Raw genomic sequence first — 115041 nt, forward strand, 5'->3', positions numbered from 1 at the left:
GGCCGCCGAACCGGGTCTCCTGGGTGTCATTCACCTGGCCGGCAAAGCGCAGGCCGCCGCCCGCGTCCAGCTCCATCACGCTGATCGAGCTGCTGCCCGACGCGCCCGCCAGCACCCAGGTCCGCCCGCCGGCCTCAACGGTTTCCAGCGCGGTGATGCCAGAGACCGCCAGCCCCTGCTCCAGCCCCAGTTCCCCGGCCGGCGACAGGCTGCCGTCCGCCGCATCCGCACGGTAGCTCCGCAGCCCCTGCGCATCCGCCGCCAGCAGCACCGGCCCGCCCGGCCCCTGCACCGCGGCCAGCAGCGCCGCGCCCTCCAGCGCATAAGCCGCATCGCCGCCCGCGCGGCCCGCCGCCGCTTCCGCCGCGCCCGCCGCATCCAGCCGCCAGCCCTGCAGCCGGCCGCCGGCCTGGGAGACGCCGTAGAACGCGCTCTTGCCATCCGCCAGCTGCAGCACCGCCGCCGCGCCGAACCCGCCCGGCTCCGCCGCGTCCAGCGCCGCGCTGTTCTGGCGGCCCAGGCTGCCGTCCGCCTGCAGCCCCCAGGAGGTGAAGGCGCTGCCGGCGGTGCCCTCCTGCACCAGCCGCAGGCTGCCGCCCGCCTCTGCCAGCTGGAAACTGCCGGTGCGCAGGGAGGCCTGCCCGTGCAGCGCCTGGTCCTGCAGCTGCGGCAGCCGGCCGCTGCCGTCCAGCCGCCAGCAGCTGATGCCGCCGTTCATCCCGGTGATGGCGTAAAGCGTGGCCTGCCCGTCCTGCACCGCGATCTCCAGATCGCGCAGGTCGCTGCCGAAAATCAGATCTTCCGTGCCGAACCGTCCGCTGAATGCCAGTGCCATGGCCCGCTCCCTTGCGTCTCAAAACCCAGGCGCGAAGCTGGCGGGCGGGCGCGGCGCAAAGCAGGAAGCAAAACAGGCAAAATCAGGGACATTGTTTACAGATTGACGACAATTGCGCGAACAAGCCGGGAACGGGGGCGGAACATGCCCAGCCCGCGGGCAGGCCCCAAGGAGGTGTTGCGCACCCGGCGTACGCCCCGTTAGCGCCGCCTTGACGCGGCTCTGGCAGTCTGGCGCGCAAGATCCCCCTCTGCCCCGCAACAGGAGCCCCGCCATGACCCAGGCCTCGCCGATCCTCGCCCTGCCCTATCTGATGCCGTCCCAAGCGCAGAAACATGTGACCCACAATGAGGCGCTGCAGATGCTGGATGCGCTGGTGCAGCTCAGCGCCGAAGGCTTCGATGCCGCCACGCCCCCCGCCAGCCCGGGCCTGGGCGAGACCCATGTGCTGGCAGCCAGCCCCGCCGGCGCCTGGGCCGGCCACGGCGCGGAAATCGCGGTCTGGCAGGGCGAGGGCTGGCTGTTCCTGGCGCCGCGGCCGGGCTGGCGCGCCTGGGGCGCGGCCGAGAGCGAGCTGAGGATCTGGGACGGCAGCGCCTGGATCCTGCCGCCCGCCGCAACCCAGAACCTCGCCCGCGTCGGGGTCGGAACCACGGCGGATGCCGCCAATCCGCTGTCGGTTGCGGGGCCCGCGACGCTGCTGACCCACTCAGGCAGCGGCCATCAGCTGAAGCTGAACAAGGCCGCCGCCGCCGACACCGCCGCGCTGCTGCTGCAGACCAGCTGGAGCGGCCGCGCCGAGATCGGCCTAGCCGGCAATGACGATCTCTCGGTCAAGGTCTCCGGCGACGGCAGCAGCTGGCACACGGCGCTGACGCTGGCCGCCGCCAGCGGCTATGCGGGCCTCGGCACCGCCAGCCCGGCGGCGCATCTGGAGATTGCCGGCGGCAGCGCCGACTACCTGCTGGCCGGCAGCGGCAGCCCGGATTTCCGGCTCGGCGCCGATGGCAACGGCAGCTGCGCCGGCGCCTGGACCGGCGGCGGCGCCGATTACGCCGAATGGTTCGAATGGGCCGACGGCAACCCCGGGGCTGAGGACCGCCGCGGGATCTCGGTGGTGCTGGAGGGCGCAAGGATCCGCCCCGCGGACCCCGGCGAGCCCCCCGCCGGCGTGATCAGCGCCAGCCCGGCGGTGATCGGCGACGGCGACATGGGCGGGTGGAAAGGGCGCTGGCAGCGCGACGATTACGGCGCGCTGCTGCGCGATGCGGAGGGGCGCCCGCTGGAAAACCCCGCCTATGATCCCGCCCGGGCCTACCTGCCGCGGGAGGCGCGCCCGGAATGGGCGCTGGTGGGGCTGCTCGGCAAGCTGCGCCTGCGCCGCGGCCAGCCCGTGGCCCCGGGCTGGATCCGGATGCGGCAGGCCGCGCCGGAGGTGGAGGAATGGCTGGTCCGCTGATGCCGGGCCCCGCCTGCGCCTGCCGCAGGTCAGTCGGGCCAGAGCTCCCACATCTGCAGCAGGGTGCGGCGGGCAAAACCGGTGAACTTCCCCCCGGCATTGGGATAGCTGGTCAGCTCGCCGAACACCGGCCCCCGCGGGGTCAGGTAGAAATCCAGCCGCAGCAGCCAGGGCAGCCGCCGCGACAGATGCTCGGCCATGGCAATCAGCGCGCCGTAGCCGGGCGGCACCGTGAACTCCTCCGCCTCGGGCCAGCCTTTCTCCGCATGCGGCAGGCGGCGCCCCTCGCGGTCCACCGTGGCCAGGCTGCGCTTGCCGTCCGGGGCGTTGCGGTCATGCACGCAGACAAAGCCGGCATGGCCGCCCGCGGCAAACACCTTGAAATCGCGCGGGACCGCCAGCGCCGGATCCTCTGCCGCCTGCACATCCGCCAGCAGCTCTTCGGCCATGACCGGCACCGGGGTCTCGAAGGTGCGGCCGTAGAGCGCTTGGGCATAGCCCGGCAGACCGCCGCCGCAGGCGGCCCGCCCGATATGGTCCCAGCCCGCCGCCGCCACGATCACCCCCCTGCAGGAGGACGCATTCTGCGGCTTGACGACCACCCGCTCCGGCAGCGCCGCCCAGTCCAGCGCCTCCAGCCGGGGGGCAGCCTGGTACAGCCGCGGCAGCGGCAGGCCCAGGTCTTCGACATAGGCCCGCATCGCCATCTTGCGGCTGAGCGCCGAAACATGCGCATGCACCTGGCTGCGGGGCGCCTGGTACCAGGACTGCAGCCGCGCCCGCATCCGCGGCCGGAGGCTGCCCCGGCCTTCGGCCTGCAGATGCGGCAGCAGCCCCCAGGGACGGCAGAACAGAGACGCATCCAGCGCGCAGGCGGCCGCGGTCAGCGCCAGCCCTTCGGCCCTGGCCCCGCCCTGCAGCGCCCGCCGCCCCGCGCGCAGCAGCACCCGCGCCCGGCCGGGGGCCGCCGGCCGCGGCACCCAGGCTTCCGCGCCCGGCCCGTCCGTCTGCAGCAAAGCCCTAGCCCTTGGCGCCCTGGCCGCGGGCATAGACATCCTCGTAGCGGATGATGTCATCCTCGCCCAAGTAGCTGCCGGTCTGCACCTCGACCAGCACCATCGGCACCTTGCCCGGGTTCTCCATCCGGTGCACCGCGCCCAGCGGGATGTAGACCGACTGGTTCTCGGTCACCAGCTTGACCTCATCGTCCACGGTGACCTTGGCCGTGCCCTCGACCACGATCCAATGCTCGGAGCGGTGATGGTGGCTCTGCAAGCTGAGCGCCGCGCCGGGATGCACATGGATCCGCTTCACCTGGAAGCGGTCGCCTACCGCCAGGCTTTCGAACCAGCCCCAGGGGCGGTGGTCCTTGGGAAACTCGGTGGCCTGTTTCGCCGCCTTCGCCTTCAGCTCCGCCACCGCCTGCTTAACGTCCTGGGCGCGGGAGGCATCCGCCACCAGCACCGCATCGGGCATCGCCACCGCAATCACGTTCCTGAGGCCGATGCCGACCAGCTCCAGCTGGCCGTCCTCCGAGCGCAGCAGGCTGTCTTCGCAATCGATCGCAGTGGCATGGCCCGTCGCCGCAACGCCGTTTTCATCCCGCGCCCCCTCGCGCCAGACCGCGTCCCAGCCGCCGAGATCCGACCAGCCGCCGGCAAAGGGCACAACGGCCAGGTTGTCCGCCTTCTCCATCACCGCATAGTCGATCGAAATATCCGCGGCCCCGGCCCAGGCCTCCGGATCGAGCCGCAGAAAGCCGAGATCGGGCTGCCCCTGCGCCACCGCCCCCTGCACCGGCGCCAAGAGCTCCGGCGCGTGCTGGCGGAAGGCGGCCAGGATGGCCTTGACCGAAAACAGGAAGATGCCCGCGTTCCACAGGAACCGGCCGGAGGCCAGCATCTTCTCCGCTGCCTTCTGGTCCGGCTTTTCGACAAACCGCTTGAGGCCGATGGGCTTGGGCTCGAAACCGCCGGGATCGCCGTCGAGCTCCAGATAGCCGTAGCCGGTCTCCGCCCGGTCCGGCTTGATGCCGAAGGTGACGAGCTGCCCTGCGCGCGCCGCCGCCTCGCCCGCCGCCGCCGCTGCGCGGAAGGCCGCGGCATCGGGCACCACATGGTCCGACGGCGCCACCAGCATCAGCCCCTCGGGGTCCGTTTTCTCCAGCCACAGCGCCGCCGCCAGCACCGCGGGCGCAGTATTGCGGCCCGCGGGCTCGATCAGGATGGCGCCGGGATCGACGCCGGCGCCGGCCAGCTGCTCGGTCACGATGAAGCGGAAATCGGAATTGGTCAGCACCAGCGGCGCTGCAAAGCCCTCCCCCGACAGCCGCTGCGCAGAGGCCTGGAACAGCGTCTCTTCGCCAGTGAGCGGCACGAACTGCTTGGGGTAGCTCTTGCGCGACAAGGGCCACAGCCGGGTGCCGGAGCCGCCGCAAAGAAGAATGGGGGTAATCATGTTATTGCTCCAAATGTCAGCATTCCTCACCGGGAAAGCGCTCTGCTCAGATGTTATGGTCTGCCGCTCTGTTTCACGACAGGTGTTTCCAGCCCTGGCCGGCTGGCTTAGAAAGCGCCCCGAGGACATCTGTCCGCAGCATCCAAACGACCAGAAGGCCAGACCGTGACCCCCCCAACGTTTGCCACCATCACAGCCCAGCTTCAAGCTCTGCGCCATGCGCCTGTGCAAGCCGCTGCACCGGGGCATTGCCCCCTTGGCGCCGGCGCGGATCTCTGGCTGTCCACGGATCCTGAAGGGCAGGCAAAACTGTCTTGCGCCCCGGCGGCAGACGGGTTTGCGCTCACACTGGAAAACGGCGACAGCGGCCTCTGGGCCAGCCTGGGGATCCATCTAGGACTGCCGCAATTGCTCAATGCCCGCTACCTCGGCCTGCTTGCGGCGGCCAGAAGCGAAGACTTGCTGATCTATACCCCCACCTTGCGGTATTATCTGGAAAGCGGCGGTTTCGCCGAAACCGCAGCTGCCCCGGTTGTCTGCGCCGGCGAAGACCTGGAGCAGGTATCGCATATTCCCTTGGATCCGGATCTGCTCGCGTGCAGCAGCGGCTGCGAGGTCAACCTGTTCTTTCAAACAGCCCGGTTCCGCGCCACGTTCCGCAAACTTGAACTGCTGGTTATGAACTGATCCGCCCGGCCGCGGCCGGGCTCAGCCCGGCTCCCCCAGCACAGCTGCCAGTTCGGCTTTCACCGCTGCCGCCAGCCGCTTGCGCTCTGCCAGCCAAAGCGCGGGATCGCAGAACCGCTCCGCCAGCTGCCGCTGCGCGCCAGCATAAGCCGCAAACCGCTCCCGGCCCCAGTTCCGGACCCAATCCCGGCCGCAGCCCAGCCCCTCCAGCTGGGCCGCAGCCTCCGGCACGCTCATTCCGTGCAGGTTGATCCAGGCCTCCTCCGGCAAGCCGAAGTCATGAATGCGGTGCTGCGGAGAAGCAAAGTACAGCGGCACAGACCCGCAGGCGAAGGCATCGAAAATCTTCTCGGTCACATAATCCGGCTGATGGGTGTTCTCAAACGCCCCCAGCATCCGGGCCCGGCAGTCCAGGCGGGTGATCTTGTCCAGATACCAGTTGCGCTGCTGAAACCTGCTTTCTCCGCCCTGCCAGCTGCGCCCCAGCCGCTCCACAGCACCGGCCCGCGCCGCCTCCGCCAACTCTGTGCGCCAAGAGCACAGGCCAATGATGCCGGCCTCCGGCCATTGCACCGCGTGATGCGGCTCAGGCCGGCGCTCGAACATGAAGGTGAGATCGGTGCTGCGCGCCTCGAAACACGCTTGCCAGCCCGCCGCATCCAAGGCCGAATTGCGGGTGAACCGGGCCGCATAGGCATTGGCGAAACGATGGTTGGTCAGCAGGTAATAAGGGATCCGCGCAAACCGGAAGATGCTGCTGGTGGCATGGTTCAGCTGGATCACCGGCACCGCCCCGAAGCGAGTGTCCACGATCAGTTCTCTCTCCAGCGGCCGGCGGCCCCAGATGGTGTCCCAGAATGGCTCCTCGGACAGCAGGACAACCGGCTTCTGCCGCCGCCGCCAAGCATCAATAACCGCCCGCGGCGCCTCTTCAATGTCCATGATGTGGGCAAAAAGATACAGATCAGCTGTTTCCGGCTCTGCAGCACGCTCTGCCCAGCCCACAAACAGCGGTGCCAAGGCACTGTAGCTGAGCGGCGACCGCCTGATATGCCTGCCAGTCATGTGGATTCTGATCATGCGTTCCTGCCTGTCCCTTATCCGCCCCTCTTACCGCGGCAGCAGGGCAAGCGCAGCCCTGAAGTCTCCGCCCAGGTTTGCTCTGCGGTTGACTCCGCCTGCCGACAGTTGGATTGCTTGCCTGAAGGCGAACTGCAGGCAAATGCATAAAACAGTGCAAATAGATGCGACACCCAAGACAGCCGGGACACCGGCACGGTACATCTGGTATCCGGCGGGCACCGGTTCCGGCGCGGCGCTGGAGGCCGTGTCTGCCCGCTTCGGCCTGGAACGGCTGAACAGCCCGCTGGAGGCCGGCCGCGGCCCGGCGCTGCTGCTTTACCCTCTCCCGGAACACTGCATCTGCCAGGCCTTCCTGCAGGATCAGGCCCCGGACGAAGCCCTGGCCGCCTGGGCCGCGCAGGCCAGCGGCATTCTGCAGGCGCTCCGTGACGGGGGGCCGCAGATTGCCGCGGCGGAGCTGAGCCAGTTCCTCCTCGCTCCGGAAAGCTTTCTTCCGCATTCAGACCCGGCCGCCGGCGCTGCCCGGGAAGCGCTGCCGGCTCCGGTTACGCCGATGGCAAGCGACCCCGTGCTGCTGGCGCTGGCCACGGCCTGCCTGCAGCAGGACAGCGGTGCTCTGAGCCTGTCCCGGGCACTGCAGCAGACCGCCCTGCCCGCCGCCCCGGCAAGCCGCCCGGGCCCGGCGGCCGCCGCGCAGGCTTACTTGGCTGAACGCGCACAGATCACGCTCCTTCAGGAGCAGAAGAATCTGATGCATCACGAGCTGGAAACGCTGCAGTCCCTGAACCGCAGCATGGCGGAGGCGCTGCGGCAGAAGATTGCCGGAAAAGAGCAGGCCCTGCAGGCAGCGGGGCGCAAAGCCCGCCGCCTTGCAGCGCGAGCAGAGATGTTGCAGCGGCAGCTGGCAGAAAAACAGGCCGAGGCGCAGAAAAGCCCGCAAAATCCGAAATCCCAGGTCCTCCGTTTCATTGCCCCGCTGCGGAGACAGCGCCGGGGCCGGACAGGAGGAAGCAAGGCATAACATGCAAGACAGCACCTTCTTTCAAGCCCAGCTTGCCCGGATCAAACAGTCCGGCGGCCTTGGCACGCTGGTTTACCTTGGCATTGGCAACGTCGGCCCAGAGGCCGCCAAAGCCTGTTTGGACAGCGGTGCCAAACATATCCTGCTGACCGAAGCAGACCCCGGAAGGGCAGCGGCACTCAGACCTATGTGTGCGGCCGCCGGCGCGCAGCTGCGCGAGACGGCCGTAGCGGACGCGGCCGGGCAATGCCCGTTTTACATCTTTAATTTCCGCTCTCTGTCCAGCTGCCGCCGCCCGAGCGGCCTGAACAAAATCTTTCCCGGATTGCGCCTGAGCGACACGGTGCAGGTGAAGACAGAGCCCCTGAGCAGCCTGCTGGACATCCCGGAGCGCTCTGCTGCGGGGCCCGGCCTGCTGGCAGTCAACTGCCCCGGCCAGGAAGCTGCGATCCTGCGCCAGTTGCTGGACTTGGAGCAGCTGGGCGGCTTCCGCTATCTATGCCTCAGTCTCCCGGCTGACGCGCTTTATGAAGACAGCTTGCCCATGGATGAAACTCTGCAGCTGCTGCTGGAGGCCGGATGGCGGCTGCTGCATACTGGAAACCAGGATCCGGATTTTCCAACCTGTTTTTTGGAACTGGATCCCCTCGCTCTTCAGATAGCGGAGCTGGAGAAAGAACTGACCGCTGCACATGCAGCGGTGGAGGCGGAAACCCAGCGCCGGGCCAAGGATCTAGACGAGGCCGCCTCTGCCCGCCGCCGCGCTGCGGCCGAAACGGAGAAACTGGCCGCGCGGGTAGCGGAGCTGGAGGCGGAAAACCGGCGCCAGGCGCAGGATCTGGAAGACGCCGCCTCTGCCCGCAGCAGGGCCGAAGCCGAAGCGAAGAAACTGGCCGCGCGGATGGCGGAGCTGGAGGCGGAAAACCGGCGCCAGGCGCAGGATCTGGAAGACGCCGCCTCTGCCCGCAGCAGGGCCGAAGCCGAAGCGGAGAAACTGGCCGCGCGGATGGCGGAGCTGGAGGCGGAAAACCGGCGCCAGGCGCAGGATCTGGAAGACGCCGCCTCCGCCCGCAGCAGGGCCGAAGCCGAAGCGGAGAAACTGGCCGCGCGGATGGCGGAGCTGGAGGCGGAAAACCGGCGCCAGGCGCAGGATCTGGAAGACACCGCCTCCGCCCGCAGCAGGGCCGAAGCCGAAGCGGAAGAGCAGGCCGCGCGGATGGCGGAGCTGGAAGCGGAAAACCGGCGCCTGGCAGAGGACTTGGACGAGACCGCATCTGCCCGCAGCAGCACCAAGACCGAAGCGGAAAAGCTGGCCGCGCGGGTGGCGCAGCTGGAAGCACAAACGTCGGCCGGTTCTGAGGCCCGGCAGGCCGCAAAGGACAAGGCGGCAGCAGCCGGGGCCGAAGCCCGGCAGGCGCAGCAGTCCCTGGCGGTGGCGCTGCGGCTGCAAAGCCGCCGCGAAGCGGATCTGAAGGAATTGCAGAAGCGCTACAGCGCTCTCCTGCAGCGCCAGGAGGCGCAGGAGGATCTGCTGCGCCGCACCGGGGCCTGCCTCAGCCACCTGATGGATGACAGCGCCCCGGAAGAGGCCCGGCCGGTGCTGGCCGCCGCCGCCGTTCTCAGAAGCGGCAGCGGCGCATGAGCGGCCTGGTCCCGCATCAGCCGCTGAAACAGGCCCCGGAAACGGATCTGGAGCGGCAGCTGGCCCTGACGGCCGCCGCCGCCCAGCGGGATGCCGCCCTGGCCGGGCGGCTGCAGTCCTCGGCAGAGCTGCCGGAACTGCTGGCAGAAGGGGAAGAGCTGGCGGGCCGGCCGCAGCCGCCGCTGCTGCGCACGGTGCATCATTTCGCCTGCACCGGCGGCACCCTGATCAGCCGCTGCATTGCCGCGATGCCCTGCACCCGGCTGCTGAGCGAGGTCGATCCGCTGAGCACGATGACCCACCGGAACAGCTTCCTGCCCGCCGACCTGATCGGCCTGGCCAAGCTGGGCTCCAGCCCGCCGGAGCAAGAGACGCTGCTGCGCATCTTCCGGGCCGGGCTGGCGGCGCTGGAGATGGACACCCGCGCCGAAGGCCGCGACCTGATCCTGCGCGATCATGCCCACAGCCATTTCTGCTGCGGCAGCGCCATCCCGGAGCGGCCGTCGCTGCGCCAGATCCTGGAGCAGGGCGGCTACCGTTTGCAGAGCCTGGTCACCGTGCGCCATCCGCTGGATTCCTACCTCAGCCTGCTGCGCCAGAACTGGGTGCATTGGCAGCCGGCCGCGCTGGAGGAATACGCCCGCCGCTACCTGGCCTTCCTGGATCATTACGCCGGGGCGGAGCTGTTGCGCTACGAGGATTTCGTGGCGGAGCCGCAGGCGCGCATGACGCAGATCTGCAAGATCCTCGGGCTGGCCTTCAATCCGGACTTCCAGGATGATTTTGCCGCCATAGCGCTGTCCGGCGACAGCGGCCGCCGCGGCGAAGCGATCGAACCCCGGCCGCGGCGGCCGGTGCCGGAGGAGCTGGCGCAGGAGGCCGGGGCCTCCTCCGCCTATGCCAGCTTGTGCGGCCGCCTGGGCTATGACCCGGAACCGGGCCGGGAATCCGCCTGAACGGGAAACCTGCCCTTCTCTTCCCGGCGTATCTGCCCTAATCACGGGGCAAGCGTATGAGGCAGACAGTACAGGGTTTTGCAATGAAGAAAGCACTGATCACCGGCATTACCGGCCAGGACGGCTCCTACCTGGCGGAATTCCTTCTGAAGAAGGGCTATGAGGTGCATGGCATCAAGCGCCGCGCCTCGCTGTTCAACACCGAGCGGGTGGACCACATCTACCAGGACCCGCATGTGGACAATGCCCGCTTCAAGCTGCATTACGGCGATCTCACCGACAGCTCGAACCTGACCCGCATCCTGCAAGAGGTGCAGCCCGACGAGGTCTATAACCTGGGCGCGCAGAGCCATGTGGCGGTCTCCTTCGAGAGCCCGGAATATACTGCCGACGTGGATGCCATGGGCACCCTGCGCCTGCTGGAGGCGATCCGGTTCCTCGGCCTGGAGAAGAAGACCCGCTTCTACCAGGCATCGACCTCGGAGCTTTACGGCCTGGTGCAGGAAACCCCGCAGCGCGAGACCACGCCGTTCTACCCGCGCTCGCCTTATGCGGTGGCCAAGCTCTACAGCTACTGGATCACGGTGAACTACCGCGAGGCCTATGGCATGTATGCCTGCAACGGCATCCTGTTCAACCACGAGAGCCCGCGCCGCGGCGAGACCTTCGTGACCCGCAAGATCACCCGCGGCCTGGCCAATATCGCGCAAGGCCTGGAGCCCTGTCTCTACATGGGCAACATCGACGCGCTGCGCGACTGGGGCCATGCCAAGGACTATGTGCGGATGCAGTGGATGATGCTGCAGCAGGAGGCGCCTGAGGATTTCGTGATCGCCACCGGCAAGCAGTATTCGGTGCGCCAGTTCATCGCCTGGGCCGCCGCGGAGCTGGGCATCCACCTGGAGTTCACCGGCACGGGTGTTGACGAGATTGCCACCGTGGCCATGATTGAGGGCGATAAGGCGCCGGCGCTCAAGCCCGGCGACGTGATCATGCGCATCGACCCGCGTTATTTCCGCCCGGCGGAGGTGGAGACGCTCTTGGGCGATCCCGCGAAAGCCAAGCAGAAACTGGGCTGGGAGCCGGAGATCACCACCCAGGAAATGTGCGCCGAGATGGTCGCCGAAGACCTGAAAACCGCCCGCCGCCATGCGCTCTTGAAGGAGCACGGCTACGAGCTGCCGGTCAGCGTGGAGGGCTGAGGCGATGGCAGCAAAGATCTATGTGGCCGGCCACCGCGGCATGGTCGGCGGCGCCATCCTGCGCCGCCTGGAGGCGCGCCAGGCGGCGGGGGAAGACCTGGCGCTGATCACCCGCACCAGCGCCGAACTGGACCTGACCGATCAGGCCGCAGTGCGGACGTTTTTCCAGGCGGAGAAACCCGATCAGGTGATCCTGGCGGCGGCCAAGGTGGGCGGCATTGTTGCCAACAATTCCTACCCGGCTGAGTTCATCTATGAAAACCTGATGATCGAGTGCAATGTGATCCACGCCGCCTTCGAGGCGGGCGTGCAGAAGCTCTTGCAGCTCGGCTCCTCCTGCATCTACCCGAAGATGGCGCCGCAGCCGATGGCGGAGGATGCGCTGCTGACCGGCGTGCTGGAGCCCACCAACGAGCCCTATGCGATTGCCAAGATTGCGGGCATCAAGCTGTGCGAAAGCTACAACCGGCAGTACGGCGTGGACTACCGCTCGGTGATGCCGACCAACCTCTACGGGCCGGGCGACAATTTCCACCCCGAGAACTCCCATGTGCTGCCGGCGCTGATCCGCCGCTTCCACGAGGCGGCAGAGGCGGGCGCTGCGTCGGTCACCATCTGGGGCTCGGGCACGCCGCGTCGCGAGTTCCTGCATGTGGACGACATGGCCGAAGCCTCGCTGTTCGTGATGGATCTGGATACGGAGACCTACCAGCGCGAGACCGAGGTGATGCTCAGCCACATCAACGTCGGCTGCGGCACGGATGTCTCGATCCTGGAGCTGGCGCAGCTGGTGGCAGAGGTGACCGGGTTCAAGGGGGAAATCCTGACCGACCCGTCCAAGCCCGACGGCACCCCGCGCAAGCTGATGGATGTCTCCCGCCTGAAACGGCTGGGCTGGCAGGCCGGGATCAGCCTCGAAGACGGGGTGCGCGGCACCTACGGCTGGTTCCTGTCCCAAGGGCTGGACAATCTGCGCGCCAAATAGAGCCCAGAAAGAACCACAAGGCAAAGGCGCGGCCCCCGGGGACCGCGCCTTTTTCTGTCATTCCGCGGGGGGTGGTCAGGCTGCGGCCTGGCCGGAAAGCTCTGGCAGCACCTCCCGGAAGAACCCTGCATAACGCCGCAGCGACGCCTCGCCCGTGGCGCAGAAATACTGCTGCGCCAGCCCTTCGGGCTGCGGCAGCGCCAGGCGGGCCTCCAGCTGCTCCTGCGTGGAAAAGGTGCAGCTGCCGGGCAGCGGGATACTTGGAATTTCGCTGTCATAGCGCAGCACCCGGCAGCCCAGGGACAAGGCCTCATAGATCAGCGACGAAGTATGGCCGATGACGAAATCCGCGTCCTGGAAATGCAGCTGCTCGCGGATGTCCGGGAACTTCGCGAAGAACTCCTCCTTGCGGACCGACGGGTGGAAACGCACCTTGACCGCACGCCCGGTGCGGCGGGCACAGGCGGTTGCAATCTGCAGCATCTCTTCGTTCTGCCGGTTAAAGATCTGCTGATCGAGGAACACCGCAATATAGGGCCGGGGCGCCTGGCCTGCCTCTTCGGCGGCCGCGTTGAAGATCAGCGGCTTGCCGCAGTCCACCGTGGTGTTCGCGGGATGGTGGCGCTGGATCAGCTGCGAGGTTTCCGGCCCCCAGGACAGGAAATACTCAGACGGCTGGTGCTCGTAATTGATCACATTCACCGTATCCATATCGCCATAGTCCACGTAAAGCCCGTGCTGCAGCGTGACAGTGGCGACCCCCTGCGCGCGGAAATAGCGTGCCAGCAGATGCTCCACCGGCTGCATGTCGGCAAAGCAGATCAGCGCCTTGAAGGTCATCTTGCGGAAATGCTCAAGAATGAAGCCGTATTTGCAGGCGCGGATGAAACAGCAGGCCCGGTCAAGCGGATCGGCGATGTCCAGCACATCGAACAGGGCCGCATTCTCCAGCATGTAGCGGCTGGCGGCGGCATTCAGCCGGGCAGGCCGGGTCCGGTGCTGATAATCCTCCGCAACCACCCGGTCGCGGATCCCCGAGGCTTCGATCACCGCATGGAACAGCCCCTTGTAATCGTCGCGCACCAGGCTGCGGAAAAACACCGCGCCGGTCTCGCGCTGCTGCGGCAGGCGGTAGTCCGAATAGAGGAAATCGCGCAGCCAGGCCTCCCGCACTGCCGCCTTTTCCTCAGCGTTCTTCTGCTTCAGGCTGTAAAGATCGGCAAACAGGATCTCGCGCCACAGCTTCCGGTCCGAAAGAAAATCCGTAATGTCAGTCACAAATCAAACGATGCGCGGCGCGCACTCCCTGTTGCTCACTCCCTGCCCTCCCGGAGCCGCGGCCCGGCTCAGTCCGGCGCGCTGGCATCGATCAGCCTCTGGATCGTGTTCAGGGGATCGTCGAACCCCCTGGGGTGGTAGTCCCAGTAGCCCACGATTTTCTCGTATTTTTCCCGCTCGCCTTCCGGATAGGCGGTGCCTGCCCATTTGGAGATCAGCCGCATGCGGTCCTGCTCCTTGCGGTCGTCATTGTTGGAGGCGCGGATCTCCGGCGTGGCCTCGAAGTAATGCTCAACAAAAGAGGTCTTGGAGCGGATCACCCTGTAGCCCGCCGCCTTCATCTTCAGGCACAGGTCGGTGTCGGAGAAATAGAAGTGGTAATCCTCGTCGCAGTAGCCCACCTCTTTCATCGCCGCATTCAGATAAAGACCGTGGTTGACGTAGAGATTGCCGACATTGATGGCGACGGCATATTTCTTGCGCACCGGGTAGTCGCGGAAATAAAAGGCCACGCCGCCCAGTTTCACCCCCTGCTCCAGCATCTCGTCGAACAGGTCGACCCCGTTCACGATCGCCCCCGGCACAATCAGGCTGTCATCAGACAGCATGCAGATATATTTGCCGCTGGCGCATTTGAACGCCAGGTTCATGAAATAAGCCCAGGGCTTGCGGTCGATCTTCTTGCCGTTCCATTCCCCCCGGTTGTGCTGAATCAGGGAAATGATGTCCTTCTGCTGGGTCAGCCACTCGACGGTTCCGTCCGTCGAGCCGCCGTCCACCACGATGATTTCGTAGGATTCCCCCTCCAGCTCCTTGCGCACCGCATCAATGCACAGCTGCAGCAGCTTGCGCCGGTTGAAGCTGCCGATCACCATCGAAATCTTCGGGTAGTCCATTCAGGTATCCTTTGAGTTAGTGCCGGAAACAGCCTGCGGCAGGCGCCGGGGCTTATGGCCCGCGGCGGCGGGTCAAGGCAAGCTTGATCCGCCGCATCGGCGCGGTGATCCGCCAGGAGCTGGAATCCCGCAGCGCCTGCATCTGAGCGTCCTTTTCTGCCAGCCGGGCATCACGCTCGCCAAGCTGCGCCTCCAGTTCAGCAATCTGTCCGCGCAGCTTCTGGATCGTCTCGCCGCGCAGCAGTTTCACCCGGCGCTCTTCGCTCAGCGCCGCATCGGCCTCCGCCAGCCTGGCCGTCTGGCGCCGCTCCGCTTCCAGGGCCTCCTGCAGGCTGCGCAGCTGCAGCTGCAGCAATTCCGCCTGGCTCTGCTTCGCCGCCGCCTGCGCCTCCAGCGCCGCCAGCCGGCCGTCGGTTTCCCGCCGCTGCGCCTGCTGCTGGCCCTGTGCGCTGCGCAGCGCTGCCAGATCCTGCAGCTGCTGCCGGCAGGCCTGCGCCGCCTGATCCGCGGCAGCCAGGGCATCCGGCTGCCCGCCAGCGGGAACCGCACGGGCCTCCAGCTCGGCATTCAGGGCCGCCGCCTCAGAAGCACCCGCCACCGCCTGATCCGCAATCACCTGCCAGACCGGCCCGGCCGCAGGCGCTGCCGGGTCCCAGGACAGCCTTGGCAAAGCCTTGATGCCGAGCTGCCAGCAAACCCGCTCCAGCACCGGGTCCGGATCGCGGCGCAAGCTGCCGGCCTCCACCAGCGCCAGGCGGCGGCGGTTCTTGCGGCAGAACACCAGCAGCGCCTGCGCCCGCGCCTGCCAGTGCTCCAGCGCCTGCGCCGGGCTCTGCCCGCCGGCCAGCCCCTTGCAGACGGCAGTTTCCGCCCGTTCATAGATCACCAGGACCGGATGCGCCTGCGCCGTCCGCCAGTCTCCCGGCGCCCCGTCAAGGCGCTCGAAGCGGCCGCCCGCGGCCTGCAGCGCTTCGGCAAAGCCCGCGGCCTCCGTGCAATCCGCCAGATAGAACTCCGCAGCAGACGCATCCTGTCCGGAAGCCGCAAATACGGCAGATGTGATTTGCGTGTTCACCGGCTGCTCCTCTTTCCCTCGTCACGCGGCGCCAGCCCGCCGCCTTTTCTATGCGCTGGCCAGATCCCCGACGGCGGCCAGGCTGCGCAGCTGGTGCTGCTGCACATAGCCGGGCCAGTCCGCCACCTCGCTCCAGCCGCTGATGAACACGAAGTCCAGGCCGGCGGCAGCGGCAGCGCGGTGGTCATAGGTGCTGTCGCCCAGGAACAGCGCCTGCGGGCGGATATTGCCGCAGTCCAGCTCCCGCGCCAGGATCGCCTCCTTGGTGTCGGGGCTGCCGAAAATGCCGCCGTCGAACAGCCGGTCCAGGCCGCGGGCGGCAAAGATGTCCCGCAGCTCGGCCTGATCGCCGCCGGAAACGATCAGCCAGCGCTGCTCCGGCCAGGCCGTGCGCAGCGCCTCCAGCCCCGGCGCCACGGCACAGCGCATCAGCCCGTCCCGCACCGCGCCGGCATAGGCCGCCAGCAGTTCTTCCAGGCCGGGTCCGCTTTGGCCCGGCACGATTTCTTCCAGAAAATGCTGAAATTTCCGGTAACGGGAAACACCGCCATGCGCGACATGATGCGCGACCAGCGCCTCTGCCGCCGCAGCCCCGTAGGGCAGCGCGGCCTGGCGGAAGGCCCCGGTCTTCACCCGGTTGGAATCCAGGATCACCCCGTCGCAGTCAAAGACCAGGGTCTGATAGCCGGCCGCCATTACAGCTTCCAAAGCCGCCGCAGGGCCGCTTCCACCGGGGCCACATCCTCCGGCACATCCACAGCCATGGTGCCGGGCGAGGTCTCATACATCACAATCTTGCGGCCCAGCTCCTGGAACCGCAGGATCTCGATATCTTCGCTCTTCTCCAGCGTGCCCTTGCGGCCGAAGCCCTGGAACGCCTGCAGCTCCTCACGGGTGAAGCCGTAGATGCACACCTGCTTCTTGTAGCGCTCGGGCGCATATTTCGGGTCCTTGAACCCCGGCAGCGCCAGCCGCGACATATACACCATGACGTCATCCTCGGTGGTGATCACCTTGGGGATGTTGACGCTGTGCGGATCCTCGCCTTCGCCGATCCAGGCGAAACCGTTGACGATCCGGCTCGGGTCCGCTGCCTTCAGCTCCACGCAGCGGCTGATGTCCTCCGGATTCACCAGCGGCTCGTCGCCCTGCACGTTGACGTAGATGTCATAGTCGATCATCTGCGCCGCCTCGGCCAGGCGGTCGGTGCCGGTCAGCGCTGCGCTGCTGGTCATCAGCGCCTTGAAGCCTGCATTCTCCACCACCTCGCTGATGCGGCTGTCTTCGGTGGCCACATAGACATGCTCGCGGCCCACCGCGCGGGCGCTGAGCTCGGCCACCCAAAGGATCATCGGCTTGCCCAGCAGCGGCACCAGCGGCTTGCCGGGGTAGCGGGTCGAGGCATAGCGGGCGGGGATAATGACACAGGCCGTCATGGGATCACATTCCGTAAACTGAGATTTGCTTCAGATGCTTGTAGCGGCTCGGGGTTACCGAAATCACCTGCGGGCTGCCCGGGGTCTGCTCCAGAAGCCGCAGCACGTCCTCCACCTCCCGGTTGCGGGCATCGCCGGGCGCATAGCCGTCAAAGCCCGCCAGCAGCACCCGGCTGGCGCCGCCGGCCGCCGCCGCGGCCATTGCATAGGCCAGCACAAGCAGGCTGGGGGAAATGCAGTGGCTGTCGCCGAACTCAAACCGGTCCTCGTCCAGGCTGATGCCGAAGTCCAGCAGCTCCTTGCTGCGGAGCCGGCCGCTCAGGTCCGCGGGCAGCATCGTGGCCGGGGTGATCAGCGGCTGGCGCAGCGCCAGATGCGCCTCGCTGTCGGCCATCAGCCGGACCGGATGGCAGGCCGCGCGCAGGTCGATCAGCCCTTCGGAAATACCGCTGTGCGTGTTCAGCGCAATCACCACAGGCTGCGCCCGGCGCACATAGGCCTCCAGCGCCGCCCGGTGCTGCTGCGCGCCGGCGCCGGCGCCGATGATCAGCACTTCGCGGCCCTCCAGCATGGAGCGCGGCTGCCAGCTGCCCCGCGCCTCGCCCTGATAGAAATTGCGCGCGCCATCCAGCGCGGCGCTGCTGAAGCTCTTGCCGCCTTCCTGGCGCAGATGCTCAATGACGGCCAGGATATCCTCTTCGCTGTAGCGGGAATCCAGCAGCATGTTCTGAATGTAGGTCGGGTGGATGCCGTATTTTCCGGACAGGTAGTAATAGGGGTTGGTGCCCCAGCCATAGCGTTCCTTCATCGGCTGGAAATGCTGCCGCAGGAGGCTCATCAGCGGCACCAGGTTGGCCGGGCGGCCGCGCAGCGCCTGCGCTTCGATCACCAGCTCCTCGGTGCGGGCGTTGCCCGGGCCGCGGCCCATGCCGGTCACGGTGGCGTCCAGCCAGGTCGCGCCCTCGGCATGCGCCCGCAGCGTGTTCTGCAGCGCCAGCCCCATGTTGTCATGGGTGTGGATGCCGATCGGGCCGTCCCATTCCTGGCGCAGCCAGCCAATGATGCGGGCCGTATCCTGCGGTGCCATGCTGCCCATGCTGTCGGCAAAATAGAGCACTTCCACCGGCCAGGCGCGGGCCTCGCGGGCCAGTTCCACCACCTCTTCCCGGCTGCGGTCGGCAATCTGCATAAGGTTGAATCCGACCCGGTAGCCCCGCTCCTTCAGCCAGGCCGCCGCCGGCAGCACCTGCTTGACCTCGCGGAAGTGGCAGGCCAGGCGCACCAGATCGACCGGCACTGCGGCGGCAGGCTCCGGAAACAGCTGCTCCAGAGCGGCCTCGAGCCCAAGATCCGCCAGCAGGTCGGCGCCATTCACCATGACCGCGACCTGCAGCTCTTCCGGGATGTTCAAACTGCGCAGATACTCATCGCTGGTATAGGCGCAAGCTCCCTTAAAGCCATTATTTTTCAAGAACCTGAAGCCCAGCTCGACAACATCGACCCGGGCGGCTCTCATGGCTTCCAGATAGGCTTCGACCAGCTCTTGCGGAAAATCCCAGGCATTATAATACCCTCCATCCCGCAGCGTGCAGTCCAGCAGCAATGTTTCTGACATCTTAACCCGCCCTCATTATTCTGCCCGGTGCACATTTTTTTCTGAAATCCCGCCAAACGAAAGCAAGAAACACGCAATGCACGCTCAGAATGATCGCATCCTGTGGTTGCGGGAATACAGAGCTTCGCTTAGATCTGCAACCTTGAACCCCGCGGCCGGCAACATGCAGCCGCCGCATACCCGCACCGGAAAGGAACGGCCGGCTTGACCCCTGCCACCTCCCCCCTGGGCCCCTGCGCGCCCTTCAACCAGGCCCTGGCCGGGCTGCAAGCCGGCACCGGCAGCGGCCGCATCGGCGGCGGGATCCTGGACGGCACGCTGAAGCTGCACGCAGACCCTGCGCTGCAGGCGGGAGGCGCTTGGCGGTCCCCGGCCGGGCGGCTGCTGGAGCTTGACCTCGAAACCGCGGGCCCGGGAGAGTGGATCGGTTTGCATCTGGAGCTGGGACAGCTGGACCTGCTGCCCTTCCGCTATGCCGGGGTGGCCTGCCGGAGCGCGGCCGCCGGCGCCGAGGTGCTGCGCCCTTGCCTGCGGGCCGGTCTGGCCGGCGGCGGGTATTCCGACTGCTTCTTTCCGCGCCACCTGCTGGCCCGGGCAGAACCCTCCGACCACATGGACACGCTGCATCTGCCCAGCTGCCCGCATCTGCCGCTGGATGCGGAATGGTTTGAACTGGTGTTGTTCCTGCCCGCCCGCAGCTGCCGCCTGGAGCTGCATGACTTGCGGCTGTTCTTCCTGTGAGCCTGACCGTCGCCATCCCCGCGCATAACGATTGCGCCAGCCTGCTGCGCCTGCTGCGCATGCTGCGGGCACTCGGCTGCGCGGAACAGATTGTGGTGGTGGATGACGGATCGCAGGAGCCGCTTCAGGGCACCGTCCTGCAGGCCGCGGCCGGCCTGGGAGCCGGGCAGCTGCAGCTGCTGCGCCACGAGACGGCAAAAGGCGCCGGCGCTGCCCGCAACCTGGCGCTTGCGCATGTCCGGACTTCCCGCGTCCTGTTCCTGGATGCAGATGACCGTCCCACACGCGCCCTGCCCTGGCTGCTGCAGGATCTTGCCGGCCAGGATTTCGACTTCTGCCTGTTCCAGCATCACGACACCCGCCGGGAGGCGCAGGCGGCGTTCGGCCAGATGCCCTACGATCAGGTTTTCTGGGATGCGGCAGGCCTGTCCCTGGGCGCCCTGTCGCCGGTCACGCCCTTTGCCGCGGCACAGCTGGTGCAAACCTCGAACTACCCCTGGAACAAGATCTACCGGACTGCTTTTTTGCGCGAGCACGGCATCGGCTGCTCCGAAACCCCGGTCCACAACGACATCGAGCTGCACTGGATGAGCTTCCTCAAGGCCCGGCGGATTCTGGCCAGCACCCAGCCCGCCGTCCTCCACCAGGTCAGCGGGACCGGCGGCCGGCTGACCAACCGGACCGGCGCCGAACGGCTGCAGGTGTTCATCCCCCTCGCCAGGGTCGCTGCCGAAATACAGGACCGGAGCCTGGATCTCTACCTGCAGCCCTTCTGGTCGTTCTTTGCCGGGCTGATGCAGTGGGTGAAGAACAATCTGGACCCTCGGCTGCATCCGCAGCTGGCCCAGCGGACCAGCGCCTTCCTCGCCGCCCATGCGCAGGCTGCCCCGGCCAACCTGCCCGGCCTGCTGGAGGCGCCCGCTGCAGAGCGCCGCCGGGCCTGACCCCGCCATGGTTCTGCGCGCCCTGCTTCCCCGCCGCCGCCCGCGCCAGGTCTGGCTGCACATCGGCCTGCCCAAATGCGGCTCCACCACGATCCAGCGCCACATGGCGGAGGCCTATGAGCAGCACCTGCAGCTTGGCCTCTGCTACCCGCAGAGCCACCGCTCTGCCACCGGCTACCGCAACCACATCCCGCTGGCCCGGCTGGCGGCGGAAGACCTGCCCGCCGCCCTGGCAGAGATCGAGGCCGAGGCGGACCGCCACGGCTGCCGCCGCATCCTGCTGTCCTGCGAGCATTGGACCAATGCGTTTTACACCGGCAGGCTGGCCGCGCTGGCCGAGGCGCTGCAGCAGCAGATGCCGGACTGGCAGATCCGTCTGGTTGCCTATTTCCGCAACCCCTATGACCTCGCGGAATCCAGCTATGCGCAGTTCCTGCGCGCCGGGCTGTTCGGGATCGACAAGCCGGCCTTCTTTGCCGCAGGCCCGCCCGGCATCGGCCGCTACCTCAGCTGTTTCGAGAAGAACTACGGCTTTCCCCTGCCCTCGCTGCTCGGCTTTGCGCAGATGCTGCAGGCCGGGCTCCCCGCCGGCAGCCTGATCCTGCGCTCGAACGAGCCTGCGGACCTCGACGCGCCGGACATGCTGAGCGATTTCTGCAGCCTGCTCGGCCTGCCGCCCCCGGCCGCAGCAGAGCGGCGCAACAGCCGCATCCTGCCGCGCAAGCTGGCCGAAATCGAATATGTGCAGACCCGGGTCAGCCAGCCGGTCTATGCGCAGCTGCGCCCGAAGCTGCTGAAACGGGATTTCACCCGCGGCGCCCCGCCCGGCCCCGCCCGCGGCAGCAGCCTGCACCTGAGCGCCGCCATGGCAGAGGAGATCACCCGGCGGCTGGAGGCCGAGCGCGGCCAGCTGGCGGCGCTGTTTGCCACCCGCACCGATGCGCTCTGCGCAGCCCGCCGCCAGGACTGGAGCCAGGCGGAGCTGCTGGACGAGGAGGCCCGGGCGCGGCTGCGCAAATTCATCCGCCGCCAGAGCCCCTGACCCCCGCGCCTGAGCCGGCGCGGGCCGCCCTTACAAGGGCGCCGCGAAAAACGCCGGCGCCGCCTTGCCCGCCTGCTGGCAGTCCAGGAAGCCGCGCGCCGCATCCAGCGCCTCTCGGATGGTCACATCCATGTCCAGGTAGCGGTAAGTGGCGAGCCGCCCGGTGAAGGTGACGCCGCGGGTCTCCTCCGCCAGCTTCACATAGGCCGCCAGGAGCTCCTTCTCCTTCACCTGGCGGATCGGGTAGTAGGGAATGTCGCCGGGCTCCGCCAGGCGCGAGAACTCGCGGTAGCAGACCGAGCCCTCGTGGCTTTCCCAGGGCGCGAAATGCTTGTGCTCGGTGATCCTTGTGTAAGGAACGGCTTCCTCGCCGTAGTTCATCACCGCGCAGCCCTGGTAGTCGCCCTGATGGGTGAAGCGCTCGAAATCCAGCGTCCGGTAGCCCAGCCGCCCCAGCTCGTAGCCGAAGTAGCCATCCAGCGGCCCGGAATAGAACACGTGATCATACTCCGCCGCCTGGGAGCGTTCGAAAACAGTCCCTAACCGGACCGAAATGCCCGGATGGTCAAGGATCTTTTCGATCATCGCGGTATAGCCGTTCTCCGGCATCCCCTGGAACTGGTGGAAGAAGTAGTTGTCGTCGTAGTTGAACCGCACCGGCAGCCGCTTGAGGATGGAGGCGGGCAGCTCGGAAGGATGCATGCCCCACTGCTTGACGGTGTAGCCCTTGAAGAAGGCCTCGTAGAGATCACGGCCCACGAAGCGCATCGCCTGCTCCTCGAAGGTCTGCGGGTCCTCGATGGTGGTGTCGGCCTGTTCATTGACGATGAAATCATGCGCCTCTTCCGGGCGCATCGTCTTGCGGAAGAACTGGTTGATGGTGTGCAGATTGACCGGCAGCGAGAACACTTCCTGCTCACCCGACAGCCCGCGGGTGGTGGATTTCACCCGGTTCTTGTAGGGCTTGAAGGCCTCGAAGCGGTTCACATACTCCCAGACCTCGGCGTCGTCGGTGTGGAAGATATGCGGCCCGTAGACATGCACCATCACCCCGGTTTCCGCGTCGCGCTCGGTATGGCAGTTGCCGCCGGCATGGTCGCGGCTGTCCACCACGGTGACCGCATGGCCCGCCTCTGCCAGATGCCGCCCGATGACCGCGCCCGAAAGCCCCGCGCCCACGCATAGAATGTTCATGTCATCACCTTCTCGTCTTGTGCGCCTGAGGCTCAGGCAGGCGTTTCATCGAATGTCCGGATGTTTCCGATCGCCTTTTTGATCTGGACAGGCTTTTCGGCCAGCAGCCCCGCAAGGACCTGTGAAAAAGTCCGCAAACTGCTGATCGTGGCCGGATCGAAGTGATCTTCGGCTTTCAGGGATTGCGGCGCATCTGCCGTGTTTCCGGCGCTGTTCTCCAGCGCCTCTGACATCGGGAACCCGTCAAAGAACACTGTATCCAGCGCTTCCGCATCAGCCGCATAGCGTTCCTTGAAGCGGTCGGAAAGTTCTGCGGGCATGCGCAGCTTGCTGCCATCCGTTCCCAGCCCGTTGGCCGCCATGTGCTCGCTAACCATACGCCCCAAGGAGTTCTGCGCATCCTTAAGAACCGGTTTTGACCCCGTGCCCATCCCGGCCTTCAGCTGCTCATGCATTTCTTTCAGGAAAGCCAGCTGGCTGACCGTCAGCGATGAGTTGGCTTCAATCCGGGAAGAGATACTGAAATCCCCCGAGCCTAGAACATACCGGAAGAAGTCCTGCACAACGTCTCCCTGGTGCAGCCGCTCTCGCACAAAGGGGCGCAGTTCGAAACGGCTGCCGAAGACGTTGCGCCAAGCCTCGAACCGCGGAGTATAATCCAGCGTGCCGCTGTGCGACTGGTTCTCAAAGAACTCGCCCAAGCTGCTGAACCCTGCTCCCAATTTTACCCGCTCCGAAAAAGAGGACAGGAACTTCTCTGCATGCGGACGCACATATGAGACCAAGCGCAGCTGGTCGCGGAACTCCGGCCAATAGCTATCGATGGCTTCGTTCAGCGCACGCGGATCAACTGACTGGAAAAGCTCTGCAGAAATGATCCCGTAATCCGCACTGCTGTCCAGCAAAACCCTTCCGGTATTCTGGAAGCGCGCCTCGCGGTCCTTGAGAAACCTTTTCTGAAACAGTGTCTTGCTCAGCGGGTTATGGTGGGTTCTGCTGGGATAGCAGATGGATTTCCCCGGCACCTCATAGGCCTTCTGCACAAGCGTCTTCTGGATCGAGGTAGACCCGGTCTTGGTGTCCCCCAGATGAATGACGAGTTCGTTGATCATGCGGTCCGTTCTCCTGCGGCAGCCGGGCTGCCGGTTTTCCCTTGTTCTGCCTGCAGCGCCTTGACGAAATCCGCCGCCTCCTGGCCCAGCCCCTCTGGCAGACGGCCGCAGACCTGCGCCAGCGCGGTGCCAAAGGCCTCCTCCTCGGCCAGCGGCTGCACTTCCAGCGCCTGCTCCAGATCCGCAAAGAAACCGCTGCGCCCGCAGATTCCGCCGAGCCAGTCGTCGATCGGGCGGAACCGCTCCAGCATCCGCTGCCGGTTGTCCGCGCCGAACAGCTCGATATCGCGACTGGGCGGCAGCTCCAGCTCCGGCGTCAGCGCGCGCAGGGCGCGGCGCAGCTCCGCCGCCTTGCGGTCCTCCAGCCGGTGGTTGCCCAACCGGGCAATCTCATAGACCGCGCGGTGGAAGGAATCATTCTCGCGCCGCTCCGGCGCCAGCCCTTCGGGCAGCTGCAGCCCGGTCTGGGCGATGAAATCCGCCACCGAACCGCCGCCGGCGCGCACTTCCGCGTAATCGCGCAGGATCACCCGCGCCTCCGGCAGCGTTTTGAGCCAGCCCTCCAGCATCAGCCGGTAGTCGAAATGGATGCCGCCGAAGTAGCCGTCCAGCCCGTCCGCGCGCAGCGGCGCCAGCTGATGGCCGAATTTCAGCCGCTGGCCGTGCCAGGAGGCGACGTACTCGTCGATCCGCCTGAGCGTCGCCACCAGGGTGAATTCCGCCTCCGGGAACCAGCCTGCCAGCTTCTGGATCAGCTCCGGCCCGGCAGCGTTGAAATTGGCAAAGACCTCGGCGGCCAGGATCACCGTATGCGGCTCTGCAAAGCGGATCTGCTGCTGGATGGCATGCACCATCTGCGGCAGCACCGGCAGGCGCTTGTGATAGGACGGCACCTTGCCGTTGCTGTGGCCGGCCAGCATCCGGAAGGCCAGCGCATTATGCGGCTCGCGCACGTTAATCGGCAGGCTGCCCTCCGGCTGGCCGCGACCGGCCGCCGTGGCGGCCAGATGCGCCATGCCTTCGAAATCGACGTATGGGTAGAGGATGCCCGCCCGCGACAGCGCCGCGGCATTGCGCGACAGGTAATCCTGCAGCGAGGTGGAGCCCACCTTGTGGTGGCCGATGAACAGGATCACCTGCAGCGGCCGGGATGGCGCCGGTGCAGCCTCCCGGGGTGTCTCCGGAGCCGCCTGTTTTGCCGCGCGGGCGGCAAAGGGGCGGAGCAGTCTGCGGATCTTCTTCACTCGGCAGCTTCCTGTTGCATCATCCGGGCGGCCTCCGGCAGTCCCAGCCTGGCCTGCCAGTAGTCATCGCTGGTCAGCTGCCCGTAGCGGCTGCGGTATTCCGCGGCCAGGGCATCATAGCCCTTCAGGAAGGCGCGGGCGTTGCGCAGGAAGCGCCCGGTCTCGCGCCAGGCGGCAGATTTCGAATGGCGGACGGTGTAGAATTTCGTGCGCTCCGCATTGAGGCAGGCGATCTCTGCCGCGCCCCAGGCAAAGCCGATGTGGCTGCGGTTCTGCGCCTCCAGCGTGATCCGGCTGCCGAAGCGGGCAAAGCCGGGGATCAGCAGGCCGTTGAGGGTCAGCTTCATCAGATGCCGCTTCCAGGCCGCGGGCGGGTGGTGGCGCACCGGCGGCAGCTCCAGGCGCGGGTCCAGATCCTGCCATGCTTCGCTGGCGGTCAGCGCCTTCAGGTCCGCCCGGCGCCCGGCCATGTCGGCGTTTTCGTCAAAGAAGCCGGGGCCTTGCATCACGTCCTCCACCGCCAGGTTGATGGCGGCCAGGGTATCGTAATGCATCCGCGGCAGGTTGCGCAGGAAGAACCAGGCGGCGATTTTCAGCACCCCCCGCGCGCCCACGTCCATCTGCGGCAGGCTCAGGTGGTGCGCCATATGGCTGCGCAGGTCCAGGTACCAGGTCTGCGGGCTTTCCTTCTCAGTGAAGCTTTCCTGGAACGAGACCACACCGTTGAGGGTGGTGATGTTGAAATCATTGGCCAGCGAGAAGCTGACATCGTCGCCGCGCACGAAAAACGGGAAGGCCAGGTGCTCTGCCTGCGCTACCGGGAAGGCGAAATACCACCAGCCGCCGTAGAAATCCTCCGGCACCGGCTGCGCCGTCTCATGCTCCATCGCCAGCATCCGCGCCATGTCGCGCAAGTCGGTGCCCATGTGCAGCGGCTGGCAGCGGGCGAAGAACCGGGCGCCGTTTTCCCAGATCGCCCAGCGGTGCTGCTCGCTGATCATAGCGCCGGCCACCGCGGTTTTGGGATCCTCGGCATAGGCCAGGAACATCCAGGTGCGCTCCAGGCTCTGCATATGGATCGAGGCGTCGTCATCCATGAACAGGCAGTGCGAGGCGCCCTGCGCCCGTGCCTCCAAGAGGCCGCGGGTGAAGCCGCCTGCGCCGCCCAGGTTCTCGTTCGGCACCAGGGTGACGCCCTCGCGCGGCGGCAGATCCACCGACTGGCCGTTGTCGGTGACGATCATCTGCACATGCGGCTTCATCCAGGAGGAGTCGCGGAAGGCCGCGAACCGCTCCACCGTGCGCGCCACCGCCGCCTCGCGCTTGAAGGTGGTGACCGCCAGCGCCAGCTGCGGCGCCCGCCGCGGCGCGTCCCGGGTCTGCCAGCTGGCCCCGGACAGCCGTCCCGGCCCCATCGCGCGCAGCTCGAAGAACAGCACCCCGGGCCTGAAACCGGGCGCCAGCACATGGTCCAGATCCACCCGCAGCCGCCCGTCCTGCGGAAACTCCGCATAGGTGCTCACCACCCGGTCCCAGGACTGGCCGCGCGGCACCAGGAACACCACCAGCTCAAAGGCGCCCTCGCCTTGCAGCTCCAAACTCAGGCTCTGCAGCCCGCATTCGCGCTGCCATTTCTCCAGGTTGAACAGATTGAACCAGCTGCCGAAGGACACATGGCCGCCTGCCTCGAAGCGCAGCTCGCGCTGATCCGGCAGCACCGCAACCGGCCCCTGCGGCCGCAGGTACAGCTCCTGCTCGGTGCAGATGCCAAGCTCCGGCCATATCAGCCCCTGCAGCGCCGCCGCGCCTGTTGCAGCCAGCATGTCCTTCGCCATCGGTAAACTCCTTTGCCCGGCACCCTCAATCACACGGGAGCTGCATACTGGAGCTGCGCGCAGAAATAAATTGCTCATTGCCACGCAGCCGCAGAAACCCGCCGGCGGGCAGCTGGGCTGTTATTCCAGCATTTCCTCATGCACCGCGATGGCCTCCTCCAGGTCATCGAAATAGCGCACCCGCCCGGCTTCCAGCACCAGGCCGGCATCGCAGAACTGGCGGATCTGGCTCATCGAGTGGCTGACCATGATGGCGCCCGACAGCTTCATCCGGTCGGCAAAGACCGCGCGGCTCTTGCGGCGGAAGGCCTGGTCGCCCACCGCGGTCACCTCATCGACCAGATAGGTGTCGAAGCGGATCCCCATCGAGGCGCCGAAGGTCAGCCGCGAGCGCATGCCGGAGGAATAGCTGCGCATCGGCATGTGGTAGAATTTTCCCAGCTCGGCGAAATCGCCGACGAAGTTCACCAGGTCATCGGTGTCGACGCCATAGATCCGGGCGATGAAGCGGACATTCTCCGCCCCGGTCAGGTCCTTGTGGAACGACCCGCCCAGCCCCACCGGCCAGGAGATGGTGCCGTCCGAGACCACCTGGCCGCAGTCGGGCCTGAGGGTGCCCGCGATAAGCTCCAGCAGCGTCGACTTGCCGGCGCCGTTGCGTCCCAGGAGCGCCAGCGAGCGCCCCGAGGGCAGCGTCAGGCTCAGATTATCGATCACCACCTTGCGCTCGCCCTTGAGCCGGAAGCTCTTGGTCAGGTTCTCCAGCCGGATCATCGCCTGCCCTCAGCTGCGGTCGCGGACCGAGTAATAGACCAGCGCCCCGATCGACCAGCCCAGCAGCAGGAACAGGGCAGCGAGCGCGCTCAGCATGAACCGGCGCGGGTATTCCGCCTCCTCGGCCAGGGTCGGGGTGATATAGGTGGCCAGGTAGCGGCTCTGGCGGGCGGCCTCGTCGCGCGCCACCTCCAGCGCCGCCAGCGCCGCGCGGTAGGTTTCCTCGGCAAACTCGCGGTCCACCGTCAGCCGCTCGAACTCGGAAATCAGGGTCGGGTAATCCTCGCCGACGCCGCCGGTGTCGGTATTGCTGGAGGCGAAGGTCTGGCGCTCGATATTGATGCGGCCGCGGATCACCTCGATCTGCTGCTGCGCCTTCTTCAGCCGCACGTCGTTCTCTGCCACCGAGCCCGCCAGCAGGTCGTATTCAATGAGCGCCTCGGCCAGCTGCTGCTGCAGGTTGTTCATCACCCCCATGCGGCCCTGGATATCGGCCTCCGGGTCGACGATGCGGGTGCGGGTGCGGAACCGGGTCAGCGCCTCGCGGGCAGCCTTCAGCCGTTCCACCGCCTCCTCCAGGTCGGTTTCGGCATAGCGCATGGCATCGGCGCGGGCCTGGTCGTTGAGCGCATTGATGCGGATCTGGCTTTCCTCGACCACGGCGCGGGTGATCGCCCGGGCGGTTTCGGCATCAAAAGCGGTGACCTGCAGCTCGGTCAGCCCGGAGCCGCTGTCATAGGAGATGCGGGCAACGCGCTGCCAGAACCAGACCAGCTCCTCCAGGGTGGCATCGGGCCAGATCGAGAACACCCAGTCGCCGGGCCAGTGCTGGCTGTAATGGGCGCGCAGGTCCACCCGGGCATTGACCGCCTCGGCCATTTCCTGGCTCTGGATGAACTCATAGAGGATGTCGCTGTCCGAGGCGGTGGAGGCGCCTGCAAATGTGGCCAGCCCGCCCAGCAGGTCATTGGCGCCGGAGCTTTCCTGGCTGCGCACGGTGAAGCCCGCGGTGGAAGCATACTGGTCCTCGGCCACCGCAAACAGGTAGAACACCGCCGCCGCCAGCGGCAGCAGCACCAGCGCCGCAAAGCTGGCAATCAGCCCGCGGTGGCGCGGCTTCAAGTGCGCAGGCCGGGCCACCGGATAGGCCGGGGTCTGGGCGATCTGCTGTTCCAGCCGCCCCGCCTTCTCGGCCAGCGCAGCCTGCCTGGCCTCGGCCTCGCGCATCTTGCGGCGCAGCTTCCGGAGCTTCTTGCCGCCCCCCGCGCCGCCGCCGCCGACCTGGCGGCTCCGGCTCTCCGCACCGCCGCGCCGCTGCCCGGCCCCGGCGGCCGCGGCGGCGGCCCCTTTTTCCGCGGCTCTGGCCTCGCCCCCGGGCGTTTCCGGGGCGGGCGGCGGAGCCTGATCTGCGCGTTTGCGGCCGGTGCGGAACTGGGCGGCAGCCTTCTGCCGCGCCGCCGGGCGATCCTGTTTCATAATCTGCTATCCCGGCCTGCAGCCGTTTGTAATTGCCTCGACTTTCTTTCATAGTATCGCCTGCACCGCGCGCATTCACAATGGGTATTCATGACCACCACACCATCTGCGGCCCGGCCCTCTGCCCCGCCCCCGGGCCGGTCTCCGGGCCCTGCTCCGGCCCTGCGGCCCGCCGCCGGGCGGGCGCGCCGCTTTGCCTCGCTGCGCACCGTGGCGGCGCTGGTGCTGCGCGAGATGTCGACCCGCTACGGCCGCACCCCCGGCGGCTATCTCTGGGCGGTGCTGGAGCCGCTGGCGGCCATCCTGTTCCTCTCCATCGGCTTCTCGCTGGTGATCCGGAGCCCGTCGCTGGGCACCAGCTTCCTGCTGTTCTACGCCACCGGCTACCTGCCGTTCGATCTCTATAATTCGGTGTCCAGCACCACCGCCCGGGCGGTGAATTTCTCCCGGCCGCTCCTGAAGTTCCCGGCGGTGACCTGGCTGGATGCGGTGCTGGCGCGCTTCCTGCTGAACAGCCTGACCGGCGCCCTGGTGGCCATTCTGCTGCTGGGCGGCGTGCTGGCGGTCATCGACAGCCGCACGGTTCTGGACCTGCCTGCGGCGGTGCTGGCGATGGCGCTGGCGATGGCCCTGGGGCTGGGCCTGGGCACGCTCAACTGCGCGCTGACGGGGCTGTTCCCCTTGTGGGAAGTGGCCTGGTCGATCATCACCCGGCCGCTGTTCATCGCCTCCGGGATCTTCTTCCTTTATGAGGATCTGCCGCCGCTGGCGCAGGACATCCTGTGGTACAACCCGGTGATGCATATCACCGGTCTGATGCGCACCGGCTTCTACCCGGCCTATGCCGCCTCTTACGCCAGCGTGACCTATGTGCTGGCCGTCAGCCTGATCCTGCTGGCGCTGGGGCTGGTGATGATGGGCCGCTACCACCGCGATATCCTGAACCGCTGAGGCGCGGGGCCCGGAGACGGGGCCGGTCCCGGGAACGGACCGCAGAATGCCGGCTGGTTTCAGCCGTTGTCCCCGCGGGGCGCCCGGCGGCAAGGCCTCCGGGGATCCCCCCTGCTTCAGGCGCGGCGGCGGCGGTTCACTTCCCAGGCCAGCGCCAGGGCCGCCGCAACCGCCGCAACTGCCAGCAGGCCCGCGCTTGCATCGATTTCCGGCGTGTTATGCGGATTGCCGACGCCGTTGTTCCAGCCGTTGCCGCCGGCATTGCCGTTGCCGGTGCCCCAGCCGCCATTGCCATTGCCGTTCCCGTTGCCCCGGCCAGCGGCAAACGCCGCGGACAGGGTCATGCAGCTGGTGAAAACCGCGGTGCCGGCAGCGGTCAGAAGAGATTTCATTGCTTTGGCCTCAAAAGGTTGAGTTACAATTGCCTTCCGGCAACCGTTAGCATTTTCCCGGCCCGGGCACAATTTCCGGAGCCGCCCGGACGTGTTTCTGCCGCCCGGCTGTCTCCGGGATGCACCGCACAGGGCGCTGCAGGCCTGGCCAGTCAGAAGATCTGCCAGGCCAGTGGCGGGAAATCGGCGGGGCCTGCCCCTAGAGGCGCACCTGCAGGAACCGCGGCGCGCCGCCGTCCAGGCAGACCGCCGACAGCACCCCGCTGGCATAGGCGCCGGTGTCGATGGCAATCCGGCCCTGCTCTGCTGCGGGCCTGCTGACGATGGTGTGCCCGTGCACCACCCAGATGCCGTCGCGGCGCGGAGTGCGGAAAAACTCCGGGTGCCCCCACATCAGCACCTCCTCCGGCTGCGCATCGGGCGCCGCCCGCGGGTCCGCCCCGGCATGCACCATCAGCACATTGCCCGACAGCACCGAGGTCTTCAGCCCGGCCACCCAGGCAATCAGCCCCTCCCCCATCGCCGCCTGCAGCTGGCCGCGGCAATCGCGCAGCTCCGCTGCCGTCATCTGCGGCCGCACCCCGCAGATGCCGAAGGAGGCCAGCGTCTGCAGCCCGCCATTGCGGAGCCAGACTCCGCCCGCACGGACCGGATCACGCAAAAAGTCCAGCAGCATGGCCTCGTGATTGCCCATCAGGCAGGTCAGATCCGGGCGCGCGCTGAGACAGCGCAGCACCTCCGCGCTGTGCTCGCCGCGGTCGGTATAGTCGCCCGCCAGCACGATCCGGTGGCCCCGCGGCACCTGCGCCAGCATATGCTCCAGCAGTTCCAGGCAGCCATGCACGTCGCCGATCACGCACAGCGGCACCGCCGGCGCCGGATCCGCAAACCGGGCTCCCGGCCAGAACCTGTTGAACAAGGATGACAGCACGGATGCCAGGCCTCCCGGCGGCCCCCCCCGATGCAGCGAACTCCCGGCGCGGGGCCGCGCGCCGGGGCAAATGCCGTCAGACGGTGATAGCCGCCCGCCCGCCGCGGGGCAAGCGCGGCGGCTCAGGCGCTGCGGCAGGCCGGCACCCCCATGCGGATGATCTCGCTGCCCTTGATCTTGTGCACCCCGGAAACCCGGTTGCGCCCCTCCGCCATGAACCAGGCCTTCAAGGGCGCCGGGTAGTACTGCGCCATCACCCGGCTGAAATAGTCGAACTTTTCCTGTGTCAGGCGGCGGCCGCCGCGCGAGGGGCCATGGAAGCCGAAGGTGGTGCCGGGATCGACGCAGGCGCCGGGCAGGCCGAGGAACATGGTGCAGGTGGAATAGCAGACCTTGCCGCGGATCTCGACCCGCACCCCGCGCTTCTGCAGGTTGCTGAGCTCGATCAGCCGGTCATGCAGATAGCCGCCACGGTCGCTGCCCACCACATAGGTCTGCTGGGCGGCGGCGGCCGCAGGCTGCAGCGCGGCAAGTGCCAGGGCCGCGGCAGCGGCCTTTGCGGCGGTGCGGAAGGCGGAACCGGCGTGTCCTGCGAAGGCAGCCGCCGAAAATACGTTGTTCAGTGCCGGCATGGTCGGATCTCCAATGCAAAAACTGGCGTTGGAGATTAAGTAGGCAAACCCTGGGCGCGGACCGCGGTCAGGATGTGGCAAAAATTAGCACATTATCAACACTTTAGAGCGCATGTTAGGAAAATTTTAAGAGATTGCGCCAGCCTGAGCCGGACGCAGCCGACCGGCCCGGAGGGTCCGGAACCGCTCAGATCAGACCGAAATCCCCAGCGGCGAGGGCCGCGGCGGCAATGACGGCGTTGGCCAGCATATGCGCCTGCACCGCGCCGCCGGGGCGGCGGCTGCGCAGATACAGCAGCCCGAAGGCCGCCCCCGCCAAGGCGCCGGCCAGCCAGCGGTCGTGCAGCGCCGCAAACAGCAGGCTGCTGACTGCCAGCCCGGCCAGCGCCCGCCAGGGTGCCGCCGCGGGGCCTCCGGCGATGCGCTCCAGCACATAGGCGCGGAAGAACAGCTCTTCGATCACCGGCACCAGCAGCACCGTGCCCAGGAAGCGGCAGGCAATCCAGAACGGATCGGGCGCCCCGGCGGCGGCGGCGGCGGCGGCGGCCTCCGGGGCGGTCCAGAGCCACAGCGCCGCCACCGCGCAGCCGGTCAGCCAGTCCAGCGGCCCGGCCTGCCATTTGAAGGTCTTCAGCGCAGGCCAGAACAGCGCCAGCCCCAGCAGCATCACCGCCACCCGCAGCGGGTAGCCATCGGCGGGGGTCTCCCAGATCAGCGGGGTGAGCGTGCCGCTGATCATGAACAGGATGAAGGGCACGATCCTGGCAAACAGCGGATCCGCGGCCAGGGGCGGGCCTGTCCGGGCGGCGGGGCCGGCGGTCCTTTCATGGAAGAAATCCATGTTGTGGACGATGGCCAGAACCCCAAAGGCCAGCAGCGAGAACAGAAGCCAGCCGGCATAGGAATGAAACCCGTCCACCGCCAGCTGCGGCGAGACATTGGCCCCCAGCCAGATCAGCACGGCGATCCTCAGGACATTCAATAGCCAGCTGAGGCCGACCGCCAGCGGGAACAAGGCCGCCCAGTACGGCCCCATGCGCAGCGTGCCGCGCGCCAGCAGCGCATAGATGCCCATGAACACCGTCACGAGCGCCATGCCCTCGGCACCGGAACAGCCCGTGGCAATGCGCACTGCAAAGTCATTGAGACCGATAATGCGGTCGCCCGGAAGGCTGGAGACCGCCGTGCCCGCCAGGGAGAGCACCAGCGCGACCGCCTCGAAGGTCAGCCGGGTCAGAACGCGGTTTTCGCCCCAGAGCCAGCCCGCGGCCTCCACGACCAGCGGCAGCAGAAAGAACCCGGCCGCCGCAAGCGGCAGCAAGGCGTCATTGCCAAACAACCATTGCTTCCAGGCGCGCCAGGGCAGGAGCCAGAGCGCCGCGCCAAGAAACGCCAGCGCCGCACCTGCCAGGAACAGCGGCGCCGCCTGGCTGAACTGCGCCTCCAGCTGCGGCAGGGTGAAGCGCCACAGCGGCGCCAGCAGCAGCGCCAGCCCCAGCAGATGCAGCGCGGCCGGAAAGAGGCTGCGGGGCGGGGCGGTTTTCGTCAGATGCAAGTAATTGCGCCAGAAGCGGGGAACGAAAATGTTCATCAGGACAACGGCCAGGCACATCAGGAAAACGCTCAAGGGAAGCGTTCTCATTAGCCGGCAGAGCGCAAAAACGGACACATTGCTGCAGGAAAACTGCTCCGTCTCATAAGTAAGAAGGCGGATGGTCACAGCTTCGGCCACAGCAGCCAGCAGAAAAACAGCCAGACGCCCGGATACAGGCATAACAACCAGCCCCTGCCTCATGGTCACTCCTTGAGCACGCGTTTGAAAACAGGGCGGCGCAGCCCCTGCCCTGCACTGTCAGGGATGTTCTCTTCTCAAACAAGGCGGCCGCATGTTCAAGGGGCTCTCCCCAAACCCCGCCACTGGCATTGGCCGCCAGCAGGCTTGCGGTGCCTGCCGGATCCGCAAGCCCAAGCCTGGGCCGCACCGCTGAGGGGGCTCTGGCGCCGGTTCAAGACACAAGCCTCTCACAGCGTTGCGGCAGAAGGCCATCCGGCGCGCGCCCGGTTGTTCCAGCCTTAACCCGGATATCCCACCATTCAGCCATCGGAGGAATCGGGACGCACGTTTCATCAAGCCTGCCATTTCAGGAGTACGCAAATGCCTCAAACCGATCCGTTCGCCAGCCACCGCCGCGGGCTTGAAAGCCCGGCTGCAACCCACTTCGCCATCACTCCCCAAGATGGCACCGACCTGCCGGTGCGGCCGCGGGTGCTGCGGGTTGTCTCGGGCGGCGACCTGGCGCTCCGGGATGCCGCGGGAACCATCATTGTCTATCCGGTCGCCTCCGGCGAGACATTTGCCTTCTCGGCGGCCGGAGTCGAAGCAACCGGCACAACGGCAACCGTCGCGGGGTGGTACTGATGCTGGGTGCCGGCCTTTCAATGACGGGTGAGGCCGTGCAGGGCCGCAGGCCGCCGCCTGCCCCCCTGATCGACCTGGACTTCCGGCAGGACCGCTACTTTCAGGCGGGCGCTGCCAGGAGCTTTGACGAGATGTTCGCCTACAGCGGCACCGGCCTGCGCACCTTCACCGGCGAGACCGGGCAGCTGGTCTGGGCGGCGCATAACTTGCTGGCCCATTCCGGGGATCTGACGCAGGGCGCCGCAAGCGGCGCGTCGGTGTCAGCGACCCGGCTCACGGCCGCGGCAGGCGCAGGCGCAAGGGCGCCCGAGGCGCTGCGGGCAGGGGTGGCGCTGCCGGATGCGGGCACCTACACCTACGCGGCCCATGTCCGGCAGGTGAACCTGCGCTACCTTGCCATGGCATCCGCGGGCTACGGCGCCGGAGCAGACGGCGTTTCCCTTTTCGACCTGCAGGACGGGGCGGTTGCCAGCCAGGGCAATGGCCATCTTGCGCAAATCCAGCTGCTGGCCGGCGGCAGCTTCATCTGCAGCATTGCTTTCGCCATGGATGAATCCGCGCCGGCCGGCACGCTGAGTGCGGGCGTATCAGAAAGCGCGGCAGCGCATCTGGTGACGGATCCGGACGGCACCGAGGCGATGGATATTCTGGCGCAATGGCTCTACCGCTCCGATCTCGGCGGCATGGCGGACAACCCGGACAACGCCCTGGGGGCAGGGTTCGAGACCTATGTCCCCTCCAGTGCCTCACCGGCCTTCAAGGCGCGCCGCAACGCGTATGAAAACGGGGCGCCGGCAGGGATTAAGATCGAAAGCAGCGCCGCCGCGAACCTGTTGCGGCACACCAACGCGCCGGCGGGGAACTGGGCCTCTCCCAACAGCACTCTGGAGGAGGTGCCCGGCGGGTTCGTCCGGATCACTTCGAATGGCACAGGCGGCTTCCCCAGAGCCGAAAGAGGGGACGTCGGCGGCGGCGCAGGCGTGTATACCGCGCAGGTCGAAGTGCGTGCGGGCAACAGCGGCGGGTTTACCTTCAGGGCTTTTGGCACCGGGTTCAGCGGCGGCAACGACTCCGTCGCCTACCGCTTTGATTTCAGCACTGAGACATTCACCAAACTGGCGGCCGCCCCGGCCCTCTATCCCCCGGTGGCGAAGCTGGTATCCCCCGGTGTCTACAGGCTGGCAATGACGTTCACCGCCGGAACAGTAGCGTCCTTCAACATGTATCCTGTCTGGAATGATGCAACTTCGGGCATGTATGCGGACTTCCGCCGCCCCCAGCTTGAACCGGGAGACACCCCCTCCTCCTTCATCCCCACGGCAGGCAGCCCGGCCGCCCGCGCGGCGGAGACGCTGGCCGTCCGCGCCTCTGTGCTGCCTGCAGCCATGCCGGAAGCGGTGTCGTTCGCCGTGGATGGCCGCATGTGTCTTGCAGACACCGGATCCGGTGCAGCAGCCCGGTTCTTCGACTGGCAGGCTGATCAGGGCAGCTTCCTCCGTGCGGATCTGAGCGCCGGCAGCCCGGCAACCGGCCGGATCCAGGTTGTCAGCGAACAGTCCGGTGCCGCCAGCACGGCCAGCGGCGCGGCATCCGCCTATGCCCCCGGGACCGAGGCCGCTGTCAGCTTTGCCGCCCGCCACCAGGCGGCGCTTCTGGAGCTGGCAGAGAAAGGGAAGACCTTCCCCGCCTCGCCCGCGCCATCCGCGCTGCCGGACCTGGCGGCAGCCGGTATCGGCCTGGCACCGGTGTTCAACGGCAGCCTTGGCCGCTTCCGCATGTGGGACCGCGATCTTGGCAGCCCCGGCATTGAGCGGATGACCGCATGAGCAGCAGCCTGCGGTTCATTGCAAAGCCACCTGCATCGCCGCGAGCACCGGAGCGCGGTGAAGGGCACCGCAAAGGCGGCGGCGGACGGCGAGGAGAAGCTGGCGGCCGGGCACGAGAGTGTCTACATTCCGCTTGGCGCCATCCACCGGATGGGGAGCCCGGGCAAAGTGCCGGTGAGGATGACATCATGCGCTACGAAGACATTTATGCGCGCGGATAACTGGAAAGATCATTCACGAATGAGCGCATCTTCGGGTTCGGTTCTTTACCTGTCGCCCTATTTTTGGCCGGAGGAGATCGGCTCCGCTCCCTATTGCCGGGAACTGGCAGAGCACTTGTCGGACCAGGGGTACGCCGTCTCGGCGCTCGCCTTCCGCCCGCATTATCCCAGCAGCGCCCCCTTTGGAGACTGGGCGGGAGGCGCGCGCGACCGCGAAGCTCTGGGTCAGATCGCAATCGAACGCGTCCCGGTGAACCCGCGCGGCTCCGGCGGGTTCAAGACCCGGATCGGCAATGATCTGCGCTTCCTGCGCAGGGCGGTCTGGCATGCGCTTTGCGGCACGCACCGCAAGACCGGCGCCATCATTGCCTATATTCCGAGCGTGCTGGCTCTTTACGGCGCCAAGGCGCTGAAGCTGCGCTCCGGCGCGCCTGTCATTGCCGTGGTCCACGATATCGAAAGCGGCCTTGCCGGCTCGCTTGGCATCGCGTCCAATCCGGTGGTGCTGAAGGTCATGCGCCTGGTGGAGCGGATTGGCCTCAACTTCGCGGATGAAGTTGTTGTGCTGACGGAGGGCATGAAGCGGGAACTTGAGGAGATCGGCTGCAGGAAGCCCATCACGGTGCTGCCGATCTGGTCGCAAGCGGCCGAAGAAGCTCCGGTCGACCCGGCCGCCCCGGTGCGGGTGATGTATTCCGGGAACTTCGGCAAGAAACAGAACCTGGACCAGCTGCTGCCGCTGCTGTCGCATGTGTCGGACACGATGCCAGAGGTTGAGATCCTGATGCGGGGCGGCGGGTCGGAGCGCTCCCGGATCGAAGCCGAGGCCGCCCGCCGCGGCATCGCAAACGCCCGTTTCCTGGAGCTGGCCCCCGCCGGGGAGTTCATGGCCTCGCTGCAGAGTGCAAATGTCCATCTTGTGCCCCAGGCCCTGAACGTGGCGAACTATGCGCTGCCCTCGAAGCTGTTCTCGATCATGTCGGCAGGCCGCCCCTATGTCTGCATTGCCGAACCGGGCAGCCCGCTTGATGCCCTGGCCCGGGAGTCCGGCGCGGGCATCTGTGTTTTCCCGGATGACGAGGCCCGCCTCTGCCAGGAGGTGGCAGGGCTTCTGAGCGACCCGGCGCGGCAGCAGCGCATGGGCGATGCCGGCCGTGCCTTCGTGCAGCAGCACATGAACCGCGGCACCATATTCAGCAAGTACGAAGCCATCCTGCGGCGCCTGACTGGCGCCTCCCGGGGGGCCGCGCATTGCGGAGATTAAAGCGCTTGCCGCCGGCAGCCCGAACCTGGCCCGGATCCTGCGCGGTGTCTTCAGCAGCAGGCTAATGATACCCGAATGCTTCCAGGGACGGGCGAAGCTGTTCGGTCAATGCGCGCGCCTCAGCGTCACTTAAGCCCTGCCGCCACTTGCCTGTGCCGCCGCGCCGGAAGGTATGCGACTTTCCCGGATCGATGGCCGTCTTCAGCGCCTGCAGAAGGGCGCTGCGGTCCTCAGCCATACCGCCGGTGCGGGCAGTGTAAGCATCGATAATGCGCAACAGCTGGCTGTCGCGGCCCGCGCCTGAAATGTCTTCATAGCGGATGGCAAGGGTATCCGGGTCCTGCAGCCAGCCAGAATAGGGCAACAGGCGGCTGTTGCATTCCGGGTAGCGGCGGTCCAGCCCGTTCAGTGCCAGCTGCAGCCGGTCCCGGTCGTTGCCCAGCTTGGCAAAATGCTTGTGCATCCGGTGCCAGCGGTTCATCTCGCTCAGGTAATAGGCTTCCGACACGATCACGTCCCGGGGGTCGCGGTAGATGAAGAGATGCAAGGCGTTGATGCCTTGCAGGGCGGCCTTCGCCTCGGCGGAACAGTACAGATGGCAGCCGAGGGTTTCCGACGGCAGCACTGCGGAAATCCGCCGCGCCAGTTCATCCGGCGCCCGCTCCCGCTGCGTTATGGACGGGCTGGTTGCAATAAAGCGGTTGAGGTAGCGGACCCCGGGGAGGGCCCGCGTTACCTGCAACAGAAGGTGCGTGCCGCTTTTGGGGAGCGAATTTACAAAAAGAGGAGGGCAATTTGCATAGGCTTCAGGACCCACAGCCCTCCTTTCCAAAGCCGCAGCGGGGCGCCGCAGGAGGGCAATTCCCTTTCTGAGAACAGGGGATTTACGTACCGAGGGGTGGTCTGCAAGGCGGCCGAAATTCATCCTGTAGCTGTTTCCCTGTTTATTGCTGCGAAAGAAGTTCCGGTATTCGCTGACCTTGGAAAGAACCTTGTCCGGAAAGCCCTGGCGAAGGCAAGGAATCGCGCGGCTGTCTTCACCAGGGCGCTCCCCGGAGGAGATCTGCTGCAGTTATGCTGCACTTGGACGGATAGTCCTGCGCCGCCGGTTGCAAGTGCAAAAAGATAGGCACAGCCTAGGGCTGTAGCAAGCGGATAAGTTTGGATATGGTTCGCTGGATCATAGTGCGAAGCAGAATACGGCAGCATGGCAAACAGCTCGAACCTGACGTCCCGTACCCCCCCGCAGCCCGTCAAGGGGCACTCGGTTCCGCGGTTCCCGCTGCGCCACCGGATTTACCGCCTTGCCTGGATGGCCGTATGGCGGCTTCTGGCTTCCTGGACACCCCCGCAGTTAAATCGCTGGCGCTGTTTTCTGCTGTCCGCATTTGGCGCCAGGATCGCGTCCGGCGCGGTGGTGCGCTCAAGCGCGGCTGTTTGGTACCCGCCCAACCTGATCATGCGGGAAGATGCGATGATCGGCGACGGCGTTCAATGCTATAACATGGATCTTGTTATCATCGGCGCGCGGTCCGTTGTTTCCCAGCGGGCATTCCTCTGCGGCGGCACACATGATTTCACCCGTGCCAGCCGGCCCCTTGTGACGAGGCCGATCGAGATCGGCGAAGATGTCTGGATTGCTGCAGAGGCTTTCATCGGGCCAGGGGTCACGGTTCCGCAGGGGTGCGTGATTGGCGCCCGCGCGGTCGTCACAGGGAAGTTGCAGCCTTGGACGGTTTATGCCGGAAACCCGGCCAAAGCGATCCGGCGGCGGGAACTCGAACCTGGCAGTTAACCGCGGTTCGCCGCTTCGGATATTGCTTCCAGCAGATCCCGGGCGGCGCTTTCGACCGAGAAACGCGCCTCATAGCTGCCCCGGCAGTTAGCCTGCATCTCAGCGGCTTCCGCAGCTGGCATCGACAGGAACCGGCACAGCGTCGCCGTTGTTGCCGCGACCGTGTCCGGGCCGGACAGGCCGGCTCCGTCTTCAACGACCTCCCGCCAGATATTGACCTTGCCGGAGATGAGAACCGGGGTGCCCGCCGAAAGCGCTTCCGCAACAACCAGGCCGAAGTTTTCCTGATGCGAAGGCAGGACAAAGGCGCGGGCACCGGCGAAGGCGGCAGATTTCTCCGGACCCTTGATCATGCCCGGCCAATGAACGCGGCCGGCAATCCCGAGCTGATCCGCAAGCGCTTCCAATTCCGCTTTCCACCCGACCTGATCCGGGCCGGCCATCACCAGATCCAGCTGCGGATGGCGCGCCGCGGCTTCGGCGAAAGACCGGATCAGGTTATCGCAGGCCTTCTTCGGATGTATCCTGCTCAGGAACAGAAGATAATCGCGGCCGCCCAGTTTCGGCAAACGGGCCCGGAAACTGCTGCGGCCTTCCCGTTGCTCGGCTTCGGGCCTGCGCTGGTCGGCGGCACAGAACGCCAGCACTTTCGAACGGTATCCCTGATATCCGCGGAACGCCCCCCGGGCCAGGCGCTTTTCCTCCTGGCAAGTGAACAGAACCGCGCGGGCGTCTTTGAGAACCCGTCCCAGAAACAGTGTCCAATAGGCCTGTTTCAGAAGGTACTTCACCCGGCCGGCCTGCCGGAAATAGGGATCGAGCATGCCATGAGGGAAAACCAGCCACGGAAACCCCGCGCGTTTCATCTCGCGGTAGGCGCCGGTTGTGGCATGGGTCCACAAGCCATGAATGACCGCTGCATCCGCACCGGCAAGCAGGCCGGAGACACGCGCGCCGAAGCCGGGGGCCCGGCGCAATGGCCCGCGCACCGGGCCCGCCGCCTCCACCTGGAAAGGAAAGTCCTTCAGAAAGGGCGCTTGCGGATCGTCAAGCGTTACAAAGATGCTTTCATGACCCTGCTGGGCATGCGCTTCAGCCATGACACGTGCATATTCAATCGGCCCGCCCCCTTCGGGATCGGCAGAACGGATAAGATGCAGGATCTTCACTGGATGGCCTCTCCGGTTTCACCGTTTCCGTGATAACCGAACCGCTGGGCGGCCGGTCCGGCGGTTTTCATGACCTTTTCAATATCTTCGGGTGAAAGACGCTGCCGCCATTTCATCGCCGCGCTCCGGGCGTCCCGGTGCACGTATGACCCGATGGGCGTCCTGCGGGCCGAGTCCCCGGATTTCGCGTTAAGGGCTGCGGACATGAAGCGATCGACGGCTTCGGATTTGCGGGCATTTAGAAATGAGAATATCCGCGAGGCTTCCTCGGCAGGTTTCGCCGCCAAATCTTCCTGGCGCACAAAAGTCGTGCGGGGGTCATTCAGAAGATATTGGTCTGCGAAGCCGTAGACGACCCGCCACAGCAAGGCTGCCTGGTGAAGCACTGGCTGGGGGCTTCTGGCATAGTGGCGGATCTCATCGGCGAATTCAGGCAGATCGGCCAGCAATTGCGGCTGCAGCAAATCGTTGAAGTCAAATCCGGCGCCGCGGCGCGCCAAGCTTTCCGCAAAACCGCAGGGATGGCGTACTGTAAGAACAACTGAAAGGCCAAAATGGCTTTGCAAGTGGCGGGAGGTGAAACAGAGGAAGGGATCTTTGAATACAGCGCGGCGGCGGTGCCTGGCATGCAGCGCCCCGGTCCGGGCAAATTTTCCGGCACGCAGCACATCATGCCAGGATCTTATTTGACTCATCCGGCGGAGCGTCTGCGGAAGCAGGTTGTGCCCGAATTGGATTTGGCGGAGATCCCTGCCCAAGTCTTCGATCCGGTCCGGCCCGAAGTATTCGTACCAGTGATTGGTGGGAACCGCCGCGTACCCTAGCGGAGGCTGATGATTAAGCGGTTCGTGGACGACATTAAAGGATTTGGAGGCGCCCAGGATTCTTCCCAGGAGCGTGGTCATCGAATAATGAGTGCCTGTGACGATGACAGATTTTGAAAAAAGATCATTTTCGTCTGCGGTCATGTTGACGGTATCCCGGCTCAAACTGAAAAGGTGATCTGCCTCAGAAATCCTCGACCGGCGGCAGATGCTGCGCGATGGCGGGCAATTTCCCCGGCAGGAGCGCATCCGTGATGCGCAAACAAAGACGCCTGGGCCTTGCCAGAAGGTCCAGCAGATGCCGCCGGCGCATTGCCTTGAGATCCGCCTCGGTTCTGTCCCGCCCCATCACCTTCCTGTAGATGCGCTCGTGGTTGCGCCGGTCCTCGGAAGCATGGCGCTGACTGCCGGTGATACTTTCCCCATAAAGGACAAAGGCCGACCAAAAGCCCGGAACATGCGCAAACCGCATGCCGGCCAGCGCCATATCAACCAGGATTTCGCCATCCCAGCAGGTCCGGTTCGCGGCATTGAAACCGCCGGCTTTCCGGAAGCTTCCGGCCTTGTAAAACGTGGACTGCTGAAGCCAGAGCGTGCGGTAATGCACGTAGCGTTCAGCCGTGAAGGCCGGGGTGGCCAGCACGCGGCGGTAAGGCACGCCGCTGATATCGGTGAGATACCCGTCGCCGAAGATGCAGTCGGCCCCGGGGTTGCCGGCGATTGCACTCGCAGCCTGCGCCAATCCCCCGGCAAGAAAAAAATCGTCTGCATTCAGGTAGACGAACCAATCACCAGAGGCGCGGGCAAAGCCTTTGTTCAGGCCATCGGCGGGCCCGTTGTCCGGTTCCCGGATGATTTGCAGGCGGCGGTCTCCGCGCGCCTCATACTCTGCCAGGATCGCAGCGGTGGAATCCGTTGAGCCAGGATCGATCACAATATACTCCAGCTCCACCCCCTGCTGGGATAAGACGGATTCCATGCAACGGCGCAGGAACCGGCCCTGGTTGAAGGCGTTCGTGACGACAGAGATCTTCATTTATCCCCCCTGCCCCTTCTTAAGTGATTTCAGATGATCGGCGAGAAGCGCGGCGGCAATGACGATGAAAAGCGCAGTCACGCAACGCCGTTCTCCGCCAAAGGGTGAAAACAGCGTATCCCAGAGCAAAGTCGCAATAGCCAGGAACTCGTAGCTCCAGCCTGGCCGGGCTGCGACCGCGCCGGCCAGCAGAGCGCGGAAACCCAGCACCAGAACCGATGCCCAAAACAGCCCTGCAAGAACGCCGTGCTGCACCCATGTCCCCAGCAGGATCGAGTGGCTGGGGATGGTCTCGACCCGGGTGAGATATTCGGCATTCCAGTTCACATAGGCGCCCTGCGCCTGGAGGAGCTGATAAAGCAAATAGCGGTACTGGGGCTTTTCAGCCCAGGAGCCATGCCCAAGCAGCGGGCTTTCCGAAATTGCCCGAAGGGACACGATGCTCTCTGGCCGCCCGCCGAAAAAAATGCTCCGCCCGCCTGCCGTCTGCGCCAGATACTTGTTGAGCATTTCCTGCCCGAGAACGCCTGTCTTGACGATTTCACCGAAAACGGCCTCGCCTGCGATCATGCCGCCGAACAGCAGCATGATGACCAGGCTGATCGCGAAAACCCTGTCGCGGGGCCTGCTGAAATGCAGGGTGAATGCGCTGAGGGCACCGGACAGGAAGGTCAGAAGGAAAAGAGACCGCGCGCCTAGGAAGAGATGCAGAGGCGCGGCGGCCATCAGCCAGAACCCCGTTTTACGGCGCCCCAGGCCAGCAACCCGCAACGCCAGAAGGAACAGCAGCGTAACCGAAAGCCCGGCCCCGAATTTCCATTGCAAACCGAAGAACGCGCCTCGGGCATTGCCGGTAAAGGACGTCAGCAGGGCGGCCGCGCCCACCCCGATCATTGCATAGAACAGCCGGTCGCGGCGGCCATCCACCAGAGTGAAGAACACAACCAGGTATATTCCGAACAGGCCTACCAACGCCCATCCCTTGGCCATGTTGGCAACCGGGGATTGATTGACAATGTCTGACAAGACCATGCCGGCAACCCAGAGCGCATAAAATATCAGAACCGGGCGCAGATAGGCTTGCCGCAGATTGATCCTGCCGCGCGCGAGCAATGCGGCGAACAGCGCGGCCGCCAGGAAATCCGACACCATCAGCTGACCGACGGCATTGAAGCGGAACGCCGTCAGGGCCGGCAGGAGAAACAACAGTATATTCACCGGCGCAAAGACACTGCGCGGTACAACCCAACGGCGGTGCGGGCGCGGAAAGGCCGCACTCATTTGCTTTTCCTCGACGCTAATTTCCGCACAACGTAGCGAAGCTCCAGAATTGGCGGGGTTGTCAGATCCCGGATGAACTGCCCCATGCTTGCCCCCAGCACAGCTTGGTTGCAACGCAGCGTCAGCACGCACATGCCGGCATGAACAAGGACCAACGCACAGGCGGCGCCAATGAGCCCCCACTGGTGCGACAGAGCAAAGGCCGCGCCGGTCCCGAACAGGCTCAGCAGGAAAAACCCCCAGGCCAGGGGGCGGTGCTGGTTCGTTCCCAAACGCGCGGCCGAGGGCACGCGCCAGATCCCTTCAAGGATTGTTGCAAGCAGCAGCGGCGCGAACAGAAACGGCAGAAAGCCTATCTGGCCATGTGTCCACGCTGAAAAAATCACGGGGCCGGCAATCATGAGGAATGCTGCGGCAGCAAGGGAGGTCCAGAACGTCAGACGGGAAACGACACTGACGAGCCGCCGAAGCTGTTCCCGGTTCTCGGCCCCTTGCAGCAGGCCTGCTTCCGCTATCAGCGGCTGCACCCCAAGGCGGACAATCTGAAACGTAAGGCGTGTCAGGGTCCGGTGGGTAGAAAAAACCGCAACCAGGACAGCTCCCATCGTTACCCCCACGATGATAACCATGCCCTGCAGCACAATCGCCTCCGCCAGCGGGATCAGGGTGAATTCGGCCCCCAGGCCCAGATATTTTGCCATCTTTTCGGCGGGCCGCCTGAGCAAACGCACCCGCGGGGTGAGGCCGTTGAGATGGGACAAAAGCGCCAAAGCAGAGACTTCCAGCATCCGCACAGCAACGGTCAAGGCCGCGACCTCCAGCGGTCCGGCTTCAACCAGGCTGACAGCCAGAGCAATTGCCCCTATCCGGATGAAGGCGGCGACGGCGCGGACCAGGAAAGCGGAATGCACATTGCGGCAGGCGCGCAGCCCGGCCTGGAATACCAGACCGTTTTGATTGAGAAGCACATTCCAGGTCAGGAGTGCGAAGATGGAGCCCGCCTCAAACTGTGTCATGTGCGACAGCCCGAGCCAGCTTGACAGAGGCACGAGAAAGGCGCCGCATCCCAATAGCACGGACAGCAGAAGCGACCATCGTGCAAAGGCGGACAGGAAGTCGCTGTAAAAGGACTTTGCTGCGGCGCTGATACCGTTTGCGCTCCGGCGGGCCAGTTCGTTTGACGATGCTGTGACGAACCCGAAATCGGAGAGCGACAGATAGATGGGAACGGCGGCGACCAGCAGCCATTCGCCGTAGAGAGAGGCAGACCAGGAGGCCAGAAGTATTGGCACCATAAGCAGTTGTTCTGCCACCCGGGCAAGAAGACCCACGCCGTTGGCCGCGCTGCCAAGGATGATGCGCTTGCTGGTACGGTCCGCCATCACATGAAACCCCCGCAATGCCTGGACAGAACAGGCCCGCAATCACGCAATCCCGGCTGCGGCAGGCCCGCACCGCGGAAACTCCCTGCCCGAGAGGGGCATCCAGCCCGCAACAGCGGCCCTTGAGATGCAAAATGCCTTTGCAGGATCATGGCTCCCCCCGCCTTGCGGGCTGACCGGGCAGTGGAACGCCGCTTTCGGGGACGCGGGCGCCAGGGAGTGTCACGGCACGGCATCATAGCTGCTCTGATCACAAAGAAGACGGGTGTAGAGCGCGTTGGCCTGCTCCAGCAACCCAGGATCGAAGTTATACTCGATTGCATCCTGCGCTCTGCTTTTGGCCTCCGACGGGCGCGCGATGCGGCGCTCCGCCACCTTATGGGTGCGGCGCGCAATCTCCTCAATTTCCGCGTAGACGGCTGCAACATTCTCCTCTGAATGATCGAAGCAGGCAAAGTCCGTTTTGAACGCCGCATTGAATTCTGAAGTCACGGCTCCGAAGTCGGAAACCACTCTCCTGAAATCGGCAATGTAGATATGGTTTTGAAGCGGGAGCATCCGCCGGTAGAAAGAGATCCAAAGGCGCAAGGCCTTGTTCTCGTCTGCTCCCTCGTAGAAAACGCAGTAGCTCCGCACCGCGCTTTCCGGGGCACGGATCAGCACCATTGTCGGCAGGCCGCGCCGGACGCCGGCGACAATTTGCGCTTCAGCATGCAGGTGATGCGCCAGCTTGACCGACCTGTTTCCGGCGGCTCGAAAGGCAACCACTGAAAAAGTATTGGCCGAGCGCGGAAATCCTTCGATCACAACTTCCGTCTCCGGGCCAATGAGCAGGCCGCGCGCGCGCTTCGGACCGAAATGGCGAAAGACGGGAGCAAACAGAGCAGGGTATGGTTTGATTGCATCCTTGATCAGGGCCCGGAAACTGCTGCGCCCGGTGTCCCTTCCGGAAGGCCGGCGGCCTGGTTTCTCCTGTCGCATTTCCCTCTCTGCTCCTCCCTCGAAAGATCCGGACGGCTGCTCAAGCATCAGTCCGCAATCGCATTGACCGGCGCGGTGATCAGCGAGGGGGTGATCTGGTCGATGGTGCGGCCCCAGCGGGTCACCGGGTTCTCGGCCACGAACACGACATCGCCGGGGCGCAGCTCGAACCGGGCCGCCAGCGGCAGATGCGCGGCGTTGCGCACGTCCAGGTGCCAGGCGGTCACCGCGCCGAACTCGCGGATATCCTCCGAGGCGCGCAGCACATAGACTTCCGAGGCGTCGCCGGTCTCCTTGGCGATGCCGCCGCCGGTGTCGAACAGCGCATCCGCCAGCGTCGCCTTGCGCCCGAACGGCAGCGTGTAGCGGCCCTGGGTGCGGACCTCGCCGCTGAGGTAGACGTAATCCCGCTCCACCGCGTCCAGCTCCACCGCCTGGGTGAAGTTTTCCCGCCGCTCATCAAGGTCGGCGCGGCGCAGCGTCAGCGCCGCGGTCAGCTCGTCGATTGCGGCGCGGCGGCCGGCCAGGGTGGTCTGCTGCAGCTGGATCTGCTGGGCGAAATAGCGCTCGGCGCGGCCAAGGTCGTAATCGGTGTCCACAAACACCGAGTCATCCGCCAGCAGGGTGAGGCGCTGCAGCTCGGAGCGGGCATAGAGATCCTCGAGCGGGATCTGGTACATGGCGCCATCGCGGTAGATCCTGACCGAGCTGGTATCGATATCCCCCACCGAGACCGAGCCCGCCGCCGCCAGCGCCTCGCCCAGGGTGAGCGGCGTCAGGGTGATGGGATAGACGCCGGGCTTGCCCACGGCGCCGCCGACCGAGACCCGGCGGGAATTGAACTCGGCAACCTCGAGGCTGAAGGTCGGATCGATCTGGCTTTCCACCAGCCGCTGGAACAGCAGCGCCTCGGCTTCATCCACGGTGAGCCCCGCGATGCGCACCCGGCCCACGTCCGGGATGTTGATCGAGCCGTCATCCTGCACCGTGTAGCCGTTGCGGCTGTTCTGCGCCGCCAGCAGCCCCGACAGCTCGGCCACGGTGCCTTGCGTCGACGGCGTGGACAGCACCACCACATCGCCGGTGCCGATGGTATAGGGGCCGGGATCGGCACTGGGCGGCGGGTCCAGCCGCAGCCCCTGGCGGCCGCCGTCCTGGGTCGAGGGCGCCTCGGGCAGGGTGCCCAGCCCCCGCGGGCTGGCGCCGGCGCCGGAGCCTGCGGAGACCTGGAACACGGCCGGAAGCGCCTTGGGCTGATAGGCGGCGCGGTTGGCCACCAGCACGGTTTCCGGCGTCATCGCCACCACCCGGACCTTGCCGGTGTCGGACACGCCGGCCTTGACCGCGGGGCTGCGGTAGATCGTGGAGCAGCCGGCGGCCAGTGCAGCCAGGGCCAGGGCGCTGAGGGCGATGGAAATGCGGCGCACGGTGCGTCCTCCAATAAGCTTAACGTCAAATATCATCCGGCACCGCCTTCATGAACAGGTTGCCAAGGAAGCCGCCGGTCCACTGCGAGGATTGCACGACCGCGGGGGCGCCCTGCCGTATCCAATAGGTATTTGTGAAGCTTTCCGCCACCCCGTGGCAGCGCTCCTCCAGCTTCTGCACCGGCACCGGCACCCCGCGCAGGAAGACCTCCTCCGGCCCGAGGCGCGCCACCTCGCACCTGTAGGCGTGCAGCTCGATCTGGTCGTTGCCGTTCAGGAAGCTGTGGAACCGCTCCGCCCTGCCCGCCTGCCCGGCCAGCACCAGAGCCGCGCTTTGCTGCACATCGGAGGCCGCCAGGCCGGAGCCGAAGCCCTTGGCCGAGGTCAGGAACCCCTGTTTGAGGGTGATGGTGGCGCCATCGGCGGTGAGCCAGGTCTGCACGCCCGCGCGCTCGGTCTCCAGGAGCATGACGCCGCTCAGATCGCGGCTCGGGAACCCCACCTCCAGCCGCGGCGGGATCGGCCGGATGGAGGCCAGCGCCGAGGCGCGCGGGTGGAACCGGAGCGCCTCGGGCTGCAGCGCGCCGCGCAGCAGATCAAGCTCGTCCTGCGCCTCGCCGCAGGAGAGGAGCAGCAGGGTGAGCAGGGCGGTGCAGAGCCGTTTCATCGCATGAACCTCCCCCATCCCCTGACCAGCTGCTGGGCGCGCGCCTCGCGGGTGACGCCATAAAGCCGGTTGCGCACGTTGAGCCGGGCGCCGCCATCGCGCAGCACCGGCCTGATCACCTGCGCCAGCCGGTCGCGCGACGGGCGGCCGGTCAGCCAGGACACCGGAATCTCCAGCCGGATCCCCTTGTCGAAGGAGCCCTCGCCGAAATCGCTGAACCCCACCGAGGTCAGGGTGAAGAAGGCGCCGACCTTGAAGCCGTTGGCAAATTCCCGGTCCAGCGTGAACGTGGCGCCGTAATCGCCGGCCAGGTAGCGGCCCGCGTCCGCCTGGATGTGATACTCCCCCGGCAGATCGTAATAGGCAGAGACATGGCCGGTGGCGGTGGCATAGTCCTGGAAGCCGAACAGCACATCGAAATCGCGCTGCCGCACATAGTTCAGCTCCGCTCCCAGCGCCAGGCGGCTGTTGACCGGGAACCACAGCAGTTCTGCCGACAGGCCGCCGTACATGGTTTCCAGATAGCCCGCCGTGGTGCGGGCATAGAGGTCCGCTCCCGGCCGCCAGATGTATTCGGCGGTCAGATGCTCGATCCTCAGGTCGGATTCCTGCGCGTAAAGCCCCCAGTCCGAGCGCACCCGCTGGATCACCGAATTCGACTGGCGCTCGCCCTCATCCAGGGTGCCTGCCAGCGGCTGGCGCAGCCCGGCGGACAGGGTCAGCCCGGGGGCAGCCGTGTAATCGAGCCCCAGCTGGGCGCCGACCTCGTAGCGGAAGGGCGCGTCCGGGTCGAAGAAGGATGCCTGCAGATAGGGGCCGAACCGGTAGCGGAAATGCGGATAGGCGCCGGCGGCGGTTCCGCCGCCGGCCAGCGCCAGGCTGTCGGAGACCTCGGCGCGGGCAAAGCTGCGCCAGGCGCCGTCGGGATCATGCTCCAGCTCATAGAGATCCTGGCGGCGGATCCGCACCGCGCTGAGCGGCACCCCGTTTGCCATCAGCGCAATGTCGAAATCCTGCGTTCCGGCGGGCTGGGTATTGGCCAGCACCCGCGCGGTGCGGCCGATGGCCTGGGCGGCCTGGCCGTAGCGGGCGTTTTCCACCCCGATGCGCAAGGCCTGCCCCGCGTCTTCCAGGTAGACCAGCCGCAGCCCCTCCTGCGCGAGGGCCTGCGCCAGCACCTGCCGGCGGCGGTCCGCGGGGGCGTCCGGAGGCAGGTTCCAGCTGGCCAGCGCCACCTGGTCAGCCGGCAGCAAGGGCGGCGGCGCCGCCCCCTGCCCGCCCGGCGCCACGCTCTGGCGCGGGTCGATGAAATAGCTGTAGGTGAAGCCTATGGTGCTGCCGTACATATAGGAAGCGCCCAGCTGCGTCCCGTTCTCAAACCTGTACTGCAGTCCGAAGTTGAACGGGGAATTGACGTCAAAACCAGACCTGAAGACTTCCTGGGCATAAAGGTCCGGGGAATACTCGGCCATGAAGGTCCACCGGCTGTTGTGCTGCCAGCTCGCCCCGGCAAAGAATGCAGCGTCGCCTCGGAACCAGTTTCCGAAATCCAGCTGGCCGGTCTCGGCAATGCCGCCTGCCCCGGACGCTTCCCGTGTTTTGAACCTGCCGGAAATCAGGCCCAGCGGGTTCGAAAAACTGCCGCGCCCGGCCATACGCCCCCAGCCGATACCGCCCGAGAGCTTCAACCGGCCTCCAATGGTCTTGGTCGCGACAACATACTCGGCCGCGTTCACCCCGGTGCCGCCGAAGTCGCGCAAACCCAGGGCGATTGCGGGCCCGCCTTTGGTTTCCTCCCGCAGCAGGAAATGGATATCGAAGCTGCGGTCATAAAGCGTTCTGCCAGCACCGGTCTCACTGCGCAGATAATCCTCGATTGCTCCGTAGCGGAAACTTCCATGCGCCCAAGGGAGCATCTGGAAGGTCATCGTGGTGCGCAAGGTTCTGTCGAACACCCCCGCCGAAAAAGCCAGGGTGCCATCTTCAAACATCTCTGCTGTCGGGATTTCGATCAGGCCCGGGGTGCCGTAGGTGGAAACCGTCTGCGCCTGCGCCAATGCCGGGAGGGCAGCAATCGCCGCCGCCAAAAGCTTGTACCGTCCCTGTGACATCGGTTTCTTCACAACGTTTGAAAAATGACTTGAGCCCGGCCACCCCTTATCCGTTTTCCGGCGGTCTGTCCTGCCAGCCGGTAAAAAGGCTGGAAATGTCTCTCTCTTGTGGCGAATCTGCCTGTCTCTTTCCGTTTTTGAAGCGGCAGCGCACCCCTCTCCGGAGCGTGGCGGCAGCGGCGGCAGCGGATCCGCCTTGCGGCAGCCGCGCTCCAGGCGGAACGCGGCTGGAAACGCTGTTTTTCCGGCAGGCGGATGCAGCTTTGCAGCGGTGCGGCATTCTCAGAACCGGCCGGGCATGATAGTTTGGCCCCGAATAGGTTTAGGAGATTAACGATGATCCGGATGACCCTTTTGGCGCTGGCCCTGTCCGCAACCGGCGTTGCCGCCCAGACCGCCGCCTCCGCAAACGGTCAGGATGACTGCGAAGAAAACCAGGCCAATCACGAAGAAAAAGACGAGTGCATTGCCGCCCTGCTGGACGCAGGAGAAGCCGCCGCCGCTGCGGAAGCGGAAGGCGTCACCGGCTTTGTGCCGCTGGTGGCACCGGCGCTGGGGGCCGCTGCTGCAGCGGCAGGGCTTGCAGCCGCGGCGGGCGGCGGTTCGACCCCTTCCACCACAAGCACCGTCAGCACCAACTGACCCGGCCAAGGGCCGCGGGCCCGGTCAGGACCAAAGGACAACGGCGCGTCCCAAGCGGGGCGCGCCGTTTCTGCAGGCGCCAGCCGGGCCTTGCACCTCAGCTGACGTAGTATTTCGAGCCGTAGTTGCCGTAACTGTAACCGTACTGCTTCATCTTGCGGGTGTTGATCTGGCTCAGGATCATCCCGGTCAGGCGCTGGTTGTCGGTCCGGAACAGCCGCAGGGTTTCCGCCAGATCCTGCTCGGCGGTGCCGTCCCATTTCACCGCCAGCAGCACCGCATCGGCGCTGCGGGCGATCAGCCGCGCATCCGACACCGCCAGCACAGGCGGGGTGTCGATCAGGATCACGTCATAACGCTGCCGCATCGCGTCCAGCAGCTCCCGGAACCGCTCCGAGGCAAACAGGTCGGCGGCATTGGCCGAGGTCTTTTCCCCCGCCAGGATATCGCAGCCCAGGAGCGGGTCCTGGAAGATGGCGTCCTCTGCCGGGATATCTCCTGCCAGGACAGAGACAATGCCCTGCGGCGGCACCTGGCTCAGCTGGGCGGTCAGGGTCCGGCGCCGGATGTCGCCCTCGACCAGCAGCACCTTCTTGCCGATGCCGGTGAAGTTCTGCGCCAGCGCCAGCGCGTTGGTGGTCTTGCCCTCCCCCGGCAGCGAGGAGGTCATCACCACCACCTGCGGCGGCTGGTCGACATTGGACAGCATCAGCGAGGTGCGCAGGTTGCGCACCGCTTCCGCCGTTGCCGAAGACGGCTTGCCGGCCAGATACTCCAGCACCCTGCGGCGGCCGCTGGCCGGAAACACCGGGATCTGCCCCAGCACGCTGCAGCCGGTCTTGCGCTCCAGCTCCCGGGCGGAGCGGAACCCCTGCCGCCGCGCCTCCATCAGCAGCACGGCGGCGGCGCCCAGCAACAGCCCCAGGAGGCCGCTGATGGCAAGGATCAGGGGTCTCCGGGGCGCCGAAGCCCCCCGCGGGATCACCGCCCGCGACAGCAGGCGGCTGTCGGCCTTCTGGATGCCCTCCTGAACAGAGGTCTCCTTCAGGCGGGCAAGGAAATACTCATAAAGCAGCCGCACCGCTTCCGCCTCCCGGCTGAGCTGCTGCAGGGTGATCAGATCGGCGCTCTGCTGAGCGATCTGCGCGCCCAGTTCCGCTTCCGACTGCACCAGTGTCTGCAGCTGCTGCGCGGCGCGGCGGGCCTCCAGCGCGGCGCGCGCCAGCAGCCGCTGGAACGCGGTGTCAAAGGCGGCCCCGCCCGCGGCGGTGCCGGCCTGGCCCAGCAGCCGCTGCAACTGGCGGTCCTGGCTGATCTCCGCCTGCGCCGCCCGGGTCTCTGCGCCGCGCAGCCCGTCATATCGCGCCTGCGCCGCCTCTGCCGCGGTCCCGGCCAGGGCAATGCGCTCGCGCAGATCCTTCAGCTGCACCTCCTGCGCCTGCAGGGCTTCCGGCGAGACCAGCGCGGTGGCGGCGTTGAACTTATTTGCCTTGGCCTCGGCGGTTTCGAGCTCCGCCTGCAGCTCCGCCACCCGGCCGGTCAGCCAGGTTGTCGCCTGTTCGGTGGCCTCGAATTTCACCTCGATCTGATTGAGAATGTAGAGCTCCACGATGGTATCGGCGATCAGCGCCGACTTGCGGGGGGATCCCGTCTCGACCGTGACCTGGAACACCAGTGTCTGCGGCACGCTGCGCACCAATACCCTGCTCTGAAGGGCGGACACGACCCGGTCCCGGATCAGCTGCTGCACCAGTTCCTCAGGCATTTCCACGGGCGGGCGCTGCAGCCCCAGCAGCGACTTGATCCCCGACTTCACCGTCCAGACCAGCGTTCCGAGGGCGGAGGGTTCGGCCAATGCGCCGTTGAATTCCGGATCCTCCATCAGGTTGAGCTTGTCCACCACCTTGCTCATCAGCCCGCGCGACCGCAGCACCTCCAGCTCTGAATTGACCTCGGCGTAATCGCCCGACAGCCCGCTGGCGACGCTTTGCAGATCAACCACCCTTTGCTGCTTGGTTTCCAGCATCACCACGGCGCTGGAGGTATAGACCGGCACCGCGACGGCAAAGGCATACACTCCGCCGATGAAAATGGCCGCCAGGGTTGCCAGCGCCATGATCCACTTGCCGCGCCACAGGGTGGCGGCCAGGGCGCCCAGATCGATGACATCGTCATCCTGCGCTTCCGCGGGCGCCGGGCGCTGGACCGGGAAAGAGGCTTCATTCAAAGGCGTTTGTTTCATGGCTACCCGATTACCGTCGTTAATGAAGCGCGCCTGCCGAACGCATCATATTCCGCATACACGGGGCAGCCTTCAGAAGAAAGGCCTGCGGCCCGGCGCCGGGGGTCAGCAGCCGGTCCTGCGCAGGACGGCGGCCCCGGTCCGGGCAATGATCCAGAGATCGCGGGAGAAGCTGCGCCGGGCCAGATAGGCCGTATCCAGCGCCACCCGTTCGTCATAGCTGACAGCATTGCGGCCCGAGACCTGCCACAGCCCGGTGATCCCCGGCGTCTGGGCCCGGTAGGCGGCGGCGGCGCTGCCGTATCTGGCCAGCTCCGCGGCAACGACGGGGCGCGGACCGACAAAGCTCATCTCGCCCTTCAGCACGTTCCAGATCTGCGGCAGCTCATCCAGGCTGGTCTTGCGCAGGACATGGCCCAGGCGGCTGATGCGCGGGTCGTTGGCCAGCTTGTGGCCGCGGGCCCATTCCGCCGCCGCCTCGGGGCTGGAGGCCAGATGCGCCTGCAACTGCGCTTCGGCATCCGCCACCATGCTGCGGATCTTCCAGCAGGTGAACCGCCTGCCGTCCCGCCCCACCCGGGTATGGCCGAAGAAACCCGGCCCGCCGTCATGGCGCGCGACAGCCCATAACAGCAGGATCACCGGCGCCAGAACCGGCAGCAGCAGCAGCGCCAGCCCGAGATCGAACAGCCGCTTTCCCGCCCGGCCATAAAAGCCGGAACGCATCCGGCACAGGGGCAGGCTGGCGGCGGCGCCATCCATGGCAGAGGCGGTGAAGGCAAGATCATGCATCGTCAGCCCCCTGAGATTCAGTGCGTTTCAGCAGGGGGCCACACTTTTTATGAGCGCAATGCATCATGGATACACCCAAATCTAAATAAAACTTGAGTAATGTTTTCCAAACTTTTGCGGCAGAAAAATGGCAGCGCCGGGAAGCCCTCTGCCCTGACCCTGCGTCAGGCCGCCACCCCCTGCCCTGCCTTCGCTCTCAGCCTTCGCCGCTCAGCTCCAGCACCCGCGCATGGCGCACCGCGGTGCGGCGCAGGATCCCGTCGCGCAGCGCATGGGCCAGGAGCCGCAGGAAGACGCGGCGCGCGCCCGGGTGCTGGCGCGCCTTCGTCAGCCATTTCGGCACGATCACCAGGAGCACCGGCCAGAACAGCCAGCCCGCCGCCATCCGGTACAAGAGCAACAGGTTGCGGTGGTAGTAATAGGCCTTCCACAGCGGCACGAAGCGGCCGCGCTGCGCCGCATCCGCCTTTTGCGGGTCCGCGCCCCCGGCCCGGAAGGTCGACAGGTCATGCTCGAAGCGCACCGAGGGCTCAAAGCCGATGCGGCCGCCCGCCTTGGTCAGCCCCAGGGTATAGAGCCCGTCATCGCCGTAGATGAACAGCTCCGGGTCCGGGTAGCCGGTGCGCCGCACCGCGTCTGCGGAGATGAAGAAGCCCACGAAAGAGGTGACATCGATCTGCATCCCCGGCCCCTCGTAATCCGAAGGCTGCACGTGAAAGCCGGAGCGGCCGCCCCCGAACAGGGTGCGCAGGAACTCGCGGGCATGCCAGAACGGGTTGCGCGAGGGCCGGTTCATCTCGCAGATGCGGCCGTCGGGGAAATAGACCGCCGCCGCCACCGCATCCCAGCCGCCGCCGGTTTCCCGGTCCGCCTGCCGGTGCATGGCCAGCGCGCGGAAGGCCGCCAGCCCGCCCGGCGCCGGCCGCCCGTCGTCATCCATCACCACCAGCCAGTCCGGGCCATGCGCCTCCATCGCCCGGCGCATGCCCATCTCGAACCCGCCGGCGCCGCCGCGGTTTTCCGCACTGCTGCAGATGTCGAGCCGCGGATCGGCCTGCGCCGCCAGCCAGGCGCCGGTGCCGTCGGAGGAGGCATTGTCGGCCACCACCACCGCCGCGAGCTCATGCGCGGGGCTCTCCAGCAGCCGCGCCAGCGTCGCCTTGAGCTTGTCCAGCCGGTTGTGGGTCACCACCACCGCCACCAGCCGGCCCGCCCCCTGCCCGGCCCCATGTCCGGTGCCCGCCGGTTCTGCCGCAGCTGTGCCGATTGCCTGTGCTGTGTTCACCCGGGGCTCCTTGCCTGTCTGATGGAATCTGATGCGGCCTGCGCCGCTCCGAAAGCTCATAAATCCCGGCCCCTGTCAAATCCATTGCCGCGGCAAAGGGTTTGACAGGGCGGCAGGAAGCCGCCACCTAAAGGGCATGCAGACAGCTCTCATCACCGGCTCGGCCGGCTTCATCGGATATCACCTGGCAGCGCGGCTGCTGGCGGCAGGCTGGCGGGTCATCGGGCTGGACTGCCTGTCGCCCTATTACGACGTGGCGCTGAAGGAGCGCCGCCACGGCATGCTGGCGCAGACCCCGGGCTTCACCCCGGTGATCGGCAAGCTGGAGGACCCGGGGCTGCTGATGCAGCTGTTCGAGGCGCACCAGCCGGATGCGGTGATCCACCTGGCCGCCCAGGCCGGGGTGCGCCATTCGATCGACGCGCCGCGCGACTATCTGGAGGCCAATCTGATCGGCACCTTCGAGCTGCTGGAAGCGGCCCGCGCGCATCCGCCGCAGCACCTGCTGATGGCCTCCACCTCCTCGGCCTACGGCGCCAGCACCGAGATGCCGTTCGGGGAGCGCCAGCAGGCCGACCACCAGATGTCCTTTTATGCCGCCACCAAGAAGGCCAACGAGTCGATGGCGCATTCCTATGCCCATCTCTACGGGCTTCCCACCACCATGTTCCGCTTCTTCACTGTCTACGGCCCCTGGGGGCGGCCCGACATGGCGCTGTTCAAATTCACCAGGGCGATGCTGGCGGGGGAGCCCATCGACGTCTACAACCACGGCCGGATGAGCCGCGATTTCACCTATATCGACGATCTGGTCAGCGGCATCACCGGCCTTATCGCCGCGGTGCCGGGCACGGAGCCGGTCTCGGACCAGGACAGCCTCAGCCCGGTGGCGCCGTTCCGGGTGGTCAATATCGGCGCCAGCAAGCCGACCCCGCTGATGGAGTACATCGCCGCGCTGGAGGCGGCGCTGGGGTGCGATGCGCAGAAGAACATGATGGAGATGCAGGCCGGCGACGTGCCTGCCACCTGGGCCGACACCCGCCTGCTGACCGAGCTCACCGGCTATCAGCCGCAGGTCGGCGTCACCGAGGGCGTGGCCCGGTTTGCCGCCTGGTACCGGGAGTATTACCGCATCTGAGCCGCCGCCCGGCCCCTGGTCCGGAAGGCCCGAATAGGTCAGCATGGTTGACCAAATGTTTCGCGCGCGAAACATTTGGTCCGGACCGGACCCATCTCTGCGCCGCGGTCGGCGGCGCCAAAATTCCGGTTTCCGCCCTGTCCGGCTGCGTATATGTCTCTATCTGAACAACACCACCTGCGGCGCAAAGCCAGGTGGACCAGGAACGGAAAAAGGGCATCCCATGCGTATTGCGATGATTGGCACCGGCTATGTCGGACTGGTATCCGGCGTCTGTTTTTCGGATTTCGGCCATGACGTGATCTGCGTCGACAAGGACGAAAGCAAGATCACCCGGCTGAACAACGGCGAGGTGCCGATCTACGAGCCCGGCCTCGACCAGCTGATGGAAAAGAACGTGAAGGCGGGGCGGCTCAGCTTCACCGCCGATCTGGCAGCAGCGGTGGACGGGGCTGACGCGGTGTTCATCGCGGTCGGCACCCCGACCCGGCGCGGCGACGGCCATGCCGATCTGACCTATGTGATGGCCGCAGCCGAGGAGATCGCCGGAGCGCTGACTGCCTACGCGGTGGTGGTGACCAAATCCACCGTGCCGGTGGGCACCAACCGCAAGGTGCAGGAGGTGATCGCCAAGGCCAACCCAAGCGCCGATTTCGATGTCGCCTCCAACCCGGAGTTCCTGCGCGAAGGCGCCGCGATCGAGGATTTCATGAAACCCGACCGGGTGGTGGTCGGCGTCCAGACCGAGCGCGCCGCCGAAGTGATGTCGGAGATCTACCGCCCGCTGTACCTGCGCGACTTCCCGATCCTGTCCACTGACCTGGAATCGGCGGAGATGATCAAATACGCGGCCAATGCCTTCCTCGCCGCCAAGATCACCTTCATCAACGAGATCGCGGGCCTGTGCGAGCGGGTCGGCGCCGACGTCAAGGAAGTGTCCCGCGGCATCGGCTTTGACGGCCGCATCGGCAACAAGTTCCTGCACGCGGGCCCCGGCTACGGCGGCTCCTGCTTCCCCAAGGACACCGCGGCGCTGGCGCGGATCGGCCAGGACCATGCCTTCCCGATGCGGATCACCGAAACCGTGATGCAGGTGAACAACGAGGTGAAGGCGCGGATGGTGGAGAAGCTGCGCGATGCCTGCGGCGGCTCCTTCAACGGCCGCACAGTGGCGGTGCTCGGCGTCACCTTCAAGCCCAACACCGACGACATGCGCGACGCCCCCAGCCTGACCATCGTGCCGGCCCTGATCGGCGGCGGCGCCAGGGTGCGGGTGGTGGACCCGCAGGGCCGCGCCGAGGGCGAGGCGCTCCTGCCCGGCGCCGCCTGGGTGGAGGACCCCTATGAGGCGGCGCAGGGTGCAGACCTGATCGTGCTGCTGACCGAGTGGAACGAGTTCCGCGCCCTGGACCTGAAGAAGCTGGCCGGGACCATGGCGCAGCCGCGGATGGCGGACCTGCGCAACGTCTATTCGCCCGAGAGCGCCAAACAGGCCGGGTTCGAGACCTATACGGCCGTGGGGCGGGGCGCCTGAGCGCCGCCTGCGGCGCAGGTTTTGAGATAGGTCCGGACCGGACCGAATGTTTCGCGCGCGAAACATTCGGTCAGACAGGCTGACCTAATATCAGCTCTAACAAGGCAAGAAAAAAGGGCGCGGTCTCCGCGCCCTTTTCCGTTTATCAGGCTCCGATCAGAGCTTTTTCAGCCAGGCCTGCAACGCCTCCACCAGCGCGGCGCTGACGCCCGGGCCGCTGATTTCGATCTTCTGCTCGCTGGGGGTATAGCCCAGGGCCACCCCCTTGGCCGCGGGCAGGGAGATCCGCTCGCCCGGCATGGCGGCGTCCCAGTCATAGGCGCCGCGCACCCGCGGTCCGCTGACCAGCGGCTGCCCGGACGGCGGAACCGGCGGCTGCTTGGACGGCGGGGGAGGGGGGAGATCAGACTCTAGCCGGGGCTTTTTCTCAGGCTGCTTCTCAGGCCGCGCCTCCACCAGCCGGGCCAGAACCTCCAGCTCAGCCTCGGGGCTGGACCGGTCGGCGGCCTGCAGCGCCTGTGCCGCGCGCTCCGCGAACCCCTCATCCGCCTCGATCTCCCGCACCAGTGCCAGGCCCAGTTTCTCGCTGATCGCGGTGGGGTAGAACAGCACCGCGTCCAGCGCCTCGACCAGGGTGACAAAACTGCCGATCTTGGAGCGCTTGGCGCGGGTCGCGTTGCCGAACAGCGCCTGCAGCGCGTATTTGCGGCGGCTGAAGACGCCCTCCTTATACGCCCGCACGGCAATGCGGGCGCGCTCGTAGTGCGACAGGTTCACCCGGATCTCGTTTTCCTCGACCATCGCCACATAGGCTTCTTCGGCGCTGTCCGGCTTGATCACCAGCGCCTTGAGGGTGGCGTATTTCGGGTCCGAGGTTTCTTCATAGAGCCTGCGAAGCGCGGTCAGGCGGCGCCAGCCGGAGATCAGCCCGTGGGTGCGCCCGCCAAATGTATCCTCCAGCGGCACCACCTCGGCCGGGGTCTGCTGGCCGCGGGCGCGGATCGAGTCGATCAGCGACTGCAGCTCTTCCTCGTCCTGCTCGATGCGGTCGCGCACCAGGTGGTTCTCGTCGATCGCTGCCAGCGGCAGTTCCTCGATCATCAGCCCTTTGGCGCGGGCGTTTTCCAGCACGCCGGACAATTCCTGCAGCGCCGCCTGGGCGGAAGCGTCCGAGGCCACCTGGGCAATCGGCGCGGCCCCTACACTGGACGGCCCGCCAAGCGCGGGTTTGCCGGCGGGGGCGGCTGCCAGGTAATCGGTCTGCGCCGGGGAAAGCCGTTTGCGTTTTGCCATATCCTGTCCTCATGTCTCCGGGCTGCCAGTGTGCCGGAAAGTCCTTGTTAGGGCCTTAGCCGGCCGCGCGCTGTTCCGCCTCTTCCTGCAACACCTCGCGCCGCCAGACGCCGATCAGCAGTTTCTTGAAGGCGGCGTAGGTCTCGTCGAAGGTCTCGCGGCCGCGGGCATAGGTCTCGCGGTTGAAGTCGCGGTAGTCGGCCTCGTAGATGCCGCTGACCTGCTCGCCCGCCTGGCCGATGAGGGCGGTGAAATCCTGTTTGTGGGGGGAGAGCACCCGGCCCATGTAGGCCTGCATCAGCGCCGCCAGCTCACCCTGCTGGGCGCCGTCGTAGCGGGTGATCACCGCGCGCACCGCGTCCCACTCGAAGCTGAGGCCGGGGCGGCCAAGCGCGCGGGCCGCCAGGTTCTCGCCCTCTTCGATGGAGGCGAAGGTGGAGTGCAGCATGTCGAAGAACCGGCCGGTCGAGTCGAACTCCAGGAACGACGCGCCCATCGGCACCAGCAGGATGTCGGCGGCGCTGAGCCCGTTGATCGTCAGGTAGCCAAGCGCCGGGGGGGTGTCGATGAAGATCACATCGTACTGATCCAGCACCCCGTCGGCCTCCAGCCGCTCCGTCAGCGCATCCCACAGCTTCCAGCTGCGCGCCGCCATCCGCCAGACCGGGATCTGGAACTCCGCCCAGTAGAGGTTCAGCTGGGCGCCGATCAGATCGATGTTGGGCCAGTGGGTGTTCTGGATGACGTCCGCCGCGGTCATCTCCATCGCCGCATCCAGCGCCTCGTCCAGCGGCTGCGGGGCGTCGCCGCGGTCGAGCCGGCGCTGGTTCTCCAGCCGCAGATGCTCGCCGTAATGGCGCGCCAGCAGCGGGAAGGCGGTCTGCCATTCATCCTCGACGCGGCCGCCGAAGATCGAGGTCATCGAACCCTGGCTGTCGAGATCGATGACCAGCACCTTGTAGCCGTCGAGCGCCGCCGACATCGCCAGATGCGCCGCGGTCGAGGTCTTGCCGACGCCGCCCTTGAAGTTGGCAACCGCCACCATCTTGGCGGGCAGGCCCGCGGGGCGGTAGGGCTGGTAGTCCTTGGCCTTGGAGCCTTGCGCCGCGAAGAAGGCGCGCAAGGCCAGCACCTCGTCGAGGGTGAACCACTTGGCGCCGCCCTCGGTCTCCGACCGGCCCTGGGGCAGATCGGGGTTGGCTTTCAGCACCCGGCGGAAATGGGCCTGGGCGACCGGGATCAGGTAGCGGGTGATCTCCCAGGTGGAGAACAGGCGCAGCTCCTTGCGGCCTTCCTCGTTCATGCCGCGGCTGGCCAGGTCCGCCCTGCCTTGCGCGCAGGCGGCGGCAATCTCGGCAAAGCCCGCGGTGCTGGTGGGGGCGTCCAGCTCCGCCAGGGCGGCGTCCGGGTCGATGCTGAAATAGGGGGGGAGGCTTGCGTTCGCCTTGTGGATATCTCGCGCCATGAGGATCTGCCTGCTGTCCTTGGGCCCTCCGGCCCTGCCCGTGTGAAATGCTGTTGTTCTGCTGCTCCGCAGCCTGATGTGCTGCCTTTTGGACAGAATACGCAAAAACACCGCACATGGAAGCAAAATGCGCATACCCCCTGCTTTTTCTAAGCAAATCCGGGGGTTGGGAGGGGGCGAAACAGGGCTGTTTCAGGGTCGGCAAAAAAATCTGCCAAGTTAATTATGAGTTATTTATTAGTTACAGGGGGAAGGGTGTGCGCGCAAAGCCCTTTTTTCATTGGCGATCGGGGCGGATTTTGCCGCATGCGCGACTCTGAAACCCCGATGGAATGACTCCGAAACCCCGGCAAAGCGATTCCGAACCCCCGTTGCCGCCGGCTGTGGATAACCTTAGGGTGAGTGTAATCAAAACCACGATAAAACGAGTCGCCGACCGGGGCAGAAGATTCCGGCGGCAGGCAGAGCAGACGGCGGACAGGCAGATGGCAGCAGAGCTGACGGCGGGGGGAGTCCCTCCGGAAGGGCAGGGGGATTTCTTCCTCTGCGATATCTTCGGGGCGATCCCGAAGAACGACCTGGCCTCGATGGAGCATCCGCTGTTCTCCCTGGGCACACGGCCGGACCGGCGCATCCTCAATTACCAGCACAACGGCGCCGAGATCACCGTGACGCCCTCGGTCAAGGGGCTGGCGACAATCCACGACAAGGACATCCTGATCTTCTGCATCAGCCAGCTGATGGCGGCGATCAATGCCGGCCGCCAGGTGAGCCGCACCCTGCACCTGAAGGCGCATGACCTGCTGGTCGCCTGCAACCGGGAAACCTCCGGCGATGCCTACCGGCGGCTGCGCGAGGCCTTCGAGCGGCTGGCGGGCACCCGCATCACCACCAATATCGTCACCGGCGGCGAGGAGGTGACCACCGGCTTCGGCCTGATCGAGAAATGGGAGATCGTGCGCAAGGCCCGCGGCGGCAAGATGGTCAGCGTGGCGGTGACGCTCAGCGACTGGCTGTACCGCGCGGTGCTGTCGAAATCGGTGCTGACGCTCAGCCGCGATTACTTCCGCCTCAGGAAGCCGCTGGAGCGGCGGATCTACGAGCTGGCGCGCAAGCACTGCGGGCGGCAGAACAGCTGGCAGGTCTCGGTGGAAACGCTCCTGAAGAAATCCGGCTCCGCCAGCCCGCGCCGGGTGTTCCGCAAGATGATCCGCGACATGATCGACGCGCAGCCCTTGCCTGATTACGCGCTGGAGGAGCTGGAGGGCGACCTGATCCGGTTTTCCCAGAAGGCTGCAGTGACCGAGGCAGTGCTGAACGCGCCGCAGCTGAAGCCCGCCACCCTGGAGCAGGCCCGCGCGCTGATCCCCGGCGCCGATGCCTATGCGCTGGAGGCGGAGTGGCGCGCTATGTGGGTGCGGTCCGGCGCGCCGCGCCTCAGGGCGCCCGATGCGGCGTTTCTGGGCTGGGTCCGCAAACGCGCCGCGGACTAGGGGCCGCCGAAGCGTCTTTTGTGCAAACGGGCTTTCCACGGAAAGCCCGTTTCAGACTCTGATACCTGCGGAAAGCGCCGCTCAATATAGGTCAGCATGACTGACCAAATGTTTCGCGCGCGAAACATTTGGTCCGGTCCGGACCTTTTTTGCGAACCCGGTGCAGGCTGTTGCGGGGCGCAGGGCCGGGGCGAACTAACAGGCCCGCCCCTGCCTTGCGGCGGGTGCGGGCCTGGCAGGCGGCGGTCCTCCCCCCGGGGCCGCGGCCTTTCCTGCAGCGGCTCCCCCTAGCTGCTGCCTTCCTTCAGAGCCTGGGACATGCTGGAGAGCACCGGGCTGATCAGATAGTCGGCCAGGGTCTGGCGGCCGGTCTCGATCATCGCCTGGGCCGGCATGCCAGGCAGCGCCTTCACATTGGGCAGCGCCGCCAGCTCGGCTTCATCGATGCGGATATGCACCGGGTAAAACGGCTGGCCGGTGGCCTCGTCGAGGCTGCTGCCCGCCGCCACCATCACCACCTCGCCCTGCACCGGCGGGGTGGAGCGGAAGCTGTAGGCGGTCAGCTGCACCCGCGCCTGGCTGCCCTCGGCAACCTCGTCGATATCGGCCACCGCCACCCGGGTTTCCACCAGCAGCCCGGCATCCGCGGGCATCAGCTCGAGGATGGTCTGGCCGGGGTCCACCACCTGGCCCAGGGTGTTGATCGTCAGGCCGACCACCCGGCCGCCCTGCGGCGCGCGGATGGTCAGACGGTCCTGCACGTCCCGTGTGGCGTCCAGCCGCTGGCGCAGGTCCAGGATCTGCTCCTGCACCGACTGGCTTTCGGCGGCGATCCGCGCCGCCCGGTCGCGGCCGGCCTGCAGCCGCCGCTCCTCCATCTCGCCGATCTGCTCCAGCACGTTGCCGCGGTCGCTTTCCATCGCGCCGAGGGTGCCCAGGAGGCCGCTCTGCTGCATCTGCCGCTGGCTGATGCGGGTCTTCGGCACCAGCCCCTTTTCAAACAGCCCGGCCAGGTCCGCCAGTTCCTCCTGCACCAGGGCCAGCTGCTCCTCGGTGGCCCGGATGCGGGCGTCGCGGCCCTTGAGCTGATCGCTGAGCTGGGTGATGCGGCCGCTGAGGATCTCCATCTGGCCCTGGTAGAGCGCCCGGTTGGAGCTGAGCAGGTCGCGCTGCACCGCCACCAGCTGCGCCAGTTCCGGCGCCTGGGCGATGAGCTGCTCCAGCTCCTCGCCGGGCTGCAGGGTCTCTGACCCTTGCAGCTCCGCCTGCAGCCGGGCCCGCTGTGCCAGCAGGCTGGCCAGCTGGCCGCTCAGGATGCCCATCTGCGCCTGCACCCGGCGGCCGTCGAGCCGGGCGATCACCTGGCCGCCGCTGACCCGGTCGCCCTCGGCGACCTTCAGCTCGCGCAGGATGCCGCCCTCCAGGTGCTGCACCGCCAGCCGGTCGCCGGCCACGTTGAATTCGCCGGGCGCCACCACCGCGCTGGTGAGCTCTGCCTGGGTGGCCCAGAACACCAGGCCGCCGAACAGGCCGAAGCCGCAGACCGCCATCCACAGCACCAGCTGGCGCACCCGGGTTGGCGGATGTTTGGGCAGCGGCACGTCCATGCTGAGGGCGGCCGGCATCTGGTCGCGGAAACCGCCCTGGGCGGGCAGGCGCCCTGTTTCGGCAGGGCTGCGGGTCTCATGTTCCACCAGGCTCATGCGCGTGCTCCTTCATTCCGGCGGGCTGTCCCCTGACGGCCCGGGCTGTCCGCCTCCTGGTCCGGGCCGCGGTCCTCCGGGCTGCGGTGCCGGAACGGGGCAATCTTGGGATCGCCCGTCCGGGCCGGGCTGCCGGCCATCGGCTGGGCCGCCGCCTCGATCACCTGGCGGGCCTCGCCGAAGCGCATGATCCGGCCCTCCTGCAGCAGTGCCGCATGGCTCACCCGGCGCAAGAGGCTGAGCCGGTGGGTCACCGCCACCACCGCGGCGCCGCGGGCGCAGGCGGCCTCTATGGCCGTGGCCAGCGCCTCTTCGCCCTCGGGGTCGAGATTGGCGTTGGGCTCATCCAGGATGATCAGCTTGCGATCGCCGAAGAAGGCGCGCGCCAGGCCGATGCGCTGGCGCTGGCCGGCCGACAGGAACTCGCCGCGCGGGCCCACTTCGGAGTTGTAGCCGCCGGGCAGCGCCAGGATCATCTCGTGCACCTGCGCCAGTTTCGCCGCCGCCACCACATCCGACGGCTTGGCGCCGGGGTCCATCAGCGCGATGTTTTCCGCCACCGTGCCCTGGAACAGCTCCACCCGCTGCGGCAGGAAGCCGATGTGCTGGCCGATCTGCGCCGGGTCCCAGTCGGTGAGCGCGGCGTCGTCGATCCGGATATGGCCGCGCACCAGCGGCTGCAGCCCGGCCAGCGCATGGGCAAGCGTGGTCTTGCCGGCGCCGGAGGGGCCGATCAGCCCCAGCGACTGGCCCGGCTTCAATTCCAGGCTGATGTCCAGGAGCAGCGGCTCCGGCCGGCCCGGCAGCACCACGGTGGCGTTCTCCACAGACAGGCGGCCTTCGGGATCGGGCAGGGCAAGCCGCTCCGGCGCCTCGTCGAGATGGGCAAGGAAAGTGTTCAGCCGCCCATGCGCGCTGCGCGCCTTGAGGAAGGCGCGCCAGCCGGCGATCGACTGCTCCACCGGCGCCGCGGCGCGGCCCAGGAGGATCGAGGCGGCAATCATCAGCCCCGGCGACAGCTGGTTGTTGATCACCAGCACCACGCCCACGCCCAGCACCGCGATCTGCAGCCCCATGCGCACCGCCTTGGCCAGCGAGGTCATCAGCGCCACCCGGTCGGTGGCCAATGTGTTGAACACCAGCGCCGAGAACGCCTTGACCTGCCAGCGGGCGATCAGCGGCCCGGTCTTGCCCATGGCATGGATGAGGCTGGCGTTGTTCATCATTTCCGCCACCGCGGTATTGGTCTCGGCGGCCTGTTTGGTGGCTTCGTCCATCGGCTTGCGGGCCGCCATCTCGCTGATCAGCCCGAGGCTGAACAGCAGCATGAGGCCGATCAGCGCCACCAGGCCCAGGACCGGGCTGAACAGGAAGATCAGGGCCAGGAACAGCAGCGACCAGGGCGCGTCCAGCAGTGCCAGGAACAGCGGGCTGGTGACAAAGCCGCGCAGCTCCTGAATGTCGCGGATGGGCTCGGCGCGGGCCAGCGCCGGCGGCAGGCGGCCGCCGATCATGCCGCCCAGCACGGCGGGGCTGAGCCGCGCCTCGAGCCGCGATCCGAGCCGCGCCACCAGGCGCTGGCGGATCATGTCGAACAGAAAAAAGAACACCAGCGCAATTGCGGCGCCGGTGGTCAGGGCAATCAGAGTGGGAATGCTGCCCGAGGCCATGACCCGGGCAAACAATTGCAGCATGTAGAGCGGCGCTGTCAGGATGAGCAGGTTCACAAAGATGCTTGCTGTGAAGATGGCGGCAAGCACACCCCGTTGACCGTCAAATACCTGTCTTACCTTCATTGTCGTAGCCCCCCGGCTGCACGAAGTGAAGTTATGAAATCTGGAGACCAGCGCCCTGGTCCAAGGATGCAATCCTTGGCCGGGGACCAAATCGCTGTCCTGAACCAGGGCTGGACGGGCCCGGGGTTGCCCCCGGGCCCGCCGTTCCTATGGCTCAGACAGTGTGACCCCAGATGTTGTCGTAGCTGTCATCGAAGCCGTCATCGGATGCCAGCACGCGGATCGCCTCGTAAGAGCCCGCATCGCCGGTGGTCACGGCGTTGATGCCGACGCCGCCGATCGGGATGGCGTCCTGGCCCAGCGAGGTGAACGGTGCCTCGCGGCCGGTCAGGCCGAGGATGTTCACCGTGGCGCCGCCCGCCGAGATGCTGGTGTCGGTGCCGTTGTCGGTCACCGTTGCGCCGCCGCCGTCCAGCGCCGCAAAGGCATCCTGCGCCGAGGTGCCGAGGCCTGCGCCGACATTGGTGACACGGAACAGCAGCACGTCGTGGTCCTGGTCGATGTCGAAGTCGGTGATGGTGTCCGTGCCGTCGGTGGAGGCAAAGGTGGCGCCATCCCAGGTCAGGTCGATGATGAAGACATCCTTGCCGTCGCCGCCGGTCAGGTTGTCATCGCCTTCGCCGCCTTTCAGGAAGTCGTTGTAGTCGCCTTCACCGCCATGCAGCCAGTCGTTGCCGGTGCCGCCATCCAGGAAGTCCGACCCCTTGCCGCCGTTCAGCTCGTCGTTGCCGCTTTCGCCGTAGAGGCAGTCGTTGCCCGGGCCGCCATTGAGGTGGTCGTTGCCGGCGCCGCCTTTCAGCACGTCGTCGCCGTAACCGCCGTAGACATGGTCCGCGCCGTCATTGCCGTCCAGCAGATCGTCGCCGGCGCCGCCCTTGACGGTGTCGTGGCCCTTGCCGCCGGAGGCCACGTCATTGCCGGAGCCGCCCTTGACCAGGTCGTTGCCGTCCTCACCATAGAGGAAGTCATCGCCGGAGTTGCCCTTGACGACGTCGTCGCCGGTGCCGCCGAAGGCCTTGTCGCTGTCGGCGCCGCCCTTGATGGTGTCATTGCCGGCATCGCCATAGAGGCGGTCGTGGCCGGCATTGCCGAGCACCCAGTCGTCGCCGTCATTGCCGTGCAGCTTGTCGCCGCCGGCGCCGCCCATCAGCTTGTCATTGCCGTCGCCGCCGAATCCGAGGTCGTCGCCGCGGCCGCCAACGATGATGTCATTGCCGCCTTCGCCGAACATGGTGTCGTCGCCGGAGCCGCCGCGGATGCGGTCATTGCCGTCCGGGCCTTCGTCGATCGGGGTGTAGCAGTCCGGGCAGTCGACCTCTTTCAGCCCGTCTTCCATCTGGGCATGGGCCTGCACCTCTTCCCGGGGCTCGTCGTCGTCGCAGCAGCTCCAGTCGATGTAGTAGCCCTTGACGTCGGCGCCGAGGTTGGTGCCATGGTCGCCGAAGATCAGGTCGCCCTGGGCGCCGCCTTCCAGCACGTCGTTGTTGGAGCCGCCGCGCATGGTGTCGTGGCCGGCGCCGCCATTGACATCGTCGCGGCCGGAGCCGCCGTCCATCAGGTCGTCGCCGCGGCCGCCCTGCATCAGGTCGTCATCGGCTTCGCCGAACATGGTGTCGTTGCCGCCCTGGCCGTCCATGGTGTCGTTGCCGTCGCCGCCCAGCATGCAGTCGTCGCCGTCATCGTCGTCGGTCTTGTTGCCGGTGGGGCTGTCGGCGCCGAAGTCGAGGTCGTCATTCTGCGACTGGCGTTCGTCGCCGAACATCTCGTCGTCGCCGATGCCGCCGATCACCAGGTCGTCGCCGAGGCCGCCGGCCATGCGGTCGTTGCCCTGCTGGCCGTGCATGCGGTCATTGCCGTCGCGGCCGTACATGGTGTCGTTGTTGTTGGAGTGGTCGCGGTCGTAATAGCCGTTCAGGTCGTTCTGGCCGTCGTCGCCCCACATCCAGTCGTCGCCGCCTTCGCCGTCCATGCAGTCGTTGCCGTCCTCGCCGTAGAGGTAGTCGCCGCGGTCGCCGTCTGCATAGCTGTAGTCGCCGTCGGCATCGTCGCCGAAGATGTGGTCGTCGCCCTTGCCGCCGAACACGGTGTCGCTTTCCTCGCCGCCCAGCAGCGTGTCATTGCCGGTCTCGCCGTCGATGTAGTCGCAGCCTTCCTCGCCGTCGATCCAGTCGTCGCCGTCATCGATATAGACTTTGCCGTAGATCGGCACCTGGTACTCTTTCCAGGTTTCCGGGTCGACCCGGGTTTCGTAGCCGGTGATCACGGTTTCATAATGGCCCTTGCCGTCGGCATTGCCGCCGAACAGGTAGTCGTTGCCGGTGCCGCCTTCGATCAGGTCGTCGCCGTCCTGGCCCTCGATGTAATCTTGGCCGGCTTCGCCATCGAGCCGGTTGTTGCGCTCGTTGCCGTAGATGGCGTCATCGCCGGCCCCGGCCTTGGCATTGTCGCCGGCGTCGTGGTCGTTCAGGTCGATCACATTGCCGTCGGTGCCGCCGCGCTCGGTGGTGCCGTCGTTGTAGTCCGGGTCGTGCTTGTCATCGCTGAAGCGGATGTCGCATTCCGGATTGCAGACTTCCCAGTCCGGGTGCTGGTCTTGGATACCCATGGTGAATTTCCTCCTCGTTAACGGTACGGGGCTGGGCAGCGGGCAGCTGCCCGGGTCCGTGCCCCTGCCAGGGCCGCTGCCCGGGAAACACCCCCGGGGCGGGCTGGCGCAAAAAAGGCGTCGTGGTGCCTTCTAGGCGGTATTGCAGCGCATCCGCGCCGCGGCCGATGCCCCCAAATGGGGACAAAATGCGGTCTTAAGGCGCGGGCGGCGGCCCGCCGACCAGGCCGGCAAGCGCTGCGGCCGCGGCCTGCACGCCCGCCTGCAGCGGGGCGTGCCAGTACATTCCGGCCGCCGCGGCGGCGGCAGCCAGCGCCAGCGCCGCCAGCGGTCCGCGCCAGCGCCGCCGCGGCTTTGGCGCCGCTTCGGCCAGCGTCTCGGCCAGGGCGGCTTTCAGCACCGGTTCCAATTCGATCCTGAGCGCCCCCTCCATCCGGTTCACCGCTTCTTCCAGCTGGTCGATGCGGGCGGTCAGCGCAGCGCGGTCGGCAGCAGCCTTCTGCGCGGCTTGCGCGCCCAGCCCCTCGTTGAGGGTGGTGAACATCTCGGCGATGCGCTTGTGCAGCGCCACCAGGTCGGCCTGCGCCGCCAGCGGCGCGCCATCCGGGACGCCCTGGCGCAGCGCGGCGGCAATCTGCGCCAGCACCGCGGCGCTCAGCCGCGGCGGCTGCACCGGCTGGTCCGGCGCCTGCGCCGGGTGTGCGGCCTGCGCGGAGGGCTTTGCCGCGGCGGGCTCTCCGGCGGCCGCCTTTTCGGCGTCCGGCTGCGGCGCGGGGCGCTCCGGCCTGGCCTGGGCGGTCTGCGCGGCCTGGGCCGGCTGCGGGCTGCCGGCCGGGGCGGGCGGGCCCTGCACCGGCGCATCAAGCGTCAGCTTGTTCATGACGCTCTCCCCAGCGAGGCCTGCCAGGTCAGCCGCTGCGCCATCTCGGCGCGGCCGCCGGCCTGCAGCTTGGCCAGCACCCGCTTGGCATAGGTATTGAAGGTCTGCTCCTTGAGGCCGGCGATATGCGCCGCCTCACGGTTGGTCAGCCCCAGCTGAATGAGCGCCGCCACCCGCGCTTCGGCCGGCGACAGCCCCATCTTCTGGGCCAGCATCTCGATGCGGCGGCGGCCGGGCTGGCGCGGCAGGATCGCCACCACCAGCGGCTGGCCGGCGCCGGCGCAGCGGTAGCGGGTCAGCGACACCGGCAGCCGCATGCCGCTCTTGCGGTCCTCCAGGAACAGGATCAGCTCGCGCGGGCCGCGGCTGCTGCCGCGGCGCGAGCGGGCGCATTCGGCCACCGCGGCATAGAAGCCCGCAGTGTCGCTCGGGCGGGCGCAGCTGAGACGGCCGCCGCGGCCGCTGAGCAGATCGCCGCCATCGAGCATGTCGCGGCCCGATTCATTGCAATGCAGCAGGGTGCCTTCGGCGTCGAGCACCAGCACCGCGCTGTCGGTCTTTTCGGAAATGGTCCACAACAGCGCGCTGGTCACCGCCGCCTGGGTCTCGCCCGCCAGCTCGCGCAGGCTGTCCTCGCGCAGCACCGGCCAGATCGCCTGCAGGATGTCGCGGCAATGGGCGTCATGCGGGCCGCCGTCGAGCTTGAGCGCGATCAGGTCCTCGCTGCCGTCCTCGAAGCCGCAGGAAAACAGCGCCCAGCCGCGGCCCGCGGCCAGTTCCGCAGCCAGCTGGCCCGGCAGCCGGGCCGCCAGCGCCAGCGCCGCCTTCCCCCCGGCGCGGCGCGGGCGCAGCGTCTTGGCGGCGCCGGGCTGCAGCTGCCGCCGCAGCGCCGCGGCCGCGGCGGCGGAGCAGGCAGACCCCAAGGGTGGCGCGCTGGTCAGCACCGGGGCTTTGCGGTGTCCCGGCTGCACCAGGGCCAATTGCGTCAGAGAAGAGATTTGCCTTTGCAGAGACTTAGAAAACAATAACTTGCCCGTTTGCGAAACGGACGCACCCAACATACCCATGTTGCCCCCCGGCATGACATAATGAATGTCTTGAGGGTAGCACGATGGCCGCCGCGTCAAACCGGGCAGAGGGGGTACGCCAAAGGCCGGAGCGCAGCCGGGCGGGGCCGGGGCAGAGGCTCAAAATACCACCATGGGGGTAGCTGCACGGAGCAGGAGCGGCGAATCGGCGAAGCTTTAAGTTGTTTTCTGAGTGAATTGCGTTGTCTTAAAATTGTAAACTTCAATATGGAAACGATCCGTTTCCCCAATGGCGACAATGCCAAGGGAGTAAGGCGCCCTGGCCGGTTTGCGTGAAAAAACAGCCGGATAAGGCAGGAACCGGGGCAGGCGGGCGGCGCGGCCTGCCAAAAAGCGCTGCTCCGGGTGGGGAAGTTCCTTAACAATAAAGGATAGATTCGCTACGGTTTATCCACAGCAATGCGCATCAGAAGTGTTTCCTGCTTGCATGCGCGGCCTGGCCCGGGACGTTTTTTCGCGGGCGTGTTCTGTATTTATCACGATCCGGAAACGGCAGCGCCCGGGCGCCGCCGGGGCCCAGGCGGCGGCAGGCAGGTGAAGTGTGTTCCGGGGTGCGGCGGCGCATTGCCAGACAGGCAGCCTGCGGGGGTGGGCGGCCATAACAGCGCGCTCCAGGGGGACGGCCGGATGCAGATCCGGAATGTTACGAGTAAAGGAGTTTTTGATGCCTGTTCACATTGTGGGGGAAAGCAGGCTTCTCAGGGACATGTTTCTGACCATCTGTGAAGCAAATGACTATGAGACCGGGCGCTGCTGCAGCAGCCTGGCGGAACTGCCGCAGCTGCCGCCGCGGGATATGATCCTGTTCTACAGCCATGATACCGGCGACGGGCTGCTGCAGGAGCTGCAGGCGTTCCGCGCCCGCAACGGCGCGGTGCAGCTGATCCTGGTCACCGGCGACGGCTGCCCCGCCGCCGCCCAGGCGCGGCTCAGCCATTATGCCGAGGCGGTGATCCCGGAGCGCAAATCCGCCGGCGCGCTGATTGCCGCGCTGCAGGTGGTGAAGGACGGCTACCGCATCGTGCTGTCCGGTGCGGCGGCGGCGGACGCGGCCGCGGCGGAGGCCGCGAACGGGGAACTGCCGCAGGCTGCGGAGGCGCCTGCGCCCGCCCGCCAGGGCCAGCGGCACGGGCTGTCGGAGCGCGAGCAGCTGATCCTGGCCAAGCTCACCGAAGGCGCCACCAACAAGAGCATCGCCAATGAACTGGGCATCTGCGAAGCCACGGTGAAGGTGCATCTGCGCACCTGCTTCCGCAAGATCGGCGCCAAGAACCGCACCCAGGCCGCGCTATGGGCTTCCGAGCAGCTGCCGCCGCAGGCGCACCGCCACTGACCGCGGGCCGCGGCAGGCAGGCACAAGGGCAGGCGTCCCGGCCTTGAGGGCCGGAGGCGCCGCTTGCCGGATGCGGGCGGGGCCGGGGCCCGCCGCATCCGGCCGGTATGCCGCACGCGGCGCCAGGCAAAAGTGTTTTGGGTGAGCAAGCTTCCCGGAAACGCTCCGGGAAAGCGCTCCGCTTGTGAATGGGCACAGCCCGAAGGCGCCGTTGCGCGGCAGTTGCACCGGCCTTGAGGCGGAACCGGCGGAAATGGCCGTATCAGAGCCTGGTTTCCCGCGCCTCCGGCCACAGCTTTGTCCTCCGCGCCTCCGGCTAGATCCTGATTTTCCGGGCCTCCGGCACGAGCGCATTGATTTGCGCGATATGCTCCGGCAGGCAGCGGGTCAGGAAATCATATTTTTCCACCACATGGGCGCGGGCATTGGGGCCGATATGGGCGTAGTCCCCGGGATTGGCCAGCACGTCCGCGACCTGATCGGCCAGTTTCTCAGGGGAAAAGAAATCCACCAGCAGCCCGGTCTCGCCATGGCTGACCGCCTCGCGCACCGGCGCCACATCGGCCGCCACCACCGTCGCCTGCATCGCCATCGTCTCCAGCAACGACCAGCTGAGCACGAAGGGCATGGTCAGATAGATGTGGCAGCGGCTGATCTGGATGATCCGGCAGAGGTCGTCATAGGGAACCTTGCCGAGGAAATGCACCCGGCTCCAGTCGACGCTCTTGCCCAGCTCATCCTCCATCTCGCCGCGCAAACCGCCGGGGTGCTTGCTTTCGGCGCCATAGGAGGTCTCGCTGCCGCCGATCATCAGGACGCGCGCATTGGGGCGCTGCGCCTGAATCCGCGGCAGCGCGCGCATCATGATGTGGAAGCCGCGGGCGCGCTCCATGTTGCGGGCAATATAGGTGACCACCTCGTCGTCGCGGGTGAGCGGTTGCTCCAGCCGCCCGAGCGCGACCGAGGCGGCGGGATCAGGGCCCAGCTTGTCGGTGCGGATGCCGTCATGGCAGAGATACATGCGGTCGTGGAAGCTGGCCGGAAACCGGTCGCGCTGCCAGGCAGTGGGCACATGACCCAGGTCGACCTGCTCGATGCTGGCATAAGGCACGGTGTTGCGCGCCTCGGCAAAGAAATAGGCCTGGTCGTTGGGCGGGTTTTCCGGGTCGAACCCGACCAGCCCGCCGGAGGTGCGGTAGAAATACTCGAAGAAGCCGATCACCGGCACATCCGGGTAGGGGTCTTTCATGAACAGCAATTCGCCCCAGCCGGTGTGGCCGATGATGATGTCGGGGGTGAAGCCCTGCGCCTTCAGCTGCCGCGCAGCCAGCGCCGCGCCGAGGCCGGTGCCGGCCGCTGCCTCCCAGTCCTTGGAGAGGCCGAAGGCATCCTTGGCAGGCGTGTGGAAGGGCGCGTAGACAACCGATCTGATGCCCTTCAGCTGCACGCCCTTGCGCTGGGTCAGAAAGACGATCTCATGGCCGCCTTGCGCCGCCAGCCAGGGGGCAAGCTCGCGGTACTGGCCGGGCATGTTCTGATGCACAAACAAGATTTTCATGAAACCATGCTTGCCGGGGCAGCGGCGGGGATGCAAGCGGGGGCGGTGCCATTGCCGGGCCGCTGTTGCAGCGCTGCGCGCGCCCGGCGCTGGCGCCGGGCGCGCGCAGCAGCTACAACGGTCAGAAGAGACAGAAACCCAGGAACCGGGGCGGATAGAATGCAGGTTGAGGAAACCGGATTGCCGGGGCTGAAGGTGCTGACGCCGCCCCGCTTTGGCGATGCGCGCGGGTTTTTCAGCGAAAGCTGGAACAAGCGGCGGATGCAGGAGGCGGGGATCGATCTGGATTTCGTGCAGGACAACCATTCGCTGTCAGCGGCGGCGGGCACCCTGCGGGGCTTGCATTTCCAGGCGCCGCCCCATGCCCAGGACAAGCTGGTGCGCTGCGGCCGGGGGGCGCTGTTCGACGTGGCGGTGGACATCCGCAGGGGCTCGCCCGGCTATGGAAAATGGTTCGGGATCGAGCTGACGGCGGAAAACGGCAGGCAGGTGCTGGTGCCCAAGGGATTTCTGCACGGCTTTCTCACCCGGGTTCCTGAGACCGAGGTGATCTACAAATGCACCGATTACTACGCGCCGGACTGCGACGGCGCGGTGGCCTGGGACAGCTGCGGCATCAACTGGGGGTTTGAGGGCACCCCGGTGCTGTCGGAAAAGGATGCCGCGGCGCCCGCGTTTGCGGAGTTCAACAGCCCGTTTGTGTGGGAGGATGCGGCATGAAGCTCCTGGTCACCGGCGGCGCCGGTTTCATTGGCTCCGCGGTGGTGCGGCTGGCGGTTGCCCGTGGCCATCAGGTGGTGAACCTCGATGCGCTCACCTATGCCGCCTGCTTGGACAATGTGGCCGCTGTGGCGAAAAGCCCGGCCTATGCCTTTGAGCAGGCCGACATCCGCGACCGCGCCGCATTAGACACTGTTTTTGACCGCCACCAGCCCGATGCGGTGATGCATCTGGCGGCAGAAAGCCATGTCGACCGCTCGATCGACGGGCCCGGCGATTTCATCGAAACCAATATCACCGGCACCTTCAACATGCTGGAGGCAGCCCGCAAATACTGGACCCAGGCGGGCAGGCCGGAGGCGTTCCGCTTCCACCATATCTCCACCGACGAGGTCTACGGCAGCCTGCCCGCCGACCCGTCGGTGCAGTTCACCGAAGCGACGCCTTACGATCCGCGCTCGCCCTATTCCGCGAGTAAAGCCGCCAGCGACCATCTGGTCAGGGCCTGGCACGAGACCTACGGGCTGCCGGTGGTGCTGAGCAACTGCTCCAACAATTACGGGCCGTACCATTTCCCGGAAAAGCTCATCCCGGTGGTGATCCTGAATGCCTTGGCGGGCAAGGAGCTGCCGGTTTACGGCGACGGCTCCAACGTGCGCGACTGGCTCTATGTCGAGGACCACGCCGATGCGCTCTTGCTGGTGGTGCAGCAGGGCGCGCTGGGGCGCAGTTACAATATCGGCGGCGAGAACGAGCGGTCGAACCTGGAGCTGGTCAACACGCTCTGTGCCATCCTGGATGAAAAACGGCCGCGCAAGGATGGGAGGTCTTACAAAGACCAGATCACCTTTGTGAGTGACCGCCCGGGCCATGACGCGCGCTATGCCATCGACCCGAGCCGCATCCGGCAGGAGCTGGGCTGGCGGCCTTCGGTGACAGTGGAGGAAGGGCTGGAGCGCACGGTGCAGTGGTATCTGGACAACGAGGCCTGGTGGCGGGCGCTGCAGGACCGCGACGGCGTCGGCCGGCGGCTGGGGACGGGAACGTGATATCGCGAGCGGCAGAAGGGCCGCGCCTCCCCGCGGGACGGCGCAAACGCGCCGTCCTCAATTGGGGTCTCTCATGCTGACCGCGCATCTGCCCTCGGGCTATGTGCTGGCGCGGCTGGCGCCTGAGGGGCACCGGTTCCTGATGCCCGCCGCCCTTCTGGGCGCGGTGCTGCCGGATTTCGATATGCTGTGGTTTCACTTCATTGACGATGGCAGCATCCATCATCATCTCTACTGGGTGCATGTGCCCGCCTTCTGGGCGGCCGTTGCGGCTCTAACCCTGCCGGTTCTGGCCTTTCTTGCCCGCGCCTTGCTGGCTCCGGCGCTGATGTTCTTTGCCGCGCTGTTCCTGCACATGGTCCTGGATACCATCGGCGGCGGCATCCTGTGGGCGGCGCCCTTTGACAGCGGGCTTTATACGCTGGTGGAAGTACCCGCCGCTCAGGCGCATTGGGTGCTGTCCTTCCTGCTGCACTGGACCTTTTTGCTGGAATTGGGCGTCTGGGCGTTAGCCTTGTATCTGTGGCGCACGGGGAGGTGCATATGATCCTGGTGTTCGGCAAGACCGGCCAGCTGGCCCGCGAGCTGGCAGCGCAGGGCGGTGCCGCCTGCCTGGGCCGCGATCAGGCGGATCTGTCGGATCCGGCGGGGTGCGCGGCCACCATCCGCGCCCATGCGCCTGCCGCCGTGATCAATGCCGCCGCCTATACCGCGGTGGACAAGGCCGAGGAGGAAGAGGCGCTGGCAACCGTGATCAACGGCGAAGCCCCCGGCGCGATGGCGGCGGCCTGCGCGGAAATGGGTATCCCCTTTGTCACCGTCTCCACCGATTACGTCTTTGACGGCAGCGGTGAGGCCCCCTGGCGGCCGGGGGATGCCACCGGCCCCTTGAATGCCTATGGCCGCTCCAAGCTGGCGGGCGAAGCCGCGGTGCGCGCGGCGGGCGGCGCCTATGCCATCCTGCGCAGCTCCTGGGTGGTCTCGAGCCACGGGAACAACTTCGTGAAAACCATGCTGCGTCTCGGCAAGGAGCGCGGGCGCCTGACCATCGTGGCGGACCAGATTGGTGCCCCGACCCCGGCGCGGGACCTGGCCGCCGCCTGCCTTTCGGTGGCGCGGCAGCTGGGGGAAGATCCGGCCAAATCCGGCACCTATCATTTTGCAGGGGCGCCCGAAACCAGCTGGGCCGGGTTCGCGCGCGAGATCTTTGCCCGCGCAGGCGTGGCCTGCGCGGTGGAGGATATTCCGGCCTTCGCTTACCCCGCGCCGGCAGCGCGGCCCTTGAATTCGCGCCTCGATTGCACCGCATTAGAGACTGTTTTCGGCCTCTCGCAGCCGGACTGGCGGGCGGGCCTCATGGATATTCTGAAGGACTTGGGAGAATTGGCATGACTGACGGCACGCCCGGCGCCGGGACCGCATCCGGCAGAAAGGGTATCATCCTGGCAGGCGGCTCCGGCACAAGGCTCTATCCGATCACCATGGCGGTGTCGAAACAGCTGCTGCCGCTCTATGACAAGCCGATGATCTACTACCCGCTGTCCGTCCTGATGCTGGCGGGCATCCGCGAGATCTGCGTCATTACCACGCCGCAGGACCAGGAGCAGTTCACCCGGACCCTCGGCGACGGCAGCCAGTGGGGGATTTCACTCACCTACGTGGTGCAGCCCTCGCCCGACGGGCTGGCGCAGGCCTTTATCCTGGCCGAGGAGTTCCTGGCGGGGGCGCCGTCGGCGCTGGTCTTGGGCGACAATATCTTCTTTGGCCACGGGCTGCCGGAACTGCTGGCCGCGGCAGACGCGCAAGGATCCGGCGGCACCGTCTTCGGCTATCACGTCGCCGATCCGGAACGCTATGGCGTGGTGGCCTTCGGCGCGGACGGCACCGCCCGCCAGATCATCGAGAAGCCGCCGGTGCCGCCGTCGAACTATGCGGTGACCGGGCTCTATTTCCTCGACGGCAGCGCGCCGCAGCGGGCCCGCCGGGTGCAGCCCTCCGCCCGCGGCGAGCTGGAAATCACCGATCTGCTGCAAAGCTACCTGAATGAAGGGGGCTTGCGGGTCGAGACCATGGGGCGGGGCTATGCCTGGCTTGATACCGGCACCCACGGCTCGCTGCTGGATGCGGGCAATTTCGTGCGCACCCTGCAGGAGCGGCAGGGCCTGCAGGCCGGCTGCCCGGAGGAAATCGCCTACGGGCGGGGCTGGATCACGGCGGCCCAGCTGCAGGCGCGGGCCGGGCAGTTCGCCAAGAACGCCTATGGCGCCTATCTGGAGCGGCTGCTGAAGTAGCCGCCGCTTCAGCCGCAGGCGGTGTTGGCGCGGCGCCGCACCACCGGCGGGAAACGCGCCCGGGGGCGGAAAATCCCCTGTGTTCCGGCAGCGGTTCGCTTTATATGCTGCTGCAAAGAAACAGGACGGCGGGACGCGAGGGCCCGCCGCGGGGAACAGAGAGCAGATCATGGCATATCCCGCAGCAACAGAACCGGCGGCGGCCGGCCCGGGGGGGGGGCTCCGGGAAACGGCGCGGGGCTGGATCTGCGCCGCCGGGCTGGCGGCGCTGCTGCTGATCCAGGCGGCAGCACCGCTGCGGGCGCAGGTGGCGCTGGACCTGCGCGATGCGGATCTGCGCAGCTTTGCCGAGATCGTCTCCGAGGCCACCGGCCGCAGCTTTGTGCTGGACCCGGCGGTGCGCGGCACGGTGACGGTGCTGGCGCCCGAGGAGCTGCCGCCGGAGAGCCTTTACGAAGTGTTCCTGTCGGTGCTGGAGCTGAACCGGCTGACCATCGTCGAGAGCGCCGGCGCCAGCCGCATCGTGCCGATGTCCTCGGCGCGGGAGCTGTCCTCCGGCGCCGCGGCGGGCCAGGCGGCGGGGTTTGAAACCCGGGTGATCCGGGTCCGCGACATCCCGCTGCAGGAGGTGGTCGAGGTGGTGCGCCCGCTCTTGCCGGCCGAGGCGGTGATCACCGCGCTGCCGGACTCGAACCGGCTGATCCTGTCCGACCGCAGCGCCAACCTGGCGCGCATCACCCGTCTGATCGAGAAGCTGGACCAGCCGCAGCGCCCCGACCCGGTGGAAATCATCCGGCTGCGCACGGCGGCGGCGGCGGATGTGATGCAGGTGGTGCAGGCGATGCAGATCCTGCCCGAGGGCGCCGCGGTCAGCGTCGACCGGCGCTCCAATGCGCTGGTGGTCTCCGGCCCCGAGGCGCTGCGCCACCGGGTGCGGGTGCTGGCGGAGGAGCTGGACACCCAGCGCAACACCGTGGTGTCGCGCAGCATCGGGCTGAACTACGCCGATGCAGCGGCGCTTGCCGACGTGGTGATGCGGGCGCTGAACGATGACGGCGGCAGCGCCGTGCGGGCGCCGGTGCGCATCGTGCCGGAGCCGCAGACCAACACGCTCCTGGTGTCGGCGCCGCAGGAGCGGATCGACGACATCATGCAGATGGTGCGCCATCTGGACCGCCGCCCGACCCAGGTGCTGGTGGAGGCGGTGATCTTCGAGATGTCGGTGCAGGGGCTGTCTGACCTGTCGGTGCAATTCGGCGCGGTGCTGAACGATGCGCTGGTCGGCGGGGTGCAGTTTGCGCTGCCCGGGCGCACCAGCCTGATCAGCCTGATCTCCGCCGCCCGCAACGGCAATGCCGTCGACATCGGCAATGGCGGCGCTCTCGGCGGCGCCCGGCTGGAGGACGGCGACGGCATCGCCGGGCTGATCACCGCGATCACCTCGGTCACCTCCACCCGGCTGCTGTCGACCCCCTCGATCCTGACCCTGAACAACCAGGAGGCCGAGATCGTGGTGGCGCAGAATGTGCCCTTTGTCACCGGCAGCTTCTCCACGGTTGGCAACAGCGCGGTGGAAAACCCGTTCCAGACCATCGAGCGCCAGGATGTCGGCCTCACCCTCAACGTGACGCCGCAGATCAATGCCGACCGCACCGTCAGGATGCTGGTCAAGCAGGAGGTCTCCAACCTGACCAGCAACACCGCCTCGGCCGGCGGCGAGATCACCGCGCGGCGGTCGCTGTCGACCACCGTGCTGGTGCGCGACGGCTCGGTGATCATGCTGGGCGGGCTGTTGGAAAACGGCGCCGGGGCGGTGGACCAGCGGGTGCCCGGCCTGTCGAAACTGCCGGTGCTGGGCAAGCTGTTCCGCGGCAAGAACGCCACCGGCAACCAGCGGGTGCTGCTGGTGCTGCTGCGGCCGCAGGTGATCACCTCGGAGGCCGAGGCGCAGCGGATCTCCAGGACGCTGGCGCGCAAGGCGCAGAGCACCAGCGCCCTGATCGCGCCGCTGGACGACGGCGGCTTCCCGAAATCGCAGATCGGCGCGCTGCCGTTTGACGGCGCCGATCTGAACCAGCCGTTTGATGCCGGATTCATTGATGACGTTGCACAAAGCCGAAACTTCCCGCCGCTCCCCAGCCGGCTCCGCTTCAACAGCGGCAACTGAGCCGGGCCGGGCCGCCGGACGGCTGCCCTTTGCCTTTGCCCAGGGCCAGCAGGTGGCGCTGGAGGGGGCGCGGCTGATCCTGGGGCCGGAGGCGACCCAGCTGGGCCTGCGCGAGGCGCAGCGGCGGCTGGGCGCGGGCGCGGTGCCGGAGGTGGAGATGCTGGACCGGATCGGCTTCGAGGCGGCGCTGGCGCGGATCTATCAGCAGGGCGGCCCGGCGGAGGCGGCCGCGGCGGAGATCAGCTTCGACCTGGAGGAAGCCGCCTTTGCCCGCCGCCAGCGCGACCTCTTGGACGAGCCGGGCGATGCGCCGGTCATTCAGCTGGTCAACCAGCTGTTGCGCCGGGCGGTGCAGAGCGGCGCCTCGGACCTGCATGTGGAGCCGCATGAGGGCGGCCTGCGGGTCAGGATGCGGATCGACGGCATGCTGCAGCAGATGATGGACCGGCCGGACGTGCCGGTGCGCCGGATCGTGTCGCGGCTGAAGGTGATGGCGGGGCTGGACATTGCCGAGACCCGGCTGCCGCAGGACGGCCGCATCGCGCTGTCGCTGGCCGGGCGGCAGATCGACACCAGGGTGAGCTCGCTGCCGGGCCACCACGGCGAGCGCATCGTTCTGCGGATCCTGGACCGCTCCGCCGGGCTGATGCCGCTGGAGGCGCTGGGGCTGAGCGCGGCGCAGCAGGCGCAGCTGGCGCGGCTGTCGGCGCTGCCCAACGGCATCATCCTCGCCACCGGGCCGACCGGCGCGGGCAAGACCACCACGCTCTATTCGCTCTTGCAGCTGGCCAACCGGGCCGAGCGCAACATTGTCACCGTCGAGGACCCGGTGGAATACGACCTGCCGGGCATTTCGCAGAGCCAGATCAACGCAGGCATCGGCATGAGCTTTGCCGCGGGCCTCAGGGCGGCGCTGCGCCAAGACCCGGATGTGATCCTGGTCGGCGAGATCCGCGACGGCGAGACCGCGTCGACCGCGGCGCAGGCGGCGCTGACCGGGCATCTGGTGTTTTCCACCCTGCATGCCAACAGCGCCGCGGCGGCGGTGGTACGGCTGCGCGACCTCGGGGTCGAGGATTACCTGATTGCCGCCACCCTGCGCGGGGTGCTTGCGCAGCGGCTGCTGCGCAGGCTGTGCTCGGACTGCCGCAGCCCGCGCCCGGCGGAGCCCGAGGAGGCGGCGCTGTTCGCCCGCCACGGGCTGGCGCCGCCGCCGCAGCTGTTTGCGGCGCAGGGCTGTGCCGCCTGCGGCGGCAGCGGCCATGCCGGGCGCTTCGGGATCTACGAAATCGCCGCCATCCCGGCGGAGCTGCGCAGCGCCATCGCGGCGGGCGCGGATGAGGCGCAGATCGCGGACATGGCGCTGGCGCCGGCCGAGCGGCTGGCGGGCCAGGGCCTGGCCGCCGCCGCGGCTGGCACCGTCAGCCTGGAGGAGGTGCTGCGGGTGGCGGGGGATGCCTCATGAAGGCCTATTCCTACGTTGCCTATACCGCCCGCGGGCGGCGGCGCACCGGCACCGTGGTGGCCGAGACCGAGGCGGATGCCGCCGCCCAGCTGGCGCAGCAGGAGCTGTTTGCCGCTGAGCTGGGGGAGGCGCGGACCGGGGCGGCGGGCCGCTGGGGCCGCAGCGGGCGGCGGCTCAATAGCGAGCTGCAGGCGGTGTTCACCCGCCAGATGGCGGTGATGCTGGAGGCCGGGCTGCCGGCCGATGCGGCGCTGGAGGCGGTGCGCGCCGGCGGCCACCCGGCGCTGGATGCAGCCGCCGCGGCGGCGCGGGCGGCGCTCCTGGACGGGGCCAGCCTGTCGGCGGCGCTGGAACAGGCAGGCGCGGGGTTTCCGCCCTATTACCTGGCGTCGCTGAAGGCTGGCGAGGCGGCGGGCGAGCTGGCGCCGGTGTTTTCCGGCCTCGCCGCGCATCTGGAGGAGCAGGGCACCGGCAAGGCGCAGGTAGCGGCAGCGCTGGTCTATCCGGCCTTTGTGGCGGCGGTCTCGATTTTGGTCTGCGGCATCCTGATGACCAGCGTGGCGCCGGAGATCGTGGCGATGTTCGAGCTGACCGGCCGGCCGCTGCCGCCGCTGACGGTGGCGGTGATGGCGGTCTCCGGCGCGGTGCTGGCCAACCGCTGGCTGCTGGCGGCGCTGGCCCTGGCGGCGCTGATGCTGGCGGCGGCGGTGCCGCGGGTGGCGGCGCTGCGGGCGGCGCGCGACCGGCTGCTGTTGCGGCTGCCGGTGGCCGGGCGGCTGGCGCGGCTGGCGGAGGCGGTGCAGTACATGCGCACGCTGGCGCTGGTGCTGGGCTCGCGCCATGCGGTGCTGAGCGCGGCGGAAAGCGCCGCCGGGGTGCTGACCATCGCCGCCTTCCGGGCCGAGGGCCGGGCGGTGGCCGCGGCGGTGCGGCAGGGCGAAAGCCTGGCGGCGGCGCTTTCCCGGCTGAGCTTCCTGCCGCCGGCCGCGCGCCAGCTGATTGCCGCGGGCGAGGTCTCGGTGCAGCTGGCGCAGATGACCGGCCGCGCCGCCACCCTGGCCGAGCACCGGCTGGCCACCGAGCGCAAGCGCCTTGCGGCGCTCTTGGAGCCGGTGCTGATGATGCTGGTGGGCGGGCTGGTGCTGGTGATCGTGCTGGCGGTGCTGCTGCCGGTCTTCGACCTGCAGGCGGCAGTGGCGGGCTGAACCGGGCCTGCCGGGCCTACTCGGCAAACCCCAAGAGCTCCGGCGCGCCGCCGCCGCGGGCCAGCCAGACCCCTTCGGCGCTGATGCGGACCACCTCGGCGCCGCCTTCCAGCCGGTCGCCCGCGCGCACCATCTGCGCGCCTGCCGGATGCGCCAGCACCGCCCAGGTGGCGCCGCCCGACTGCACCACGCCGCGGAGGCTGTAGCCGAGGCTTGTGAGCGGCGGGCGCGGCGGCTGAGGCTCGGCAGCCGGAGCGGCGGCGGCAGGGCGGGGCGGCTGCGGCTCGCCGAACAGCGGCGGCCAGCGGCGGCTCTCGCGGCGCGGCGCCGGCGCCGGTTCCGGGGGCTGCGCGCCGGGGTCCGCGGCGGCAAAGGCCATCGCCCGGCCGCCGTCTGCGCCGCCGGGGGCCAGCTCCTGCCACAGCAGATGGCCGGACCAACCTGCCGCAGCCAGGGCCGGAACGGTGCAAATTGCAGCAATCAGACGCATTAGAGCCTTTCCCGGACATCAGCCGCAGATCCTGGCGGCCGGAAAATCCGGCCGCAGCCCAAGCATAGACGGGCTGGCGCAACCATGGTAAAAACCGGCCCATAAATAAACACGAAAAGAGCAGAAATGCAGGCGATCCCCTTTGCAAAAGCCGCGCTGGCAGGCCTGGCCCTGCTGCTGCTGGGCAGCTGCGGCGGCAGCCCACTGGGCCAGCACGGTTTTCAGGCGCAATATGCGGTGGCGCGCAACGCGCTGGAGGCCGGCGAATACGATCTGGCCCGGCGCAGCTACCGGAAACTGATGCAGGCGCCGGGGCCGCTGGCGGCGCGGCTGCAGCTGGAGTACGCCCATGCCGAACTGCGCGGCGGCGATTTTGCGGCCGCGGCCCGCAGCGCAGGCCAGCTGGCGCAAGGCCAGTCCGGCCCGGCCCGCGCCGCAGCGCTGGCGGTGCAGGGCACGGCGCTGCACGAGATCGGGCTGGCGCAGCTGGCGCAGGGCCAGGCCGAGGCCGGGCGGCAGCAGCTGGAAGCCGCCCGCAAGGTGCTGGCCGAGGTGCTGGAGACCCATCCGGAACTGGATCCGCTGGGTTCGATGGCGGGCCGCCGCGCCAGCATCGAGGCGCGGCTGAAAACCCTCTGATCCGCCTTTTTAGAGCTTGTTTTGCCCGGCCTGCCGCGGGGGGCGCCGCGGGCGGCCTCAGCTTCCGCCCGGGACCAGGGTGATCCGGGCCGCGGCCTTGCCGGGGGCATCCTCCAGCGCCTCGAAGCGGAAGCTGCGGATGCTGTAGCCCCAGCCGGGATGCACCGACGACAGCCAGGCGGCCAGCCGCAGGAAATCCACCGCGTCAAAGCGCAGCGTCACCGCGCCGCCGCCTTCGCTGCCCAGCTCGCTGAGCGCAGAGCGCAGCCCGGCCGTGTTCAGCCCCTGTTCAAGCCCGCTGAGCCCGGCGGGCGCCCCGGCGGCGTCCCGCGGCAGCGGCAGGGCGGCGTCCAGCGCGGCTTTCTCTGCCGCCCGTGCCCGCACCCAGGCCTGCAGCGCCAGCGCGTCGCTGCGCGCTGCCTCCGCCTGCTGGCGGCGCTCCTGAAGCGGCAGCAGCAGCGCCAGGGCCAGCGCCAGCGGCAGCAGCACCGCCAGAACGGACAGCAGCTGCCGCTCGCGGCGGCTCCGCTGAAGCAGCAGGTCGATCAGCCGGGCGCTCATGGCCGCGCCTCCGCGGCGGTGATGGCAAATTCGGCCCGCACCCCCTCTGCGCCGCTTAGGGTGCGGGAATCGGTGAGCGCCGCCTGCAGCCCGGCCTCGCCCAAAGCGGCGGCGAGAGCATCGGCGGCGGCAAAGCCGGGCAGGCGGATCACCAGCGTCAGCCCGTCGCCGTCGCGGTAGCCGAGCCGCTCGGTCTGGCCGCCGGAGGCGGCGGCGGCCTCTGCGGTGCGGGCGGCCATGTCCAGCGGATCCGGGCCGCTGCCCGCGGCGGCGCCGCGCAGCTCTGCCAGGGCGCGGCTCACCTGCAGGCGGGCATCCAGCACCGGGGCGCCGCCGGTGAACTGCTGCTGCACCAGCGCGCCGGTCTCGGCTGCCAGTCTCTGTGTCTCTGCCTCCAGGCGGCTGATGGCGATGAGCTGGCCTGCGCTCCACAGCACCGCGGCGAGGGCGGCGGCCAGCGCGGGCCAGCGCCAGGGCAGCACCCGGGCGGCCAGCTGGGCGCGCGCTGCCATCGGGTTCCTGCGCAGGTCGCAGGCCAGTTCGCCGTGACCCAGCAGCTGCGGCTGCGGCAGGCCAAGCGCCGCCACTGCAGCCGGGCTGTCCGCCACCGGGATATCCCGCTCCTGCGCCAGCGCGCGGAGGGCGGGCAGGGGGGCTTGCAGCAGCAGTGCCCTGGGGGCAGGCCCGGTTTCCAGCGCCCGTTTCAGCATTGCTTCACCCAGCGGCGCCGCTGCGGCAAAGCCGTCCGCGGGGCCGAGCCGGGCCAGGATGCGGCCATCCGGGGCGGCGGCAAGGGTCCAGACCCCTTCGGCGGCGGGCAGCGACAGGTAGTCGGGCAGCACCGCGCGGCCGGGCAGAGCCTGCAGGCTGGCGAGCCAGGCGGCATCGGCGGCCAGCACCCGGGTCCAGGCGCCTGCGGTCTGGCCGCGGGCCTTGGCCGCGGCGGGGGCAAAGGGGCGCAGTTCCAGACCGTCCCCAGCAGCGGCGGCGCCCAGCAGGCCGGCCAGCTGGCGCCGGGCCACCTGCTCACGGGCCAAGCCGCGCAGCCCGGCAGGCAGGTCGAGGGCAAACAGCGGCACCTCCTCGCCCGGGACCAGCACGATCTGGCGCGGCCCGGCGGCGGCAGCGCCGTCCAGGGGCAGAAACTCCGGCGGTGCGTCAGAGGTTTGTGCGGGCGCGGAAGGAATGGCCGGGGTCTCCTGCGGCAGGGGGTACGGATCTGTCATGGCGGCTCAGGGGCGGGTGGTCAACCGCCAGGCGACCGCCGCCTGCTGCCGCGGCCCCTGCCGGTGCAGCACGGTCACGCGGCGGCCGGACATGGCGCCAAGCTGCACCGCGGCTTCGGCCTGGAACCAGTCCGAGGACACGGTCAGCCGGTCCTCGCTCAGCAGCGAAGCCGGGCCGTCTTCCGGATTTGCCCCTGCACCGTCCTGATCCGCTTGTGCCCCCGCTTGCGCCTCTGCCTGTTCCAGCCCGGCCGCCGCCAGGAATTCCGGCACCGAGGGAAACGGCTGCTGGCGGCGGCGGGCGGCGAGCCGGTCCAGCGCCGCGGGCGGCATCTGCGGCAGCAGCGCGGCCAGCACCTGGGGCGGGGCGGTGTTCACATTGAGCCGGGCGTCCCCCGGCAGGGCAGCAATGAAGGGCAGCAGCCGCGCATAGGCGCGCGGCGGCAGGCCGGGGATGCCCTGCAGCTGGCGGGTGCTGAGCAGGGCGCCGCCCACCGGGTCCAGCGGCGGGTCGAGCCGGGCCCAGGCGGCGCGGTTCTTCGGCCCGCCGGGCTGCAGGAAGCTGCGGATGGCGGCGCCTGCCTGCGGCGGCAGCGCCAGCTGCTTCAGCAGCCGGTCAAACGCCTCCCTCGCCGCACTGTCCTGGGGATCGGCCAGCCAGTTCACGTTGAAGCGTCCCTGCAGGTCGCTGATCTCCCCGCTGAGCACCGCGCCGCCTGCCAGCTCTGCCGCCTCCACCGGGGCGGCCCAGGCAGTGCTGTCCGCTGCGCCGCGGCTGAGCCGGGCGGCCGCCAGCGCCTCAAACGCGTCCAGCGCCAGGGTGAGCTGCGCCGCCTGCTGTCCCGCCTGCAGGCGGGCGCGGCCGGTTTCGGCCCGTGCCAGCAGCAGCGCCGCCGCCGCGGCCAGCGCCGCCGCCAGCACCAGCGCATTGACCAGCACGAAGCCGGCGTCGCGGGGGCGGCGGCGGCTCATTTCAGGGTCTCCACAAGGGTAATTCGGCCAAAGGCGCGGGTGTCCAGGGTCACCTCGACGGCCAGCGGCAGGGTGCTGGAATAGACCTCGGGCGCTGCGCCCGCCTGGTCGCTGTCGGTGCTGCCGGGGGGCGGGGGCAGGGCCAGCGGCTGGACACCGCCGCGCCAGCCGGTTCCCTCCCAGTAGCTGCGCAGATGCAGCCCGGTGACGCCGTCCAGCACCGGCATCTGCGGCTGCCGCGCGGCGGCGGAGGCCGGTGTCAGCGCGGTCCAGAACCGGCGGCTGAGCTGCCCGCCTGCCAGCTGCCATTCGATCCGTTGCAGCCCGGCGGAGCTGGCGGCGGTGCTGTCCAGGCCGGGCTGGCCGCCCGCCGACAGCGCCAGCACGCCGTTCCGGAAGCTGAGCGCCGATTGCGGCGTCGCCCGGCCCGGCGGGTAGAACAGCATCGGCACCACGGCGGCCAGATCGGCGCGCAGCAGGCTGGCGGTGCGGTCCAGCGCCGCCGCCTCGGCGCTGCGCGCGGCGATGCCCTGGCGCAGCCGGATCATGCCGCCAAGCGCCTGCGCCCCCATCACCGCCACCAGCGCAAAGATCGCCATTGCGGCCACCAGCTCGATCAGGCTGAGGCCCCGGTCGCGCGCGCCTGGTTTCATTCCGCCCGGCCTCACCGCGCCCGTCCCGGCGCCAGGTAGAGCACCAGCTGGGCGCCCTCGCCGCTGCCGGTGCGGGCGGTGACGGTGGCCTGCAGCAGCCCGCCGGCCGATGGTTTGGCGGCGGTTTCCAGGGTGATGCTGCGGCCGCCCTGGGTCACCTGCTCCGGCAGGGGACGGGCAGTGCCGTAAAGCTGCAGCTCCTCGGCGCGGTTGCGGGCGGCAATCCGGGCCAGCAGCCGCGGCGCCTCGCCGCCGGCCGCGATCCGCGACTGGTCCGCCGCCCGCAAGGCGGCCAGGCTTGCGATCGACAGGACCAGCACCGCCACTGCCAGCTCCACCAGCGTCAGCCCGGCGCTGGACGCGGCGGTATGTCTGCGCGCTGTCCTTCGCCAGTTCACCCGCCAGTTTAACCGCCTGTGCATCTGAGCCCCGCCCATCCGTCGCTTTCACAGGTGCTGCCGTCCTGGAAGGACAGGCGGAAGGCGCTGGTCCGGCCGTTGGCCAGGAACTGGATCTGCGGCGCGCCCGGCGCCGGCGCCGACCCGCGGCGGGCAAAGATCGCGCGGCCCTGCCAGCGCTGCAGCCGCCCCGGGTCCTGCCAGCCCGCGGCGGTGCGCTGCACCAGCTGCAGCCCCTGCGGGGTGATGGCCAGGCCGCGGCTCTGGCCGCCGGAGACGGCAAGCTGGCGGGCCGCCTCGAACTGGGTCTGGAACAGCGCCCGGTCGCGGCTGCCGGGGCTGCTGCCGCGCGGCAGCGCCAGGCTGGCCGCCACGGCGAGCACCGCCAGGATGGCAACGCAGACCAGAAGTTCGATCAGCGTGAAGCCGGCTTCGGTTCCGGCCCGGGCCCCGGGTGCGCAATCAGGCTCTATTGTAGGGTCCAAGAGCCGATATCCGCATCCGCGCCGGTGCCGCCGGCCGCCCCGTTGGCGCCATAGGTGAAGATGTCGAACTCGCCATGCACGCCGGGCGAGAGATACTGGTAGGGCTGGCCCCAGGGATCCACCGGCAGCCGGTCCATATAACCATTGGAGGCCCAGTTGGCGGGCACCGGGTCGGAGGCGGGCCGGCTGACCAGCGCCGCCAGCCCCTGCTCGGTGGTCGGGTAGCGGTAGTTGTCGAGCCGGTAGAGCTTCACCGCGCTGGAGATGGCGGCGATGTCGGACTGGGCGCGCACCGCGCGGGCCTGGTCGGGGCGGTCGATCACCCGCGGCACGATCACCAGCGCCAGCACCGACAGGATCACCACCACCACCATCAGCTCCAGCAGCGAAAAGCCGGCGTCACGGGCCGGCTGGCGGCGGCGGCGGGCAGGGCGGGAACGGGGATGCGGCATGGCTCTCTTTCTTTTCTCCGGCAGCATGATAGAGGAGGTGCAGATCTGCTGACCCGACCCTTAGCCGATCCGGACGGGGGCGGAAAAGAGGGGAAAGAATGCCTGCCGCAATAAGCTCTTGCCTGTGTCCCCGGTGACCGCGCCGGAGGTGGTCCTGCTGCTGCTGGCGCCGGCCATCGGCTCCTTTCTGGGGGTGCTGGCGGACCGGCTGCCGCGCGGCGAGGATGTGCTGCTGCAGCGCTCTTCCTGCCGCAGCTGCAGCGCCCGGCTGGGGGGGCGGGACCTGGTCCCGGTCCTGTCCTTTGCGCTGAGCCGCGGATGCTGCCGCCATTGCGGCGCGGCGCTGCCGGCCTGGCTTCTGTACGTGGAAATCCTGGCGGGGGGCGCCGCGGTGCTGGCGCTGGCGGCGGGCGGGCCCTGGGAGGCGGTGCTGCTCAGCTGCCTGTTCCTGTGGCTGCTGATTGCGCTGGCGGCGGCGGATCTCCTGTGGCTGCGGCTGCCGGATGCGCTGACTGCGGCGCTTTTTGCGGTGGCGCTGGCGATGGCCTGGCCCGCCGGGCCGGAGGCGCTGGCGGCGGCCTGCCTGGGCGCAGGCCTGGGGGCGGGCAGCTTCTGGCTGATCCGCGCGGGTTACCGGCATTTGCGCGGGCGCGAGGGGCTGGGGCTGGGCGACGTCAAGCTGATGGCCGGGCTCGGCGCTTTTGCCGGGCCTTACGACCTGCCGCTCCTGGTGCTGCTGGCGGCGGCGGGCGGGCTGGCGGCGGCGCTGCCGCGCGCCCTGCTGCGGCGGCAGATGGAGCCTGTGCCGCTGGGCCAGCAGGCGCTGCCCTTCGGTGCTGCGCTTTGCGCCGCGGCGGCGCTGCTGTGGCTTCTCAGAGCCGCCGCGCTGCTGCCGGGCTGAGCAGGTCAGGATTGGTTTGATCTTGCCCCGGCTGCCGCTTAGGGTCCGCCGCGTCACCTGACCCTGTTTCCTGACCGCGTGAGAGATAATGCCCCGTTTCCAGACGCTTTTCCTGCTGCCCCTGCTGTCCCTGCCCGCGCTGCTGCCGCAGGCGCTGCGGGCCGGTGATGACGTGCAATCCCCAGCGGCGGCGGCGCTGCCCGCCCGGCCGGACATGGCGGCCATCGAACAGGCCTGGGCGGCGGGGGATTTCGTCTTTGTCCGCCAGGGGCTCAAACGCCATGCGGAAGAGACCGGCACGCCGCTGGCGCAGTACCGCTATGGCCGGGTTCTGCTGGAAGGACGCGGCGGGCCGGCCGATCCGGCGGCGGCGCAGGGCTGGCTGGAGCAGGCGGTGGCGCAGAACCACGCCGATGCGGCGGTGCTGCTGGCGCGGCTCTACCTGTCGGGGGTGCCGGGCGGGCCGCAGCGCGATCCGGCGCGGGCGGCGGAGCTGCTGAAGGGCGCGGCGGCGCGCGGCCGCAGCGAGGCGCAGTATTACCTCGGCCTGCTGCACCGCGCAGGCGAGGGGGCGGCGCAAAGCGACGGGGATGCCTTCACCTGGTTCCTGGCGGCGGCCGAGGCGGGCCATGCCGGGGCGCAGTTCGAGCTGAGTCGGGCCTATTCCCGCGGGCTTGGCACCGCGCCGGACGGGCAGGAGGCGCTGCGCTGGCTGCAGGAGGCGGCGGCGGCCGGCCACGCGGAGGCGCAGTTCTACCTGGCCTATGCGCTGGACAGCGGCCAGGGGGCGGCGCAGGACCGCGGCCAGGCGCTGGACTGGCTGCGCCGCGCGGCGGAGGGCGGCTTTGCCCAGGCGCAGCTGGCGCTGGGGCGCAAGTATCTGAAGGGCGACGGCGCTGAGGCCAATCCGTCCGAGGCGCTGCGCTGGCTGGGCACGGCGGCGGCGGGCGGCAGCGCTGCGGCGGCGGCGGAGCTGGGCGCTGCGCTGCGCGGCCGCCACGGCGTGGCGGCGGACCCGGTGCGGGCCTGGGGCCTGCTGACCCAGGCCGCCGAGGCGGGGCTGGCGGAGGCCGCCTTTGCGATGGCCGGGATGCGCGAGGCGGGAGAGGGCGGCCCGCCGGATCTGAAACAGGCGGTTGCCCTGTTCCGGCAGGCCGCGGAGATGGGCAGCGAAGCGGCGGTGCTGCATCTGGGCGCGCTGGCGGGCGCCGGACGGCTGGACGGGCTGATGGCGCCGCACCGGGCGGTGCCCTGGGCGCTGGCGGCGGCCAGGGCAGGCGATGCGGCGGCGCAGGGCTGGCTGGAGGGCCAGGCGGGCGCGGGGCTGCGCCCGGCGCAGACCGCGCTGGGGCTGCTGATCAGCGCCCGCGAAGATCTGACGGAGGCCGGGGCGGACCGCGCCGCCGGGCTGTTCCTGGCCGCGGCCGAGGGCGGCGACACCGAGGCCCAGCACCAGCTGGGGCTGTTGCACATCAAGGGCCAGGGCGTGGCGCAGGACTATGTCCAGGCGCACAAGTGGCTGAACATCGCGGCGGCGGGCGGCCATGCGAAAGCGCTGGAGATGCGCGCCGTGGCGGACGACCTGATGACCCCGGAGCAGCTGGCTGAAGCGCAGGCGGCGGCGCGGGTCTTCTTTGAGCAGGCGGCGCCGCCCGAGCATGTTCTGCAGGACGCCGGGGCCTCGCAATGACCCCCCGGCGGAGCGTGCTGGCGGGGCTGTGGCTGTCGGCGCTCTTGTGCGGCGGGGCGGCTGCGGCAGAGGACGGGCCCTGGCAGGCGGCGCCGCTGGCAGAGCTGCAGCAGGCGGCGGACGCGGGCGGCGCAGCGGCGCAATACGCGCTGGCGGTGCGGCTCGAGGAGGGCAGCGGCATCCTGCAGAGCTTCACCCTGGCCGCCGAATGGCTGGCCCGCGCCGCGGCCCAGGGCCATGCCGGCGCGCAGAACCGGCTGGGGCAGTATTACCATGAGGGCCTGGGGGTGGAGCGCGATCCGGAGACCGCCCTGCGCTGGCTGGAGCAGGCGGCGGCGGACGGGCAGCCGCAGTATCTGTTCGACCTTGCGGCAGTGCTGGAGCAGCAGCCCGGCGGCGGCGCCCGCGCCGCGGCGCTCTACCAGCGCGCGGCAGAGGCCGGCCACAGGGATGCGGCGGTGAGTCTCGGCGTGCTTTATCAGAACGGCACCGGGGTGGCGCAGGACCTGGAGCGGGCGCGGCGGCTTTACGAGGGGCCGGCGGCGGCGGGCCATCCGCGGGCGCAGAACAACCTGGGCCTGATGCATGTGCGCGGCGAGGGCGCGGTGCAGGACTATGGCCGCGCCGCGGAACTGTTCCGGGCGGCGGCGGCGCAGGGGCTGCGGGTGGCGATGGGCAACCTCGGCGTGATGTATGAGAACGGCTTTGGCGTGGCGGTGGACGAGGCGCGGGCGGCGGAGCTCTACCGGCAGGCAGGCCAGGGCGGTGCGCCGGGGGCGGCGGGCCAGGCCCTGCCGGCCAGCGTCTATGACCCGCGGCTGCTGCCGCCCGGCACCGGCCCGGAAGAGCTGGAGCAGCTGCGAAGCGGCGCGCGGGCCGGGGATCCGGTGGCGCAGTTCATGCTGGCCTGGCTCTATCTGCAGCCGGAGCCGGACACCGTGCCGACGCCGCAGCTGCAGGAGGCGGCGCGGCTGCTTGGCGCTTCGGCCCGGGCCGGCTACCCGGCGGCGATGGCCAACCTGGGGCTGATGTATTTCGAAGGCCGGGCGCTGCCGCAGGACTATGTGCTGGGCTACATGTGGCTGGTGCTGGCAGGCACTGCCGGTTTTGACGCGGCGCCGCAGCTGGGCGCGGCGCTGTCGCCGCGGATGACCGCGGCGCAGATTGCCGAGGCGCAGATGATGGCGGCGGCCCGGGCCGCCCGGAACACCGCTGGCAACTGACCCCGCCGCAGGAGCGCGCCGCCCCCGGAGAGGGGCGGCGGCGGCTCAGAAGTCCAGCCGGATGCCGTGCTCGACGGCCAGGCTGCCGGCCGACGGCGCCGTCAGCCGGGTCACCACAGAACCCTGGCCGCTGGCAAAGCGGCGCTCGCGGGTGACGCCGAGCGACAGCCGGTCGCTGCCGTCGATATGCTCGTAATCCAGCTCCAGCCCGAAGCTCAGCCCGCGCGACAGGTTCAGCATCTCCTGCGAGAAGGCAAAACCGAAGCCGCAGCCGGTCTCAGAGCTGCTGCCGCTGAAGGAGGACAGCTCGCAGGCAAAGCGCGGCGCGAAGGACAGATGCGTGAGGGTGACGCCCGGCGGGGTGCTGCCCTCCGGCGCCTTCAGCCCGGCAAACTCCAGCTCGGCAAACAGCCGGGCGCCGTTGTAGTCCGGAATGCTGATCGAGCCGGTGTCGCTCTGCGACAGCTGGGTGGCGGTCACATCCGCATCGCTGGCCGCCGCATAGGCAAGATCCAGACCCACCCGCGGGCTGACGGTCATGCTGTCATAGGCGCGGCTGCCCGACAGTGCCGCGCCGGCAAAGCCCGCCGCATACTGGTAATCGCCCTCGGCCCGGATCGGCGCGGCATCGGCGGCAAAGTCCAGGTCAAAGCGGTGATGGCCAAGCGCCGCCGCCGCGTAATAATCCAGGAACAGCCCGCCGCTCAGGGAGCGGGCGCCGTAGATCCCGGTGTTCAGCCCGAAACCGGTGACCGCGCCATCGGCCAGGTCCTGCACGCTGGTGCGGCTGACATAGCCGCCCCAGAAATGCCCGCGCAGATCCTGCTCCGACAGGAAGCGCTCGCTCTGGCGCGAGACCTGCAGCATCGCCTGGGTGCCCAGCCCGTCGGTGTGGCTGATCGAGAAGGCCCCGTCCAGGATCTCGCGGCTGCCGCGGTTGCAGTTGTAGGTCTCCCAGCCGAAGCTGCCGTCGCTGGAGCCGTTGCCGTCCTGCACCTGCACATTGCCGTCGGCGTCGAACGCCCGGATGGTGCCGCAGCGCAGGTCCTCCCGGCCGGCCTGCAGCCGGTCCAGCGCGCCCTTGGAGAGGCGGCTGAAGTAGCGCTGCTGGGTCTTCACCGTGGCTTCCAGGTCGCGTTTCAGCACTTCGGTCAGCTGCTCGCGGATCTGGTCGACCAGGTCGTCGGCGACCTGCACTTCGGCCAGCGCTAGCGCATAGCCGTCAAAGCTGGTGTCGGCGGAGCTGACGGCGACGGAGGGCTGGCAGCTGTGGGTGCCTTCCACATCCTCGTCGTCGATAGCGCGGATGGTCAGGGTCCGGGCGGTGGCGAAATTGCCGGGGGTGAAGGTCATCCGCGACGGCGAGACGGTGCATTGGCTGTCGCCGCTGAAGCTGAGCACCACATCCGCCAGGGGGGCGCCCGACAAGCTGAAGGACATCGCCGCGGTGTCGTCGCCGTTCTCCGACGCGGTGAGGTCGTCATTGGTGACCGCAATCGCCGCAAAATCGTCATCGGTGATGGTGGCGCTGCCGGTCAGCTCCGACGCGGTGCTGCTGAGCACGGTGCCCTGGTCGCCCGCGGTCACCGCGGTCAGGGTCAGCTCGATGGTCTCGCCGCCCTCGACGATGGTGTCATCCAGCACCGGCGCCTCGACCTCGGCCTCGGTACCGCCTGCCGCGATGGTCACGGTGCCGGAGGGCGCGGTGTAGTCATCGCCGCCGGTGGCGGTGCCCGCCAGCGTGTAGCTGATCACCGTGTCCACCGCGGCGGCGCGCGCCAGCGACACGGTGAAGACCGCCGCCTCCGGGGTGCCGCCATTGGCCTCGGCGCCGTTCTGCACTGCGCTGACCGTGACCGCGTTTTCCGAGCACTGGGTCATCGGGATGTTGTTGGCCAGCACGTTGGGGTCGCCGGCCTCGATCACGAAGGTGTCGTAGAAGGCGGGGTTGGCAGAGAGCGAGGCATCGGCCAGGTAGCCGGTCGAGCCCACCTCGGTGGAGCCGATCACCGCCGGGTTGTCGGGCAGCAGCGAGGTCACGTCGAGGCTGCCAGAGGACAGCCGCGCGCTGCTGGCGGCGCCGCCGTCGGACGGGTAGCCGTAGCTGACCGTATAGGTGCCCGGGCGCAGCGCGAACCACTGGTATTCGCCGCTGGAGCCGTCGCGCACGATGTTGATGTCATTGCTGATGCCGACACTGCTGTTCGAGCCCGACGGGCCGGTCACGGTGATCGAGCCGCCGGTCAGGATGCGGCCGTCGTCCTCGCAGTAGAAATAGCCCTGCGGGTCGTAATCCTCGGCATCCGGGATGCCGTCGCCGTCGCGGTCCGCGGTGCTGCTTTCATAGGAATCCGGGATGCCGTCGCCGTCGCTGTCGGCCTCCGGGCTGGGGTCCGGCGTGCCGGTCAGCGCGGCGGTCACTTCCAGCGCCGCGGAGGCGGTGCTGGCATTGCCGCTGGCGTCGGCGGCGGCACCGGCCTCGGCGGTGATGGTGACGGTGCCGTCATGGTCCGGGGTCACCGTGAAGCTGTAGCTGGCGCCGGAGCCGGAGAGATCCGAGGCGGCGCCATTGTCCAGCGTCAGCCCGCTGAGCGCAAAGCCGGTCACATCCTCGCTGAAGGCGAGGGTCACCTGGAAGGGCTCGCTCTGCGCGCTGTCCGGGCCGCTGAGCGCGGCCGAGGGCTGGCCCGCATCCTTGGAGAGCGTTGCGCTGGCCTGCGGCGCGGCATTGCCTGCCGCATCTTCGGCATCAGCGGTGAGGTCCAGGCTGCCGTCCGCCAGGGCGGAAACATCCAGGCTGAGGCTCCAGGCGCCGCTGGCGACGGTGGCGCTGCCGCTGGCGGTAGCAGAGCCGGGGCCGGTGACGGTGACAGAAACACTCTGGCCGTCCTCGATATCCCCTGCAGTGCCGGACAGGGTGAGGGATGCCGCCTCGGTGGCGTTCACCACATCATCCCCGGCCAGCGGGCTGTCGAAGGCAAGGCTGGGGGCGGTGGTGTCCTTGGCGATTGTATCGGTGGCCGCCGCGCCCGCGTTGCCGGCGCTGTCGGTCAGGGTGACCGTGAGCGTCAGGGTGCCGCTGGCCAGCCCGGACAGGTCGAGCCCGGTGATCTGGTCGGCGGCGCTGGCGATGGTGCCGGAGCCGGTGACATCCGCGCCGCCGCCGCTGGAGCTGATGCTGTAGCTGTAGGCGGCGCCGGTTTCGGCATCCGCAAAGGTGAAGCTGATCGCGCTTTCATTGGCGGCATTGGCGGCGGCCTGATCGAAGGCCGCGCTGTAGCCCGTGGGCGCGGTGGCGTCCTTGCTGATGGCGGCGCTGGCCTGCGGCGCGGCAGAACCTGCCGCATCGGAGGCGTCGGCGGTGACCGTCAGGCTGCCGTCCGCCAGGCTGGAGACATCCAGGCTGAGGCTCCAGGCGCCGCTGGCCACGGTGGCGCTGCCGCTGGCGGTGGCAGAGCTGCCGTCGGTGACGGTGACAGAGACGCTCTGGCCGTCCTCGATCTGCTCCGTGGTGCCGGACAGGCTGAGCGTTGCGGCTTCGGAGGCATTGACCACATCATCCGTGGCAATGGGGCTGGCAAGGCTCAGCGCGGGCACGGTGAGGGTTGCCTGGGCGGTGCCGGAGGTGCCCAGCGAGGAGGTCAGGCTGCCGGTGGTGTTGACCAGGGTGCCGGTGGCGGTCGGCGTGACGTCAACGGTGACGGTGCAGCTGGAGGCAGCAGCCACGGTGCCGCCGCTGTAGGAAACCGTGGAACTGCCCGCGGCAGCGGTCAGGGTGCCGCCGGTGCAGGTGGCGGACGCATTGGCGGGGCTGGCCACAACCATGCCTGCGGGCAGGCTGTCGGTCACATCCAGCGCGCTGGCCTCGATCAGGGCGCTGCTGTTGTCGATGGCCAGGGTCATCGTGATGCTGCCGTTCAGCGGCGCGCTGGCAGCGGCGAAGCTCTTGGCGAAGCCGGGCACCGGCGCGGCGCTGACCGTCAGGCTGTCTGATGCGGTGCCGGAACTGCCGGAGGAGGAGGTCAGGGCGCCGCTGGTGTTGCTGAGCGTGCCGGTCGAGGTGGCGCGCACATCGGCGCTGACGGTGCAGGACGCGCCTGCCGCCACGGTGCCGCCCGAGTAGCTGATGCTGCCGGATCCGGCCGTCGCGGTCAGGGTGCCGCCGGTGCAGGTGGCGGACGCATTCGGAACCGGCGCCACCACCATGCCCGCAGGCAGGCTGTCGGTGAAATCCAGGCTGGAAGCGGCAATCGCCGAGGCGCTGTTGTCCACGGTGAAGGTCAGGGTGGTGGTACCGCCCTGCACGATGGCGGCATCGCCGAAGGCCTTGGCGAAATCCGGGGCCGGCTCGACGCTGAAGGCGGCGCTGGCGGCGACGGCGGCAAAGCTGCCGTTCTCCGTCAGGTCGCTGGTGCTGCCGCTGTAGCTGCCGGTGGCCGCCGCCGCCGGGACGCTGACGGTCAGTTCGATCGAGCAGCTTTCGCCTGCCGCCAGGCTGCCGCCGGTCAGCAGCACGGTGCTGCTGCCTGACACGCTGGAGCCGCTGCCGCACAGATCGCTGCCGGTGCCGGCGGTCACCGCCAGGCCGGACAGCATGGCGTCCAGATCGTCGCTGAAGCGCAGCCCGCTGAGGCTGCTGCCGCCCGCGGGGTTGCTGATCTGATAGGTCAGCGTGGTGCTGCCGCCCGCCGCCAGGGCGCTGGCGGCAAAGCTCTTGCTGAACGCCGGCGGGTTGGCCGATTGCACGGTCAGCGTGGCGCTGGCGGCGGTGCCGGTGACCGAGGCGCTGCTGGCGGTGCCGGTGACCTCGCTGGTGTCGCCGCTGTAGCTGCCTTCGGAGGTGGGGGCGGTCAGCGAGACGCTGACGGTGCAGCTGCTGCCCTGGGAAAGGCTGCCGCCGGAATAGCTGATGCTGCCTGATCCTGCGGCCGCCGTCAGGGTGCCGCCGGTGCAGGTGGTGGAGGCATTCGGGGCGGCCGCCACCACCATGTCGGAGTCGAAGCTGTCGCTGAAGGCCAGGGCGCTGACATCATAGCTGCTGCTCAGGTTGGTGACCGTGTATTGCACGTCCACCGCGCCGCCGGCCGCGACCGTGCTGCTGGAGTAGCTCTTGGCCAGCTCCAGCAGGTCGGTGGTGCTGACGCTGAAATTGGCGCTGATGGCAGAGAGCGCCACGGAACCGCTGTTCACCGTGGCGGTGATGGAGGAGGTGAGCGAGCTGTAGTCCCCGTCCGCGGCCCCCGCGGGCACCGTCAGGTCCAGGCCGATGGTGCAGGTCTCGCCCGGGGCGATCTCAATCCCGGTGAAGATGCCGGTGGTGGTGCCGGAGTAGGCGGGGCTGCCGCCGCAGCCGGTGCTGAATGAGGCCGTTGAGGAGGCGGCGAGGCTGGACAGCGCCGTGCTGTAGCTGTCGGTGAAATACAGGCTGGAATAGGTGAAACTGCTGTCCGGGTTCTCCAGCGTGTAGGTCAGCGTCATGGTCTCGCCGGGCAGGGTGCTGGCCGGGCTGAAGCTCTTGGCCGTGATCAGCGCCGCGGCCTCCAGCACCTGCAGCGTATCCGAGGCGGCGGCGGCGGTGGTGGCCTCGCCGCCGGCGGTGGCGGTCAGGCTGGAGGTTGTGTTGGTGTAGGTGCCGGGGCTGCCGGAGGGCAGCGCGATCTCTACTGCGACGGTGCAGCTGCCGCCGGGGGCCAGGCTGCCGCCGGTGTAGGACAGGGTTGAGGTGCCGCTGAGGCTGCCGCCGCAGCTGTTGCTGGTCAGGCTGGACAGGGTGGTGCCGGAGAGGAAGGCATCCAGGTCATCGGTGAAGGCAATCGCGGTGGCGGTGCTGGCGGATTCGGCGCCGCTGGAAATTGTGAAGGTCAGCGCGGCGGTGCCGCCGCCCTGGGCGGTGTCGCTGCCGAAGGCCTTGACCAGCGACAGGTTGGCGCCGCCCTCGACGGTGAGCGTGGCGCTGGCGCCGGAGGTGCTGGATACCGAGCCGCCGTTGACGGTCGCGGTGACGGCGCTGGTGGCGGTGGCGTAATCGCCCGGCGCGGTGCCGTCGGCGACCTGGTAGACCACATCGATATCGCAGCTGGCGCCGGCCGCCAGGCTGCCGCCGGTCAGCAGCAGGTTCGTGGTGCCGCTGACGTCGGCGGTATAGAGAATACTGCCGCTGCCGCAGAGATTTGATCCGGTGCCGCTGGACACGGCGATGCCGCCGGGGGTGTCCAAGGGCTCGCTGAAGGCAATGTCGGAGGCCGCCAGGGCGGTGTTGGGGTTGCTGAGGGTGTAGCGTGCGGTGACGGTGCCGCCCGGCTGCGCCGGGCCGTCGGTGAAGGCCTTGGCAATGGTCGCCGGCAGCCCGCCGTCGGCCAGAATGCGCAGCGTGGTGGAGGCCGTGGACCCGGTATAGGCGCTGCCGCCGAAATCGGTGGCGGTCAGGGCGCTGGTGGTGTTGGTGTAGGTGCCGGCCGCGGCGCCGGCAGGCAGCGCCAGCTCCACCGACACCGCGCAGCTTGCGCCGGACGCCAGGCTGCCGCCGGAGTAGGACAGGGTGGAGCTGCCGCTGAGGCTGCCGCCGCAGCTGTCGCTGTTGAGGCTGGAAAACGTGGTACCGGAGAGGAAGGCATCCAGGTCATCGGTGAAGGCGATCCCGGTGGCGCTGTCGTCCCGGCTGCCGTTTTGCAGCGAGAACTCCAGGGTGACGGTGTCCCCGGCGCTGGCCTGGTTCACGCCGAAGGCCTTGAAGAGGCTGATGCCGCCTGCGGGGGTGCCATTCACGGTCAGGTCGACCGAGGCGCTGCCCGCGGAGGTGACCGAGCCGAAAACGTTGCGGTACTGCAGCTCGTTGCTGAGCGTGTAGCTGCCCGCATCCACGGCCTTGACCGTGGCGTTCACGGTGCAGCTGAAAGTGCCTTCGGCCTGATAGGTGGGGCCGGTGAAGCTGATGCTGCTGCCGCCCGCTTCGGCGGTGAGGGCGGCGGCACCGCTGCCGGCATCGCAGCTGTAGCTGGCGTTGGGCGGCGTGGCGAGCTCCAGCCCGGCGGGCAGGGTTTCGGTGAATACCGGCGTGGTCCAGTCGTTGAATGAGGGGCTGGCGGGGATCACCACGTCGAAGCTGTAGGTCAGTGCGGTTGTGCTGCCGGGGTCCAGCGCCGTCAGGCTGGCGGATTTGGCATAATTTGCGGAAGAAGCGGCGGTGACGGTCAGATCATCCGAGGCAGTGCCGCTGTTGCCCAGAGAGGAGGTCAGGTCGCCGGAAGTGAAGCTGTGGGTGCCTGTGGTGCTGGAGGTCACCGGCACCGACACCGTGCAGCTGCTGCTGCTGCCCAGTCGGCCGTCTGCGTAAGTGATTGTGCTGCCGCCGGCGCTGGCGGTGAGGGTGCCGCTGCAGCCGTCCGAACTGCTGGAGCTGCCGATGGCCACGCCCGCGGGCAATGTGCCGCTGAAGGCAAGGCTGTCTGCCGGGGTGCCGGAGCTGCTGTTGTCGATGGTGAAGGTCAGCGTGCTTTCGGTGCCTGAATCGATCGTGTCCGGCGAGAAGGCGGCGCTGAAACCGGGGGCGGACTGGGCCTGAACGGCTGCGGGAAGCGCAAGGGTCAGAACAACGGAAAGCAGGCGCGTGGCGCGGTGCAGCAGACAGGTCATCGAAATTCCTTAACTATCCCTCGGGAAGGGTCCGCCCCGGTCTCCGCCAGCCATGGCCCTCCATGAGGCACGCTACTGCAGGCGGAAATCCGCCACAACTCTGCAATGTGAAAAAAACCAAAGTTTCATGCACTGTAGCAGCTGTGCAATTGCCCTGCGTATCAAGGCGTTAATCTATGATAACCGTACCGCTTGCCCGCTGCGGAAAGCTGGGCAGGCGTTCGAAAAAAATAAACTTAAGGTTGTATTTGCTTTGACTTCTACGGCTGCCGGGTGACCGTGTAGAGCTGCCCGGCCGGCAGCGGCCCGTCCAGGCGGGTCTCCAGGCCGTCCGGCCAGCGGATCAGGGCGCCCGCGGCGCTGTCCTGCGCGCCCAGGCCGAAATGGGCGCGCGGCGCATCGAAGCTCATGAAGCCGCCGCCAAGCTGGATCTCGCGCATCTGGCGGCTGCCGTCCCGTCCCAGCAGCGTGATGCGGGCGCCGATGCCCGCGCGGTTGCCGGCCAGATCCTGCAGCCGGAACGCCAGCCCCGGGTTCTGGGTGTTGTTGCGGAACACCATCAGCGGCCCGTTCACCGGGTGGGTCACCAGATCGAGGTCGCCGTCGCCGTCCATGTCGAACTGGGTGGCGGCGGCGGTCATCAGGTAATCCTCCAGCCCGAACGGGCCCGAGGCCTCCTCGAAGCCGCCCTGGCCGGTGTTGCGGAAGAACAGGTTGGAGGGGGAGACCTCGTTGGGCACCCAGGTGCCGTTGACGATATAGACGTCCTGCCAGCCGTCCTGGTCGAAATCGGCCACCTTGGTGTCCCAGCTCCAGCCGCCCACATCCAGCCCGCGCTGCTCCGCGGTGTCGGTGAAACCGGCGCCCTCCGGCTCCAGGAGCACGTTGGAGCGCAGGATCTGCGGGTGGGTCAGGGCGATCTCTTCCGCCTTGGGCTGGCGCGCCGGCTTGAAATGCAGATCGCAATAGGCGCGCGGCACCGGCTGGCCCGCCGGGATCAGCGCGCACAGCGTTGCGTCGCGCTTCTGGATCGCCAGGTCCTTGATCAGCATCGCCTTGCATTCCGCCTGGTAGCGGCCGCTCAGCTGCTGGCAGCGCCCGGCATAGGCGGGATCGAAGCTGTTGCCCGCCTTGTACCAGGCCTTGATCGCCATGTTCTGCCGGCAGACCGCCTTGGCCTCGGCCTCCTGGATCGCGTCGCAGTAGCGGCTGAGCGGCTGCATCTTCAGCCGCTCCGACACCCCGGAGGAGCGCCCGGCGATCTGCGCCAGATAGATGGCGGGGCGGCCCTGGTTGAACAGATCCGCCGTCTTCACCGCCATCGTGGTGGTGGTGGTATGCGGGATGACGCCCTCGGGCTGGGTCACCATGGCAAGGCCGCCCTTGCCGTCGCCGCGGTAGAAGTAGTCGGGGATGTCGAAATCGTTGCCGACGATCAGATCCTGGGCGCCGTCGCCGTCGAAATCGGAAAACAGCACCGACAGCGTCTCGCCCGGGATGCCCGGCAGTTCGGTGAACTGCGCGCCGCTCAGCTGCCCGTCCGGGTTCCACAGCACCCGGTTGCGGGATTCCTCGCCGGGGATGCGCCGGTACCAGCCCGCCGCCCAGTTTCCCAGCGCCGCATCCAGGTAGCCGTCGCGGTTTATGTCGGCAAAGGAGAGTGCCATGGTGAGCGGCGCATCGGCGCGGTTTTGAACCGGGCGCGGCGGCTCGGCGCCGAAGCGCCCCTCCACATTGCGCCACCAGTAGTTGCCCTGCAGGTAGGTGGCCAGGAACAGGTCGCTCCAGCCGTCATTGTCGATATCGGCAAGTGCGGCATTGAAGACCGGCGCCCCGGCCAGATCCCCCAGGTCCGCGGCCACCGGGGTGAACCGGCCGCTGCCGTCGTTTTCATAGAGGTAGAGGCCGGCCTCGGTGGAGGCCGCCGCAAGGTCGATGTCGCCGTCGTTGTCGATATCGCCCGAGGCCAGGCTGCGGCCTTCCCAGAACGGCGGCCACATGTCGCGCATGGTGAATTCGACCGGCTTGGCGATGCCGATCGTGGCGGCCTCGGCGCGGGTAAAGCCGGCGGCGGCGGCAGGCGAGGGCGGGGTGAAGGGGGCGGCGGCCACGCTGACGCGGGCCGCACCTGCGCCCGCGGCCTGCACCGGCGCTTCCAGCCCGGCGGCCTGGGCCGCGCCCCAGGGGGCGGGCGCCTGCGGTGCGCCTCCCAGCAGCTGCTCCAGCGCGCGGCGGCTCTGCCACTCATGATAGGCATGGGTGCCCAGCCCGGCGGCAAAGCCCAGGGCGCCGATGACGGCAGCCATCAGCGCCGCCGCCCTGAGCCCCAGCGCCGAGGTGATGATCATGAAGGAATAGACGGAGAAACTGCCCAGCGTGAACAGCGCCGCCATCACATAGCCATGCGCCATCCCGGCGGCGATCAGCGCCCCCGCCAGCACCACGTCGAACCCCATTGGCACCGGCAGGAACAGCGCCACCAGCGTCAGCAGCGCCAGAGCGCCGATGCCGAAGCCCAGCCCGGTGACCAGATCCTGCGGGAACAGCGTGCCGGCAGCGGCGCCGAGAAACCCCGCCAGCAGCATCATCGGCACCGTCAGGCGGATGATGTACCAGAGGTTTTTGAGATAGGCCCGGGCCACGCCCATAACCGCCGCCGGCAGGCTTTCGCCCGGCGCCGCCCCGGCGGCCAGCTCGCCGGCGCTCCAGGGGGTCTGGGCCGCAGCCTCTGCCGGGGCGATCTGCACCTGCGGCAGATAGCGGCAGATCAGCGGCACCGCCGCCAGGATCACGAACAGGCTGAGCGCCAGCTTGGCCGCGGCCATGTAGAAGGGCACCAGCGAGAACAGCATCGACAGCACCACCACGTTGAGCGTGGGCGAGGCCACCATCGCCGCCAGCGCGGTCTCGGCCCGCATGCCGGAGGCATACATCCCCTTGCCGATCGGCGCGACGCAATTGGCGCAGACCCCGAGCGGCGCGCCGACCGCCAGCCCCAGCGCCGAATTGGCGAACCGGCCGCGGAAGCTGCGCGTCTGCAGGCAGGACAGCAGGGTCATGATGGCGGCGGCAAAGAGAATGCCGAAGGTCATGCCCTTCTTGTTGGTATGGATCCAGTTGAGGGTTGAATAGCCGATCCGCTCCAGCGTGCCCATCGCCGCGCTCAAGGGGTATTTGGCCTCGAAGCTCAAGGGATCTTCGAGCTGGATGGCGCCCGACATCATCGCCTTCTCGCTGAGCGCCGGATAGCGCGAGCCGGTCCAGAACAGATAGGCCAGGGCGGTGAGGATCAAGAGCGCGAGGACAAAGCGTTTCCGGCGGGGCGGGGCGATGAAAGCGTGCATACGGGGTTCTGCTGAAGGCTGTCTTTTAGTTTCTCATGGCCGCCGAATTTACCGCTGCGGCGCCAGGCTGCGGACGTAGTCGTAGACTTCGTATTCCAGCGGCCAGCGCTCGCGGAACCGTGCCCGCGCCTCTTCCATAGGGGTCTCTGCTTCCTTGCTTGCATTCAGGTGCGGCAACTGGATGTCCTGCGCAGGCAGGCCGAGCCGTGCGGCAATGCGCTTCAGACTGGCTTCCAGTGTTTCAAAGCACCCGATGTCGACGAAAAACTCTTCGATGATCCCGCGGAAATTGCTCGAGGTAACCGGCCGGGGAAAATGCTCCAGCATATTGAGATGGCCGCTTTCCAGATGCTCGTGAAGTCCCTTGCCCTCGACATCCGAGGTGCGTTTCCAGTTTTGAGCGGACTTTTGAGTGAAGAAATAGCGGGAGACATGCATATCAAACGGGTCGCGCAAGAAGCTGACGAACTGGCGTGCCTCAGGATAGTAGTCGGGCACCCCGAATTGGCGCAGCCGGTTGAAATGGCCGTAGATAACAGGCGGTTCCGTCCGGAAGGCGGGATCTTGCAGATCTATTTTGGCCGGCAGCTGGCCGCGGCCTTCATCATAGTAGTGGAGTTTCAGGCGGTCCCTGAACCAGTTCTGAAAAACGGTCCGCACGGATACCCCCGCAGTCTTGGGAATATGGATAAAGATCAGCGGCTGGCCGGGGTCGAAATTTCTCATAAGGCTTTCGGAATCGTGCATGCAGTGCCTTAGAGCAGCGTCTCCGCTGCTCTAAGGGGCGGGCTGTCAGTTGTCTGCTTCCAGTGCGGCAATACGCTGGTTCAGCTGGCTGATGTAAATATGCGCATGCTCCAGCTCATTGAGAATGCCGAACATCTTTTCTGTCATGTTATAGCTGCCTTCTTCCGGGGTCGGCCCGACATTGGGCAGATACCGGTTTGCAAACATGAATTGAGCGCGCTCTTCAATGCTCATCACCTCGTAGTCTGCATCAAACACCCGGTCGCAGCCTACCGAACAGCTGCCCGCGGTGGTGATCGAGCCGGTGATCGTCAGATTGCCGTCCTGAGTCAGCAGCAGCGGAGTCGTATTGTTGTAGCTGGTGAAGATCCCGAAAGCCTGGTCGTTGTTGCGGTGGGCAATCCGCCAATCGCCGCTGGTTGCGGTGTTGTCAAAAATAATCTGCGACCCGCCGTTGTTGCGCATGGTCAGCAGCGTCCGGTGCGCTTGGGTGCCATTGTTGTTCTGAAACAGAACATGTTCGGTCGCGCCGCTGATATTGTCGGTTTCAAGGACATGGAGCACCCCTGCCGGGCTGCTGGTGTTGATCCCCACTTCTTCATTATTGGCGAGGTAGAGCAAGTTTGTCCCAGCGCCCGGCTGAATCTTGAACGGCAGCAGACTGCTGTTGGTCACGTCGCGGATGAAGAAGTTGGTCTCATTGCCGGCGATGTCCCAGGCCTGCGAGGAAAAGCCGGAGGAGCCGTCCTGCTCCAGCCGCAGCGCCGGCGAGTTGCCCTGCTTCACATGCAGGTCGACAACCGGCGAGGAGGTGCCGAAGCCGACATAGCCGGTGGATTTGACATAGACCGCATTGTTGCCCGCACCGGCCTCGACCAGGAAAGGTGTCGAGCTGCCGTCGACATCGTCGATGGAAAAATAATTGCCGCCGCCGTTGTCCGAGCTGTTCGCGGTCAGCTGCCAGTCATTGGTGGGGAAGCTGGCGGAGTTCGAGGTATCCTGGAATTTGATCCGGGTGTTGTTTTCCTTCAACCGGATGGTGTCGAAGCCGAAGCTTTCGCCGCTGACGCAGTCATTGCCGACACAGAGGCTGAAGGTCGCGATCACATCGTCGTTGAACACCTGGTCTGCCTGCGCAGCACCTGCGGCCAGGGCCAGAAGGCTGGCGCCTGCGGCCAGGATCCGTTGGGGTTTGCGGCTCATGTCAAATTCCTTTTCTTGCAATCAGGGCGGCCGGCGGGCCGCGGCAGTCTGTTCGGGGATCAGTCTTCGGTGAGGATGTCCGGGGTGATGATGGTGCCGCGCGACACCGTGAAGGATCCGGTCATGGTGAAGGATTTGGCTTTGGACGCGGCGGGTTCGCCGCGGCCGTTGTCGGCCGGGTTGACGATCTCTTCCCGCTCGCTGGTGGCGGCGCTCAGCTCATAGCGGTAGGTGCCGTCCTGCACCGCGCCGCGCTCCAGCTCATAGACCGGGGTGCCGGAGGCCGCCTGGATCGAAGTGATCCGGCCGTTGGGGGCCACCACCACCAGGGTGGCATTGCTGAGCCCGATCCAGTTCTCGAACCAGATCGCATTGGAATTGTGCTGCTGCACCGGGTCCGTTTCCAGCGCCGCTGCCGCGCTGGCCAGGCCGAGGCCGAGGCAAAACCCGAAAGCCCGGAATGTCATCCGCATGGCGTGTCTCCCGTCGTGCATTTATCTTCAGAAACTGCTCTACCGCCGGGCCGTATGGCCTGTCCCGGCGGAAATACGCTCATTTCGAGCAGTATTACCCGACGTAATAGTAAAATGTTAAGGGTTTTATTGATTTTGCAGCATTTTTCACGCTTGCGGCCAGGGCGCCGCAAGCAGGCAGGCGCAACGCCCTTATTCGATCACCCCGGCGCGGCTGAAGACGCCGAAGAAATTGCCGAAGATGTTGGAGACGGTCAGCACGTCGTTGACCGGCGATTCGGTGGCCATCACCAGGTCGCCCGGGTTGATCTGGAACTGGCGCGCCGAGAACAGCCCGTCGGCGGAGGTGAGATCAAGCGAGAACACCACCCGCTGCTGGCGCGGGCCGCGCACCCCGGGCGCCACCGCGCTTGCCGGGTATTCGCGCAGGATCAGCAGGCCCTTGGGATCGGCCTTGCCGTCCTGGAAGCCGCCCGCGACGGACATCGCGTCCATCGCCGACATCTCGTCCTTGGAGAAGATGTGCAGGTCTTCCTCGCCGGTGGCGCCGAAGGAGAGGAAATAGCGCTCGTCCTCCTCGACGAACACCCGGTCGCCGCCGCGCAGGAGGGTGTCGAGCGCCGGGTTGTTCAGCAGGTTGTCGACCGAGGTGCCGTAGATCGACTGGCCGCGCACCAGCCGGATCTGCGGGTTGTTGAGATTGGCGCTGATGCCGCCGCCCGCGGAAATCAGCCCCATCACCGTGTAGTTGCGGTCGGGCATCGGATAAGTGCCGGGCTGGGCGACGCCGGAGACCAGGTCCACCGAATTGCCGCGCCCCTCGGCCATGGCCAGCTGCACCTGCGCCGATGGCACCACCGGCTCCAGCGCTTCCTGCAGCCTGGCCCGCGCCAGGTCCGGGGTCAGCCCGTTGACGTTCACATCGCCCACATAGGGCATGAAGATGGTGCCGTTGGCGGCCACTTTCATGTCCTGCAGCTGCACCATTTTCTGCTCGGCGGAGGTCAGCAGCGAATTGTCGTTGCTGTCCCAGATGCTGAGGGACAGGAGGTCGCCGGGCTGGATGATCTGGGTCTTGGCGCCCTGGTGGGCGTGCAGCCAGTTCAAGCGCTCCTGCTTGCCGGTGGGCGGCCAGGCCGCCACCGCGGGCAGCAAGGCCCGGTTCACCTTGTAGAGCGCGAAATTGGCGTCCGCCTCACCCGATTCCCTCAGAATCTCTTCGCTGGCCGGGGCGCCGCCGGGCAGGCGGGAACAGGCCGCGGGCAGAAGGATCAGGCCGGCAGCCGCCAGCCAGGGAAGAAATTTCAGCATGAAGAGCCTGTTGTGGAACCGCTTTGATTTTTTTCTGCCGGAAGGATACTGGGCTGAGCCAGAGGGTTCAACAGAAACGGGCCGCAGGCATGAGGATTCCCGCCGCATTGGTTCTGGGCGCAACAGGGCGCATCGGGCGGCTGCTGCAGCTGGCGCCGCCGGACGGCATGGCGCTGCGGCTGCAGGCGCGCCGGGCGCCGCAGCTGCCCGGCCTCCCGGCCGGGGACTGGCATGTGTTCGATCCGCTGGCGGAACCGGCCGCGCTGGCCCGCGCCGCGGCGGGCGCGGAGGCCATTCTCTGCCTGGCCGGGCCGGTGCCCGGGCCGGGGCAGGGGGAGGCAGGCATGCAGGACCACATCCGCCTCGGCGAAGCGGCGCTGCGCGCGGGCGCGGCAGCGCGCGCGCGGGTGCTGCTGGCCTCCTCGGCTGCGGTCTATGGCGCCCAGGGCGGGCTTTTGTCCGAGGAAGCGCCCTTGCAGCCCGCCACTGCCTATGGCGCGGCCAAAGCGGAAATGGAGGCCAGCGCCGCGGCGCTGGCGCCTGAGCTGGGGGTGCAGGTCTGCGCCTTGCGGATCGGCAATATCGCCGGCTTCGACGCCGCCCTGGGCGGCTGGCGCCCGGGCTTTGCCCTCGACCGGTTTGCCGATGGCTGCAGCCCGCGGCGCAGCTACATCGGCCTGCGCAGCCTGGCGCGGGTGCTGGCGGCGCTCGTGCAGGCGCCGGATCTGCCCGCAGCCCTCAACGTGGCGCAGCCCGGGGCGGTGGAGATGGCGGCGCTGCTGCAGGCGGCCGGGCGCCGGTTCAGCTGGCAGCCCGCCCCGCCCGCGGCGATCCCGGAGGTGGTGCTGGACACGGCCCGGCTGCAGGCGCTGCTGCCGGTGCCGCTGGCGGCGGCGGACCCGGTGCAGATGGCGGCCGAATGGGCCGCATCAGAGCCTGATTTCGCAGGCAGATAAGCGGAAGGATCCCACGCTATGACCTGGCGCAAACGGCTGTTCGACCTGTTCTTTGCCACCCTGCTGATTGCGGTGCTGGGCCCCGTGCTGCTGCTCCTGCTCGGCTGGCTCCTGTGGAAGGAGGGGCGGCCCCTGTTCTATGTGGCAGAGCGGATGAAGGCGCCCGGTCGGCCGTTCAATCTCTGGAAGCTCAGGACCATGACGGTGGTGGAAACGGACACCGGGGTCTCGGGCGGCGACAAGGCGGCCCGCATCACCAGGACCGGCGCCTGGCTGCGCTCCAAGCGGCTGGACGAGTTCCCGCAGCTGTGGAACATCCTCAAGGGCGATCTCTCCTTTGTCGGGCCGCGGCCGCCGCTCAGGCAGTATGTCGAGGCGCATCCGGAGCTTTATGCCCGGGTGCTGAAATCGCGCCCCGGCGTCACCGGGCTCGCCTCGATCACCTATCACAAGCATGAGGCGGCGCTCCTGGCGCGCTGCGGCACGTCTGCGGAAACCGATGCGGTTTATTCCCGCCTCTGCGTGCCGATGAAGGCGCGGCTGGACCTGATCTACCAGCGCCATCAAAGCATGTGCTTTGATTTCGACATCGTGTTCCAGACCATCGGCAACCTCTTCCGCCGCCGGTAGGCGCGGAGGCCACAGTGCGGCGGGTTTCCGCCGCTGCCGGTTTTGCGGCGCGGCGGAAACCCGGTATGATAGAATTTCCGGCCAAATGGCCGCGCCGCGGATTTGGCAGCGGAGTCCGGTGCTTGGCCGCATGTTCGTGTTTACTTTTTTCTGCTATCCGGCAACTGCAGGGCTGCCGGGACAGGCACGCAGAAACCAACAGGGAAAAATACCCGGGCACAGGGGCAGACAGGCATGTACAATCTGATCAGCGCGCTTTCGCGCAAGCAGAAATCCTACGTCTTCCTGGCCGTGGATCTGGCGCTGCTGCCGCTGGCGCTGCTGTTCACCCTCGAGGTGCAGCCGCTGCCCGACCCGGCGCTCGCCACCCTGGTTTCGCTGCTGCCGCTGCTGCCCTATGTGCTGGCCGCCGCCGCGCTGCTGGCGCTGTGGCTGGGGCTGCCGCGGGTGCAGCTCAACGCCTACGAGCGCCATGCCGCGGCGCAGAGCGCGGTGCTTGCGGGCGGCAGCGCGCTGTCGCTGTCGCTGCTGGCCCGCTTCTTCGGCCCGGCGCTTGGGCCGGGCACCTATGTCGCCTTTGCGATCTTCTATTTCCTGGCCATGGCAGGCGCGCGCGCGGTGATGCTGCAGCTGGTGCTGATGGTCTACCGCCGCGCCAATCCGCGCTGCCGGGTGCTGATCTACGGGGCCGGCAATACCGGCACCCAGCTGGCGCAGGCGCTGAAGGCGCATGACGGCATCGACCCCATCGCCTTTGCCGATGACAACTCCTCGCTGCAGGGGATGACGCTGGTCGGGCTGCCGGTCTACGCACCCTCGCGGATTGCCGAAATCGTCGAAACCCGGCAGATCCGCCGGGTGCTCTTGGCGATGCCGTCGCAGAGCCAGCCGCGCCAGGCGCAGATCATCCAGCGGCTGCAGAAGCTGGGGCTGGAGGTGCAGGCGCTGCCCTCCTTTGCCCAGCTCATCGGCGAGGAGGCGCTGGTCGACAAGCTGACGCCGGTGGCGCCGCAGGCCTTCCTGGGCCGCGACGCCTGCACCGTGCCGCTGCAGGAAGCCGCCGGCTCCTACCGCGGCAAGGCGGTGCTGGTGTCCGGCGCCGGCGGCTCGATCGGCTCGGAACTGTGCCGCCAGGTGCTGGCCTGCCGCCCCGCCAGGCTGGTGCTGTTCGAGCTTTCGGAACTGGCGCTCTACACCGTGCATCAGGAGCTGGGCCCGGTGGCGGCGGAGGCGGGCATCGAGCTGGTGCCGGTGCTGGGCACAATCACCGACCCGCGCCAGGTGCGGATGGTGCTCAATGCCCATCAGGTGCAGGTGGTGCTGCATGCCGCCGCCTATAAACATGTGCCGCTGGTCGAGGCGAACCCGCTGCCGGGCCTCGCCAACAACGTCTTCGGCACCCAGATCCTGGCCCGCGCAGCGGCCCGGGCGGGGGTGGAGCGCTTCATCCTGATTTCCTCCGACAAGGCGGTGAACCCGGCCAATGTGATGGGCGCCTCCAAGCGGATGGCGGAGCTCATCGTGCAGGACCTGGCGACCCGCTTCGGCACCCGCACCGTGTTCACCATGGTGCGCTTCGGCAATGTGCTGGGGTCTTCCGGCTCGGTGGTGCCGCTGTTTCAGGAGCAGATCAGCCGCGGCGGCCCGGTCACGGTGACCGACCCGAATGTGAAACGCTTCTTCATGACCATCAGCGAAGCGGTGCAGCTGGTGCTGCAGGCGGGCGACATGGCCCAGGGCGGCGAGGTCTTCGTGCTCGACATGGGGGCGCCGGTGCCGATCCTGCAGCTGGCCCGCCAGGTGATCGAAAGCGGCGGCCACTCGGTGCGCGATGCGGACAACCCGGACGGCGACATCGCCATCGAGATCATCGGGCTGCGCCCCGGCGAGAAGATGGAGGAGGAGCTGACTCTCAGCGAAGAGCTGATCCATACCCGCCATCCGAAGATCTTCTGCGCCCGCGAGACCGTGCTGTCGGAGATCGAGGTGGCGGGCTTCCTGCGCAGCCTGCGCCAGGCGGTGGCGGCCGGCGACGAGGCGGCGGCGCTGCAGGTGGTGCGGCACTGGGTCGAGGGCTATGGCCAGGCCGCGGAGGCCGGGCGCGTAAGCTCCTGATCCGGCTCCGGGCGGCCTCCGGTCCGGCCCAAGCTGCGGCTGCAGGTGCGGCACCGGGGCTGCAATCCCCGCAAAACCGCCGCCGCCAGTCCTGCGGGCAATTGATCCGGCCCGCCGCCATGGTCTAAGCAGGGCGGCAGATAACAGCGCCCGGGCAACGGCACCCGGCGGCAGGCAGTACCAGAAGGCAGGCTTTCCCGTGATCCCGATCAAATCCCTCGTGCGCAGGACCGCTCCGGCGGCGGCGCTGTGCCTGGCAGCCCTGCCGGGCCAGGCGCTGGACCCCGGGGCCGCCCGCGTAGAGGAGGGGGCCGCGCCCGGCACCGCCGCTGCCGCGCCGCGGCTGAAACCGCTGCCGCCCCCCAGCCTCAACTTCTATGGCAGCCCCGGCACTATCGACATGCCGAGCGCGGAGATGCTGCCGGACGGCCAGTACGCGGTCAGCTATTCCTGGTTCGGCGGCCAGAGCCGCTACAACCTCACCTTCCAGGCGCTGCCCTGGCTGTCGGCCAGCTTCCGCTACAACGGCATCCAGACCAATGGCGAGGAGATCGGCGGCTTCAGCACCTATTACGACCGCGGCTTCGACGTGCGCGCCCGGCTCTGGCGCGAGCGGCGCTGGCTGCCCGAGGTCACCATGGGGCTGCAGGATTTTGCCGGCACCGGCATCTATGCGGCGGAATATTTCGTCGCCACCAAACGGTTCGAGGGCCAGGCCTTGGGCTGGGGCCGTGGCTCCGGGCGGCTCAAGGTCTCGGCCGGTCTCGGCTGGGGGCGGCTCGGCAGCCACGGCGCCATCGGCTCCACCGGCGGCAGCCGCCCGTCCTTCACCGCCGGCGACACCGGCGGCGAACTGGCCACCGACCAGTGGTTCCGCGGCGATGTTGCCCCCTTTGCCGGCTTAGAATGGCAGCCGGACGCGCGCTGGAGCCTGAAGGCGGAATACTCCAGCGACGCTTATACCCTGGAAACCGGCGGCCCCGACGTGTTCGAGCGCAAATCCTCGTTCAACTACGGGGTGGAATACCAGTATTCCGAGCGGGTCCGCCTCGGCGGCTATTACCTCTACGGCTCGGAGATCGGCCTCACCGCGCAGATCCAGCTCAACCCGAAACACCCGCCCACTCCGCTGGCGGTGCCCGCACCGCACCCGGTTGTGCCGCGGACTCAATGGGCCACCGAACAGGCGCACTGGACCCGGGACTGGGCCGCCAGCGCCAGCCGCAAGCGCCAGATCCGCGACCTGGCGGCAGAGGCGCTGAAGGCGGACGGGCTGGTGCTGGAGGCGATCACCCTGGCCGGCACAGAAGCCGAGCTGCGCTACCGCAACCTGCGCTACCGCTCTGAATCGCAGGCCGCAGGCCGCGCCGCCCGCGCCCTGGCGCAGACAATGCCGCCCTCGGTGGAGACCTTCCGCCTGGTGCCGGTGCGCGGCGGCACCGGCCTGGCGGCGGTCGAGATCCGCCGCTCCGACCTGGAGGCGCTGGAGTTCGATCCGGATGCCGCCGATGCGCTGCTGGCCACGGCCGGGATCAGAGACGCAGGCCCGCTGCCGCAGGAGGCGATCTTCTCGGATGAATTGTACCCGGCCTTTGCGACCTCGGTCAGCCCCTACACCCAGCCGGCCTATTTCGACCCGGACCAGCCGTTCCGCCTCGATGCCGGGGTCGATTTCGCTGCCTCCTATGCGCCTGCGCCCGGCTGGCGCATCGCCGGCGCCCTCCGCCAGCGGATCTGGGGCAATGTGGAGGGCGGCCGCGCCTCCAACTCGGTGCTGCCGCATGTGCGCACCGACCAGTCGGAATATGCCCAATACGGCACCACCCTGGAAAACCTCTATGTCAGCCGCCTGTGGAAGCCGGGCAGCAATCTCTATGCCCGCGCCACTGCCGGCCTGTTTGAGAGCATGTACGGCGGCGTCTCCGGCGAGGTGCTGTGGAAGCCGGTGAACAGCCGCCTCGGCCTCGGGCTGGAAGCCAACTACGTGGTGCAGCGCGATTTCGATCAGCGGTTTTCCTTCCGCGATTACAGGACCTTCACCGGCCATGCCTCGGCATATTACGAGCTGGACCGGGGCTACCAGCTGCAGCTGGATGCCGGGCGCTACCTGGCCGGCGATTACGGCGGCACCGTCAGCCTGAACCGCGAGTTCGACAACGGCTTCCTGGTCGGCGCCTTCTTCACCCTCACCGATGTCTCCGCCGAGGACTTCGGAGAGGGCTCCTTTGACAAGGGCTTCCGCTTCCGCATCCCGGTGGACTGGCTCCTGGGCAAGCCGTCGCGCTCCAGCTTCGGCCTCACCATCCGCCCGACCCAGCGCGACGGCGGCCAGAAGGTGACGGTGCCGGGCCGGCTTTACGCGCCGGTGCGCGCGGCCCACCGCAGGAGCCTGGAAGAACAGCGTGCGAGGTTCTGGGAATGAGCATGATCCGTGCCGCCGCCGCCGTCCTGGCTGCCGCCCTGCTGCTGGGGGGATGCGCTCGCGGCCCCGACGAGGCCCCGGCTGAGCTGGCGGTGCTGCAGGCCGTCGGCGAGCAGTTCAGCCGCCGCCGCGCCGCGCCGCAGCCCCCCGCAACGCTGACCCGGGCGCTCCTGGACCAGCAGCCCCAGGACTATATCGAGGTCACCATCGAGAACCGCGATGCCAAGGCCTATCTGAGCCAGACGCTCAGCCGCCGCGACAGCCATCCCGGGCAGATCGAGGTCTGGCGCACCCAGGACAACGTCTCTGTCGCCCTGCGCCAGGGCATGCTGATCGCCACCCGCGGCCTCGGCGGCGGCCTCCTGTCGGCTGAGGTGCCTGCGGCAGAAGGCGTTGGCGGCCCTGCCCGCGGCGGCGCCCGCCGCTATGCGCTGCGCGCCGAAGGCAACGGCCAGACCATCGTGAACATGGCCTGCAGCCTGCAGGACCTGGGCCCGGCGCCGGTGGAGATCGTCGGAATCACCCATCCCGCCCGGCATCTGCAGGAGCACTGCGAGGGCGGCGGCGGGGCAGTGGTCAACGATTACTGGGTCGATTCCCGCCCGGGGCGCACCTTGGTGTGGCAGTCGCGGCAATGGGCAGGCGCTGAAATCGGATATGTGCGGATCCGCCAGCTGCGGCGCTGACTCTGGCCCTGACCTTGGTCCCGGCACCAGCAGCATTGTTGCAACGGACGGAAAAAATCCGTGCTGCAAACCGGATTTCAAGAGTTTTGCAGCTATTCTCCACGTTGAAATGAAAACCCGCCTCCCCTAAGGTCCAATCAACGGCCTGTTCCACAGTTCTCCGAAGGAGTTTGAAATGAAGAATCTTCTGACCGCCCTTACCTTGGCAGCCCTGGCGTCCGCGACCGCCGTTTCGGCGCAGCAGCAGACCCCCGCCCCGGCACCGGGTGCCGGCGCAGGCGCCGGCGGTGCAGGTGCTGGCGGCGCAGGTGCCGCAAACGGCTTTGCCCTGGGCGGCTTGAGCGCGGGTGCCACTGCAGGCATCGTGGCCGGCGTGGTTGCGATCGGCGTGATTGCCAACGACGACGACAACGCAACCAGCACCACCACCACCAACTGATCCGGCCGCCCTCCGGGGCACTGGCATGATTTCAGGGAAACGGGCCTCTCGGGGCCCGTTTTCCATGTCCGCCGCCACTACGGAAGAACCTGCGCCCGCCTGCCGCGGCCCGCACTGAAGCCCGGCAGAGACCGCTTCTGAAAACATATCCTCCTGTTCAGGCAAGGATGCGCCAGCGGATCACCCCGCCCGGCGGCAAGCCGTCTTGGAGTTGGAAAACATACGGAACTGACGGCCAGGACGTGCCCCGCAGCTTCCGGGCAATTTCCGGACGCGGGGCGTCAGGCAACTCCGCGGATGCCCAACCGGACGGCCTGCAAACGCCTCCCCAACTTGGCAGAGCGGGCTAAAATTGATAGTGTTGGTACAGGGCCTTGTGGCTATGCGGCGGTATTGGTTGGCGCGCCGCGTGCCTTGCTTTCTAGCGACCCAGAGTTAGCTGACTGTGTGCTTGTTGTGTATCGCTTGGAGGGCCCGATGACCTTTCAGTCTGACGATTTCTCGTTGGGAGCGCTGGATCCGCTTGTCTGGAGCTTCGCCGCGCCCCCGGGCGCCACGGTGACTTCGGACACCGCCGGGGAGGAAGCCTTCGTCAGGCTGGAGACGCCCCCGGGCGACTTCGATCCCTATGACACCAACAACGGCGCGCGCATTGTCCAGGCGGCGGCGGACGAGGATTTCCAGATCATCACGCGCTGGCTGACCTCACCCAGCGAGAAGTTCCAGGGGCAGGGCTTCCTGGTGGAACAGGATGCCGGCACCTGGCTCCGCTTTGATGTGTACTCAAACGGCTCCAAGCTGTTTGCCTATGGCGCGGTGACAACCGATGGCGATACCCGCACCAAGTTCAAAGTCAGCCTGGGCACCACCGAAATGCCCTACATGCGGTTGACCCGGACGGGGGATGAGTGGACTTTCGAGCTGTCCGCCGACGGCAGCAACTGGACGGTGTCGCGCAGCTTCACCGAAGCGATCACGGTGACCGCCGTGGGGCTGATGTCGAGCAGCAGCGGCGGCGCGCCGGGCTACATCGCCGAGGCCGATTATTTTGAGAACACCGCAGCACCGATTGTGAATGAGGACGACGGGGTCAGCGGCAACACCGCGCCGGCGGCCAGCGACGACAGCGCCTCCGCGGCCCATGACACCGCCGTCGTGCTGGACGTGCTGGCCAATGACAGCGACGCAGACGGCGACCCGCTCACCGTCACCGCGGTCACCGCGCCGTCCAACGGAACGGCGGTGATCAATGCCGACAACACCATCACCTACACGCCGGATGCGGGCTTCACAGGCGCCGACAGCTTCACCTACACGGTCAGCGACGGCACCGACATCGACACCGCAACCG

93 protein-coding genes and 2 pseudogenes (1 of these 95 only partly in view) are annotated in these 115041 nt (G+C 67.8%); 40 read left to right on the forward strand and 55 right to left on the reverse strand.

Annotation, left to right across the window (positions count from 1 at the left end; translation table 11 throughout):
• Window positions 1–835 (reverse strand): annotated as a pseudogene (locus LHL23_RS16230) (calcium-binding protein); the annotation flags it as partial.
• Window positions 836–1109: 274 nt separating this feature from the next.
• On the opposite strand from LHL23_RS16230, the gene LHL23_RS16235 reads away from it, so the two are divergent.
• Window positions 1110–2294: a DUF2793 domain-containing protein gene (locus LHL23_RS16235; protein ID WP_226430669.1), complete on the forward strand. Its 1185-nt coding sequence runs from the start codon at window positions 1110–1112 to the stop codon at window positions 2292–2294.
• Window positions 2295–2323: 29 nt separating this feature from the next.
• On the opposite strand, the gene LHL23_RS16240 is transcribed toward LHL23_RS16235, so the two are convergent.
• Entirely contained in the window at window positions 2324–3310 is a 987-nt protein-coding gene (locus tag LHL23_RS16240) for an ATP-grasp fold amidoligase family protein (protein WP_226430670.1), read from the reverse strand.
• Window positions 3311–3314: 4 nt separating this feature from the next.
• Window positions 3315–4751 (reverse strand): mannose-1-phosphate guanylyltransferase/mannose-6-phosphate isomerase, encoded by a 1437-nt coding sequence (locus tag LHL23_RS16245; RefSeq protein WP_226430671.1) that lies wholly within the window; start codon window positions 4749–4751, stop codon window positions 3315–3317.
• 408 nt (window positions 4752–5159) lie between these two features.
• Here LHL23_RS16245 and LHL23_RS16250 point away from each other — a divergent pair, with 408 nt between their 5' ends.
• Window positions 5160–5438: a hypothetical protein gene (locus LHL23_RS16250; RefSeq protein ID WP_226430672.1), complete on the forward strand. Its 279-nt coding sequence runs from the start codon at window positions 5160–5162 to the stop codon at window positions 5436–5438.
• 21 nt (window positions 5439–5459) lie between these two features.
• Here LHL23_RS16250 and LHL23_RS16255 read toward each other — a convergent pair whose 3' ends face one another.
• Window positions 5460–6518, reverse strand: coding sequence for a glycosyltransferase family 10 domain-containing protein (locus LHL23_RS16255; RefSeq protein WP_226430673.1), 1059 nt, complete (start codon window positions 6516–6518; stop codon window positions 5460–5462).
• Between the two features lie 142 nt (window positions 6519–6660).
• Here LHL23_RS16255 and LHL23_RS16260 point away from each other — a divergent pair, with 142 nt between their 5' ends.
• The 5 genes from LHL23_RS16260 (at window position 6661) to fcl (ending at window position 12327) form a co-directional block, all read left to right on the forward strand.
• Entirely contained in the window at window positions 6661–7542 is an 882-nt protein-coding gene (locus tag LHL23_RS16260; RefSeq protein WP_226430674.1) for a hypothetical protein, read from the forward strand.
• A gap of 1 nt (window position 7543) precedes the next feature.
• Window positions 7544–9184 carry a hypothetical protein gene (locus tag LHL23_RS16265; RefSeq protein WP_226430675.1) on the forward strand — a complete coding sequence of 547 codons (1641 nt, stop codon included), beginning with the start codon at window positions 7544–7546 and terminating at the stop codon, window positions 9182–9184.
• Complete coding sequence (locus tag LHL23_RS16270) at window positions 9181–10140, forward strand: sulfotransferase (RefSeq protein ID WP_226430676.1); 960 nt, start codon at window positions 9181–9183, stop codon at window positions 10138–10140. The genes LHL23_RS16265 and LHL23_RS16270 overlap by 4 nt, the downstream gene beginning before the upstream one ends.
• A gap of 83 nt (window positions 10141–10223) precedes the next feature.
• Window positions 10224–11342, forward strand: a complete 1119-nt coding sequence (gene gmd / locus LHL23_RS16275; protein ID WP_226430677.1) for a GDP-mannose 4,6-dehydratase — start codon at window positions 10224–10226, stop codon at window positions 11340–11342.
• Between the two features lie 4 nt (window positions 11343–11346).
• Window positions 11347–12327, forward strand: coding sequence for a GDP-L-fucose synthase (gene fcl, locus LHL23_RS16280; protein WP_226430678.1), 981 nt, complete (start codon window positions 11347–11349; stop codon window positions 12325–12327).
• A gap of 75 nt (window positions 12328–12402) precedes the next feature.
• On the opposite strand, the gene LHL23_RS16285 is transcribed toward fcl, so the two are convergent.
• The 6 genes from LHL23_RS16285 to LHL23_RS16310 all read right to left on the reverse strand — a co-directional run bounded on the left by LHL23_RS16285 (window position 12403) and on the right by LHL23_RS16310 (window position 18627).
• Window positions 12403–13605 (reverse strand): hypothetical protein, encoded by a 1203-nt coding sequence (locus LHL23_RS16285; RefSeq protein ID WP_226430679.1) that lies wholly within the window; start codon window positions 13603–13605, stop codon window positions 12403–12405.
• A gap of 68 nt (window positions 13606–13673) precedes the next feature.
• Entirely contained in the window at window positions 13674–14501 is an 828-nt protein-coding gene (locus LHL23_RS16290; RefSeq protein ID WP_226430680.1) for a glycosyltransferase family 2 protein, read from the reverse strand.
• 52 nt (window positions 14502–14553) lie between these two features.
• A complete protein-coding gene (locus LHL23_RS16295; RefSeq protein WP_226430681.1) occupies window positions 14554–15576 on the reverse strand; it encodes a hypothetical protein in 1023 nt (340 codons plus the stop codon).
• 48 nt (window positions 15577–15624) lie between these two features.
• A complete protein-coding gene (locus LHL23_RS16300; protein ID WP_226430682.1) occupies window positions 15625–16272 on the reverse strand; it encodes an HAD family hydrolase in 648 nt (215 codons plus the stop codon).
• Window positions 16272–17012 carry a 3-deoxy-manno-octulosonate cytidylyltransferase gene (locus LHL23_RS16305; RefSeq protein WP_226430683.1) on the reverse strand — a complete coding sequence of 247 codons (741 nt, stop codon included), beginning with the start codon at window positions 17010–17012 and terminating at the stop codon, window positions 16272–16274. Before LHL23_RS16305 ends, LHL23_RS16300 begins: the two co-directional genes overlap by 1 nt.
• 4 nt (window positions 17013–17016) lie before the next feature.
• A complete protein-coding gene (locus LHL23_RS16310) occupies window positions 17017–18627 on the reverse strand; it encodes an aldolase catalytic domain-containing protein (RefSeq protein ID WP_226430684.1) in 1611 nt (536 codons plus the stop codon).
• Between the two features lie 204 nt (window positions 18628–18831).
• Between LHL23_RS16310 and LHL23_RS16315 the strand changes: the two genes are divergently transcribed.
• From LHL23_RS16315 to LHL23_RS16325, 3 genes are read left to right on the forward strand one after another with little or no spacing between them, the layout of a single operon-like run.
• Window positions 18832–19368, forward strand: a complete 537-nt coding sequence (locus tag LHL23_RS16315; protein WP_226430685.1) for a hypothetical protein — start codon at window positions 18832–18834, stop codon at window positions 19366–19368.
• Window positions 19365–20312, forward strand: a complete 948-nt coding sequence (locus tag LHL23_RS16320; RefSeq protein ID WP_226430686.1) for a glycosyltransferase family 2 protein — start codon at window positions 19365–19367, stop codon at window positions 20310–20312. The genes LHL23_RS16315 and LHL23_RS16320 overlap by 4 nt, the downstream gene beginning before the upstream one ends.
• 7 nt (window positions 20313–20319) lie before the next feature.
• Window positions 20320–21354 carry a hypothetical protein gene (locus tag LHL23_RS16325; protein WP_226430687.1) on the forward strand — a complete coding sequence of 345 codons (1035 nt, stop codon included), beginning with the start codon at window positions 20320–20322 and terminating at the stop codon, window positions 21352–21354.
• A gap of 30 nt (window positions 21355–21384) precedes the next feature.
• On the opposite strand, the gene glf is transcribed toward LHL23_RS16325, so the two are convergent.
• The 6 genes from glf to LHL23_RS16355 form a co-directional block, all read right to left on the reverse strand.
• Window positions 21385–22548: a UDP-galactopyranose mutase gene (gene glf / locus LHL23_RS16330; protein WP_226430688.1), complete on the reverse strand. Its 1164-nt coding sequence runs from the start codon at window positions 22546–22548 to the stop codon at window positions 21385–21387.
• A gap of 32 nt (window positions 22549–22580) precedes the next feature.
• Complete coding sequence (locus LHL23_RS16335; RefSeq protein WP_226430689.1) at window positions 22581–23660, reverse strand: hypothetical protein; 1080 nt, start codon at window positions 23658–23660, stop codon at window positions 22581–22583.
• Entirely contained in the window at window positions 23657–24904 is a 1248-nt protein-coding gene (locus LHL23_RS16340) for a hypothetical protein (RefSeq protein ID WP_226430690.1), read from the reverse strand. The genes LHL23_RS16335 and LHL23_RS16340 overlap by 4 nt, the downstream gene beginning before the upstream one ends.
• Complete coding sequence (locus LHL23_RS16345; protein ID WP_226430691.1) at window positions 24901–26739, reverse strand: glycosyltransferase; 1839 nt, start codon at window positions 26737–26739, stop codon at window positions 24901–24903. Before LHL23_RS16345 ends, LHL23_RS16340 begins: the two co-directional genes overlap by 4 nt.
• A 120-nt stretch (window positions 26740–26859) precedes the next feature.
• Complete coding sequence (locus LHL23_RS16350) at window positions 26860–27513, reverse strand: ABC transporter ATP-binding protein (RefSeq protein WP_226430692.1); 654 nt, start codon at window positions 27511–27513, stop codon at window positions 26860–26862.
• Window positions 27514–27522: 9 nt separating this feature from the next.
• Window positions 27523–28989 carry a sugar transporter gene (locus tag LHL23_RS16355; RefSeq protein ID WP_226430693.1) on the reverse strand — a complete coding sequence of 489 codons (1467 nt, stop codon included), beginning with the start codon at window positions 28987–28989 and terminating at the stop codon, window positions 27523–27525.
• 90 nt (window positions 28990–29079) lie between these two features.
• On the opposite strand from LHL23_RS16355, the gene LHL23_RS16360 reads away from it, so the two are divergent.
• Complete coding sequence (locus LHL23_RS16360; RefSeq protein WP_226430694.1) at window positions 29080–29940, forward strand: ABC transporter permease; 861 nt, start codon at window positions 29080–29082, stop codon at window positions 29938–29940.
• Window positions 29941–30056: 116 nt separating this feature from the next.
• Here LHL23_RS16360 and LHL23_RS16365 read toward each other — a convergent pair whose 3' ends face one another.
• The 4 genes from LHL23_RS16365 to xrtE all read right to left on the reverse strand — a co-directional run bounded on the left by LHL23_RS16365 (window position 30057) and on the right by xrtE (window position 33690).
• Window positions 30057–30332, reverse strand: a complete 276-nt coding sequence (locus LHL23_RS16365) for a VPEID-CTERM sorting domain-containing protein (protein ID WP_226430695.1) — start codon at window positions 30330–30332, stop codon at window positions 30057–30059.
• 199 nt (window positions 30333–30531) lie between these two features.
• Window positions 30532–31263 carry a metallophosphoesterase gene (locus LHL23_RS16370; RefSeq protein ID WP_226430696.1) on the reverse strand — a complete coding sequence of 244 codons (732 nt, stop codon included), beginning with the start codon at window positions 31261–31263 and terminating at the stop codon, window positions 30532–30534.
• Window positions 31264–31385: 122 nt separating this feature from the next.
• Complete coding sequence (locus LHL23_RS16375; RefSeq protein ID WP_222482093.1) at window positions 31386–31895, reverse strand: hypothetical protein; 510 nt, start codon at window positions 31893–31895, stop codon at window positions 31386–31388.
• 187 nt (window positions 31896–32082) lie between these two features.
• Window positions 32083–33690 carry an exosortase E/protease, VPEID-CTERM system gene (xrtE, locus tag LHL23_RS16380; RefSeq protein WP_226430754.1) on the reverse strand — a complete coding sequence of 536 codons (1608 nt, stop codon included), beginning with the start codon at window positions 33688–33690 and terminating at the stop codon, window positions 32083–32085.
• Between the two features lie 360 nt (window positions 33691–34050).
• Between xrtE and LHL23_RS16385 the strand changes: the two genes are divergently transcribed.
• The 4 genes and pseudogenes from LHL23_RS16385 to LHL23_RS16400 all read left to right on the forward strand — a co-directional run bounded on the left by LHL23_RS16385 (window position 34051) and on the right by LHL23_RS16400 (window position 37625).
• Entirely contained in the window at window positions 34051–34314 is a 264-nt protein-coding gene (locus tag LHL23_RS16385) for a spike base protein, RCAP_Rcc01079 family (protein ID WP_226430697.1), read from the forward strand.
• Window positions 34314–36140, forward strand: coding sequence for a phage head spike fiber domain-containing protein (locus tag LHL23_RS16390; RefSeq protein ID WP_226430698.1), 1827 nt, complete (start codon window positions 34314–34316; stop codon window positions 36138–36140). Before LHL23_RS16385 ends, LHL23_RS16390 begins: the two co-directional genes overlap by 1 nt.
• 57 nt (window positions 36141–36197) lie before the next feature.
• Window positions 36198–36299, forward strand: a pseudogene (locus LHL23_RS23555) (cupin domain-containing protein); the annotation flags it as partial.
• Window positions 36300–36380: 81 nt separating this feature from the next.
• On the forward strand, window positions 36381–37625 hold the full coding sequence (locus tag LHL23_RS16400) for a glycosyltransferase family 4 protein (RefSeq protein WP_226430699.1): 1245 nt from the start codon (window positions 36381–36383) through the stop codon (window positions 37623–37625).
• 61 nt (window positions 37626–37686) lie between these two features.
• On the opposite strand, the gene LHL23_RS16405 is transcribed toward LHL23_RS16400, so the two are convergent.
• The gene (locus LHL23_RS16405; protein ID WP_413229482.1) at window positions 37687–38550 is read right to left on the reverse strand and encodes a sulfotransferase domain-containing protein; all 864 of its coding nucleotides are present in this window, start codon (window positions 38548–38550) and stop codon (window positions 37687–37689) included.
• A 282-nt stretch (window positions 38551–38832) separates the two neighbouring features.
• On the opposite strand from LHL23_RS16405, the gene LHL23_RS16410 reads away from it, so the two are divergent.
• Window positions 38833–39420, forward strand: coding sequence for a hypothetical protein (locus LHL23_RS16410; RefSeq protein ID WP_226430701.1), 588 nt, complete (start codon window positions 38833–38835; stop codon window positions 39418–39420).
• On the opposite strand, the gene LHL23_RS16415 is transcribed toward LHL23_RS16410, so the two are convergent.
• From LHL23_RS16415 to LHL23_RS16455, 9 genes are all read right to left on the reverse strand, one after another.
• Window positions 39417–40589 (reverse strand): glycosyltransferase, encoded by a 1173-nt coding sequence (locus tag LHL23_RS16415; RefSeq protein ID WP_226430702.1) that lies wholly within the window; start codon window positions 40587–40589, stop codon window positions 39417–39419. The two genes, LHL23_RS16410 and LHL23_RS16415, sit on opposite strands and share 4 nt — an antisense overlap.
• Window positions 40586–41557 carry a sulfotransferase domain-containing protein gene (locus LHL23_RS16420; protein WP_226430703.1) on the reverse strand — a complete coding sequence of 324 codons (972 nt, stop codon included), beginning with the start codon at window positions 41555–41557 and terminating at the stop codon, window positions 40586–40588. The genes LHL23_RS16415 and LHL23_RS16420 overlap by 4 nt, the downstream gene beginning before the upstream one ends.
• A gap of 40 nt (window positions 41558–41597) precedes the next feature.
• The gene (locus LHL23_RS16425; protein ID WP_226430704.1) at window positions 41598–42449 is read right to left on the reverse strand and encodes a glycosyltransferase family 2 protein; all 852 of its coding nucleotides are present in this window, start codon (window positions 42447–42449) and stop codon (window positions 41598–41600) included.
• Complete coding sequence (locus tag LHL23_RS16430; protein ID WP_226430705.1) at window positions 42450–43844, reverse strand: O-antigen ligase family protein; 1395 nt, start codon at window positions 43842–43844, stop codon at window positions 42450–42452. It lies immediately after the preceding gene.
• Entirely contained in the window at window positions 43727–45112 is a 1386-nt protein-coding gene (locus tag LHL23_RS16435) for a lipopolysaccharide biosynthesis protein (RefSeq protein ID WP_226430706.1), read from the reverse strand. Before LHL23_RS16435 ends, LHL23_RS16430 begins: the two co-directional genes overlap by 118 nt.
• A 222-nt stretch (window positions 45113–45334) precedes the next feature.
• Window positions 45335–46093, reverse strand: coding sequence for a hypothetical protein (locus tag LHL23_RS16440; protein WP_226430707.1), 759 nt, complete (start codon window positions 46091–46093; stop codon window positions 45335–45337).
• A 47-nt stretch (window positions 46094–46140) separates the two neighbouring features.
• Window positions 46141–47556 (reverse strand): polysaccharide biosynthesis/export family protein, encoded by a 1416-nt coding sequence (locus tag LHL23_RS16445; protein ID WP_264181260.1) that lies wholly within the window; start codon window positions 47554–47556, stop codon window positions 46141–46143.
• Window positions 47546–48187: a YjbF family lipoprotein gene (locus tag LHL23_RS16450; protein WP_226430708.1), complete on the reverse strand. Its 642-nt coding sequence runs from the start codon at window positions 48185–48187 to the stop codon at window positions 47546–47548. The genes LHL23_RS16445 and LHL23_RS16450 overlap by 11 nt, the downstream gene beginning before the upstream one ends.
• Entirely contained in the window at window positions 48184–50298 is a 2115-nt protein-coding gene (locus tag LHL23_RS16455; protein WP_226430709.1) for a YjbH domain-containing protein, read from the reverse strand. Before LHL23_RS16455 ends, LHL23_RS16450 begins: the two co-directional genes overlap by 4 nt.
• Window positions 50299–50634: 336 nt before the next feature.
• Between LHL23_RS16455 and LHL23_RS16460 the strand changes: the two genes are divergently transcribed.
• Entirely contained in the window at window positions 50635–50940 is a 306-nt protein-coding gene (locus tag LHL23_RS16460; RefSeq protein ID WP_226430710.1) for a hypothetical protein, read from the forward strand.
• Window positions 50941–51037: 97 nt separating this feature from the next.
• Here LHL23_RS16460 and LHL23_RS16465 read toward each other — a convergent pair whose 3' ends face one another.
• The 3 genes from LHL23_RS16465 to LHL23_RS16475 form a co-directional block, all read right to left on the reverse strand.
• On the reverse strand, window positions 51038–53182 hold the full coding sequence (locus LHL23_RS16465; protein WP_226430711.1) for a polysaccharide biosynthesis tyrosine autokinase: 2145 nt from the start codon (window positions 53180–53182) through the stop codon (window positions 51038–51040).
• Window positions 53183–53287: 105 nt separating this feature from the next.
• Window positions 53288–53944, reverse strand: a complete 657-nt coding sequence (locus tag LHL23_RS16470) for a sugar transferase (RefSeq protein ID WP_413229483.1) — start codon at window positions 53942–53944, stop codon at window positions 53288–53290.
• A gap of 226 nt (window positions 53945–54170) precedes the next feature.
• Window positions 54171–55259 carry a glycosyltransferase gene (locus tag LHL23_RS16475; protein WP_226430712.1) on the reverse strand — a complete coding sequence of 363 codons (1089 nt, stop codon included), beginning with the start codon at window positions 55257–55259 and terminating at the stop codon, window positions 54171–54173.
• Between the two features lie 136 nt (window positions 55260–55395).
• Here LHL23_RS16475 and LHL23_RS16480 point away from each other — a divergent pair, with 136 nt between their 5' ends.
• Complete coding sequence (locus LHL23_RS16480; protein WP_226430713.1) at window positions 55396–56397, forward strand: NAD-dependent epimerase/dehydratase family protein; 1002 nt, start codon at window positions 55396–55398, stop codon at window positions 56395–56397.
• A gap of 223 nt (window positions 56398–56620) precedes the next feature.
• Window positions 56621–57931 carry a UDP-glucose dehydrogenase family protein gene (locus LHL23_RS16485; RefSeq protein ID WP_226430714.1) on the forward strand — a complete coding sequence of 437 codons (1311 nt, stop codon included), beginning with the start codon at window positions 56621–56623 and terminating at the stop codon, window positions 57929–57931.
• A gap of 156 nt (window positions 57932–58087) precedes the next feature.
• Here the strand turns inward: LHL23_RS16485 and LHL23_RS16490 are convergent, their stop codons facing one another.
• Window positions 58088–59224 carry a ParB/RepB/Spo0J family partition protein gene (locus LHL23_RS16490; RefSeq protein WP_226430715.1) on the reverse strand — a complete coding sequence of 379 codons (1137 nt, stop codon included), beginning with the start codon at window positions 59222–59224 and terminating at the stop codon, window positions 58088–58090.
• Window positions 59225–59279: 55 nt separating this feature from the next.
• Window positions 59280–60689: an AAA family ATPase gene (locus LHL23_RS16495; RefSeq protein ID WP_222482086.1), complete on the reverse strand. Its 1410-nt coding sequence runs from the start codon at window positions 60687–60689 to the stop codon at window positions 59280–59282.
• A 485-nt stretch (window positions 60690–61174) separates the two neighbouring features.
• On the opposite strand from LHL23_RS16495, the gene LHL23_RS16500 reads away from it, so the two are divergent.
• Window positions 61175–62182, forward strand: a complete 1008-nt coding sequence (locus tag LHL23_RS16500; RefSeq protein ID WP_226430716.1) for a replication initiator protein A — start codon at window positions 61175–61177, stop codon at window positions 62180–62182.
• 287 nt (window positions 62183–62469) lie between these two features.
• Here the strand turns inward: LHL23_RS16500 and LHL23_RS16505 are convergent, their stop codons facing one another.
• The 5 genes from LHL23_RS16505 to LHL23_RS16525 all read right to left on the reverse strand — a co-directional run bounded on the left by LHL23_RS16505 (window position 62470) and on the right by LHL23_RS16525 (window position 70137).
• On the reverse strand, window positions 62470–63885 hold the full coding sequence (locus LHL23_RS16505; protein WP_226430717.1) for an HlyD family type I secretion periplasmic adaptor subunit: 1416 nt from the start codon (window positions 63883–63885) through the stop codon (window positions 62470–62472).
• Window positions 63882–65681 carry a type I secretion system permease/ATPase gene (locus LHL23_RS16510; RefSeq protein ID WP_226430718.1) on the reverse strand — a complete coding sequence of 600 codons (1800 nt, stop codon included), beginning with the start codon at window positions 65679–65681 and terminating at the stop codon, window positions 63882–63884. The genes LHL23_RS16505 and LHL23_RS16510 overlap by 4 nt, the downstream gene beginning before the upstream one ends.
• 154 nt (window positions 65682–65835) lie before the next feature.
• Window positions 65836–68286, reverse strand: coding sequence for a calcium-binding protein (locus LHL23_RS16515; RefSeq protein ID WP_226430719.1), 2451 nt, complete (start codon window positions 68284–68286; stop codon window positions 65836–65838).
• A 196-nt stretch (window positions 68287–68482) separates the two neighbouring features.
• Window positions 68483–69166: a hypothetical protein gene (locus LHL23_RS16520; RefSeq protein ID WP_226430720.1), complete on the reverse strand. Its 684-nt coding sequence runs from the start codon at window positions 69164–69166 to the stop codon at window positions 68483–68485.
• Window positions 69163–70137 (reverse strand): helix-turn-helix transcriptional regulator, encoded by a 975-nt coding sequence (locus tag LHL23_RS16525; protein ID WP_226430721.1) that lies wholly within the window; start codon window positions 70135–70137, stop codon window positions 69163–69165. Before LHL23_RS16525 ends, LHL23_RS16520 begins: the two co-directional genes overlap by 4 nt.
• A 781-nt stretch (window positions 70138–70918) precedes the next feature.
• Here LHL23_RS16525 and LHL23_RS16530 point away from each other — a divergent pair.
• Window positions 70919–71587 (forward strand): helix-turn-helix transcriptional regulator, encoded by a 669-nt coding sequence (locus tag LHL23_RS16530; RefSeq protein ID WP_226430722.1) that lies wholly within the window; start codon window positions 70919–70921, stop codon window positions 71585–71587.
• 316 nt (window positions 71588–71903) lie between these two features.
• Here LHL23_RS16530 and LHL23_RS16535 read toward each other — a convergent pair whose 3' ends face one another.
• Complete coding sequence (locus tag LHL23_RS16535; protein WP_226430723.1) at window positions 71904–73145, reverse strand: glycosyltransferase family 4 protein; 1242 nt, start codon at window positions 73143–73145, stop codon at window positions 71904–71906.
• Window positions 73146–73304: 159 nt separating this feature from the next.
• Between LHL23_RS16535 and rfbC the strand changes: the two genes are divergently transcribed.
• From rfbC to LHL23_RS16580, 8 genes are all read left to right on the forward strand, one after another.
• Window positions 73305–73865: a dTDP-4-dehydrorhamnose 3,5-epimerase gene (gene rfbC / locus LHL23_RS16540; protein ID WP_226430724.1), complete on the forward strand. Its 561-nt coding sequence runs from the start codon at window positions 73305–73307 to the stop codon at window positions 73863–73865.
• Window positions 73862–74914 carry a dTDP-glucose 4,6-dehydratase gene (gene rfbB, locus LHL23_RS16545; protein WP_226430725.1) on the forward strand — a complete coding sequence of 351 codons (1053 nt, stop codon included), beginning with the start codon at window positions 73862–73864 and terminating at the stop codon, window positions 74912–74914. The genes rfbC and rfbB overlap by 4 nt, the downstream gene beginning before the upstream one ends.
• A 73-nt stretch (window positions 74915–74987) precedes the next feature.
• Window positions 74988–75461 (forward strand): metal-dependent hydrolase, encoded by a 474-nt coding sequence (locus tag LHL23_RS16550; protein WP_226430726.1) that lies wholly within the window; start codon window positions 74988–74990, stop codon window positions 75459–75461.
• On the forward strand, window positions 75458–76306 hold the full coding sequence (gene rfbD / locus LHL23_RS16555; protein WP_226430727.1) for a dTDP-4-dehydrorhamnose reductase: 849 nt from the start codon (window positions 75458–75460) through the stop codon (window positions 76304–76306). The genes LHL23_RS16550 and rfbD overlap by 4 nt, the downstream gene beginning before the upstream one ends.
• Window positions 76303–77205 (forward strand): glucose-1-phosphate thymidylyltransferase RfbA, encoded by a 903-nt coding sequence (gene rfbA, locus LHL23_RS16560; protein ID WP_222482073.1) that lies wholly within the window; start codon window positions 76303–76305, stop codon window positions 77203–77205. The genes rfbD and rfbA overlap by 4 nt, the downstream gene beginning before the upstream one ends.
• A 169-nt stretch (window positions 77206–77374) precedes the next feature.
• On the forward strand, window positions 77375–79372 hold the full coding sequence (locus LHL23_RS16565) for a secretin N-terminal domain-containing protein (RefSeq protein WP_226430728.1): 1998 nt from the start codon (window positions 77375–77377) through the stop codon (window positions 79370–79372).
• Window positions 79305–80837 (forward strand): GspE/PulE family protein, encoded by a 1533-nt coding sequence (locus LHL23_RS16570; RefSeq protein ID WP_226430729.1) that lies wholly within the window; start codon window positions 79305–79307, stop codon window positions 80835–80837. Before LHL23_RS16565 ends, LHL23_RS16570 begins: the two co-directional genes overlap by 68 nt.
• Window positions 80834–82042, forward strand: coding sequence for a type II secretion system F family protein (locus LHL23_RS16580; protein WP_222482070.1), 1209 nt, complete (start codon window positions 80834–80836; stop codon window positions 82040–82042). The genes LHL23_RS16570 and LHL23_RS16580 overlap by 4 nt, the downstream gene beginning before the upstream one ends.
• A gap of 16 nt (window positions 82043–82058) precedes the next feature.
• On the opposite strand, the gene LHL23_RS16585 is transcribed toward LHL23_RS16580, so the two are convergent.
• Window positions 82059–82532 (reverse strand): type II secretion system protein N, encoded by a 474-nt coding sequence (locus LHL23_RS16585; protein ID WP_226430730.1) that lies wholly within the window; start codon window positions 82530–82532, stop codon window positions 82059–82061.
• 126 nt (window positions 82533–82658) lie between these two features.
• On the opposite strand from LHL23_RS16585, the gene LHL23_RS16590 reads away from it, so the two are divergent.
• Complete coding sequence (locus LHL23_RS16590) at window positions 82659–83171, forward strand: tetratricopeptide repeat protein (protein ID WP_226430731.1); 513 nt, start codon at window positions 82659–82661, stop codon at window positions 83169–83171.
• 57 nt (window positions 83172–83228) lie between these two features.
• Here LHL23_RS16590 and gspM read toward each other — a convergent pair whose 3' ends face one another.
• From gspM to gspG, 7 genes are read right to left on the reverse strand one after another with little or no spacing between them, the layout of a single operon-like run.
• On the reverse strand, window positions 83229–83732 hold the full coding sequence (gene gspM, locus LHL23_RS16595) for a type II secretion system protein GspM (RefSeq protein ID WP_226430732.1): 504 nt from the start codon (window positions 83730–83732) through the stop codon (window positions 83229–83231).
• Window positions 83729–84958, reverse strand: a complete 1230-nt coding sequence (gene gspL / locus LHL23_RS16600; RefSeq protein ID WP_226430733.1) for a type II secretion system protein GspL — start codon at window positions 84956–84958, stop codon at window positions 83729–83731. Before gspL ends, gspM begins: the two co-directional genes overlap by 4 nt.
• A 6-nt stretch (window positions 84959–84964) precedes the next feature.
• Entirely contained in the window at window positions 84965–85930 is a 966-nt protein-coding gene (gspK, locus tag LHL23_RS16605; protein ID WP_226430734.1) for a type II secretion system minor pseudopilin GspK, read from the reverse strand.
• The gene (locus tag LHL23_RS16610; RefSeq protein ID WP_226430735.1) at window positions 85927–86583 is read right to left on the reverse strand and encodes a type II secretion system protein GspJ; all 657 of its coding nucleotides are present in this window, start codon (window positions 86581–86583) and stop codon (window positions 85927–85929) included. The genes gspK and LHL23_RS16610 overlap by 4 nt, the downstream gene beginning before the upstream one ends.
• A gap of 11 nt (window positions 86584–86594) precedes the next feature.
• Window positions 86595–87005: a type IV pilus modification PilV family protein gene (locus LHL23_RS16615; RefSeq protein WP_226430736.1), complete on the reverse strand. Its 411-nt coding sequence runs from the start codon at window positions 87003–87005 to the stop codon at window positions 86595–86597.
• Complete coding sequence (locus LHL23_RS16620; RefSeq protein ID WP_226430737.1) at window positions 86990–87466, reverse strand: prepilin-type N-terminal cleavage/methylation domain-containing protein; 477 nt, start codon at window positions 87464–87466, stop codon at window positions 86990–86992. Before LHL23_RS16620 ends, LHL23_RS16615 begins: the two co-directional genes overlap by 16 nt.
• The gene (gspG, locus tag LHL23_RS16625; protein ID WP_226430738.1) at window positions 87451–87918 is read right to left on the reverse strand and encodes a type II secretion system major pseudopilin GspG; all 468 of its coding nucleotides are present in this window, start codon (window positions 87916–87918) and stop codon (window positions 87451–87453) included. Before gspG ends, LHL23_RS16620 begins: the two co-directional genes overlap by 16 nt.
• A gap of 124 nt (window positions 87919–88042) precedes the next feature.
• Here gspG and LHL23_RS16630 point away from each other — a divergent pair, with 124 nt between their 5' ends.
• From LHL23_RS16630 to LHL23_RS16640, 3 genes are all read left to right on the forward strand, one after another.
• Window positions 88043–88819 (forward strand): prepilin peptidase, encoded by a 777-nt coding sequence (locus tag LHL23_RS16630; RefSeq protein ID WP_226430739.1) that lies wholly within the window; start codon window positions 88043–88045, stop codon window positions 88817–88819.
• 88 nt (window positions 88820–88907) lie between these two features.
• Complete coding sequence (locus LHL23_RS16635; protein WP_226430740.1) at window positions 88908–90509, forward strand: tetratricopeptide repeat protein; 1602 nt, start codon at window positions 88908–88910, stop codon at window positions 90507–90509.
• Window positions 90506–91732 carry an SEL1-like repeat protein gene (locus LHL23_RS16640; protein ID WP_226430741.1) on the forward strand — a complete coding sequence of 409 codons (1227 nt, stop codon included), beginning with the start codon at window positions 90506–90508 and terminating at the stop codon, window positions 91730–91732. The genes LHL23_RS16635 and LHL23_RS16640 overlap by 4 nt, the downstream gene beginning before the upstream one ends.
• A gap of 45 nt (window positions 91733–91777) precedes the next feature.
• Here the strand turns inward: LHL23_RS16640 and LHL23_RS16645 are convergent, their stop codons facing one another.
• From LHL23_RS16645 to LHL23_RS16670, 6 genes are all read right to left on the reverse strand, one after another.
• Window positions 91778–99364, reverse strand: a complete 7587-nt coding sequence (locus LHL23_RS16645) for a DUF7933 domain-containing protein (protein ID WP_226430742.1) — start codon at window positions 99362–99364, stop codon at window positions 91778–91780.
• A gap of 260 nt (window positions 99365–99624) precedes the next feature.
• A complete protein-coding gene (locus tag LHL23_RS16650; RefSeq protein ID WP_226430743.1) occupies window positions 99625–102708 on the reverse strand; it encodes an FG-GAP-like repeat-containing protein in 3084 nt (1027 codons plus the stop codon).
• A 48-nt stretch (window positions 102709–102756) separates the two neighbouring features.
• Window positions 102757–103455 carry a sulfotransferase family protein gene (locus LHL23_RS16655; protein ID WP_226430744.1) on the reverse strand — a complete coding sequence of 233 codons (699 nt, stop codon included), beginning with the start codon at window positions 103453–103455 and terminating at the stop codon, window positions 102757–102759.
• Window positions 103456–103500: 45 nt separating this feature from the next.
• Entirely contained in the window at window positions 103501–104658 is a 1158-nt protein-coding gene (locus LHL23_RS16660; RefSeq protein ID WP_226430745.1) for a hypothetical protein, read from the reverse strand.
• Between the two features lie 59 nt (window positions 104659–104717).
• A complete protein-coding gene (locus LHL23_RS16665) occupies window positions 104718–105131 on the reverse strand; it encodes a hypothetical protein (protein ID WP_226430746.1) in 414 nt (137 codons plus the stop codon).
• 192 nt (window positions 105132–105323) lie between these two features.
• Window positions 105324–106442 carry a polysaccharide biosynthesis/export family protein gene (locus LHL23_RS16670; RefSeq protein WP_222482051.1) on the reverse strand — a complete coding sequence of 373 codons (1119 nt, stop codon included), beginning with the start codon at window positions 106440–106442 and terminating at the stop codon, window positions 105324–105326.
• 89 nt (window positions 106443–106531) lie between these two features.
• Here LHL23_RS16670 and LHL23_RS16675 point away from each other — a divergent pair, with 89 nt between their 5' ends.
• From LHL23_RS16675 to LHL23_RS16705, 7 genes are all read left to right on the forward strand, one after another.
• Window positions 106532–107398 carry an NAD-dependent epimerase/dehydratase family protein gene (locus tag LHL23_RS16675; RefSeq protein ID WP_226430747.1) on the forward strand — a complete coding sequence of 289 codons (867 nt, stop codon included), beginning with the start codon at window positions 106532–106534 and terminating at the stop codon, window positions 107396–107398.
• 18 nt (window positions 107399–107416) lie between these two features.
• Window positions 107417–108028: a sugar transferase gene (locus tag LHL23_RS16680; protein WP_226430748.1), complete on the forward strand. Its 612-nt coding sequence runs from the start codon at window positions 107417–107419 to the stop codon at window positions 108026–108028.
• 234 nt (window positions 108029–108262) lie between these two features.
• Window positions 108263–110143 (forward strand): polysaccharide biosynthesis protein, encoded by a 1881-nt coding sequence (locus LHL23_RS16685; protein ID WP_226430749.1) that lies wholly within the window; start codon window positions 108263–108265, stop codon window positions 110141–110143.
• Between the two features lie 199 nt (window positions 110144–110342).
• Window positions 110343–112565 carry a YjbH domain-containing protein gene (locus LHL23_RS16690; protein WP_226430750.1) on the forward strand — a complete coding sequence of 741 codons (2223 nt, stop codon included), beginning with the start codon at window positions 110343–110345 and terminating at the stop codon, window positions 112563–112565.
• On the forward strand, window positions 112562–113251 hold the full coding sequence (locus LHL23_RS16695) for a YjbF family lipoprotein (protein WP_226430751.1): 690 nt from the start codon (window positions 112562–112564) through the stop codon (window positions 113249–113251). Before LHL23_RS16690 ends, LHL23_RS16695 begins: the two co-directional genes overlap by 4 nt.
• Before the next feature lie 175 nt (window positions 113252–113426).
• The gene (locus LHL23_RS16700) at window positions 113427–113690 is read left to right on the forward strand and encodes a hypothetical protein (protein ID WP_226430752.1); all 264 of its coding nucleotides are present in this window, start codon (window positions 113427–113429) and stop codon (window positions 113688–113690) included.
• Between the two features lie 477 nt (window positions 113691–114167).
• Window positions 114168–115041, forward strand: part of the annotated coding region (locus LHL23_RS16705; RefSeq protein WP_226430753.1) for an Ig-like domain-containing protein (this coding region is incomplete at its 3' end). The annotated region continues 299 nt past the right edge of the window; 874 of its 1173 annotated nt are in view.

Origin of the sequence: Leisingera sp. McT4-56, assembly GCF_020514995.1 — a bacterium.
GTDB classification, from domain to species: Bacteria; Pseudomonadota; Alphaproteobacteria; order Rhodobacterales; family Rhodobacteraceae; genus Leisingera; species Leisingera aquaemixtae_A.

Bases quoted from the DNA above. Each gene is read 5' to 3' on its own strand.
- LHL23_RS16235 (WP_226430669.1), top strand. From the start codon at position 1,110: ATGACCCAGGCCTCGCCGATCCTCGCCCTGCCCTATCTGATGCCGTCC.
- LHL23_RS16245 (WP_226430671.1), bottom strand. From the start codon at position 4,751: ATGATTACCCCCATTCTTCTTTGCGGCGGCTCCGGCACCCGGCTGTGG.
- LHL23_RS16255 (WP_226430673.1), bottom strand. From the start codon at position 6,518: ATGATCAGAATCCACATGACTGGCAGGCATATCAGGCGGTCGCCGCTC.
- LHL23_RS16260 (WP_226430674.1), top strand. From the start codon at position 6,661: ATGCATAAAACAGTGCAAATAGATGCGACACCCAAGACAGCCGGGACA.
- LHL23_RS16265 (WP_226430675.1), top strand. From the start codon at position 7,544: ATGCAAGACAGCACCTTCTTTCAAGCCCAGCTTGCCCGGATCAAACAG.
- LHL23_RS16270 (WP_226430676.1), top strand. From the start codon at position 9,181: ATGAGCGGCCTGGTCCCGCATCAGCCGCTGAAACAGGCCCCGGAAACG.
- gmd (WP_226430677.1), top strand. From the start codon at position 10,224: ATGAAGAAAGCACTGATCACCGGCATTACCGGCCAGGACGGCTCCTAC.
- fcl (WP_226430678.1), top strand. From the start codon at position 11,347: ATGGCAGCAAAGATCTATGTGGCCGGCCACCGCGGCATGGTCGGCGGC.
- LHL23_RS16290 (WP_226430680.1), bottom strand. From the start codon at position 14,501: ATGGACTACCCGAAGATTTCGATGGTGATCGGCAGCTTCAACCGGCGC.
- LHL23_RS16300 (WP_226430682.1), bottom strand. From the start codon at position 16,272: ATGGCGGCCGGCTATCAGACCCTGGTCTTTGACTGCGACGGGGTGATC.
- LHL23_RS16305 (WP_226430683.1), bottom strand. From the start codon at position 17,012: ATGACGGCCTGTGTCATTATCCCCGCCCGCTATGCCTCGACCCGCTAC.
- LHL23_RS16310 (WP_226430684.1), bottom strand. From the start codon at position 18,627: ATGTCAGAAACATTGCTGCTGGACTGCACGCTGCGGGATGGAGGGTAT.
- LHL23_RS16325 (WP_226430687.1), top strand. From the start codon at position 20,320: ATGGTTCTGCGCGCCCTGCTTCCCCGCCGCCGCCCGCGCCAGGTCTGG.
- glf (WP_226430688.1), bottom strand. From the start codon at position 22,548: ATGAACATTCTATGCGTGGGCGCGGGGCTTTCGGGCGCGGTCATCGGG.
- LHL23_RS16335 (WP_226430689.1), bottom strand. From the start codon at position 23,660: ATGATCAACGAACTCGTCATTCATCTGGGGGACACCAAGACCGGGTCT.
- LHL23_RS16345 (WP_226430691.1), bottom strand. From the start codon at position 26,739: ATGGCGAAGGACATGCTGGCTGCAACAGGCGCGGCGGCGCTGCAGGGG.
- LHL23_RS16350 (WP_226430692.1), bottom strand. From the start codon at position 27,513: ATGATCCGGCTGGAGAACCTGACCAAGAGCTTCCGGCTCAAGGGCGAG.
- LHL23_RS16355 (WP_226430693.1), bottom strand. From the start codon at position 28,989: ATGAAACAGGATCGCCCGGCGGCGCGGCAGAAGGCTGCCGCCCAGTTC.
- LHL23_RS16360 (WP_226430694.1), top strand. From the start codon at position 29,080: ATGACCACCACACCATCTGCGGCCCGGCCCTCTGCCCCGCCCCCGGGC.
- LHL23_RS16365 (WP_226430695.1), bottom strand. From the start codon at position 30,332: ATGAAATCTCTTCTGACCGCTGCCGGCACCGCGGTTTTCACCAGCTGC.
- LHL23_RS16375 (WP_222482093.1), bottom strand. From the start codon at position 31,895: ATGCCGGCACTGAACAACGTATTTTCGGCGGCTGCCTTCGCAGGACAC.
- xrtE (WP_226430754.1), bottom strand. From the start codon at position 33,690: ATGAGGCAGGGGCTGGTTGTTATGCCTGTATCCGGGCGTCTGGCTGTT.
- LHL23_RS16385 (WP_226430697.1), top strand. From the start codon at position 34,051: ATGCCTCAAACCGATCCGTTCGCCAGCCACCGCCGCGGGCTTGAAAGC.
- LHL23_RS16390 (WP_226430698.1), top strand. From the start codon at position 34,314: ATGCTGGGTGCCGGCCTTTCAATGACGGGTGAGGCCGTGCAGGGCCGC.
- LHL23_RS16400 (WP_226430699.1), top strand. From the start codon at position 36,381: ATGAGCGCATCTTCGGGTTCGGTTCTTTACCTGTCGCCCTATTTTTGG.
- LHL23_RS16405 (WP_413229482.1), bottom strand. From the start codon at position 38,550: ATGAATTTCGGCCGCCTTGCAGACCACCCCTCGGTACGTAAATCCCCT.
- LHL23_RS16410 (WP_226430701.1), top strand. From the start codon at position 38,833: ATGGCAAACAGCTCGAACCTGACGTCCCGTACCCCCCCGCAGCCCGTC.
- LHL23_RS16420 (WP_226430703.1), bottom strand. From the start codon at position 41,557: ATGACCGCAGACGAAAATGATCTTTTTTCAAAATCTGTCATCGTCACA.
- LHL23_RS16425 (WP_226430704.1), bottom strand. From the start codon at position 42,449: ATGAAGATCTCTGTCGTCACGAACGCCTTCAACCAGGGCCGGTTCCTG.
- LHL23_RS16435 (WP_226430706.1), bottom strand. From the start codon at position 45,112: ATGGCGGACCGTACCAGCAAGCGCATCATCCTTGGCAGCGCGGCCAAC.
- LHL23_RS16440 (WP_226430707.1), bottom strand. From the start codon at position 46,093: ATGCGACAGGAGAAACCAGGCCGCCGGCCTTCCGGAAGGGACACCGGG.
- LHL23_RS16445 (WP_264181260.1), bottom strand. From the start codon at position 47,556: ATGATATTTGACGTTAAGCTTATTGGAGGACGCACCGTGCGCCGCATT.
- LHL23_RS16450 (WP_226430708.1), bottom strand. From the start codon at position 48,187: ATGAAACGGCTCTGCACCGCCCTGCTCACCCTGCTGCTCCTCTCCTGC.
- LHL23_RS16455 (WP_226430709.1), bottom strand. From the start codon at position 50,298: ATGTCACAGGGACGGTACAAGCTTTTGGCGGCGGCGATTGCTGCCCTC.
- LHL23_RS16460 (WP_226430710.1), top strand. From the start codon at position 50,635: ATGATCCGGATGACCCTTTTGGCGCTGGCCCTGTCCGCAACCGGCGTT.
- LHL23_RS16465 (WP_226430711.1), bottom strand. From the start codon at position 53,182: ATGAAACAAACGCCTTTGAATGAAGCCTCTTTCCCGGTCCAGCGCCCG.
- LHL23_RS16470 (WP_413229483.1), bottom strand. From the start codon at position 53,944: ATGGATGGCGCCGCCGCCAGCCTGCCCCTGTGCCGGATGCGTTCCGGC.
- LHL23_RS16480 (WP_226430713.1), top strand. From the start codon at position 55,396: ATGCAGACAGCTCTCATCACCGGCTCGGCCGGCTTCATCGGATATCAC.
- LHL23_RS16485 (WP_226430714.1), top strand. From the start codon at position 56,621: ATGCGTATTGCGATGATTGGCACCGGCTATGTCGGACTGGTATCCGGC.
- LHL23_RS16490 (WP_226430715.1), bottom strand. From the start codon at position 59,224: ATGGCAAAACGCAAACGGCTTTCCCCGGCGCAGACCGATTACCTGGCA.
- LHL23_RS16495 (WP_222482086.1), bottom strand. From the start codon at position 60,689: ATGGCGCGAGATATCCACAAGGCGAACGCAAGCCTCCCCCCCTATTTC.
- LHL23_RS16500 (WP_226430716.1), top strand. From the start codon at position 61,175: ATGGCAGCAGAGCTGACGGCGGGGGGAGTCCCTCCGGAAGGGCAGGGG.
- LHL23_RS16505 (WP_226430717.1), bottom strand. From the start codon at position 63,885: ATGAGCCTGGTGGAACATGAGACCCGCAGCCCTGCCGAAACAGGGCGC.
- LHL23_RS16510 (WP_226430718.1), bottom strand. From the start codon at position 65,681: ATGAAGGTAAGACAGGTATTTGACGGTCAACGGGGTGTGCTTGCCGCC.
- LHL23_RS16515 (WP_226430719.1), bottom strand. From the start codon at position 68,286: ATGGGTATCCAAGACCAGCACCCGGACTGGGAAGTCTGCAATCCGGAA.
- LHL23_RS16520 (WP_226430720.1), bottom strand. From the start codon at position 69,166: ATGAACAAGCTGACGCTTGATGCGCCGGTGCAGGGCCCGCCCGCCCCG.
- LHL23_RS16530 (WP_226430722.1), top strand. From the start codon at position 70,919: ATGCCTGTTCACATTGTGGGGGAAAGCAGGCTTCTCAGGGACATGTTT.
- LHL23_RS16535 (WP_226430723.1), bottom strand. From the start codon at position 73,145: ATGAAAATCTTGTTTGTGCATCAGAACATGCCCGGCCAGTACCGCGAG.
- rfbC (WP_226430724.1), top strand. From the start codon at position 73,305: ATGCAGGTTGAGGAAACCGGATTGCCGGGGCTGAAGGTGCTGACGCCG.
- rfbB (WP_226430725.1), top strand. From the start codon at position 73,862: ATGAAGCTCCTGGTCACCGGCGGCGCCGGTTTCATTGGCTCCGCGGTG.
- LHL23_RS16550 (WP_226430726.1), top strand. From the start codon at position 74,988: ATGCTGACCGCGCATCTGCCCTCGGGCTATGTGCTGGCGCGGCTGGCG.
- rfbD (WP_226430727.1), top strand. From the start codon at position 75,458: ATGATCCTGGTGTTCGGCAAGACCGGCCAGCTGGCCCGCGAGCTGGCA.
- rfbA (WP_222482073.1), top strand. From the start codon at position 76,303: ATGACTGACGGCACGCCCGGCGCCGGGACCGCATCCGGCAGAAAGGGT.
- LHL23_RS16565 (WP_226430728.1), top strand. From the start codon at position 77,375: ATGGCATATCCCGCAGCAACAGAACCGGCGGCGGCCGGCCCGGGGGGG.
- LHL23_RS16570 (WP_226430729.1), top strand. From the start codon at position 79,305: ATGACGTTGCACAAAGCCGAAACTTCCCGCCGCTCCCCAGCCGGCTCC.
- LHL23_RS16580 (WP_222482070.1), top strand. From the start codon at position 80,834: ATGAAGGCCTATTCCTACGTTGCCTATACCGCCCGCGGGCGGCGGCGC.
- LHL23_RS16585 (WP_226430730.1), bottom strand. From the start codon at position 82,532: ATGCGTCTGATTGCTGCAATTTGCACCGTTCCGGCCCTGGCTGCGGCA.
- LHL23_RS16590 (WP_226430731.1), top strand. From the start codon at position 82,659: ATGCAGGCGATCCCCTTTGCAAAAGCCGCGCTGGCAGGCCTGGCCCTG.
- gspM (WP_226430732.1), bottom strand. From the start codon at position 83,732: ATGAGCGCCCGGCTGATCGACCTGCTGCTTCAGCGGAGCCGCCGCGAG.
- gspL (WP_226430733.1), bottom strand. From the start codon at position 84,958: ATGACAGATCCGTACCCCCTGCCGCAGGAGACCCCGGCCATTCCTTCC.
- gspK (WP_226430734.1), bottom strand. From the start codon at position 85,930: ATGAGCCGCCGCCGCCCCCGCGACGCCGGCTTCGTGCTGGTCAATGCG.
- LHL23_RS16610 (WP_226430735.1), bottom strand. From the start codon at position 86,583: ATGAAACCAGGCGCGCGCGACCGGGGCCTCAGCCTGATCGAGCTGGTG.
- LHL23_RS16615 (WP_226430736.1), bottom strand. From the start codon at position 87,005: ATGCACAGGCGGTTAAACTGGCGGGTGAACTGGCGAAGGACAGCGCGC.
- gspG (WP_226430738.1), bottom strand. From the start codon at position 87,918: ATGCCGCATCCCCGTTCCCGCCCTGCCCGCCGCCGCCGCCAGCCGGCC.
- LHL23_RS16635 (WP_226430740.1), top strand. From the start codon at position 88,908: ATGCCCCGTTTCCAGACGCTTTTCCTGCTGCCCCTGCTGTCCCTGCCC.
- LHL23_RS16640 (WP_226430741.1), top strand. From the start codon at position 90,506: ATGACCCCCCGGCGGAGCGTGCTGGCGGGGCTGTGGCTGTCGGCGCTC.
- LHL23_RS16645 (WP_226430742.1), bottom strand. From the start codon at position 99,364: ATGACCTGTCTGCTGCACCGCGCCACGCGCCTGCTTTCCGTTGTTCTG.
- LHL23_RS16650 (WP_226430743.1), bottom strand. From the start codon at position 102,708: ATGCACGCTTTCATCGCCCCGCCCCGCCGGAAACGCTTTGTCCTCGCG.
- LHL23_RS16655 (WP_226430744.1), bottom strand. From the start codon at position 103,455: ATGCACGATTCCGAAAGCCTTATGAGAAATTTCGACCCCGGCCAGCCG.
- LHL23_RS16660 (WP_226430745.1), bottom strand. From the start codon at position 104,658: ATGAGCCGCAAACCCCAACGGATCCTGGCCGCAGGCGCCAGCCTTCTG.
- LHL23_RS16665 (WP_226430746.1), bottom strand. From the start codon at position 105,131: ATGCGGATGACATTCCGGGCTTTCGGGTTTTGCCTCGGCCTCGGCCTG.
- LHL23_RS16670 (WP_222482051.1), bottom strand. From the start codon at position 106,442: ATGCTGAAATTTCTTCCCTGGCTGGCGGCTGCCGGCCTGATCCTTCTG.
- LHL23_RS16675 (WP_226430747.1), top strand. From the start codon at position 106,532: ATGAGGATTCCCGCCGCATTGGTTCTGGGCGCAACAGGGCGCATCGGG.
- LHL23_RS16680 (WP_226430748.1), top strand. From the start codon at position 107,417: ATGACCTGGCGCAAACGGCTGTTCGACCTGTTCTTTGCCACCCTGCTG.
- LHL23_RS16685 (WP_226430749.1), top strand. From the start codon at position 108,263: ATGTACAATCTGATCAGCGCGCTTTCGCGCAAGCAGAAATCCTACGTC.
- LHL23_RS16695 (WP_226430751.1), top strand. From the start codon at position 112,562: ATGAGCATGATCCGTGCCGCCGCCGCCGTCCTGGCTGCCGCCCTGCTG.
- LHL23_RS16700 (WP_226430752.1), top strand. From the start codon at position 113,427: ATGAAGAATCTTCTGACCGCCCTTACCTTGGCAGCCCTGGCGTCCGCG.